Below are 111,579 nucleotides of genomic sequence, written 5' to 3' on the forward strand. Positions count from 1 at the left end.
GGAGTGTTTCGGTGGTTATAGCGTCAGGGAAACGCCCGGTCCCATTCCGAACCCGGAAGCTAAGCCTGACAGCGCCGATGGTACTGCAACCGAAGGGTTGTGGGAGAGTAGGACACCGCCGAACTTAACTTTCGTACGGCCCGTTAGGATAGCCAGTTGGCTGCCCTAGCGGGCCGTACGCGTATGTCCAGGACAAGATTTTTTGCATGGCAGGAGGCCAGGTGTCCGAGTTCGGTCGACGAGACTCAGCGGATGAGGGGTCCGGCCGACCGGCACGGCGGGACGAAGGTTCTCGCGGTCGGTCGGACGCACCCCGGGGAGACCGGCGCGGTGCGCGGCAGGACCGCGGCGGCCGCGACAGTGGTTACCAGGGCCGGCCGCGCCGCGACGACCGCGGAGTCCGCGGCGGCGGCAAGCCGTTCCGCGGCGGCGACGGTCCCCGCGACCAGCGCGGAGGAAACGCAGGTCAGGGCCGTGACAGCGGCCGCGGCTTCGGTGACCGCGACGACCGTCGCGGCGGCTACCGCGACTCGGGCGACCGGCCTGGTGGTGGCCGGTACTCCGGCGGCCCCGGCCGTTCGGGCGGGCGGTCCGACGACCGGGCCGACAACCGCGGCCGGTACGAGGACCGCGGCGGCGACCGGAGTTCGGGCCGCGGTTCCGACGACCGTGGCGGCCGGCCGGGTGGCGGCCGCCCCCAGGGCAAGGCCTCGTACGGCGACCGGAAGCCGCGCTGGGAAGACCGCGGCGGTGCCCGTTCGGGTGGTTTCCGCTCCGACGACCGAGGCCGCGGCGGCTCAGATCGCCGCGACGACCGGCGCTCCGGTGGTTACCGTTCGGACGACCGCGGCGATTCGCGGGGCTACCAGCGGCGCGACGACGACCGCAGCGGCGTCCGGCGCGACGATTCGCGGGGTTACCAGCGGCGCGATGACGACCGCAGTGGCAAGCCGGGCGGGTTTCGTTCGGAGGACCGCAGTGGCGATTCGCGCGGTTACCGGCGGCGCGATGACGACCGTGGTGGCAAGCCGGGTGGCTTCCGCTCGGACGACCGGGGTAGCGACCGGCGCGATGACTCGCGGGGCTACCAGCGGCGCGACGACCGCGGTGGCAAGCCGGGCGGGTACCGCTCGGACGACCGCGGGGGTAACTCGCGCGGCTACCAGCGCCGAGACGACGACCGCAGTGGTGGGCGGCGCGACGATTCGCGCGGTTACCAGCGGCGGGACGACGACCGCGGCGGCAAGCCCGGTGGCTTCCGGTCCGACGACCGCGGTCGCGGCGGGAACGACGACTCGCGAGGCGATCGCGGCGCTCGCACCGGCGGCGGCTACCGCGACTCGGCCAAGCGCGACGACCGCTCTGGCGGCTACAGCGACTCTGGCAAGCGCGGCGGCTACCGGGATTCGGCGAAGTCGGATGACTCGCGGGGCTACACAGACAGGCGCGACGACCGTGCCGGCAGCTACTCAGCGAAGTCGGATGACTCGCGGGGCTACGCAGGCAAGCGTGACGAGCGGGCTGGCGGCTACTCGGCGAAGTCGGACGACTCGCGAGGCGATCGCGGCACCCGGGCCGGCGGCTACCGCGACTCCGGAAAGCGGCCCGAGCGGCGCGACGACCGGCCTCGGCGGGACGCGCGGCCCAAGGTCTCGGCTCCGCTCGACGACGAGGCCCTCGCCAAGGAGCTCCTCGAGGCGCCCGAGCTGCCCGAAGACGTCGAGTTCTCCGATCTCGACGAGGAAGCCCGCCGTGAGCTGAGGACCCTGCCGAAGGGCCTGGCCGAGACCGTCGGGAAGCATCTCGTCGCCGCCGGGGGGTTGATCGACAGTGATCCCGAGGCCGCTCTCGAGCACGCCAAGTACGCCAAGGCCAAGGCTTCTCGCGTGCCCATCGTGCGTGAGGCGCTGGGGCTCGTCGCCTATCACGTCGGCAACTGGGCGGAGGCCCTCTCGGAACTGCGGGCCGTCCGGCGGATGACGCGCAGTGATGAGCACGTTGCCATCATCGCCGACTCCGAACGCGCTCTCGGGCGGCCCGAGCGGGCCCTTGACCTGGCGAAAGAAGCCGACAAGGCGAGTCTGAGCAAGGCCACCCAGGTCGAGCTCGCGATCGTCGCCGCCGGGGCGCGGCGGGATCTCGGGCAGCTCGACGCCGCCGTCGTCTCGCTGCAGGGGGACGACCTCAAGGCCGAGAAGCGCGACCCGTGGAGCGCGCGCCTCTTCTACGCCTACGCCGACAACCTCGTCGCGGCCGGGCGGGAAGAAGAAGCCATCCGGTGGTTCCTCAACGCCGCCGAGGCCGACGCGGAAGACGAGACTGACGCCGCCGAGCGGGCCGCGGAGCTGACCAACGAGCCGAAGGGCGCCGAAGAAACCGATGAGTGACGCGCTGCTCGCGGCCTACGACGCGGTCCTGTTCGACCTCGACGGCACCGTCTACCACGGCACCCGGGTGATCCCGGGTGCCCCGGAGACGGTGCGGGCCGCGCGCGAGCACGGCACCCCCGTCCGGTTCGTCACGAACAACGCGTCCAAGGCGCCTGCCGAGGTCGTCGACCACCTCACCGGGCTCGGCATGCCCGCCGAGGCCGATGAGGTGCACACCAGCGCCCAGGCGGGCGTGCAGCTGCTGAAGGAGCGGCTCGACGCCGGCGTCGAGGTGCTCGTCGTCGGCACCGAGTCGCTCGCCGAAGAGGTCGCGCAGGCCGGGCTGACGCCGGTGCGGGAGAACGCCGAGAGCGTCCAGGCCGTCGTCCAGGGCCACTCGCCCGACAACACCTGGGCCGCGCTCGCCGAGGCCTGCCTGGCCATCCGGGCGGGCGCGCTCTGGGTGGCCTGCAACGTCGATGCGACGCTGCCCAGCGAGCGGGGCCTGCTGCCCGGCAACGGCTCGATGGTCGCCGCGCTGCGCACGGCCACCGACGTCGTCCCGCTGGTCGCCGGGAAGCCGGAGCCGCTGCTGTTCGAGACCGCCGCGCGGTCCGCGGGCGCGGACAAACCCCTGGTCGTCGGCGACCGGCTGGACACCGACATCGCCGGCGCGGTCGCCGCGGGCATCGACTCGCTCGTCGTCCTCTCGGGCGTCGCGACGCCGAAGCAGCTGATCGAGGCCACCCCGGCCGAGCGCGGCACCTACCTCGCCCAGGACCTCACCGCGCTCACCAGCCCGGCCGAGGACCTGAAGATCGGGCCGCGCCCGGGCTGGACCGTCACCGTGCGCGACGACGCCCTGGTCGCGGCGGGCGACGGCGACGACCTCGACCTGCTCCGCGCGCTGTGCCACGCGGCCTGGGAGTCCGGGATCACCAAGGTCGAGGGCGACGCCGTGACACGGCTCGGCCTGGCCTGACTGATACCGTTTGTGACGTGCAGGATCACCCGTACCCCGTGCCGGGCCCGCCGCCCGGTTCGTTCTCCCAGCAGACCGACCCGCGGGCCGGCATCGACGAAGCCGTCGCCGGCCTGGACGACCTCGACGCGCTGCCGCTCGCGGAGCACGTCGAGCGCTTCGACGCCGTGCACACGGAGCTGACGGTCGCCCTCTCCAGCATCGACAAGGTCTGACCACGGTGCCCAAGCGGGCGCGCCTCGACGCGGAACTGGTCCGGCGCGGCCTTGCGCGGTCGCGCGAACAGGCTTCGGCCCTGATCACCGAAGGCAAGGTCACCGTGCGTGGCATGGTGGCCGGCAAGCCCGCCACCGGCGTCGAGTCCGACGCGCCCATCGTCGTCCGGGACGAGGACGACCCCGGCTGGGCCTCGCGCGGCGCGCACAAGCTGCTCGGCGCGCTGGAGGCGTTCACGGACCTGAGCGTCGAGGGCAAGCGCTGCCTCGACGCCGGCGCGTCGACCGGGGGCTTCACCGATGTCCTCCTGCGCAACGGCGCCGCGACCGTGATCGCCGCCGATGTGGGGCGCGGCCTGCTCGACTGGCGCATCCGCACCGACGAGCGGGTCGTGGTCATGGACCGCACCAACGTCCGGAACCTCACGCCCGAAGACCTCGGCGGCCAGGTCGACGTCGTCGTCGGCGACCTGAGCTTCATCTCGCTCAAGCTCGTGCTGCCCGCGCTCGCCGCCTGCGCGCGCGAAGGCGCCGACCTGGTGCCGATGGTGAAACCCCAGTTCGAGGTGGGCAAGGACCGGCTGGGCAGCGGCGGCGTGGTCCGCGACCCGGAGCTGCGCGCCGAATCCGTGCTGACCGTCATCGACGAGGCCGCGAAGCTCGGGCTCGCGCTGCGCGGCGTCACCGCCAGCCCGCTGCCCGGGCCGTCCGGGAACGTCGAGTACTTCGTGTGGCTGAGGAAAGATCACGTGGCCGAGTCCACTGTGGACGCGGTAGACAGGTCTGAGGCCGAGCGGCTCGTCCGCACCGCCGTCGAGGAAGGGCCCGCATGACCACCGAACGTGAAGTGCTCCTCATGGTGCACCCCGATCGCGACGCGACGGGCGAAGCCGCGCGCGAGGTTTCGGCGCGCTTCGCCAAGGCCGGCATCCGGATCCGGGTGATCGAGGACGACGTCTGCGCGCTCATCAACCCGGACGAACACGGCGTCGGCGCGCGGTGCACGGTCGTGGACCCGGACGACAACCCCGCCGCGGGCGTCGAGCTGGTGTTCGTGCTCGGCGGCGACGGCACGCTGCTGCGCGCGGCCGAGCTGGCCCGCCCGGCCGGGGTGCCGGTGCTCGGGGTGAACCTCGGCCGCGTCGGTTTCCTCGCCGAGGCCGACTCGGACGCGCTGGCCGACACCGTGCAGCGCGTCGTCGACGGCGACTACCAGGTCGAAGAGCGGATGACGATCGACGTCACGGTCACCGACGGCGGCACCGAGCTGGCCCGCACGTGGGCGCTCAACGAGGCCAGCGTCGAGAAGAGCACCCGCGAACGGGTCCTCGACGCGCTGATCGAGGTCGACGGCCGGCCGGTCTCGGCCTTCGGCTGCGACGGTGTGCTCTGCGCCACACCGACCGGTTCGACGGCGTACGCGTTCTCGGCCGGCGGCCCGATCATCTGGCCCGACGTCCAGGCCCTGCTGGTCGTGCCGAGCAACGCGCACGCGATGTTCGCGCGGCCGCTGGTCGTCTCGCGGGACTCGGTGATCACCGTCGGCATCGACCCGGACGGCTCGCCCGCGGTCCTGACCTGCGACGGGACCCGCCACCTGGACCTGCCGCCGGGCGCGCGCGTGCGCGTGACCTGCGGCAAGACGCCGGTGCGGCTGGTCCGCCTGTGGGACGGCCCGTTCACCGACCGCCTGGTGCAGAAGTTCTCGCTGCCGGTGAAGAGCTGGCGCGAGCGCCACGCGCGTCCCTGCGAGTGACCCACCGCTCGGCGATTCTTTCGAACATATCGGCGACTCGCCGGGTGCCCGCGCGCGCAGAGTGTCGGTGGGGGCCGCTACCGTAGGCGGCGTGCTGGCCGAGATGCGCATCCAGGGCCTCGGAGTCATCGAGGACGCCCTGCTGGAACTGCACGCGGGCTTCACCGTCGTCACCGGTGAGACGGGTGCCGGGAAGACCATGGTCGTCACCGGGCTGCACCTGCTCTCCGGGGGCCGGGCCGAGGTGTCCAAGGTCCGGACGGGGATGCTCAAGGCGTTCGTGGAAGGAAGGTTCACCTATTCGGGCGTCGAAGGCGCCGAACGGCTGGTCACCGAGTCCGGCGCCGACGTCGACGAGGACGGCAGCGTCATCGCGCTGCGCACCGTCGCCGTCGACGGGCGGTCGCGCGCCCACCTGGGCGGCCGGTCGGTGCCGGTCGGCGTGCTGTCGGAGCTGTCCGAGCAGCTGATCGCGGTGCACGGGCAGAACGACCAGCTGCGGCTGCTGCGCCCGAGCGAGCAGCGCGAGGTGATCGACCGGTTCGCCGGCGACGCGGTGGGGAAGCCGCTGAGCGCGTACCGGGAGGTCCGGGCCGAGTGGCTGGCGGTGATCGCCGAGCTGACCGAGCGGTCGACGCGCTCGCGGGAGATGGCCCAGCAGGCCGACCTGCTCAAGCACGGGCTCACCGAGATCGACGCCGTCGCGCCGGAGCCGGGCGAGGACGTCGAGCTCACCGAACAGATCAAGCGGCTCGCGGCGGCCGACGAGCTGCGTGCGGCCGCGACCGAGGCGCACGTCGCGCTGTCGGGCTCGCCGGACGGCGACCCGGACGCCCCGGGCGCGCTGGGCCTGGTCGGCGAGGCACTGCGGCGGCTTTCGACGTCCGAAGACTCCGTCCTGCGCGAGCTCGCGCCGCGGCTGGAGGAGGCGTCGGTGCTGCTGACCGACGTCGGGGCCGAGCTCGGCTCGTACGTCGAAACGCTGGACGCCGACCCGGCGCTGCTGGAGAAGGTGCTGGCGCGCCAGGGCGACCTGAAGCGGCTGACCCGCAAGTACGCGGCGGACGTCGACGGCGTGCTGGCCTGGGCCGACGACGCCCGGCGCCGCCTCGAATCGATGGACACCTCCGAAGAGGCGCTCGCCGAGCTGGCGCTGCGGCGCGACCAGCTCGCCCTGCAGCTGGCCACGCACGCCGCCGAGGTGTCGGGTGCGCGGGAGAAGGCGGCGGCCGAGCTGGCCGCGGAGATCACGCGCGAGCTGTCCGGGCTGGCGATGGGCCAGGCCGCGATCGAGGTGACGGTCGAGCAGCGCCCGGCCGAGCACGGCGACACGCACGCGCTGACGATCGACGGGCGCGCGGTGCACGCGGGCTCGGACGGCGTCGACGACGTCGAGCTGCTCTTGCGCGCGCACGACGGCGCACCGCCGCTGCCGGTGCACAAGGCCGCGTCGGGCGGTGAGCTGTCGCGGGTGATGCTGGCGATCGAGGTGGTGCTCGCGCACGCGGACACGGTCCAGACGCTGGTGTTCGACGAGGTCGACGCGGGCGTCGGCGGGCGCGCGGCGGTCGAGATCGGCCGCCGGCTGGCCCGGCTGGCGCGGACGCACCAGGTCCTGGTCGTGACGCACCTGCCGCAGGTGGCGGCGTTCGCCGACCAGCACCTCGTGGTGGACAAGGGCCACACCGGCGGGGTGACGCGCAGCGGGATCAAGAACCTGGGCCAGTCCGAGCGCGTCAACGAGCTCGCCCGGATGCTCGCGGGCATGGACGACACCGAAACCGGCCGGGCGCACGCCGAGGAACTCCTGGCGACGGCGGAGAAAGCCAAAGCCGAGCCGGAGCCGAAGCGGAAGAAGGCGGCGAAGAAGAAGTAGGGCGGGGGTGGGGCACGCGGGCGGGCCCCACCCGGGCCGGCTCAGCAGGCGTCCGGGTCCTCGACGCCCGGCGGCGGCGTGAACAGCTCCTCGAAGGTCTGGTCGACGAGCTCCAGCACGTTACCGAACGGGTCCTCACAGAAGCAGAACCACGAAGCCGGGCCGACCTGGTGGATCCGGCTGCGCTGACGGCCGCCGAACAGCGTGATGCGCTTGGCCGTCTCGGCGACGTCGAGCACCGTGAAGCAGATGTGGAAGATGCCGGTGCGCCAGTAGTCGAAGTTCTCGGTCCGGCGTTCGGCCACCGGCCCGGTGAACTGGAACAGCTCGAGCCCGGCGCCGCCCGGCATCACCATGTGCGCGAGCCGGGCGCTCTGCCAGCCTTCGCCGTAGATGTCGGACGCGGGCCCGCCGCCGGGCGCGTCGCTGCTGATGGCGAACGGGCCGAGCAGCAGCTTGAGCCCGAAGATCTGCTCGTACCACGCGATCGCGCGCTCGAGGTCGGTCACCGACAGCGCGGCGTGGTTGAACCCGGTCCGGACCGCGGGCCGCGGCAGCCGCTCGAGGGCGGCGAGCCGCGGCGCCGGGATTTCGGGCAGGGTGGGCGCGACCGGAGCCGCGCCGGCGCCGATGACGCCGACATCGCTGGACTGCATGGGCAAACTCCCGGGTGGCATGGGAAACGCTCGGTGGCGCAATGCGATCGCCCCCACGGGATGCATTGCACAGCCGTCGGCTGTGCGACAAGTATCAGTGGCCCGCGCCGGAAAACTTCCTGAGAATTGTGACAGCGTTCCGGAACGGATCAAGGACCTACAGTGACCACTCCGACACGCGGCCGCGACCTCGGCTTTTGCCTGATGGGAGGGCTGTTCGTCACTTTCGAACAGGAATTCGCCGCGGTGCCGGGCAACAATGGCGGCCAAATTGGTAAATGGTTGGTAAAATCGGCGGCGGTATTCCAGCCGAAAATGATCGAATACCCGCTCAGTTCTCCAGTCCGCCGGCGATCCGGCGGAAGACCGCGGCCAGTGTCCGCGCCTCGTCCCGGCTCACCTCGTCGGCGAAGTACCGCTCCACGCCTCGAACGTGGGTGGGCCACGCCGCCTCCAGGGCCGCGAGGCCCGCCGGGGTGAGCACCACGAGGGTGGCGCGGCGGTTGCCCGGGTCGACCTCGCGCCGCGCGAACCCGGCGCGCTCGAGGCCGTCGACCAGGCGGGTCAGCCCGCTCGCGCTGTGCACCAGGGCGTCGGCCAGGTCCTTCATGTGCAGCCGCCGCCGCGGCGCCTCCGAAAGCTGGACGAGCGCGTCGTAGGTCCGGTGCGTCATCCCGTGCTCGGCGCGCAGGTCCGCGTCCAGCACCCGCAGGAGCAGCGCGGACGACCGCAGGAAGCCGCGCCAGGCGGCGTCGTGGTCTCGGGACAGGCTCACGCCGGGAATAGTACTCGCGCGGACAGTTGTTGTGCGGACTGTTCGCTTGCGAAGAAAGGACCCAGGATGCGCGCGGTGGTACTCCGGGAACCCGGTCCCGTCGAAAACCTCGAACTCGCGGAACTCCCGCTGCCCGAGGTGAAACCCGGCTGGGTGCGGATCGCCGTGAAGGCGTTCGGGCTCAACCGGTCCGAGCTGCACACGCGGCTGGGCCTCGCCGACGGCGTCACGTTCCCGCGGGTGCCCGGGATCGAGGCCGTCGGGGTCGTCGACGCCGGTGCCGGGTTCGCCCGCGGGCAGCAGGTCGCGACCATGATGGGCGGGATGGGCCGCACCTTCGACGGCGGCTACGCCGAATACACCGTCGTGCCGGAGAGCCAGGTCATCCCGTTCCGCTCCGGCCTGCCGTGGGAAGTGCTCGGCCAGGTCCCGGAAACCCTGCAGACCGCGTACGGCTCCCTCACCACCGGGCTGGACCTGCGGGCCGGCCAGACGCTGCTGATCCGCGGCGGCACGTCCGCGCTCGGTTTCGCCACCGCGGCACTGGCGAAAGACCTCGGCGCCACCGTCTTCGCGACCACCCGGCAGCCGGAACGCCTCGAGACCCTGCGCGAACACGGCGTCGACCACCCGCTGCTGGACGACGGCGACCTCGCGGGCCAGGTCCGGAAGATCGTGCCCGAAGGGGTCGACGCCGCCCTCGAACTGGTCGGGACGCCGACCCTGCCGGACACCCTGAAAGCCACTCGCGTGCACGGAACCGTCTGCTTCACCGGCATGTTGTCCAACCAGTGGACGATCTCGAACTTCTATCCGATCGGATACCTTCCCGCCGGGGTGCGCCTGACCGCTTATGGTGGTGAGGCGGACGACCTGCCCGCCTCCGTCCTCCAGCGGTACCTCGATCGCATCGCCACCGGCGAAGCGAGCCTCGGCCCGGCCAAGGTGTACGCGATGACGGAGATCCGGCAGGCGCACGACGACCTGGAGCACAATCGGACGGCGGGCAAGCTCGTCGTGCTGACCGGCCGAGTGGAGGGAGCCGCCCCGTGATGCTGCCACCCCCCGCCGACGTCGAGGCCCAGCTGGCCGCGGCCCGCCGCGACGGCGACCTCGACCGCTACCTCGGCCTGCTCGCCGGGGAAGAGCTCTTCGTCCCGATCCGGCGGGTGGACGCCCACAGCATCCTCGACGAGCGCGCGGAGACCTTCCCGAACGTCTACTTCGAGACGGGCGGGGACGAGTTCCTCCAGGTCTTCACCCGTGGCGCGCTGCCGGACCTCGGCCCGGACGTCGTGGCGATGAGCGGCGCGCTGGACTGGGCGGTCGACGGCGTCGGGCGCCACGAGCGGGTCGTGTTCAACCGCGGCACCCGCGGCGAGTGGCGGCTGCCCGGCGCGACGCTGCAGCCGTGGCTCGACGCGCACCACGACGACGTGACACCGCTGGAAGAGCAGGTCGAACGGCTGATCACCGCGCCGTACGGGCACCTCGAGGGGCCGATCGCGCACGCGCTCGCGTGCGGCGCGCACCTGGCGGTCCTCAACGCGGCGCCGTGGAACGTCCTCGACGCGCGCCGCCACGACTACGTCGCCGAGGTGCGGGGCCTGCGGGACTGGTGGGGTGTGCCCGACCCGCCGGCCTGGCGCGCCACCATGGCCGACCTGATCGGCGAGGGCTACGCGCTGACGCCGGGCAACCTCGTGCTCATGCTGCGCCTGCGGTTCGCCGCGGAGTACGGGGTGCGCAACGGCGAGTTCGACCCGCTGACCTGGGCGGAGCTGGTCGACCGGTGGTGCGCGGAGAACGACGCCGAGGAGCAGGCCGACGAGCTGCGGCACACCGTCCGCCGGGTGTCCCGGTACGAACAGCGGTTCCGCGCCGACGGCCTGGTCGACGCGGAAGGGTTCGTCACGACCGCGCTTTCGTGGGACGTCGGCCGCGCGGTGAACATCGCCCGCTGGGGCTTGGCGGCCGGTTACTGCGACGCGCTCACGGCCGAACTGATGGTGCTCGAAGCGGGCTCGCTGGCGCGTCGCTACCACCAGTCATGGGCCGACCTGTCGGCCGGCTACGTCATGGGGCGGGTCCTCCACGCCGAGGACGAAGAGTTCGGCGAGTGGTACCCGGCGGCCGTGCGGGTCCACCACCAGCTCCTTCAGGACCCGGCGAGCCCCTGGGTGAACCTCGATTTCGGGTCCCTTTCGGAGGAGTCGGAGGCCTGAGGAGAGGCGGGGCTCACCACAACGAGTCACACCCGCTACGGCGTGGCGTACCTCGTCCCACGAGCAAATTTGTCACCATCGGCCACATGAAGCTCACCGGCTTGCTCACGCGGAACCAAGAACCCCTCCCGGGGATCAGCGGCGTCGCCCGCGTGGATCGCCGCACCCGGGAGCTGCTGCGCCGGATCAGTCCCGGCGACATCGTCGTGCTCGACCAGCTGGACCTCGACCGCCAGACGGCCGACGCCCTGGTCGAGGCCGAGGTCGCGGGCGTGGTCAACGCGTCGCCGTCGATCTCCGGCCGGTTCCCGAACCTGGGGCCGGAAATCCTCATCGGGGCAGGCATCCCGCTCGTCGACTCGGTCGGCGGCGAGCTGCTGCGCACGATCAAGGACGGCACGAAGCTGCGGCTGCACGAGGGCCTGGTCTACGTCGGCGAGCGGCAGGTCGCCTCGGGCATCGAGCAGACCGCCGACAGCGTCGCGGACCAGATGATCGAGGCCAAGGCCGGGATGTCGACGCAGCTGGAGGCGTTCTCGGCGAACACCATCGAGTTCCTCCGCCGCGAGCGCACCCTGATCCTCGACGGCGTCGGCGTGCCCGACCTGAAGGTGGCGATCCGCGACCGGCACGTGCTGGTCGTCGCGGGCGGCAACGGCCACGCCGAGGACCTCAAGAAGCTCCGGAAGTACGTCGCCGAGCACCGGCCGGTGCTGATCGGGGTCGACGCCGGTGCCGACACCCTGCGCGTGCAGGGGTACAAGCCGGACGTCGTCGTCGGCGACCCCACCGGCATCGGCACCGCCACCCTGCGCGGCGGCGGCGAGGTCGTGGTGCCCGCCCAGCCGGACGGGCACGCCCCCGGCGTCGAGCGGATCCAGGACCTCGGGATCGGCGCGGTGACGTTCCCCGCGTCGGGCAACGCCGAAGACCTCGCGCTGCTGCTGGCCGACGCGCACGGCGCGAGCCTGGTCGTGACGGTCGGCTTCCAGGCCACGCTGCGCGAGTTCCTCGACCACGGCCGGTCCGGTTCGAACCCGTCGACGTTCCTGACCCGGCTCAAGCTCGGCACGAAGCTCGTCGACGGCAAGGCGGTGGCGACGCTGCACCGCAGCCGGGTGTCGATCGGCGCCGTCGTGCTGCTCGTGCTCGCCGCGGTCGTGGTCGTCGCCGCGGCCCTGCTGGTGTCCGACGTCGGCTCGGTCTACCTGGACTGGCTGCGGCACACCTGGAACTCGTTCGCCGGCTGGGTCAAGGGGCTCTTCACGTGATTTCGCTGCGGTACCACGTCGTTTCGATCGCTTCCTGCTTCCTCGCGCTGGCCGTCGGGGTCGTGCTCGGTTCGACCGCGCTCAACGGCAGCCTGCTGTCCGGCCTCGCGGGGGAGAAGAAGGACCTCGGCAGCCAGGTCTCCGACCTCGAGGCGCAGCGCAACGCGCTCAACGCCCGGCTGGCCGACGCGGACGCGTTCGCCGGGTCGATGGGGCCGAAGGTCGTCGCCGGCGCGCTGGACAAGCGGTCGGTGGTGCTGGTGACCACCGAAGACGCGCGCCCGTCCGACCGGGACGCGCTCAAGCAGCTCGTCGGCCAGTCCGGCGCTTCGGTGACCGGCGAGGTCCAGCTGACGGCCGCGTTCTCCGACCCGGAGAAGGCCGACCAGCTCCGCGACGTCGTCACGCGGCTGCAGCCGGCCGGGTCGAAGTTCCCGACCGCGGGCGACTCCGGCACGCTCGCCGGCGCGCTGCTCGGTTCGGTGCTGCTGCTGGACAAGACGACCGCGAAGCCGCAGTCCTCGGGAGAGGAGCTCGCGGCCGCGATCGGCGGGCTCACCGACGGCGGGTTCGTCAAGGCGGGCCAGGACGTCAAGCCGGCCCAGCTGGCGATCGTGCTCACCGGGTCCGCGGCGACCGGCGACGGCGCGGGCGACCGCGCGGCGACGGTCGCCCGGTTCGCCACGCAGCTCGACCGCAGCGGTGCGGGCACGGTGCTGGCCGGTGACGCGGGTTCCGCCGACGGCACCGGCGCACTGGGCGTCGTCCGCGCGGACACCTCGGCGACGTCGATCCTGTCCACTGTGGACAACGTGGACACGTCGGCCGGGCGGGTCAGCACGATCCTGGCGCTGAAGGAACAGCTCGACGGGGGCGCTGGACGGTACGGCATCGCCGGCAACGCCCAGGCCCCCGCGCCCGGGGTCGGTCACCCCGACGGGAACTGACGGTCAGCTCAGCTCGCGAGCCAGAGTGCCGGGACGTTCGGCGGTTCCCAGCCCACCAGTGAGGTGTGGGCTTGGCGGCACGTGTACGTGATGCCGTTGTAGGTCACCTTCGCCCCCACCGCGTACGCCGTGTTCGGTGCCCACGCGGGGATCGTCGGCGGCGTCGTGGGTGTGGTCGTCGGCGGCGTGGTGGTCGGCGGGGTGGTCGGGGTCGTCGGTGTGGTGGGGGTCGTGGGAGTGGTGGTGGTCGGCGGGGTCGTGGTCGGCGGGGCCGAGCAGTTCGGCGTCGACGCGGCCAGGCCGTTGACCACCGCGTGGAGCAGCGTCGAGCCCGGGTCCAGGTCGTAGAGCGAGAACATCATCGCGCCGCCGAGGCCCGTGCAGTGGATGTAGTCCGTGCGGGCCTTGATCGACTGCGCCGACGAGCCGCCGAAGAAGTTCGTCCCGTCGTAGAACCAGGCCGACTGCGTGACCGGGTCCCAGTACGTGTCGGACGGGTTGTCGACGATCCCGGACAGCTCCTTGTACATCGCGACGCCGGGGACGTTGCCGCTCAAGGGATGTCCGGCCGACGGACCCGAAGCGGACTGGTACAGGCCGTGGTTCGACCCGGCCGGCACGCCGGTCCAGCCCCGGTAGTAGAACGGGATGCCGAGCGTCAGCTTGCCCGCCGGGAAACCGCCCGCGATGCCGTACGCGCTGTTGCCGTGCAGGTAGTCCTTGACCACCGAATCGATCGTGTACTTCTCGGTGCCCGGCGGGATCGTGCCGGACGGGTCGGTCGGTGAGGAGTACAGCGGATCCTGGAAGTTCGTCGGCCCGGTCGCGTCCCACGCGCCGTGCATGTCGTAGGTCATCGCGTTGCCGAAGTCCAGGTACTGCCCGATCTTGTCGGTCTGGATCTTCGCGATCTTGTCCTGCCCGCCCGGCAACGCGGCCGAGAGCGCGTAGTGCTTGCCGCCCAACGCGTCCAGCTCGCTGCGGAACTCCGCCATCAGCGCGGTGTAGTTCGCCGTGTCGGCGGCGCTGTAGTGGTTCCCGACGTGCCCGGTGGGGGAACCCGGGTACTCCCAGTCGATGTCGATGCCGTCGAAGATGCCCGCCGCGGTGCCCGCGCCGCCGTAGCCGCCGGACGCGGGGATGTTGCCCTTGATGAACATGTCGAGGCACGAGCTGACGAACTTCTTGCGCGACGCGTCGGTCGCGGCCGCGTCGGAGAAGTACTTCGAGTACGTCCAGCCGCCGATGGAGAGCAGCACCTTGAGGTTCGGGTGCTTGGCCTTGAGCTCCTGCAGCTGGTGGAAGTTGCCGGCGATCGGCTGGTTCCAGGTGTCGGCGGTGCCGTCGACGCTGATGTCGGAGCCGAACGTCTTCTGGTAGTCGGCGAACTGGTCCTCGGCGCCGTCACCGGCGTTCGGATCGCTTTCGCCGCCCGGGTCCGGTGTCGTCGCCTTCGTGGCTTCGAAGCACGTCAGGTTGCCCGGGTCGATGTTCTCGAAGTCGTAGAGCAGGTAGTCGAGGTTGCCGGCGACGGCGTCGACGTTCTTCAGGTAGTAGGCGTTCTGGTAGATGCTCCACTGGTCGTAGTAGGCGATCCGGACCCCGCCGGAGGTGGCGGCGGCCGCACCCGGCGTCGCCGGGCCGGCGACGGTCAGGGCGCCGACGACGACCGCGGCCGCGGCGGCGGCGAGCACGGCGAATCTTCGCTGCATGGCGTCTCCTCGCGCAGGCGGACGGCCCTCTCCCGGGCCGCGACGGCGCGGGAGAGGGCGTACGCGACGGTTCTTCACGAAGCGGGTCCGGCCCCGGTGATGAATGTGCGCGCGTGGACACCGAGTGTCAATGCTTTGGACTAGACCAATCTGGGAAACGGTGCGCTATGCGGTGTTGTGTCCGGATTTATTTGAGCGGCGGGTCCAGCGGGAAGCACGAGACGCGCACGGGCCACGTGTCGCCGCCGGCCGGCAGCGGCATCTGCTTCAGCGCGGCGGCCGCGCCGGTGTCGTGGGCCTCTTCGGCCGCGGCGTGGAAGATGTCCGCCGCGATCGACTGGTCGAACACGCCGATCTGCTGGTGCGGCCAGCCCGCGGCGCCCTGCAGCGCGCCCGGGATCAGCTGGTCGACGACCTTGCGCAGCGTCACGCCGTTCGGCGCCCGGTACTTCCAGACGTCGACACCGAGGTTCTTGCCCAGCTCGGCCATCCGGCCCCACGCGGTGAGGTTGAAGTTGGCGTAGTGCCACGACATCGTCCGCGACAGCTCGAGCGGCTGGCTGCCGTCGGCGGCGAACTGCACCGGGAACCGGTTCTTCTCCGCGTCGAGGACGATCTTGCGCGCCGCGTCCCGCCGGCCCAGGTACGCGGCGATCGTCGCGTTCTGCATGTCGAGGAACGTGCCGTGGTTGTTGGTGGCGGCCAGTTCCAGCTTCGCCTGCGGGCTCGTCTGCATCCAGTCGAGGTACTGCGCGAGCCACGCCCTGACGCCGGAGCGGTCCTGGCCGGTCCAGCCCGGCGCGCCGGTGTCGAGGAGCGCGAAGACGTCGAGCACCTGGCTGAACGACTGCGTCGAGTCGATGATCCCGGTGCCGCTGACGGTGGTGCGGCACGGGACGATCTGCGAGTACGTCATGTTCGGGTTCATCTTGGTGGCCGGGTCGAGGAACCACGTCCGGACGTCCAGCGCCGCGCGCTTCGCGTACTTCGCGTCGCCGGTGTAGTACCAGGCGAGCGAGAGGTAGTACATCGCGTCCCAGGCCACCATCCGGTAGGTGTGGTCGGTGATCGCGTCGGCCTCGGGGTTGCGCTGGCCGTCCTTGTTGACGTACGGGCAGCCCTGCGGGTTCTCCGGCGTCTTCGGCTGGCTCGCCCACCAGTAGGGTGCCTGGCTCGTGTAGTCGTGCTTGTCGCCGCTCGGCGGCGCGGACGGCTTGTCCATGACCGACCACGGGCCCGCGGTGAGCGCGGTGTTCGCCTTGTCCAGCACGACCTTCAGCGCGTCCCGCTGGGCCGTGGACGCGTGGCCGCCGCGCAGCGCCTGCTTGATCCCCGCCAGCTTCGCCCCGTCGGTGACGACGGTGCGCGGGGGAGCAGCGGCCGTGGCTGTCCCGCTGACCGGGACCAGGAGCATGCTCGCCGACAGCGCCAGCGCGCCCAGAACGCGTAGCCTTCGCACTTCGACCGCCTTCCGGGGACGTCGAAGTCCCCACTCGTCACCGGGCGGCGGTACGGCAGGGGGATTCTGTCCGGCGGCGTGGGCGATGTCAATCGGGCCAGGTGCGGTGCTTGTCCAGCGGCTTGGCGTACGACCCGGCGCGGCTCGTGGTCAGGCCCAGCGCGACGAGCGACTCGGCCAGCCGGACGGCCGCCGCGACGCCGTCGATCACCGGGATGCCCAGCATCGTGGCGATCTTGCGGTCCAGCCCGGTCATCCCGGCGCAGCCGAGCACCAGCACCTCGGCCCCGGCGTCCCGCGCGCGGCGGCCCGCCGTGAGCAACGCCGACTCCGTCCGGCGCTCGTCGGTCAGTTCCAGGACGCCGAGCCCGGCGCCGGTGACCGTCACGCAGTTCCGCGCGACGCCGGCGGAGTGCAGGCTGTCCTCGATGAGCCCGCACGTCCGGTCCAAAGTGGTCACCACGCCGTAGCGGCGGCCGAGCAGGCAGGCCAGGTGCGCGGCGGCTTCGGTGATGTCGACGACCGGGACGTCCAGCAGCTCGCGGGCCCCCTCGCGGCCGTGCTCGCCGAAGCCGGCGAGCACGACCGCGTCGAACGGTTCTTCCAGGCCCCGCAGCAGGTCCAGCACCGCGGCGGCGGACAGGAAGCTGTCCAGCCAGCCCTCCGCGGACTCCGGTCCCCACTTCGGTGTCCGCGCCAGGATTTCGGTGCCCGGGCTCGCGGCGGCGCGTGCTCCGGCTTCGATCTCCTTCGTCATCGCCTCAGTGGTGTTGCAGTTGGTGACGACGATCCTCATCGGTGCTTCCTCGAAACCGCGAAGTACAAGGTCGCCGACGACGCCGTGCCGATGAACCACGAGTACGGCGAGGCCGGTGCGAAGAACGGCACCAGCGCGATCACCGCGGACAGCGCGGCGGTCGGGAAGAACGTCACCAGCGCACGGGGGTTCACCCGGGGGTAGATCCCGCCGTCGACGAACAACTGCGCGACGTCGACCTTGCCGCGCCGGATCAGGTAGTAGTCGACGATCATGATCCCGAACAGCGGCCCGAGGAACGCGCCGAGCCCGCCGAGGAAGTAGTTGACGACCGTGGGCGAGGAGTAGAGCTTCCACGGCAGCACGCACAGCGCGGCGACGGCGCTGATCAGCCCGCCGACGGTGAACGTGATCCGCTTCGGCCAGATGTTGGCCAGGTCGTAGGCGGGGGAGACGAAGTTGGCGACGATGTTGACGCCCATCGTGGCGATGGCGAACGTCAGCGCGCCGACGATCAGCACCGGCGTGCTGTGCACCTTGGCCAGCAGCTCGGCCGGGTCGGTGATGGCCTCGCCGAACACCTGCATGCTGCCCGCGGTGACGATCACCGACAGCAGCGCGAACGCCGTCGAGTTGATCGGCAGGCCCCAGAAGTTGCCGCGCCGCACCGTCTTCTGGTCCGGGGCGTTGCGGGAGAAGTCGCAGAAGTTGAGCATCAGCGTGCCGTAGGTGGCGAGGATCAGCCCGGCCGCGCCGAACCACTGGCGGATCTGCTCGCCCGTCGAGAGGTGTTTCGGGCTGCTGGTCAGGGAAATGTTCCAGTGGCCGGCGGCGAGGATCCAGACGGCGAGCGCGATCATCACGACCCAGATCGCCGGCCCGCACCAGTCCTGGAACTTGCGCACGGCTTCCATGCCGCGGGTGAGGATCAGGGCCTGGACGGCCCAGAGCGCGACGAAGCAGATCCAGCCGAGCGCGTGCAGACCGAGGAAACCGTGTTCGGTCAACGGTTTCAGGCCCGGGTCGATGGCGAGCACGAGCAGGGTGATGGCCACGCTCGCGAGGTAGGTCTGGATGCCGTACCAGAAGATCGCGATGATCGCGCGGATCAGCGCGGGCAGGTTGGCGCCGAACGTGCCGAAGCTGATCCGCGCCACGACCGGGAACGGCACGCCGGTGCGCTGGCCGATCCGGCCCATCAGGTTCATGCCGAAGTAGATGATCACGAAGCCGAACAGCAGGGCGGTGAACACCTGCCAGGCGGACAGGCCGAGCACGAACAGCCCGGCGGCGAAGGTGTAGTTGCCGAGGTTGTGCACGTCGGACATCCACAGCGCGAAGATGTCGTAGACCTTCCACCGGCGGTCCTTCGCCGGGGCCAGGTCTTCGTTCCAGAGCCGGGGATCCGGTGGCGCGGTCGTCTCTTGCTGGGCATCGGTGAGCGGGGCGGCGGTCATGCGAGCCTCCGATCGTCGTACTGTGACGGCGATTTGGGATACCAAAATTTGGCATCCCAAATATCACCCCCAGGCCCGCCGCCGTCAACCCTCCGGTCCGTAAACTCGTGTTACGAGCGTGTTGAAGAGAGGGGACCGGTGACGACGGCGAGCGAGCGGCAACCTCTCGCGGCCACCCGCCAGCGGGTGCGCGACGAGCTGCGCGAACGGATCTTGACCGGCCGGCTCCGCCCCGGTGACCGGCTGGTCGAGCGCGAGCTGGCCGAGGACCTCGGCGTGTCCAGGGTGCCCGTCCGCGAAGCCATCCGCAGCCTGGAGGCCGAGGGCTTCCTCGTCGAGCAGTCGGCGCGCCGGATCGTCGTCCGGCAGCTGGCGCGGGTCGACGTCGAGGAGCTCTTCGACGTCCGGGAGGCGCTCGAAGGGCTCGCCGCGGGGCGCGCCGCCGAACGGGCGGGGGCGCCGGAGCTGAAGCGGCTCGAGCGGATGCTCGCCGACTCGGCCCGCGCGACGGCCCGCGGCGACGCGGCCCGGATCACCGTGCTCAACTCGCGCTTCCACGACGAGATCGTGGCCATCGCGGGCAACGCCCTGCTCACCACGATGCTGCAGCCCCTGCAGGGCAGGCTCCGCTGGCTGACCAGCCAGAACGAGCACTGGACCGAACTGCTCGACGAGCACCGGCGGCTCTACGACGCGATCGCGTCGGGGGACGCGGAGCGCGCGCACGCCGAAGCCGTCGAGCACGTGCGGGTCAACCGCGAGGTGACGCTGAAGTCCCTCTTCGGCACGGATCAGGCCACGGCCGGTTCCAGGTAGGGCGTGACGTTGCCCAGCGCCCGCGCGACGTAGTCCACCTTCTCGCCGACCGGGGCGACGTAGTGCATCGCGCGCTCGGCGGCCTCGACCCCGTGGAGCCGGGCTATGACCCACGTGGCGAGGTAGGTCGAGGCCAGGCAGCCGCCCGCGGTGGCGAGCGTGCCGCGCGCGAAGAACGGCTGGTCCAGTACCTCGACGCCGGCCGCGAGCACCCACGGCTTCGTCGTCAGGTCGGTGCAGGCGGGCACGTCCTCGAGCAGGCCGAGCTTCGCCAGAACGAGCGTGCCGGAGCACTGCGCGGCCAGCAGCTGCCGGCCCGGGTCGAGGCCGCGCAGCACGGCCATGATCGCCGGGTCTTCGACGACTTCGCGGGTCTTCGCGCCGCTGCCGACGATCACGGCGTCGGCCGCGCACGCCGCCTCGAGATCGATCGCGGCGTCGATCGTGACCCCGTTCATCGACGTCACCCGGGGCGACGGGCTCGCGATCGACACCCGTGCACCGGGCACCCGGCTGAGGACGCCGAGCGCGATGAGCGAGTCGAGTTCGTTGAAGCCGTCGAAGGTGAGGATCGCGGTGTGCATGGCGGCAGGTTAGGACCGCCGATCCAGGACAGTCCACAAATTGTCCTGCCTACAATCGCCGGGTGCGGGTGCCGAAGTACAAGGGCGTGGTGGACGCGTTCGCCGCGCGGATCCGGGCCGGGCAGTGGCCGGCCGGAACGCGGCTGCCCACCCACCGGCGGCTGGCCGCCGACGAGGGCATCGCGGTCGTGACGGCGTCGCGGGTGTACGCCGAGCTGGAAGCGATGGGCCTGGTCAGCTGCGAGCAGGGGCGCGGCACGTTCGTCCGGGACCTGGCCGCCGGTGACGGCGCCGACGAACGGGCCGTGGCCGCCGACGTCGTCGACCTGAGCTTCAACTACCCCTCGGTGCCCGGGCAGGCCGACCTGCTGCGCCAGGCGCTGCGGGACCTCGCCACGGCCGGGGACCTCGACGCGCTGCTGCGCTACCAGCCGCACCGCGGCCGCGCCGAAGACCGGGCCGCCGTCGCCCGGCACCTGCGGCGGCGCGGCCTCGACGTCGGCCGCGAACGGGTGCTGATCGTCGACGGCGCCCAGCACGGGCTCGCGGTGACGGCCCTCGCCCTGTTCCAGGCGGGCGACGTCGTCGCGGTGGACGCCCTCACCTACCCGGGCTTCCGTATCCTCGCCCGTACGCTCGGCCTCGAGCTCGCGCCCCTGCCGGCGACCCCCGAGGGACCCGACCTCGACGCGCTCGACCGGCTGTGCCGCCGTCGCCGGGTCCGCGCGGTGTACGCGATGCCGACGCTGCACAACCCGCTCGGCTGGGTTCTCGACGCCGGGCGGCGCGCGCGGCTCGTCGAGATCACCCGGCAGCACGGCGTGACGATCATCGAGGACGCTTCGTACGCCTACCTCGCCGAGGACGCTCCGCCGCCGCTGGCGATGCTCGCCCCCGAAGCGACCGTCTACGTCTCGGGGTTGTCGAAGAGCGTCGCGACCGGACTGCGCGTCGGGTTCGTCGCCGCGCCGCCCGCGCTCGTGCCGGCGCTCGAGACCGCGATCCGGTCCACGACGTGGAACACCCCGGCCCTGACCGCGGCCATCGCCCGTCGCTGGCTCGACGACGGTACGGTCGACCGCCTCGAGGTGCGCAAGCGCGAAGACGCGCGGCGGCGGCAGGCCCTCGCCTCCGAGGTGCTGGCCGGGCTGCCGTGGACCGGGCACCCATCGTCGTACTTCCGGTGGCTCCCGCTCGCCCGGGACTCGCGGCCGGACCGGATCGTCGCGGAGCTGGCCCGCCGGCGGGTCGCGGTTTCGACGGCCGAGCCGTTCGCGACGACGACGGCCGTGCCGCAGGCGCTCCGGCTCGCCCTCGGCTCGGTGCGACACGCCGAACTCCGCGACGCCCTCGCGGCGGTCCGGCAGGCGGTCGAGCAGGACGTTTCCCGCTGATAACGAAAAGATGACGAAGGTCACGCTCGGTACCGGAAGGCTCACGTATTAACATGACCGGCGGCTGCCCGCTCCTTGAGCGGACGTGGCATATCCGACAGCCCGCACGAGCACGCCCAACAGGCGCTTCCCAGTGCCTTCATGGGAAATTCACAGAATGGGTGGCAAGTCTGACAACGTGAAGCACGCCGACGACGGTGCCGGAACGGCGGCACGATGACGACTGCCCAGGCCACTCTCGAAGCTCCCGCCCGGACCGCGAGACCGGGTGGCAAAGCGCCGTACCTGCACCAGATCGACCTCTTCCGGTTGATCACGTTCGCCTGCGTGATCCTCATCCACGTGGTGGGCGCGACGAACTTCCCGCAGGACGTCGGCGCCAACGCCGTCGAGACCCCGCTGCACTTCACGCGGGAGGCGTTCTTCGCGCTGACCGGGTTCGTGCTCGTGTTCCAGAACCGCGGCCGCGAGATCACCCCCGGCGACTTCTGGCGCCGCCGGCTGCCGCTGGTCGCGACGCCGTACCTGGCCTGGTCGATGTTCTTCTGGGCGTTCTCGCTGGTGACCGGCACGCAGCAGCCCGGCTCGCTCGAGGCGTCGATGACCCTGCTGCTCAAGGACCTCGTCACCGGCGGCGCCTGGTACCACCTGTACTTCCTGCTGGTGACGATGCAGGTGTACCTGCTGTTCCCGCTGATCATGAAGCTGCTGCGGGCGACCGAGGGCAAGCACAAGTGGCTGCTGCTCGGCAGCGGCGTCCTGCAGGTGGGCGTCACGCTGTTCATGACCTACCAGCCGTTCGGCGTGAGCTACGAGACGATCACCCACCTGTACGCCACCGTGCTGCCGTACCAGTTCTACACGCTGTTCGGCGCCGTCGTGGCCATGCACTTCGAGGCCGTGCACGCCTGGGTCGGCCGCCACCGCCTGCTGCTCGGCGGCGCCCTCGTGGCGGTGCTGGCCGGCACCGAGTGGTGCTACCTGCGCACCGTCCACAATGGAACGTTCCCGCAGGTGGCCAGCGACCCGTTCCAGCCGTACCTGATCCCGTGGTGCGTCACGGTGATCGCGGCGATCTACGCGTTCACGACGTGGTGGGCGGCGCGCCGCCGCGAAGGCGGCCGCGGGGCCCGCGTGGTCTCGTGGGCGGCGAACCGCTCGTTCAGCGTGTTCCTCGTCCACCCGCTCGCCCTGGCCTTCCTCGGCCCGGTGATCCCGCACGTCGCGGAGCGCTTCGGTGCGCCGTGGCTGAGCCTGGTGATCTACCTGGCGACGATCGTCCTGACGGTACTCATCGTGGAGGCGCTGCGGCGCCTGCCGGGCAGCCGCGCGCTCACCGGCCGGCCCCGGCTGCGGCTCGTGAAGGCCGCCGCCTGAGGTTCACCCGCGCGGGTGGCGTCGGTCATAACGGGCGCGTCGGGTGAGTCACGGCGCGCGGATCCGCGAACGTGGGATATGCTGGCGGCCCGTGGGACTTCAGTCACGGGCTACCAAGTACGTTTTTGTCACCGGGGGCGTCGCCTCCTCTCTGGGTAAGGGACTCACGGCTTCCAGCCTCGGTCAGCTCCTTACCGCGCGCGGGCTTCGCGTCACGATGCAGAAGCTCGATCCGTACCTCAACGTCGACCCCGGGACGATGAACCCGTTCCAGCACGGTGAGGTGTTCGTCACCGACGACGGCGCCGAGACCGACCTCGACATCGGGCACTACGAGCGCTTCCTCGACCGCGACCTCGACGGCAAGGCCAACGTCACGACCGGTCAGGTCTACTCCGAGGTGATCGCCAAGGAGCGCCGAGGCGAGTACCTCGGCGACACCGTGCAGGTCATCCCGCACATCACCGACGAGATCAAGTCCCGGATCACCGCCGCGGCCGAGCCCGACGAGAACGGCGTCTCGCCGGACGTCGTGATCACCGAGGTCGGCGGCACGGTCGGCGACATCGAGTCCCTGCCGTTCCTGGAGGCCTGCCGCCAGGTCCGCCACGACGTGGGCCGCGACCAGTGCTTCTTCCTGCACGTCTCGCTGGTGCCGTACCTGGCGCCCTCGGGTGAGCTGAAGACGAAGCCGACCCAGCACTCGGTCGCCGCGCTGCGCAACATCGGCATCCAGCCCGACGCGCTGGTCTGCCGGGCCGACCGCGAGATCCCCGAGGACCTCAAGCGCAAGATCGGCCTGATGTGCGACGTCGACACCGAGGCCGTCATCGCCTGCCCCGACGCGCGGTCCATCTACGACATCCCGAAGGTGCTGCACGGCGAGGCGCTCGACGCCTACGTCGTCCGCCGTCTCGGGCTGCCGTTCCGCGACGTCGACTGGACGGTGTGGGGCGACCTGCTGGACCGGGTGCACAACCCGAGCGAGGTCGTGCGGATCGCGGTCGTCGGCAAGTACATCGACCTGCCGGACGCCTACCTGTCGGTCACCGAGGCCCTGCGTGCGGGCGGGTTCGCCCACCGCGCCAAGGTCGAGATCGTCTGGGTCGCCTCCGACGACGCGCAGACCGCGTCCGGCGCGGCGTCGGTGCTGTCCGATGTGGACGGTGTGCTGATCCCGGGCGGGTTCGGCATCCGCGGCATCGAGGGCAAGGTCGGCGCGATCGAGTACGCCCGCACCCGCGGCGTCCCGCTGCTCGGCCTGTGCCTGGGCCTGCAGTGCATGGTGATCGAGGCCGCGCGGCACCTGGCGGGGATCAAGGACGCCGGGTCGTCGGAGTTCGACGAGAACACCACGCACCCGGTGATCTCGACGATGGCCGACCAGCGCGACGTCGTCGCGGGGGAGCGGGACATGGGCGGCACCATGCGGCTCGGTGCCTACCCGGCGAAGCTCAAGCCGGGGTCGCAGGTCGCCAAGGCGTACGGCACCACCGAGGTGTCCGAGCGCCACCGGCACCGCTACGAGGTGAACAACTCCTACCGCAAGCAGCTCTCGGACGCGGGCCTGGTGTTCTCCGGCACGTCGCCGGACGACCGCCTGGTCGAGTTCGTCGAGCTGCCCGCCGACAAGCACCCGTTCTTCGTCGGCACGCAGGCGCACCCCGAGCTCAAGAGCCGCCCGACCCGGCCGCACCCGCTGTTCAGCGCGTTCGTCAAGGCCGTGGTGGACCGCAAGGTCGCCGAGCGGCTGCCGGTCGAGCTGCCCGAAGCCCCGGTCGCGGCCCGATGACGGCACCGGGCGAGCACGAGTTCAGCGTCGCCTCGAGCCGGGACGTCCACATCGGACGCGTCGTCGGCCTGCGCATCGACGACGTCGTGATGCCGGGCGGGGACACCGCGGTCCGCGAGGTCATCGAGCACCTCGGCGCGGTCGCGATCGTCGCGCTGGACGAAGACCAGCAGGTCACGCTCATCCACCAGTACCGGCACCCGATCGGGCACCGGCTGTGGGAGCTGCCCGCCGGCCTGATCGACCACCTCGGCGAAGACCCGGTGGGCACGGCCAAGCGCGAGCTGGTCGAGGAGGTCGGGCTGGCCGCGTCGGACTGGGTGACCCTGGTCGACGTCGCGGCGTCGCCCGGCTTCACCGACGAGGTCGTGCGGGTGTTCCTCGCCCGCGGACTGTCCGATGTGGAGCGTGACGTGCTCGGCGAGGAGGAGGCGGACCTGGTCATCCGCAAGTTCCCGCTCGCCGAGGCGGTGCGGATGGCCCTGGCGGGCGAGCTGGTGAACGGCGCCACCGTGTCCGGCGTGCTCGCCGCGCACGTGGTGCTCTCGGGCGCGGCTTCGGCCCGTCCGGCCGACGCCCCGTGGGAGGACCGCCCGACGGCGTTCGCCAAGCGCAAGGAAGCCTGAGCCGGTCCGCTGCGTCCCGCGTCAGGGGCGCAGCGGACGGCCCTGGGCGTCGAGGCCGCCGTTGGCCAGCAGCACGATGCCGTCGATGATCGGCCAGAGGATGCCGATCCCGGTCACCAGGACGACGAACAGCTGCAGCAGGCCCAGCCCGACCTGGCCGGTGTAGAACCGGCCGGCGCCGAACGGCAGCACGATCTGCAGCACACCGGCCACCGTCTTGGACCGGTAGGAGTACGGGACCGGGCGGTACGGCATCGGGGCCGGTGGTGGCGCGTACGGGTTCGGGCCGTAGGTGGGTAGCTGCAGGGTCGGCTGGGCGTACATCGGCGCCGGCGGGCCGAAGAAGCCCGGGTGCGGGTGGGGCAGGTCGGCGAACAGCGGGCGCAGGTCGGCCACCGTCACCGCCGCGTACGCGTCCGTCACGCGCGTCTCGTACTCGTCCGGCGTGATGCGGCCCATGCCGAAGTGGTCGGCGAGCAGCCTCGCCGCCTCCTCCCGCTCGGCCGTCCCGATGCGGAGTTCGTCCGGCTCCATGAATCCAAGGTAACCGCGTGAACCCGAGAACGGGGTTTCTGCCGGGTCACGGACCCCGGGCGGCCTAAGGTGTTCCGCGTGGCAGGCGCGGGCAGCACGGCCGACGTGATCGCCGCGTACCTCGACCACCTGGTCGTCGAACGCGGGACCGCGCGCAACACCCTGGACAGCTACGCCCGTGACCTGCGCCGGTACGCCGCGCACCTCGACGGCGTGGGCGTCGCCAAGATCGTCGACGTCACGCCCGCGCACGTGACCTCCTTCGGCGCCGCCCTCCGGGAAGGCGACGACGACCACAGGCCGTTGGCCGCGTCATCGGCCGCCCGGGCGCTGGTCGCCGTCCGGGGGCTGCACAAGTTCGCCCACGCCGAAGGACTCACCGAGCACAACCCGGCCCGCGAGGTCCGCCCGCCGACGCCGGCGAAGCGGCTGCCCAAGGCGTTGCCGGTCGACGACGTCCTGCGGCTGCTGGAGACCCCGCCGCCCGACGGCGAACGCCCGCTGCGCGACCGGGCGCTGCTCGAGCTGCTGTACTCCACCGGCGCCCGGATCTCCGAAGCCGTCGGGCTCGACATCGACGACGTCGACGACGGCGAACGCACGGTGCTCCTGGACGGCAAGGGCGGCAAGCAGCGGCTCGTCCCGATCGGCCGTCCCGCGCTCGCCGCGCTGCACGCCTACACCGTCCGCGCGCGGCCCGCGCTCGCCGCGCACGGGCGCGGCACGGCGGCGCTGTTCCTCAACGCCCGCGGCAGCAGGCTTTCGCGCCAGAGCGCGTGGCAGGTGCTCAAGGACACCGCCGAACGAGCGGGGATCGCCGCCGCGGTCTCGCCGCACACGCTCCGCCACTCCTTCGCCACGCATCTGCTCGAAGGCGGCGCGGACGTCCGCGTCGTCCAAGAACTCCTCGGCCACGCTTCGGTGACGACGACACAGGTGTACACGCTGGTCACGGTCAACACACTGCGCGAGGTGTACGCGACTGCCCACCCGCGGGCACTGGGCTAGACGGCCCTGGAAACGCCGAAAGGCCTTCATAAGCTGCACCGACGGTCGAGTGACATTGCCCCGTCGAGTCCGGCGCGTTGCTTTGCCGGGGCTCCGGCTCCGCGCATAGGCTGCGTCGGACGCGACGAACAAGGAGCCTTCTCGCCATGTCGACACCGAACCAGCCGGCCCACCCGGCCGAGTCCGCCGGGTCGGCGGCGGCGAACCTGACCGACGTCAAGATCGCGACACCGGCCGTCCACGACGGGGACGACCCGCAGGAGCGCAACGGCAAGAAGGTGAAGCTCGAGGGGATCGGGCCCACCGGCCGGCCGATCCGCGAGATCCCCGAACCGCCGCCGCTGGAGAAGCACGGGCCCGCCAAGATCATGGCGATGTGCAACCAGAAGGGCGGCGTCGGCAAGACGACGTCGACCATCAACCTGGGCGCGGCGCTGGCCGAGTGCGGGCGCAAGGTGCTGCTCGTCGACTTCGACCCGCAGGGCGCGCTCGCCGTCGGTCTCGGCATCCAGCCGCACGAACTGGACCACACGGTCTACAACGCCATCATGGAGCGGTCGGTCAGCGCCACCGACGTGCTGATGAAAACCCGCGTCGACGGCGTTGACCTGCTGCCGAGCAACATCGACCTGTCCGCGGCGGAGGTCCAGCTCGTCGCTGAGGTAGGGCGCGAGCACACGTTGTTACGGGTCCTTCGTCCGGTCATGAACGACTACGACTATGTTCTTGTCGACTGCCAGCCCTCGCTCGGCCTGCTCACGGTGAACGCGCTGACCGCCGCGGACGGCGTGATCATCCCGCTGGAGTGCGAGTTCTTCAGTCTGCGAGGCGTCGCCCTCCTGATCGACACCATCGAGAAGGTGCAGGAACGCCTCAACCCCAAACTGGACATAGTCGGGATTCTCGCCACCATGTACGACCCGAGAACCCTGCATTCGAAGGAGGTCATGGCTCGCGTGGTGGAGGCATTCGGCGAGACCGTGTTCGACACGGTCATCAACCGCACCGTGCGGTTCCCCGAGACGACGGTCGCGGGTGAGCCGATCACGAGCTGGGCGCCCAAGTCGGCCGGCGCGGCGGCGTACCGCCAGCTGGCCCGTGAGGTGATCGCTCGGTGAGCAGGCGCGCTTCCCTGCCCGGAGCGTCGGAACTCTTCAGGATTACGACCAGCACCGCCAGCCCCGCCCTCGACCTTCCCCCGCAGGCGCCGCCCGCGCCCGCCGAGCCCGTCGAAAAGCCGAAGCCCGCGGGTAACGGCCGCGCCGAGCAGCTCGCCCGCAGCGCGGCGCCGCACGGGTCCGGCCGGACCAAGCACGACGCGAAGATCACCGTCTACGTCTCCGGCGACGAGCTCCTGGCGATGGAGCAGGCCCGGCTGACGTTGCGCGCGAAGCACGACCTGGTCGTCGACCGTGGCCGGCTGGTCCGCGAGGCGGTCGCGGTGCTCCTCGCCGACTTCGACCAGCACGGCGACGAGTCGGTGCTGGTCCAGCGGCTGCGGGTGGTCGGCTCAGACGGCGGCGAAACCGAGGGCTGATGGACGAGCCTGCCCCGGCACCGGCTCCGGCGGACGAGGTTCCCGAAGAACACCAGACGGTGCACGGCGGGATGATCCCCGAGGGCCTGAACACCGAGGAACTGAGCACGTCGAAGTTCAAGGTGCGGCTGGCCAACTTCGAGGGCCCGTTCGACCTGCTGCTGCAGCTGATCTCGCAGCACCAGCTCGACGTCACCGAGGTCGCGCTGCACCAGGTCACCGACGACTTCATCGCCTACACGCGGGCGCTGGGGACCGACTGGAACCTCGACGAGACGACGGAGTTCCTGGTCATCGCGGCGACGCTCCTGGACCTGAAGGCGGCGCGCCTGCTGCCGTCGGCCGAGGTCGAGAGCGAAGACGACCTGGCGCTGCTGGAAGCGCGTGACCTGCTTTTCGCGCGCGTGCTGCAGTACCGCGCGTACAAGCAGGTGGCGGCGCTGTTCGGCGAGCTGGAGCAGGGCGCGCTGCGGCGGTACCCGAGGTCGGTGGCGCTGGAGGAGCGGTTCATCGGGCTGCTGCCCGAGGTGATGCTGGGCGTCACGCCGCAGAAGTTCGCCGAGATCGCGGTGGCGGTGTTCCGCCCGAAGCCGCCGCCGACGGTGTCGATCGCGCACATCCACATGGGCCGCATCTCGGTGCGCGAGCACGCGGCGCTGCTGCGGGTGAAGCTGGCCTCACGCGGCCAAGCGACGTTCGGTGAGCTGGTCGACGACTGCGAGCACACGGTGGAGATCGTGGCCCGCTTCCTGGCCCTGCTGGAGCTCTACCGCGAGGCGACGGTCCAGTTCGAGCAGACGGAGGCCCTGGCGGAGCTGCACGTCCGCTGGACGGGCGGTTCGGTGGCGGAAGCCTCCGCGGCGGCCGAGCTGGACCGGTCCGCCGGAGACGAAGAGGAGTACGGGTGAGCCCCGAAGACAAGACGCCCGCGGCCGACGCGCCGGGCGAGGCCGCGGCCGAGCTGGCGTTGGACGAGGCACTGTCCGGCGAGCCGGTCACCGAGGACGGCGAGCCGCTCGAGCCGCTGGTCGCGGAGGCACCTGCGGTGGAAGAGCCCGCAAACGAGGCTCCCGCCGAGGAGGCTCCGGCCGACGAGCCTGCTCCCGCCGAGGAGACCCCTGCCGACGAGCCCGAGCCGTCGCTTTCACGGGAAAGCGCCGCGTCCGCGGACTCCGGAGACGCGCTCGACCCTGCTGATCCCGAGTCGGACCTCGTCGCCGCCGGGGACTCCGGCTCGCTTCCCGACGTCACCACCGACGAGGCTCTCGAAGCCGCGCTCGAAGCCCTTCTCCTCGTCGTCGACTCCCCGGCCAGTGAGGAATCGCTCGCCGAGACCGTCGACCAGCCCAAGGCGCGGGTGGTCGTCGCGCTGCGGACCATGGCGCAGAAGTTCACCGACCGGGCCTCCGGGATCGACCTGCGGCGCGTCGGCGAAGGGTGGCGGTTCTACACTAGAGACGTCTATGCCCCGTTCGTGGAGAAGCTCCTGCTGGACGGCCAGCGGTCGAAGCTGACCCGGGCCGCGCTGGAGAGCCTCGCCGTGATCGCGTACCGGCAGCCGGTGACCCGTGCGCGGGTCGCCGCGGTGCGTGGCGTGAACGTGGACGGCGTGATCCGGACGCTGCTCGCGCGTGGCCTCATCGAAGAGATGGGGACCGACCCCGAGACGACCGGCACGCTGTACGTGACGACCGAGCTGTTCCTGGAGCGACTGGGGCTGTCGTCACTGAACGACCTGCCCGCGATCGCTCCGTTGCTACCCGAAGTGGACACCATCGATGACATCCAGTGAACACCCCGACGGCGTCCGGCTGCAGAAGGTGCTTTCGCAGGCCGGCGTCGCCTCGCGGCGCGCGGCGGAGGACCTGATCGCCGCCGGCCGGGTCGAGGTGGACGGCGAGATCGTCACCGAGCTCGGCCGCCGCGTGCACCCCGACGAGGCGATCATCCACGTCGACGGCACCCGCGTGAACCTGCGCGACGACCTGATTTACCTCGCCTTCAACAAGCCCAAGGGCGTCCACTCGACGATGTCGGACGACCGCGGCCGCCCCTGCGTCGGCGAGTACCTGATGGGCCGCTACGAGGAGACGCCGGGCGTCGTCCACGTCGGCCGGCTCGACGAGAACACCGAGGGCCTGCTGCTCCTGACCAACGACGGCGACCTCGGGCACCGGCTGATGCACCCGTCCTACCGGGTGCTCAAGACCTACCTCGCCGAGGTCGACGGCCTCGTGCCGCGCGGGCTCGGCAAGGAGCTGCGCAAGGGCTGGGAGCTGCCGGACGGCCTGGTGAAGGTCGACCAGTTCCGCGTGAAGGACATGCACTCCGGCAAGTCGCTGGTCGAGCTCGTCATCCACGAGGGCCGCAAGCACATCGTGCGCCGGCTGCTGAAGGACACCGGCCACCCGGTGCTCAAGCTGGTCCGCACCGCGGTCGGCGACGTCCAGCTCGGCAACCAGCGCGTCGGCTCGATCCGGCGGCTGACCAAGGGCGAAGTGGGCGCGCTCTACCGCAACGTGGAGCTCTGAGCCGGTTTTCGGGAGTCCGGGTGGCGAAGCCCCCGGCCCGGGGCGAAGCCCCGGTTGTCACCGCACGGCGGTGACGAAGCCGCCGGCGGTCGCGTCGTCGTCCGACGGGCGGCCGTAGGCGGCGGCCAGCTCGGCGCGGGTGACCGTCGACGGCTCCCAGCCGTGGGCGGCCAGCCACTCCGGCGCGCGGCCGCCCAGCCCGCCGCGCCACAGCGAGGTCACGTGCTCGCCGCCGGCTGCAGCCTTCGCGCGGGCGATCAGGCTGTCCGGCGGGGTGCCCGGCCGGTGCTCGAACGCGATCCGGCTGTCCGGCGCCGACAGCTCGCCGACGGTGGTCAGCAGCCGCTCCGCCTCTTCGGGCGTCAGGTACATGAGCAGGCCCTCGGCCAGCCACGCGGTCGGCGCGGCCGGGTCGAACCCGCGTCCACGCAGCGCCGTGGCCCAGTCTTCGCGCAGGTCCACCGGCACGACGACCCGCTCGCAGGCGGGCGACGCGTGCTGCGCGGCCAGCACGTCGTCCTTGAAGGCCAGCACCTCGGGCAGGTCCAGCTCGAACAGCCGCGTGCCGACCGGCCAGGCGAGGCGGAACGCCCGCGTGTCCAGCCCGGCGGCGAGCAGCACCACCTGGGTGCAGTCGCTGCCGAGCAACTGGTCGTCGTAGAACCGGGTGCGGATCACCACCTGGGGGTAGAACAGCGTGCCCAGGTTGCCGGCGTTCGAGCCGGGCAGGGCCGCGCGGCCGGCCTCGAAGAACGCGGCCGCGTACGGGTCGTCGAACAGCCTGTCCGGGCGGCTGCTTTCGTAGGCGCGCAAACCGGCGACGCCGATGGCAGTGCGGCTCACGGCCGGGAGGGACTCCGTCACGTCCGCCAAGCTACCCACTTTCCGCCGTGGCGGGCGGCCGGACCGGCTCGCTAGCGTGACCGGCATGCGACTCGGGGTGGTGTTCGGGGTCCTCGCGGTGCTCCTGTCAGGTGCGGTCGTCCCCGCGGCCGCGGCGCCGGCGGCGAGCGAACCGGTTTACGACTACGCGAAGGCGATCCGCGAAACCGTGTGGGTCGACATCGGCCACGACGGGGACGGCGACGGGCAGCCCGACCGCGTCGCCGCCGACATCGTCCGGCCGAGCGAGCTGACCTCGGGCGTGCCGGTGATCATGGACGCGAGCCCGTACTACTCGTGCTGCGGGCGCGGCAACGAGAGCGAGCTCAAGTCGTACGACAGCGCCGGGAAACCGGTGAAGTTCCCGCTCTTCTACGACAACTACTTCGTGCCGCGCGGGTACGCCGTGGTGCTCGTCGACCTGGCCGGCACGAACCGCTCGGCCGGCTGCGCGGACGTCGGCGGGGCTTCGGACGTCGACTCGGCGCGCAAGGTCGTCGACTGGCTGAACGGCCGCGCGACCGGCTACAGCGCGAAGACCGGCGGCAATGCGGTGAGCGCGAGCTGGACCACCGGGAACGTCGGCATGATCGGCAAGTCCTACGACGGCACGATCGCCAACGGCGTCGCCGCGACCGGGGTCGCCGGGCTGAAGACCATCGTGCCGATCTCGGCGATCAGCTCCTGGTACGACTACTACCGCTCCGACGGCGCCACGTTCGGCTTCAACCCGGCCGGCCTCGCGCAGACCGTCGAAGCACGCAACAGCGGGCAGAACTGCTCGGCGCAGAACCAGGTCCTGACGGCCGGCGCGACGGCGAACGGCGACTACGGGCCGCTGTGGGCGGACCGCGACTACGTCTCCCACGCGGCGAACGTGCGCGCGAGCGTGCTGCTTTCGCACGGCGTCAACGACCTCAACGTCAAGACCATCCACTTCGGACAGTGGTGGACCGCGCTGAACGTCGAGAAGAAGATCTGGCTGTCGCAGACCGGGCACGTCGACCCGTTCGACTACCGGCGCGCCGACTGGGTCGACCTGCTGCACCGGTGGTTCGACCACTACCTGCTCGGGATCGACAACGGCGTGCAGAACGGGCCGCAGGCCAGCGTCGAGCGGCAGCCCGACCAGTGGGCGGACCAGAGCGCGTATCCGGCGGCGAACGCGGTGGCGACGACGTTGCGGCCGCACACCGGCGGCACGCTGGGCACCTCGGCGGCGACCGGGACGGCGTCGTTCACCGACAACCCGAACGTCGGCGAGGACACCTGGGTGACGAGCCCGGGCAGCGCCGCGCTGACCTACTCGACCGGGACGCTGGGGTCGGACCTGCAGGTCTCGGGGATCTCGACGATCACCGTGACGGCGACCCCGAGCACGTCCTCGGCGCGCGTGTCGGCGATCCTCGTGGACCTCGGCGCGGCGACGATCCGCAACTTCGCGGGCAGCGGCGAGGGCATCAAGACGGGGACTTCGGAGAACTGCTGGGGATCGTCGACGCCGGGCGACGACGCCTGCTACCGCGTGACGTCGGCCGACGTGAAGAAGGTGAACTACACGATCCTCAGCCGCGGCTGGGCGGACCTCGCGAACTACGCGTCGCTGTCGCAGGAACGGCCGCTGACGCCCGGGACGGCGTACACGATGACGTTCCGGCTGGCGGCCACGGACCACGTCGTGCCGCGCGGTCACGCCCTGGCGCTGATCGTCGGCGGGACGGACGGCAGCTTCATCCGCGGCCCGGCCCAGCCGGGGCGGGTGACGCTGGACCTGGCCCGGACGTCGGTGTCCGTGCCGGTGGCGGGCGTCCTGCCGGCCGCGTCGACCCACCCGGCCCTCGACGGCGGCGCGTTCGTGCCGTCGGCGAGCCGGGCGGACCTGCGCTAGTTCGCCTCGACCGGAGCCGTCTTGGTGGCCGATTTCCGTTGCAGGGCACGGGCGATCGGCTCGACGACCCGGGCTGCCGTCGGGCCGAGGATGGCCATCAGCAGGACGTACGCCGTGGCCAGTGCGGCCAGCTCGCCGTCGACCGCGCCCGCCGTCACCGCCAGGCCGGCGATGACGATCGAGAACTCGCCGCGGGCGACCAAGGCCGCTCCGGCGCGGGCCCGGCCCATCTTCCCGATGCCCTGGCGGCGCGCGGCCCACCAGCCGGTGCCGACCTTCGACAACGTCGTCACCACCGCCAGGGCCACGGCCCAGCCGAGCACCGGCGGGATCGACGCCGGGTTCGTGTTGAGCCCGAACACCACGAAGAACACCGCGGCGAACAGGTCGCGCAGGGGTTCCAGGAGGTGCGTCGCGTTCTCCGCCGTCGACCCCGAGATCGCGATGCCCAGCAGGAACGCGCCGACCGCGGCCGACACCTGCATCGCCGAGGCGAGCCCCGCGACCAGCAGCGCCGCGCCGAGGACCTTGAGCAGGAACACCTCGCGGTCGGGGCTGTCGACGGCGGCCGAGACGTACCGGCCGAACTTCAGCGCGATCACCAGCACCACGGTGATCACGAGCAGCGAGATCCCGACGGCCTCCAGCCCGCCGAGCAGCGACACGCCGCCCAGCACCGCGGTGAGGATCGGCAGGTACAGCGCCATCACGAGGTCCTCGAACACGAGGATCGACAGCACGACCGGCGTCTCGCGGTTGCCGAGCCGGCCGAGGTCGCCGAGGACCTTCGCGACGATGCCGGACGACGAGATGTAGGTGACGCCCGCCATCACCATCGCGCCGATCGGGCCCCAGCCCAGCAGCAGCGCGACGGCCGCGCCCGGCGCGGCGTTGAGGACGATGTCGAGCAGGCCCGCCGTCCAGGACCGGCGCAGGCCGGTGAACAGCTCGGCCGCGGAGTATTCGAGCCCCAGCAGCAGGAGCAGCAGCACGACGCCGATTTCGCTGGCCAGGTGCGTGAAGCCGCCGATGTCGGTCAGGGGGATCAGCCCGCCCGAGCCGAAGCACAGGCCGCCGAGCAGGTAGAGCGGGATGGGGGAGAGGCCGATCTTGCCGGCCAGGCGCCCGAGCGCGCCCAGCACGAAGAAGACCGCCCCCAGTTCGATCAGGGACAGCGCGGTGTGGTCCATGGTGGGATCAGCCGTACTTCAGGATCTTGGCGGCGGCCTCGAGGCCTTCGCTCGTGCCGACCGCGACCAGCAGGTCGCCTCCGGTGAGGGCGAAGTCCGGCGTCGGCGAAGGGTGCACCTGCCCGGCTCGCGCGACCGCGACGACCGAGACGCCGGTGCGGGTGCGCATCGCCGTGTCCCCGAGCGTGCGGCCGTCGAACGGGCCGGCCGGTTTGATCGGCAGCTGCTTGGTGCTGATCCCCGGCAGGTCCTGGTGCTCCTCGGTGAGCTGCGCGACCAGCTGCGGCGCGCCGAGCAGGTTGGCCAGCGTGCCCGCCTCGTCCGCGGTCAGCGGGATCGAGGCGGCGCAGGCGTCCGGGTCGTCCGACTTGGACACGATGAGCTCGGTGTGGCCGTCCCGCTGCGACACGACGCCGATGCGGCGGCCGGTACGGGTGCTGAAGTCCTTGCGGACCCCGATGCCGGGAAGAGGGGTTACTTCGACGTTCACCCAACCACCGTAACCCACGTGTCCGATTCGCGGGGTTTCAGCCGAGCAGCAGGAGCAGGGCCGCGACGACCATCACGACGGCGGTCAGGCCGTGGACGCCGAAGGCGGTGGCCTTCTTCCCCTGGTGGCGCAGGACGATCAGCATGTCGAAGACGGGCCAGAGGGCCGCGGTGAGGATGACCCAGCCCAGCGCGTGCGGGTCGCCGTAGACCATCAGGGCCAGCGGGATGAGCCCGGCTCCGACGTCGCGGCCGCCCTTGACGTTGAGGAAGCTCTCGGCGTTTTCGGGGACCTCGGTGAAGCCGAAGCCCGCGGCGATCTTCGCCGGTGCGAAGAGGTAGTTGAGGCCGACGTAGATGATGCCGAGCGAGACGAGCGCGACGAGGACGTAGCCGGTGACGATCATGGTGTTCCCTCCAGTTTTTCTAGCATCGCTAGGATTGCTAGCAACGCTAACTTAGCGGCGCTAGTTTGTCTAGCAGTGCTAGCATCTTCGGCATGACCCAGCGACAACGGCGTGTGCGCGACCGGACCGAACGCGGGGAACGGATCGTCGCCGCGGCCCGCGAACTCGCCGAAGCGGAGGGCTGGGACGCCGTCACGACGAGACGGCTGGCGGCTTTGATCGAGTACAGCCAGCCCGTGCTGTACAGCCACTTCCCGGGCGGCAAGGACGCGATCATGTCCGCGGCCGCCCTGGAGGGCTTCGCCGAGCTGGCGAAAGTGCTGGCCGAGGCGCGCGAAGGCGGTCTCGGCGGGGTGACGCGGGCGTACGTGGCGTTCGCCGAAGCCAAGCCCGCTCTGTACGACGCGATGTTCACGCTGGCTTCGGAGCTGCCGTTCGCCCAGGACGACACACCGGACGTGATGAAGGCGTGTTTCGCCGGGCTGCTCGCGGTGATCGAGCCGGTCGCGGACGAGCGGGAGGCGGGCGCGCTGACCGAGGTGTTCTGGAGCACCCTGCACGGCCTGGTCACGCTCGACCGCGGGCACCGGCTGTCGCCCGAGCACCGTGACGAGCGCCTCGCGCTGGTGGTCGCCCGCTTCGGCACGCGGGGCGACTGATCCGCTCCGGGGCCCGACCGGCAGAATGGAGGCAGCCCAGCCAGGTCGAGAACGCGAGGAGAGTGCCGGTGACGGGAGCCCTACGAGGTGTGGTCGCGCTGGACGGCCCGTCGGGGACCGGGAAGACCACCGTCGCCCGCAAGCTCGCCCAGCGGCTCGGGGCCGGCTACCTCGACACCGGCGCCATGTACCGGATGGTCACCCTCGCCGTGCTGCGCGCGGACGTGGACCCGGCCGACGCGGCCGCCGTCGCGGAGGTCGCCGACCGCGCCGACTTCAGCATCGGCACCAGCCCCGACCGGCCCGAGATCCGCCTCGGCGGGGACGACGTCGCCGCCGACATCCGCGGCCCCGAGGTCACCAAGGCCGTCTCGCCGGTCTCGGCCGTCCCGCACGTGCGGGAGCTGCTGGTCGCGCGGCAGCGGCGGATCATCGACGACGTCGTGGGGCACCGCGGCGGGATCGTCGTCGAGGGCCGCGACATCGGGACGGTCGTCTCGCCGGACTCGCCGCTCAAGGTCTTCCTGACCGCGTCGGCCGACGTCCGCGCGTCGCGCCGCAGCACCCAGGACACCGCCGCCGGCCGGAAGTCGTCGGTCGCCGACGCGCTGGCCAGCGTCGAGCGCCGCGACCACCTCGACTCGACCCGCGCGGCCTCCCCGCTGCGCGCGGCCGATGACGCGGTGCACGTCGACACCTCGGAACTGTCGATCGACCAGGTGATCGTCGCCCTCAGCGAACTGGCCAGCCACCGCGGCCTGCTGGCGGGGTGCAACGCCGAGGTCGCCCGATGAAAGCTGACGGGTTGCCGGAAGGCTCCGTCGGCTGGCTCCACGACGCCGGGCGGGTCTTCGCCCGGTATCATCTGCGCTCGGCCTTCCGCATCCGGGTGCACGGCCGCGAGCGCATGCCCGCCGCCGGGCCGGTGCTGGTGATCGCCAACCACAGCTCCATGATCGAACCGCAGCTGATCTTCGGAATGCTGCCGCGGCGTTCGGCGTTCCTGGTCAAGGCCGAGATGTTCGGCGGGATCGTCGGCAAGTTCATGCTGGCGATCGGGCAGATCCCGCTCAAGCGCGGCGAGATCGACCGCAAGCCGCTGATGACCGCGGTCGGCGTGCTCAAAGGCGGTGGTGTCGTCGGGATCTTCCCCGAAGGCACGCGCGGCGCGGGCGACGTCGGCGCGGCCGAACGCGGCGCGGCCTGGCTGGTCCGGGCCTCCGGCGCGACCGTGCTCCCGGTCGCGACGCGGGGCACGCGCAAGCCGGCCGACGGCAAGCGGCGCTGGCGCCCGCGCGTGGACATCCTCGTGGGGGAGCCGTTCGCGCCGAAGGTCGGCCCCGGGAAGACCGGGCTCGACCAGGGCACCGAAGAGCTCCGCGGTGAGCTCGCGGCGCTCGTGAAGACTTTGGACGATTGGCGTGCCGAAAACGGATTCGTTACGCCATAAGGGAAATTGGGTTCAGATGGAAGAGTTCGACAGCATCGGCGAAGTCGACGGCACTTGGTCCGAAGAGACCGAGTTCGCCGCGCTCGACGCGCAGATCGAGGCGGCTGAGCTGGCCGAGGAGGCTGCGCTCGCGCAGCCGGTGCTCGCCGTCGTCGGCCGCCCGAACGTGGGCAAGTCGACGCTGGTCAACCGCATCCTCGGCCGCCGCGAAGCCGTCGTGCAGGACGTGCCGGGCGTGACCCGCGACCGCGTGGCCTACGACGCCTACTGGGGTGGCCGCAAGTTCACCCTGGTCGACACGGGTGGCTGGGAGCCGGACGCGACCGGCCTGCAGGCCTCCGTCGCCGCCCAGGCCGAGCTGGCCATGCAGACCGCGGACGCCGTCCTCCTGGTGATCGACGCCACGGTCGGCGCGACCGCCACCGACGAAGCCGTCTCCAAGGTGCTGCGCCGCTCGAAGAAGCCGGTGCTGCTCGCGGCGAACAAGGTCGACGACGACCGGCTGCTCGCGGACACCGCGTCGCTGTGGTCGCTGGGCCTCGGCGAGCCGCACCCGGTCAGCGCGCTGCACGGCCGCAGCTCCGGCGACCTGCTCGACGCCATCCTCAAGGCCCTGCCCGAGTCGCCGCGCGAAGGCGGCGCCGTGACGTCGGGGCCGCGGCGCGTCGCGCTGGTCGGCAAGCCGAACGTCGGCAAGTCGAGCCTGCTCAACAAGCTCTCGGGCGAGGAGCGCTCGGTCGTCGACTCGGTCGCGGGCACCACCGTCGACCCGGTCGACTCGCTGGTCGAGCTGGACGGCGACACCTGGCGGTTCGTCGACACCGCGGGCCTGCGCAAGCGCGTGAACTTCGCCGCCGGCGCCGAGTACTACGCGTCGCTGCGCACCAAGACCGCGATCGACGCGGCCGAGGTCGCGATCGTGCTGCTGGACGCGGCCGAGCCGCTGTCGGAGCAGGACCTGCGGGTGCTGACCATGGTCGTCGAGGCCGGGCGCGCGTGCGTGCTGGCGTTCAACAAGTGGGACCTGGTCGACGAGGACCGGCGGCACGCGATGGTCCGCGAGCTGGAGCGCGGCCTGGTCCGGGTGCCGTGGGCGGAGAAGGTCAACATCTCCGCGCTGACCGGCCGGTCCGTGCGCAAGCTCGCCCCGGCGTTGCGGACGGCGCTCGCGTCGTGGGACCAGCGGGTGCCGACCGGCCAGCTCAACGCGTGGCTGTCGGACCTCATCGCGGCCACCCCGCCGCCGGTCCGCGGCGGCAAGCAGCCGAAGGTGCTGTTTGCGACGCAGGCGGGCATTCGGCCGCCGACGTTGGTGCTGTTCACCACCGGATTCCTCGAAGCGGGCTATCGCCGGTTCATCGAACGCAAGTTCCGTGAGCGGTTCGGCTTCGCGGGCAGCCCCGTTCGGGTGAATGTGCGCGTCCGGGAAAAGAAGGCGAAGCCGAAGATCGGCGGAAAAGCCGCCAAAACGCGGTGAATTCCTGACGCGCTGACCGGCGTGACCCAAAAATTGCGACCTGGATCACGCTGGTCAGGGCGTTCTCGGTGAGGTCCGACACTCCGTCGTGACCCTGGAGATATCTTACGTTCATCTTCGGTTAGAGTGGACGGTCGTTGCGGGCGCCTCATTCAGGAGTGCAAGCCCGATGAGGCTCGCGGAAGGTGAGTGATGGGCTTGCGCGCCCATAGTTCGTCCCTGCACGTCTTCGTTCCGGTCGAGGTGGCTGCCTGATGACCGTCACGATCGAACCCGCCGAATCGGCCCCCGAGGTCGACGCGGAAATCACGATGCCGCTGGCCTGCGTCGCCGAAGTGACGCACGCGCCGTCGACCACCCCGGTCGCCGACCGGGCCCTGTTCTGGTCCGGCCTGGGCGCCGGCGAGCGCACCCTGCTCGACATCGTCGCCGCCACCGCCGAGCGGCACCCCAACGCCGCCGCGATCGACGACGGCACCACCACCCTGACCTACCGCCGGCTCCTCGAGGAGATCGACGCCTACGGCCGCCGCCTGCGCGGCTACGGCGTCGGCCTCGGCGACCGCGTCGGCATCCGGATCTCCTCCGGCACCGCCGAGCTGTACGTCGCGATCCTCGCGACCCTGTCCGTCGGCGCCGCGTACGTGCCGGTCGACGCGGACGACCCGGACGAGCGCGCCGAGCTGGTCTTCGAAGAGGCGCAGGTCGCCGCCGTCGCCACCGACGGCAAGATCGAAGTCCACTCCACGCCGGGCGGCCGTGACGGCGTTCCCGGGCCGGCCGACGACGCCTGGATCATCTTCACCTCCGGCTCGACCGGCAAGCCCAAGGGCGTCGCGGTCACGCACGCTTCGGCGGCGGCCTTCGTCGACGCCGAGGCCGAGCTGTTCCTCACCGAGGAGCCGATCGGCCCCGGCGACCGCGTCCTGGCCGGGCTGAGCGTCGCGTTCGACGCCTCCTGCGAAGAGATGTGGCTGGCCTGGCGCCACGGCGCCTGCCTGGTCCCGGCGCCGCGCGCGCTGGTCCGCACCGGCGTCGACCTCGGCCCGTGGCTGGTCGCGCAGCGGATCACCGTCGTCTCGACCGTACCGACGCTGGCCGCGCTGTGGCCCGCCGACGCGCTCGAAGACGTCCGCCTGCTCATCTTCGGCGGCGAAGCGTGCCCGCCGGAGCTGGCCGAGCGCGTCGCCGTCGAAGGCCGCGAAGTCTGGAACACCTACGGCCCCACCGAGGCCACCGTCGTCGCCTGCGCCGCGCAGCTGACCGGCGAAGGCCCCGTTCGCATCGGCCTGCCGCTGGCCGGCTGGCAGCTCGCCGTCGTCAACGACGAAGGCGAGCCGGTCGCCATGGGCGAAACCGGCGAGCTCGTCATCGGCGGCGCGGGCCTGGCCCGCTACCTCGACGCCGAGAAGGACGCCGAGAAGTTCGCGGCGCTGCCGTCGCTGGGCTGGCAGCGCGCCTACCGCTCGGGCGACATGGTCCGCGCCGAAGCGGAGGGCCTGCTGTTCCTGGGCCGCCTCGACGAGCAGGTCAAGCTCGGCGGCCGCCGCATCGAGCTCGGCGAGGTCGACGCCGCCCTGCAGGCCCTGCCGGGCGTGCAGGGCGCGGCGGCCGCGATCCGCCGCACCAAGGCGGGCAACCAGGTCCTCGTCGGGTACGTCGTCCCCGGTGACGAGGCCTTCAACCACGACGACGCCGCGAACCGGCTGCGCGAGCACCTGCCCGCCGCGCTGGTGCCGCTGCTCGCCGTCGTCGACGACCTGCCGACGCGCACGTCCGGCAAGGTCGACCGCGCCGCGCTGCCGTGGCCGCTGTCCACTGTGGACGCCGCCGGGCTGTCGCCGACCGAGACGTGGCTCGCCGAAGGCTGGGCCGAGATCCTCGGCGTGTCGGTCGACGACCCGAAGGCCGACTTCTTCACCCACGGTGGTGGCAGCCTGACGGCCGCGCAGGTGGTCGCCCGGATCCGTACCCGGCACCCGCAGGTGTCGGTCGCCGACGTCTACGCCCACCCGAAGCTGGGCGCGCTGGCCGCGATGCTGGACGCGCTGAGCGGCGCCGCCACCGAGCGCCGCGACATCGCGCCGACCCCGCGTCGCGCCGGCGTGATCCAGACTCTGCTCACGATCCCGCTGATGGGGGTCGTCGGCCTGCGCTGGGCGACGCTCGCCGCGGCCCTGTCGAACATCCTGGCGCTGCTCGGGTTCGCCTGGGCGCCGACGCTGAACTGGGCGTGGATCGGCCTGGCCTGGGTCGTGCTGTTCAGCCCGGCCGGCCGGATCGCGATCGCCGCGGGTGGCGCCCGCGTGCTGCTCTCGGGCGTCCGCCCGGGCACCTACCCGCGTGGCGGGAGTGTCCACTTGCGACTGTGGGCGGCCGAGAAGCTCGCCGAGTTCTCCGGCGCGGACAGCGTCGCCGGCGCGTCCTGGATGACGACGTACGCGAAGGCCCTCGGCGCGCGGATCGGCAAGGACGTCGACCTGCACTCGCCGCCGCCGGTCACCGGCTTCCTCAAGCTGGGCCGCGGCGCCGCGATCGAGCCCGAGGTCGACCTGTCCGGCCACTGGGTCGACGGCGACGTCGTGCACATCGGCAAGGTCCGCATCGGCGCGGAGGCCCGCATCGGCGCGCGCAGCACGCTGTTCCCCGGTGTCCGGATCGGCAAGGGCGCGGAGATCGCGGCCGGTTCGACCGTCCGCGGCGCCGTCCCGGCCGGGCAGCGCTGGGCCGGTTCGCCGGCCGCGCGCGTCGCCAAGGACGAGCGTGACGCGCTGAAGTGGCCGTCGAGCCGCCCGCCGCGGTCGCACTTCTGGGCCGCCGTCTACGGCGCGACGTCGATGCTCCTCGGGTTCCTGCCCGGCATCGCCGCGCTGGCGGGCGTCGCCGTGCTCGGCTACGCGATCTCCGGCGCGCCGACGCTGCTCGACGCGTTCACCCGGGCGATGATCTTCGTCCCGGCCGCGACCGCTGCCTACTTCCTCGCCTACATGCTGCTCGTGCTGGCCGGGGTCCGGGCGCTGAGCCTCGGCATGGTCGAGGGCTACCACCCGGTGCACGGCCGCGTCGCGTGGCAGGTCTGGGCCACCGAGCGCCTGATGAGCATGGCCCGCGAAGGCCTGTTCCCGCTCTACGCCAGCCTGTTCACGCCGGTGTGGCTGCGGCTGCTCGGCGCGAAGGTCGGCCGCAACGTCGAGGCGTCGACCGTCCTGGCGCTGCCGAAGATGACCAAGGTCGACAGCGGCGCGTTCCTCGCCGACGACACCATGGTCGCCACCTACGAACTCGGCCACGGCTGGCTGCACGTCGCCCCGGCCCGGATCGGCAAGCAGGCCTTCCTCGGCAACTCGGGGATGACCGCGCCCGGCCGGTCGGTGCCGAAGCGGGGGCTCGTGGGTGTGTTGTCCTCGACGCCGCTGAAGGCGAAGAAGGGCTCGTCGTACCTCGGCATGCCGCCGCTGCCGGTCCGCCGCGCGATCGGCGAGGCCGACACGAGCCGCACCTACACCCCGGCGCTGCACCTCAAGGCGGCGCGGGCGCTGGTCGAGCTGTGCCGGATCATCCCGGTCATGTGCGCGGTCGCGCTGACCGTCTCGGTCGCCTTCGGGCTGCTGTGGGCAGCCACGGCGTTCGGCTTCGGCGTCGCGCTGCTGCTGGCCGGGCCCGCCCTGCTGGCCGCCGGCGTCGTCGCGGCGCTGACCGCGACGGTGATGAAGTGGCTGCTGGTCGGCAAGTTCGGCGAGGTCGACCACCCGCTGTGGAGCTCTTTCGTCTGGCGCAACGAGCTGGCCGACACCTTCGTCGAGGCCCTCGCGGTGCCGTGGCTGATCGGTTCGGTCGGCGGCACGCCGCTGCTGACCGCCTGGCTGCGCACGATGGGCGTCAAGATCGGCCGCGGCGTCTGGCTGGAGACGTACTGGCTGCCCGAGGCCGACCTGGTTTCCCTGGGCGACGGCGCGACGATCAACCGCGGCTGCGTCGTGCAGACGCACCTGTTCCACGACCGGATCATGAGCATGTCGCGGGTGCACCTCGGCGAGGGCGCCACCCTCGGCCCGCACGGCATCGTGCTGCCGGGCGCCGGGATCGGTGCCCGCACCACCGTCGGCCCGGGCTCGCTCGTGACCCGTGGCGACGAGGTGCCGGCCGACACCCGCTGGCTCGGGAACCCGATCTCGGCGTGGCCGGGTAAGTAGAAGGTCACGAAGTACCCGCCTGGCTCGCCGGACTCACCCGTCCGTGCGAGCCTGGTTTGGTACGTCGGTACGAGGAAAGGTTCGCGACGGGTGATTTCGAAGGCTCCTGCTCCGGCACCCGGTGCGGATACTTCCGGTGACCCCTACCTGCCCGCCCACGGCAACGGCGGCTACCGGGTCAAGCACTACGACTTGACGCTCGACTACAAGGTCGGGCCGAACCGGCTGGCGGCCTCCGCGGTGATCACGGCGGAGGCGACGCAGGCCCTTTCCCGCGCCAGCCTGGACTTCGCGGACTTCCGGATCAACCGCGTGCTCGTCGACGGCAAGCCCGCGAAGTACCTCAAGCGCGGCGCGAAGCTCCACGTCAAGCCGGCGAAGTCGATCCCGTCGGGCGGCGAGTTCACGATCGAGGTGCACTACGTCGGCAACCCGAGCCCGGTCGGGAGCCGCTGGGGCGACGTCGGCTGGGACGAGCTGACCGACGGCGCGCTCGTGGCGAGCCAGCCGGTCGGCGCGCCGTCGTGGTTCCCGTGCAACGACCACCCGGCGGACAAGGCGACCTACCGGGTGACGCTGACGACGGCGTCGCCCTACTTCGTCGCGGTCACCGGCGACCTGGTGGAGAGCTCGACGTCGGCCAGCACGACGAAGTGGGTCTTCGAGCGTCCCGAGCCGACGGCGACCTACCTGATGAGCGTCCAGATCGGCCGCTACGACGAGATCGAGCTGACCGGCCGCGGCTGGTTCCCGCACACGGGGATGAGCCTGCGCCGGCTGAGCCTCGGCTTCGGCCGGGGGAGCGGGCGGATCGAGTCGGTCGTCGAGACGGTGCCGCAGCGCGCCGCGGTGCCACCGCGGCTGCGGCGCCTGTTCGAGCGCGACTTCGGGCGGCAGGGCCGCATGATGGAGATGCTGCAGCGGCTGTTCGGGCCGTACCCGTTCGAGGAGTACGTCATCGTCGTCACCGACGACGACCTCGACGACCCGATCGAGGCCCAGGGCATGGCGATCTTCGGCGCCAACCACGTCGACGGCCGCCGCACGTACGAGCGGCTCGTGGTGCACGAGCTGGCCCACCAGTGGTTCGGCAACAGCCTGACGGTGGCCGACTGGCGCCACATCTGGCTCAACGAAGGCTTCGCGACGTACGCGGAGTGGTTGTGGTCGGAGGAGTCCGGCGGCCAGTCCGCCGCGGCGCTGGCCCGGTCGTGGCACACCCGGATCAAGGCCAAGCCGGCCGACGTCCGGATCGCCGACCCGGGTGTGGCCCGGATGTTCGACGAGCGCGTCTACAAGCGCGGGGCGTTGACGCTGCACGCGCTGCGGGCGGAGATCGGCGACCCGGCCTTCTTCGCGCTGCTGAAGGCGTGGACCGGCGACCACCGCCACGGCCTGGTGACGACGGACGCGTTCGTCGCCATGGCGGAGGCGTACGCGGCGCGCTCGTTGAACGGCTTCTTCGAGCGCTGGCTGTGGACCCCGGCGCTGCCCCCACTGCCCGCTTAGGGGTCTGCCGCGGCCGGATGCTCAGGTCTGGCAGCGGAAGGTCGAGGCGCAGGTGCCGCAGCGGGCCGTGGCCGTGCGGTTCAGGGGGAGCCGGGTGCCGTGGCCGCAGGCCGGGCACGCGAAGGTGACTCTGTCTCCGGAGAAGCGGTAGCCGGCCGTCGAGCGGCCGGCGCGCCTGTCCTGTTCGTACTGCCGCCGGGGCGCGCCCGCGAGGGGTGGCCGGGCGTAGTCCTCGAGTGCCCGCTGGTGCCCGAGCCGGTAGGCGCCGTCCGCGACGCCGGTGAACGGGCGGACCGGCTCGCCGAACGCCAGCCCCCGCTTCGCCAGCACGTACCCCATCTCCGGCGGCGACAGGTATCCGACGCGGGACGTCGTCCGGCGGCGCGTGGCGAGCCCCTGCCGGACGTCGACGCGGTAGGCCGCCAGCATCGGCCGTCCGATGCCGAGGTAGAGCGTGGCCGTGTCGACGAAGACCTCCGCCTGGGAGAGGCGGTGGCGGTGCAGGAAGACGTGCATCACCTCGTGCGCGAGCACGGCCGGGATGTCGCGCGGGTCGTCCTGGTAGTGCGGGCTGAGGGTCACGAAGTACTCGGGGCCCGGGCCCAGCTCGACCTCGCCGACGTGCCCGCCGAGCGGGCTGAACGCGACGATCACCCGCGCGTCGCCGATGCCGAGGTGCCGGGTCATCGCCGCGGCCGCCTGCTGCGCTTCGAGGAGCGGGTCGCGGCCTGGCGGGGGCGGCAGCTCGAGCGTGCCGAACGTCTTCACGGACAGCCGCGCGTACAGCTCGCGGATCGCGCCGCGGACGTCGTCGATCCGGTCGAACGTCCCCGGTGGCGCCACCGGCCGGGGCCGCCGGAGCAAGGCCATACCCGGTAGACGACCGAGCCACGCGGCTAGTTCCTCCGCGCCGATACATCGGATGTATCTGCCGCTTTACGGGTGAACAACCCTGGCGTTTCGGGAGTCTGTCTGCAAACATGGCCGGACGCCGCCGCTGGACCTCGTGAAACGTAGTATGAATTCGAAGGGACGCTTCATGGACGCAGTGTCGCGGCGTACCGTGCTCCGCGGTGCCTCGGTCGTGGCCGGAGCGGCGGCGTTCGGGGGACTCTGGGCCCGCGCGGCCCCGCCGGCGCTGGCCGACGGGAACCCGCACCGCGACGTCGCCGCGGACGCCCGGATGCGCTGGAAGCGCCTGCCGAAGAACTGGCAGGAGGGCCCGTTCCTGGCCAACGGCTACCTCGGTGCGCAGGTCTACGCCGGGAAGGCACCGCAGGTGCTCAAGGTGATGCTGAGCCACACCCAGGTGCAGGACCAGCGGATCCAGTGGGAGGCCGGCATCGGGCTGTCCCGGCTGCCGATCGGCTACCTCACGCTCACCCTGGCCGGCGCGATCACGGCCGTCGACTGGACGCTCGACCTGTACAACGCCGAGCTGGGCGGCACGATCACCACGACCCAGGGCTCGGTCGCGTTCTCCGCGGTGATCCACAACGACCTGGGCGTGCTGCTCGTCTCGCTGACGCCCAGCGTGGGCGAGGCCGGGGCGGCGTGGGCGTTCCAGCCGCTGGAGTCGGCGACCACCCGGACCGTCCGCAAGCCACCCGAGTACGTCGCGAACCCCGCGCCCGAGACCGGCGACGGGTACTGCGCGCAGCCGATGCTCGCCGGTGGCGGGTACACGACGGCGTGGCGCGAACGCGCGATCGGTGCGCGACGGCTGTTCGCCGCCACCGTCGCGTACAGCTTCCCGGGCACGACCCACACCGCCGATGCCCTCGCAGCGGTCCGGAAAGCGCTTGCGACGAACCCGGACGTGCTGCTCGCCGGGCACCGCCGCTGGTGGAACGACTACCACCGGCGCAGTTTCGTTTCGGTGCCGGACAAGCGGGTCCAGCGCTTCTACTGGATCCAGCTGTACAAGATCGCCGCCGCCACCCGCGCCGGCGGCCCGGTCGTGTCGGAGTGGGGGCCGTGGTTCCCCGAGGTCGGCAACAGCTGGACCGCGGTGTGGTGGAACCTCAACGTCCAGGTGACCTACCCGATCGTCAACAGCAGCAACCACCCCGAACTCGACGCCGTCACCGAGACCTTCCGGCGCGATCACGCCAACCTCGAGACGTCCGTGCCGCCCGCCTACCGCGACGGCGACACCTACGCGCTCTCGCACCCGGGGGACTGGCGGCTGCGGCCCGGCGGCACGCGCTCGGTCGGTGTCCCCGGGACGACGTCCAAGACCGACCAGACCGGGAACCTGCTGTGGGGCCTGCACAACGTCTGGCTCGCTTATCGCCACCACCTGGACCGGCGCGTCCTGCGCGACGTCCTGTACCCGACGCTGGCGAAGGCGCTGAACTTCTACCGCCACTTCCTCTTCGCCGGTCCCGACGGAGCCCTGCACCTGCCGCTGACCCGCTCGCCGGAGTACGCCGACGCCGCCGACTGCACCTACGACCTGTCGCTGATCCGCTGGGCGGCGCGCACGCTCGTCGACACCGCGCGGATCCTGCGGCTCGACGAGCCGCGCGTCCCGGTGTGGCAGGAGATCAGCGCGAAACTGGTGCCGTACCACGAAGATCCCGCGAACGGTGTCCTGATCGGCGACGGCGTCCCGCTGGCCGCCTCGCACCGGCACTTCTCGCACCTGCTGTGGCTGTACCCGTTGCGTGAGAAGGTCTGGGACCGGACCGGCGACCGTGACGTCATGACGCGGACGTTCAAGCACTGGATCGCCGACCAGACGGCCTGGCACGGCTACAGCTACGCGGCCGCGTCGTCGATGTCGTCGGTGATGGACGCACCTGAGGAAGCCCTGCGCTACCTGAAGTTCTTCCTCGACCGGAACGTCGTCGCCGACACCGAGCTGACCGCGAACACGATGTACCGCGAAGGCTCGAACTTCGCGATCGAAAGCCCGATCACCGCCGCCCAGTCCGTTGTGGACATGCTGATGCAGGGGTCCGGGGGTGTGCTCAAGGTCTTCCCGTCGGTGTCGGCGACCTGGCGCGACGCCTCGATTTCCGGGCTGCGTGCGGAAGGCGCGTTCCTGGTGGACGCGTCCCGCCGGGACGGGAAGACGGAGTTCGTCCGCGTGCGCAGCGAAGCCGGCGAACCCCTGGTCCTGCAGCACGGCGTCACCGGCGACGTCGACGTCCGCGACGAGCACGGCCGGCGGCTGCCGTGGCGTCCGGCCGGGCCCGGGCGGATCGCGATCGGGCTGCGGCGCGGCGGCACCGCCGTCGTCACGCCCCACGGCGCGCGGCCGGACTTCGCACCCCGGGACGTCCCCGCGCTCGGCCCGGCGCCGGCGTGGGGGCTGCCGGACTGACACCCGCTTTCGACAAGGAGGTCGGAATGGACATCTCTCGCAGGACCGTGCTCGGCGGCGCGGTCGCCGGGATCGCCGCCGGCGCGGCCGGGCTCACCCCGGCGTTCGCCGACGTGCCCGGCAGCGACGACTTCGGCTGGGCCGGGTTCCTCGGCACCGCGGACCTGTACTGGCGGCGCCTGCCGAAGACGTGGTACGAGGGCCCGTTCCTGGGCAACGGGTTCCTCGGCTCCGGCATCTACGCCGAACCGGGGCAGAACGCGATCCGCTTCAACGTCCAGCACAGCCAGGTCCAGGACCACCGCCCGGAGTTCGGGTCGCTGTTCGGGCTGGCCCGGCTGCCGATCGGGTACTTCACGCTCGAGCCCGTCGGCGCCATCACCGCGATCGACTGGCGGATGGACCTGTGGAACGCCGAGCTGACCGGCACGGTCACGACGGCGGTGGGCAGTCTGAGCCTGCGTGCCATTGTCCACACCGGACAGTCGCTGCTCGCCGTCGAAATCCGGCCGAGCGACGGTGAACGCGGGTTCAAGTGGGTGTTCCACCCGGCCGTCGCGGTCAGCCCGCGGGCCGACCCGGTGTGGGGCAAGCCGCCGCCCGCCGGCTACACGGCCAACCCGCCGGTCCAGCTGTCCGGCAGCGGGGACGCGCGGCTGGCCGTGCAGCCGCTGCTGGCCGGCGGCGAGCACGTGACGGCCTGGCGGGAAGTCACCCGCGGCGGCGCGCGGACGCTGTACACCTCGGTGGCGTGGTCGCACCCGGCGAAGACGTCGGTGGCGCGGGCCCTCTCGACCGTGCGTGCCGCGGTGCCGTTCGCCGCGCTGACGCAGGACCACCGGCGCTGGTGGCACGACTACTACCGGGCGAGCTTCCTGTCCATTCCGGACACCCGCCTGCAGAGCTTCTACTGGATCCAGCTGTACAAGGTCGCGTCGGCCGCGCGGCGGGAAGCGCCGGTGATGGCGACGTCCGGGCCGTGGCTGGAGAACACGCCGTGGCCGGCGACGTGGTGGAACCTCAACGTCCAGCTCGAGTACTGGCTGATCCACGGCTCGAACCACCTGGAACTCGACGCCGTCAGCTACGCGCTGGACAAGTACCGCGATCGGCTGAGCAGCCAGGTGGCGTCGCCGTACCAGGCCGACTCCGCGGGCATCCCGCGCACGACGGACATGACGCTGCTCAACGGCGTCTCGAACGCCACCAGCGGGTTCCCGGTCGGCGTCCCCGGGCAGGACCCGCCCACACCCGAGGTCGGCAACCTCACGTGGGCACTGCACAACGTCTGGCTGTCCTACCGGCACACGCTGGACCGGCGGCTGCTGGACGGCACCCTGTTCCCCTTGCTGCGCAGGGCGATCAACTACTACCTGCACTTCCTCGCCCCGGGCCCGGACGGGAAGCTGCACCTGCCGCCGACGTTCTCACCCGAATACGGCGTCGACGCGCCCGACTGCAACTACGACCTGTCGCTCATCCGCTGGGGTTGTAAGACACTGCTGCAGACCGCACCAGGCGACCCGCTGGCGCCGAAGTGGCGCAACGTCCTCGCGACGCTCGTCGACTACCCGGCCGACGTCAACGGCTACATGATCGGCGCCGGCGTGCCGTTCGCGAAGTCGCACCGGCACTACTCGCACCTGCTGCAGATCTACCCGCTCTACGACGTCACCTGGGAGCAGCCGGAGCACCGGCAGATCATCGAGACGTCGCTGAACCACTGGGTCGGCTTCGAGGGCGCGCTGCAGGGCTACACGTTCACCGGGGCGGCGTCGATCTCGGCGCAGATGCTGCGCGGCGACCAGGCCGCGTTCTACCTGGGCGAACTGCAGCGGCGCTACATCCAGCCGAACACGATGTACAAGGAGTCCGGGCCGGTCATCGAGACACCGCTGTCGGCGGCGAAGTCCCTGCAGGACATGCTGGTCCAGAGCTGGGGCGGGGTGGTCCGGCTGTTCCCGGCGGTGCCCGCCGCGTGGGGCGACATCGCGCTGCGGGACTTCCGCACCGAAGGCGCGTTCCTGCTCAGCGCGTCGCGGGCGGGCGGGAAGACGCGCTGGCTGAAGGTGCGCAGCGAGGCCGGCGCGCCGTGCGTGCTGCGGCCGGGCATCGACGGTGACCTCGCGGTGACGGACGCGCGGGGCCGTGCCCGCCAGTGGCGTCGGCTCGCGAACGGCGACGTCCAAGTCGAACTCGGGCGCGGTGAGGACGCGTTCGTGTACCGGAAGGGCGATCGGCCGGACTTCGCGGTGCGGCCGGTCGAACCGGGCGGGGCGAGCGCGCCGTGGGGGTTGCCGTGACACGCTGAGCCGCGGTGTCTCCTTTCCGGATTCCCGCCCGGGGAGGAGACCTTCGCGGCACAATGGGCGACTGACGAGGGGAGCGGGAATGAGCGCGCCGGGGGACCGACCGTACCCGCAGTGGCAGCCGCCCGTGCCGCCCGTGCCGCCGAAGAAGACGTCGCCCGCCGCCGTCGTGCTGATCGTCGGGTCGGTCGTGGTCGTGGTCCTGATGGCGCTCGCCTTCCTGGCCTGGGGCTATCCCGGGTTCCTGCGCGAGCCGGCCGGCCGGAGCGCCGTCGGGACCTGGCCGCCCGGAGCGGGGTCGGCGACGCTCGCGACCACCACCCCGAGTGCGCCGGTCGCGCTGCCGGGTGGGGAGCGGGCCGGGATGCCGAAGCGGTCCAGGCCACTGGCCGACCCGGTGACCTGCGCGTTCACCCCGGACCCGACGTCGCCGGCGCCGAAGAAGGTCGCCCTGCCGCCCGACGGCCCGGCGCCGTCGTCCGGCACGGTCCCGGCGCGGCTCGCGACGAGCGCGGGCCCCATCGGCCTGACGCTCGACCGCGCACTGGCGCCGTGCACGGTGGTCAACTTCCTGAGCCTGGTCAAGCAGGGCTTCTACGACGGCACGGCGTGCCACCGGCTGTCCGTGGCGTCCGGGCTGCAGATGCTCCAGTGCGGCGACCCGGTCGGCGACGGCACCGGCGGCCCCGGCTACACGATCCGCGACGAGGTGTTCCCCGAGCTGACGTACGGCCGCGGCGTCCTGGCGATGGCGAAGACGTCCCAGCCCGACTCGGGCGGCTCCCAGTTCTTCCTGGTCTTCGGCCCGACGGAGATCCCACCGGAGTACACGGTCTTCGGCAGCATCGACGACCCGGGCTTGGCGGTGCTGGACAAGGTCGCCTCGGGCGGCGTCGACACATCGAAGTCCACGATCGGCGACGGCAGCGGCCCCCCGAAGACCCCAGTGACCATCACAGCCGCCTCAACCCCGTGACCGGCCCTTCAAGCACGGGACAGGAGGGACTTCAGGGCCCTTAGGAGGGTGGTTGCGGCGTCGGGGGTTGCGTTGGGGTGGCGCCAGGCGACGTAGCCGTCGGGGCGGATCAGGAGGCAGCCGTCTTCCGCTGTGGCGCTCAGGCGGGACCAGTCGCCGTAGGCGTCGCGGGCGCCGTCGTCGCCGATGCGGACCGTGCGCAGGTCCAGGCCCAGGTCCGCGCCCACCTTCGCCGCCGCGTCGCGCCAGGGGGTGCCCGTGAGGCCGGTCAGGACCGTCCAGCGGCCGCCGCCCACCAGGTCCAAAGTGGACACTCGACGGCCGTGCGGGCCGACCAGCCACGCGTGCGGGAGCTTCGCGCCCGGCTCGGTGCTCGGGCGGTGGAACAGCTCCGGGTCGCGGTCCGGGCGGGGCGGAGCGCCGTCGGGCAGCACGGCGGCCGAGGTGTAGCGCTGGTCCATCTCGACGCCGTGCGCGTTGAACTCGTAGTGCTTCAGCTCGATCGCCTTCTCCAGCTCACGCCGCTTCAGCGCGCCCTCGGCCGTCGGCGCGAGGCACGTCTCGAGGCCGGCCGTGATGCCGTCGGCGTCGGTGTCGCCCGTGATGCCCAGCGCGGCGAAGATCGGCCCGAACTGGTCACGGCTGAGGTTCGCCCGGTCGACGATCTGCTTGCCCACCGGCGCACGCTCGGCCGTGTAGCTGTCCAGCAGCCCTTCGCCCGCTTCGCCGCGAAGCACCATCGCGAGCTTCCACGCGAGGTTGTACGAGTCCTGGATCGAGGTGTTCGAGCCGAGCCCGTTGGACGGCGGGTGCCGGTGCACGGCGTCCCCGGCGCAGAACACCCGGCCGCTGCGGTACTCCGTCGTGTAGTTGTGGTTGACCGTCCACAACGACGTCGACGTGATCTCGACGTCCAGCGAGGCGTCGCCGACGAGGTCGCGCACGAGCCGCGTCGCCTCCTCGGAATCCACCTCGGGCGGGTCCTGGGAGATGTCGTAACCCCAGGTCAGCAGCCATTCGTTCCACGGGCGCACCATCCGGACCAGGCCCATCCCGATCCCGCCGAGGTGCGCGCCCGGCCGCATCACCCAGTAGAGGACGCTCGGCCGGTGCGCCACGTACGGCGCGAGGTCGGCGGTGAACGTGATGTTCATGCTGCCGGCCTTGCCGGTCTGCCCGGCGATCGGCAGCCCGGCCTGCTCGGCGACGCGGCTGCGGGCGCCGTCCGCGCCGATGAGGTACTTGGCGCGCAACGTGAACTCGTCGCCGCGCACCCGGTCGAGGAACCGCGCGGTGACCCCGTCGGAGTCCTGCGTGAAGTCCAGGAACTCCGTGTCCAGCCGCAGTTTCGCGCCGCGCGCGGCGGCTTCGCTCGCGAGGATCGGCTCGAGGTAGGTCTGCGGCAGGTCGATCATGTGGCACGGGCTCGCCGCGGTGTACTCCGACGCCGACCGGTCGCCGGTGCCCCAGCTGGCGATCCGGCCGATCTCCGGCCCGGTCAGCGACGTGCAGAGCACGGTGTCGCCCATCAGCTCCGGCGGTGTCCCGACGGCGAGGGCCTGGTCTTCGACACCGAGGTCGCGCAGCACCTCCATGGTGCGTTGGTTGGTGATGTGCGCCCGCGGCGTGTTGGCCATCCAGCCGTACTTCGTGGCCAGGACGGTCGGCACGCCGTAGGTGGCGAGCAGCAGCGCCGCGGAGCCGCCCGCCGGGCCGCTGCCGACGACGAGGACATCGGTGTCGTAGCTCATTCGCTGCTCCCTGAGATCCGGAAGGTGAACTCGAGCCGCTGGTCGGCGAAGTCGACGATCAGGCCGTCCTTGACGCCGAACACGGTGTCGGAGTCGAGGTAGTCGCCGCCGGCCACGAACAACTGCGTGATCAGCGTGCGGTAGCCGGGCTTGGCGATCATGAAGTGCACGTGCGGCGCGCGGTACGGGTGCCGGCCGACGGCGTTCAGCATCTCGCCGACCGGCCCGTCGGCGGGGATCGGGTACGCGCTGGGCACGATGGTCCGGAAGCGCAGGCGCCCGTCGGCGTCGGTGCGGAACCTCGCGCGCAGCACCGGGCCGTCGAGATCGGGCAGCTGGACGTCGTAGAAACCGTCCTCATTGGACTGCCAGACGTCGACGATCGCGTCGGCGACCGGCACGTCCGCCGTGTCGGTGATCAGGATGTCGGCCGACAAGGGCGTGCCCGGCAGGCCTTCCGCGATGTCGGCGCCCTGGGGGGTTTCCGGCGGTCCCTCGACGTAGAACGGGCCGAGCACGGCCGAGGGCGTCGTGTCCGGCGTCCGCGAGTTCGTCAGGACGTCGACGACGCTCGACACGCCCAGGGTGTCCGACAGCAGGATGAACTCCTGCCGCGTGTCGGTCGTGATGTGCCCGGCGCGGGTCAGGAAGCCGATCGCGTACTCCCACTCGTCCTGAGTGAGGTCGGTGCGGATCGCGTAGCCGTGCAGGGTCTCGACGAGGTCCGTGAGCAGCTCGCGGACGCGGTCCGGCGCGCCCGCGAAGCTGTCGGCGACCTGTTTCGTCAGCGCCTTGAGGCTCGGCGGCGTGGCGGGCCGGGTGCCGTGCAAGGCCTGGCGAAGCAGGTCCGGCTCGCCCTCGATGTCGGCTTCGGTGAGACCCAGCTCGGCCAGCGAGTGCGGGATCGGGAGCGACGCGGCCAGCTCGAACACCTCACCGGCGTCCTCGACCCCCAGGTGCGCCATGACGTACGGCAGCAGCACGGCGTGGGTTTCGGCGTGCGGCAGGCCGAACTTCCCGCCCAGGTGGTGGCACAGCTTGTGGTGCAGGCCCATCGTGACGGCGTCGAGGCACGACCCCGCCAGCCAGGCACCGCGCAGCAGGTCGGTGCGAGCGTCCACATCGGACGGATCGGCGGCGATGCGCGGAAGGGCGTTCACGAGCAGCCGCTTGGCCTCCGCGGCGAACAGGTCGGTCATCGGGTTGGCGTCCGGCGCGTAGGTCGCTTCGACCGCGTGGGCCAGGGCGTTGAGCCCGCTGGCCGCCGAGAGGGGCACCGGCAGGGACAGCGTCAGGTCGACGTCGTAGAGGACGGCTTCGGGCCGGACCTTCGGGGTCTTCCGGGTGGTCTTGCGGCCGTCGGCGGTCTGGCCGAGGACCGACGTCAGCTCCGAGCCCGCGTACGTCGTCGGGACGATCAGCTGCGGCAGGTCGGTGTGCAGCGCGATCGCCTTGGCCAGTCCGGTGGCCGAGCCGCCGCCGATCGCGACGACGCCGTCGGCGTCGTGCTCCGCGACGACCTTGAGCGCGCGCTCGGTGACGTCGACCGGGGTGTGCATGGCGGGCTCCTCGAACCGCGCGGCCAGCCGAGAGCCGAGGGCCGCCGCGGCCCGGTCACCGAAGCGCGGCCCGCCGACCAGCAGCACCCGGCTCAGCCCGAGGTGGTCGGCTTCGTCGCCGAGGGTGCCGAGCGAGCCGAAGACCACCCGGACGGGGTTCGCGGCGTAGCTGAACGAGGTCATGCGACGCAGTATCCGGCGGCGACGAGCGCCGGTCCTGCACGTTCGTGCTGCCGGGCGGCACGAAACGCGCGTGCTTCAGCCTGCCCGGCGCAGCGCCGCGGGAGTCGTGCCGAGCTGGGCGCGCAGGACGCGCGTCAGGTGCTCCTGGTGGGAGAAGCCGCAGCGGGCGGCGATGTCGGCGATCGGGTCGTCGCCGGCGCGCAGCAACAGCCCGGCCTGCTCGACGCGCAGCCGCAGCAGGAACCGGTGCGGCGGGAGGCCGGTGCGCGCCTTGAACTGCCGCGAGAACTGGCTGACGCTCAGCCCGGCGAGCGCCGCCAGGTCGGCGAGCGGCACCGCCTCGGCCAGCCGTTCGGTCATCAGGTCGCGGACGCGCGCGAACTGGCGGTCCGTAAGACCCCGGGTGACGGGCGGGGACACCGGCCCGGCGCGGTGCCGCCGGACGAGCTGCGCGGCGACGAGCGCGCCGAGCTGGTCGGCGTAGGTGCGGGCGCTGGGCTCCCAGTCGCGGACGACGCCGTCGAGGCTGAGCACCAGCTGTTCGAGCAGGGGATCCGAGCTGCCCAGCTCCTCGGCGAGCCGCACGGTCTCCCCGGCGGCCTCCTGGACGGCGGCGTCGTCGACGTAGACGTGCACGGTGTCGAGTTCGCCGCCGAGCTCGACGGACAGCTCGGCGTGCGACGGCTGCAGGAACAACCCGCCGACGGGCATCCGGCGGCTCTGCTCCCGGGGCGTCCCGACGCCGCGCCGGACCGTCACGGGCCCGTCGAGGTGCAGGATCAGCTGGTGGCTGCGGGCGGCGCCGAACTGCGCGCGATAGGGGCGTTCGCGCTGCTTGGAGACGTAGACCCGGTCCCAGCCGAGCCCGGCGCTGGTGCGTTCGGGCCGGACCCAGGGCAGCGCGAGGATGCCGTTGGTGTCGGCCAGCCCGAGTTCGCCCACGCCTGCCTCCTCGACGTCGAGGCTGTCCGCGATGGTACGCGAACCCGGTGGATCCTCAGACGTCCAGCACGAGCCGGGGCGACAGTGCGCGCGACACGCACGGGTACATCCGCCCGTCCGGCGCGCCGATGTCGTCGCGGTGCTCGGGGTCGCCGTCCAGCACCCGCAGTTCGCAGCTCCCGCAGACGCCCTCGCGGCAGCCCGTAGGCACCGGCTTGCCGGCGTGGTTCAGCACGTCGAGCAGGGATTCGCCGGCCGGGACCCGGAGGGTCTGCCCGGAGCGGGCGCACACCACCTCGAACGGGGTGTCCGGCCCGAAGACGCGCCGGGCCGGCTGGAAGCGTTCGGTGTGCACGCGGGGGAACAGTGCCTCGGCCGCGTCCACCATGGACGCCGGGCCGCAGCAGTAGACCTCCGCCGCCGGGAACTCCGCCGCCAGGGCCGCGAGGTCCGGCCGGTGGTCCAGCAGCCGCACGCGTTCGCCGTACGTGGCCGCGAGTTCCGCCGCGAACGGCATCGTCGAGGCCGACCGGCCCGCGTACACCAGGGTCGCCTCGGTACCGGCGGCCCGCAGCATCGGCATGATCGGCGTGATCCCGATGCCGCCCGCCACGAACAGGTACTCCGACGCTTCCACGAGCGGGAAGTGGTTGCGCGGCACCGAAACTTCGAGCGTGCGGCCAGGGCGCAGATAGAGGTGGACGTACTCCGAGCCACCCCGGCTGAGCGGTTCGTGCCGGACCGCGATCCGGTACGCGGAACGGTCCGACGGATCGCCGCAAAGGGAGTACTGCCGGGTCAGCCAGTTCGGCAGCGCGAGGTCGATGTGCGCGCCCGGCTCCCACGGTGCCAGGTCGCCTTCGTCGCCGCGCAGCACGAGGGAGACGACGTCGTCGGCGACGCGCTCGACGCGGTCCAGGATCGTCTTCTGCATGTCAGTACAACTTCCGGTAGCTCTCTTCGAGGAGCTGCTCGAACGCCGCCGGGTCGACGGCCACGCCCAGCTGGTCGGTGACGATCTCCCCGGCCGACGGCAGCTCCTCGGCCAGCGCCTGGCTGGCCGGGTCCCACAGCCGTGACCGCAGCAGCGCCCGGCCGCAGTGGAAGTACGCCTCGGCGACCTCGACGATGATCGCCAGCATCGGCGCCTTGGCTTCGGTGCGCATCCGGGCGAGCACGTCCGCGTCGTCGGTGACGTACGCGCATCCGTTGACGCGCAGCACTTCCCGCACACCGGGGACGAGGAACAGCAGGCCGACGCCGCCGTTTTCGGCGATGTTGCGGAAGGAGTCGGCGATCTTGTTGCCGGGCCGGTCGGGCATGGCGAGGGTGTGCTCGTCGAGCACCTTGACGAAGCCGGGGTAGTCGCCGCGGGGCGAGCAGTCGCCGCGGCCCGAAGCGTCGGACGTCGCCAGCGCGAGGAACGGCGAGTGCGCGATGAACCTCCGGGCGTGCTTGTCGACGTGGTCGAGCTTCTTGCCCTCGATCATCTCCTCGGGGGCGCCCAGCCGGCTCCTGACCTCGGCCATGGACACCCGGCGGTACCGGGTGTTCAGCGTGTTTGTGCTGGTCATGGCACAATTATGAGCAAATACTCAGATCTTGCGCTACTCGCTTTTCAGGCGTCAGGAGGGGGGCGACGTGACACCGGACCAGCGCCGCATCCAGCCACGTAAACAGCCGCGTCAGGTCCGCGCCGAGCTGACCCGGCAGCGGATCCTGACGGCGGCTGCTCACGTTTTCGGCGAGCACGGGTACGCCGCGGGCACCACGAACCGCATCGCCGAGCGGGCCGGGATCTCGATCGGCTCGCTGTACCAGTACTTCCCGAACAAGGACGCGATCCTCGCCGAGCTGCTCGTCCGCCACCTCGACAACGGCGCGGCGATCGCCGAACGGGTCCAGCGCGAAGAACTGCCCGGCCCGATCGAGGAGATCTTCCGCCGCTTCGTCCGCGGCGCGATCGAAAGCCACCTCGACGAGCCCCGGCTGCTGCGGGTGCTGCTGGAGCAGGCGCCGAAGTCGACCGACGTCCTCGAGAAGGTCGAGCTGCTCAAGAAGCACCTGGTCGCCTACCTGCGGGAGCTGCTGGACGACCACCCCGAGGTCCGGGTCGCCGACACGGAGACGGCGGCCCGGCTGATCGTCACGACGGTCGAGCTGGTCGTCCACCAGCTCGTGGCCGACCACGAGCCGGTGGACCTCGGGAAGCTGGAGAACGAGCTGGTCGCGATGGTGACGCGGTACGTCAAGGCGTGAACCGGGCTCAGGCGTTCGCCCGGCGGAGGCGTTCGGCCGCCTGCTCGCGGACGGCCTCGCCGGACACCGGGGGATCGCCGTGCAGGGCTTCCCAGCGCGCGTTGTGCGCCGCCGCCCACAGGCTCGCCGCCCAGGCGACCTCCTGCTCCTCCGCGGTGAACCGGCGGCCCCGCAGGTCCTGGTAACGGGCGAGGAACGCGGCGGAGCTGTCGACCGGGGCCAGTGTCGGTGGTGACGCGCTGGCGAACGCCCCGGAGGCCGCGCCGGCGAGGGCCGCTTCCGGGTGCCACGCCAGGCTGTCCCAGTCGTGCACCGCCCGGACGTCGTCGTGCCAGCGGAGGTTCTGGGCTTCGAAGTCGGCGTGGCCCAGGACGCACGGCAGGTCCGCGGCCAGCAGCCGCTTCCGGGCCCGGGTTGCCGTCTCGACGATGTCCGCGGGCACGACGCTCTGGTCCCGTTCGTCGAGGAACCCGATCGACGGCCACGGCCCGGGATCCCGGTGGTCCCAGCGCGCCCAGCGCGGGTTCGGCAGCGGCGGCGCGACGTCCACGGTGGCCAGTTCGGACATCAGGCGGGCGAACACCGCCGCGTACCGCGCGGCGACGTCCGGGGTGTCGCCGCGCAGGACGTCCCCGCCCGGCCGGAACTCCTCGGCGTGCACGGCGAGCCCGTCGACGACGGTGACCGCGGTGAGCGGCCGGGGACACGGGAACCCGCGCGCGGCCAGCTCGGCCTGCGCGGCGACGCAGGACACGGCCCGGCCGTCGTCCTGCCGGGCCTTGACCACGACCTCCCGGCCGTCGGCCAGCCGCAGCCCGGCCACCTCGGACGACGACCGGCGCTCGAACAGCACCTCGACGGGAGCGCTGCCCAGGTGCTCGGCGCACCACGCCGAAACCACCGGTCCCCGAAGCCGCTCGCCCGTCAGAGCGGGTTGAACTCGCCGAGCGGGGCGGTGCAGAACGGGCCGCCCACGTACTCCGCCGCGATCCCCGTCGGAGCGGGGCGAGAAGCCAGCTGCTCCGCGTACACCTCGGCGTTGTCGTGGGACTTGTAGCCCAGCGCCTCGGCCTCGGCCAGCGAGTAGATGCGGCGCGTGTTGTCCGAGACGCCCCAGATCAGCCGGTACCCCGGCGAAGGCGCCGAGAGGCAGGCCTCGAACAGCCGCGCGCCGTCGTCCGGCGAAAGCCACGTCGTCAGGCCGCGCGGCCCCAGCGGCAACGGCGTCTCGAAGCACGAGCCGATCCGGATGACGATCACGTCCATGCCGAACCGCGAGTGGTAAAGGCTTCCCAGCGCCTCGATGGCCGCCTTGGACACGCCGTAATACGTGTCCGGCCGCGGCGAGGAGTCGGCCGGCAGATCCTCGTCGTTCCGCCGGAACCCGACCGCGTGGTTGCTGGAAGCCAGGACCACCCGGGACACCCCCGCCGCGCGGGCCGCCTCCAGGACCGTGTGCGTCCCGTTGATGTTGACGTCCAAGGTCGCTTCCCACGAGTTTTCGCGGCTGTGCCCGCCCAGGTGGATCAGCGCGTCGACACCTTCACAGGCCGCGGCCATCGCCGCGGCGTCGGTGACCGAAGCCGTCACGATCTCTTCGGAGGCGTCCGACGCCGTCTGGGGGGCCAGGTCGAGCAGGCGCAGCACACGGCCGTCGCGCTTCAAGCGGGGCCGCATCAGGGTGCCGACGACGCCCGCCGACCCGGTGATGAGCACGCGCTGGTCCGTCATGGATTTCCTCTCGGTAAGGGCGGCGGTCAGCGAATGCCGGCCCGGCGCAGCTGCTGCCCGAGCTCGGCGGTGGTTTCGGCGAGCAGCTCGCCGACGCGCTGGGCGTCGGCGTCGGCCACCTGGGAAATCGGCATCGAGCAGCTGATCGCGTCGGTGCCCGGGATCCGGTAGGGGATCACCGCGGCCACGCACCGGACGCCCAGCGTGCCCTCCTCGACCTCGGCGGCGTACCCGCGCTCGCGGGTCGCGGCGCACTCGGCGTGCAGGGCTTCGAGCGTGGTGATGGTGTTCGGCGTCAGTGCGGTCAGCGTCGCCGGCATCAGCGTCTCGATCTCGTCGTGCGTCAGCTCGGCCAGCAGCGCCTTGCCCAGCGCCGTCGCGTGCGTGGGCAGCGTGCGCCCGACGCGGGAGACGAGGTGCGTGGAGCGCTGCGACTCGCGCGTCTCCAGGTAGACGACCTCGGTGCCGTTGCGGCGCGCGAAGTGCGCGGTGAAGCCGGTCTTCTCCCGGATGCGCTCCAGCGCCTCGGTGGCGAACGGGACGACGGCGTCGCGGTCCAGGTACGCCGTGCCGCAGATCAGGGCGCGGACGCCGAGGCGGTAGCGGGCGGTGTTGGCGTCCGCCTCCAGCCAGCCGGCCTCCAGGAGCGTCCGCAGCAGGCCGTGCAGCGAGGAGCGCGGGAAGCCCGTGCGCGCGTGCAGGTCCGAGAGGGACAGCCAGACGTCGTTCGCCGCGAAGGTCTCGATGAGGTCGACGGCCCGGCGCGCGGACTTCACCCCCGACGATTCGGCGGGAGCACCCTCGGCCGTGTCCACCTTCTGCGGCATTTGTGCTCCTCCGTCCGGCCGTTGACTTGTGACTCCGGCCATATTAGCGTCCCGAACAACGTTCTTATGGATGAACATAATCACTATAACAGACTCCGTTCATAGATGTGAACAGTGACCCACATCGACGTGGACGCGGAAAGGAGCCTGCGGTGCACGCACTCGACTGGACGATGGTCTGCGCGTACTTCGCGCTGATGATCGTGATCGGCTGGTGGTCGCACAAACGGGTCAGCGACGTGAAGGACTTCTTCACGGCCGGCGGAAAGATGCCGTGGTGGCTGGCCGGCATCTCGCACCACATGTCCGGTTACAGCGCCGTGCTCTTCGTCGCGTACGCGGGCGTCGCGTACACCTCGGGCATCACCGTGTATTTCTGGGGCTTCGCCAGCATCGGCATCGGCGTGGGCATCGGCAGCTGGCTGTTCGCCGCGCGCTGGAACCGGCTGCGCTCGAAGCTCGGCGTCGCCTCGCCGCTCGAATACCTCGCCAAGCGGTACAACGTGCCGACGCAGCAGGCGCTCGCCTGGAGCGGCAGCCTGCTGAAGATCTTCGACATCGCGGCCAAGTGGTTCGCCGTCGCGACGCTGCTGCACGTCTTCGCCGGGCTCGACTACAACCTCGGCATCCTGATCACCGGCGCGGTCACCCTCGTCTACTGCACCATCGGCGGCCTGTGGGCCGACGCGCTCACCGACTTCGGCCAGTTCGTCATCCAGGCCGTCGCCGCGATCGTGATGATCGTCGTCGTCCTCGGCAAGCTCGGCGGGATCTCCGCGCTCTGGACGATGTGGGACAAGCTCCCCGAGAACCACGTCGACCCCGTGACGTCCAAGTACACCACCATTTTCTTGCTGGTCTACGTGCTGGTGAAGACGCTGGAGTACAACGGAGGCATGTGGAACCTGGCGCAGCGCTACATGGCCGCGCCGAGCACGAGCGAGGCCCGGCGCGGCGCGCGGCTTTCGTCGGCGCTGTACCTTTTGTGGCCGCTGGTGCTGATGTTCCCGATGTTCGCCGCGCCGCTGCTCATCCCCGGCATCAAGGACCCGACGCAGTCCTACGCGATCATGACGACGACGTTCCTGCCGCCGGGCCTGGTCGGCCTGGTGCTGGCCGGGATCTTCTCGCACACCATGGCGATGGTGTCCTCCGACGCCAACGCGATCTCCGCGGTCATCACCCGCGACATGATCCCGGCGATGGTCCGCCGCACCCGGCAGTGGACCGACGTCCAGGGCCTGAAGGCCGCACGGATCACCACCGTCGTGTTCGTCGCGCTGACCATGCTCGTGGCCACGCAGGCGCAGAACCTCGGCGGTGTGCTGCAGATCGTCGTCAACTGGGTCGCCGCGCTGATGGGCCCGATCTCCATCCCGCTGCTGCTCGGCATGCTGCCGTGGTTCCGCAAGTGCGGCCCGCGCGCGGCGCTCGTGTCCTGGGCAGGCGGCCTGATCGCCTACGCGCTCTGCTACTACGTCTTCAACGCGAACCAAACGGTGCTCATCGCGACGCCGATCCTGGTTTCGCTCGCCCTTTACGTCGGCTTCGGGCTGATCGCGCCCGAGCGCAGCGCGGCCGCCGATGAGATCGTCGACACCGTGAACACCGACGACGACGTCGACAGGATGAAGGAAGGCACGACCGTGCCCGCCTGAGGCAGGCCACACCCGGCCGAACCGAACAAGGACGAAAGAGCGGAAACTGATGGCACAGAACGAGATCGAGCTGGACGGCCTGCTGGCGTTCCCCCTCACCCCGTTCACCGAGGACCTCGAGGTCAACCTCGACGCGCTCGCGGAGAACGTGGAGAGCCACATCGCGGCGGGTGCCGGTGCGCTGTTCGTCGCGTGCGGCACCGGCGAGTTCAGCTCGCTCTCGCCCGAGGAGCACGCCGCCGTGCTCACCCGGACCCGGGAGGTGGCCGCCGGCCGCGTGCCGGTCTGGGTGGGCGCGGGCGGCGGCGCGGCGTCGGCTCGGGCCGGCGTCGCGGCGGCGCAGGCCGGGGGCGCCGACGGCGTACTCCTGCTGCCGCCGTACCTGGTCACCGGGCCGCCGTCGGGCCTGGTCGACTTCGCCCGGTACGCCGTCGGCGACTCGTCCGTGCCGGTCATCGTCTACCACCGCGGCACCGGCGTGTACACCGCGCCGACCGCGGCGGCGCTGCTCGAGATTCCCTCGGTCGTGGGACTCAAGGACGGCTACGGCGACGTCGAGGTGATGACCCGGATCGTCACCACGATCCGCTCGCTCGACACCGATCGCGCGCGGGACTTCCTGTTCTTCAACGGCTTGCCGACCGCCGAGGTCTCGGCCAAGGCGTACGCGTCGATCGGCGTCGCCCGCTACTCCTCGGCGGTGCACTGCTTCGCGCCGGAGATCGCGCACCGCTTCCACCGCGCGCTCGGCGAGGGCGACACCCGCGTGATGGACGCGCTGCTGACCGGCTTCTACCTGCCGCTGGTGGCGCTGCGCGACGAGACGCCCGGCTTCGCCGTCTCGCTGGTGAAGGCCGCCGCCCGGCTGCGCGGCGACAAGGTCGGCCCGGTCCGGCCGCCGCTGGTCGAGCCGACGCCGGAGCAGATCCGCCGGCTCGAGAAGATCGTGGAGGACGGCTTCGTGACGCTGAAGGCGCTGGGCTGATGAAGATCCTCGATGTGGTGCTGACGCCGGTCGCGTTCGCCGACCCGCCGCTGCTCAACGTCATGGGCGTGCACGAGCCCTTCGCGCTGCGCAGCGTCGTCCAGGTGAAGTGCGAGGACGGCATCGTCGGACTCGGCGAGTCCTATGGGGACAGTGCGTTCCTCGGCGAGGTGCGGAAGGTGCTGCCGCAGCTGCGCGGCCACGACGTCTTCGACCTGCCCGGCCTGCAGCGGCTGGTCGCCGAGGCCCTGTCCGGCACGGTGCTGACCGACGCGCACGGCCTGATCGGCGGGTTCTCCATCCGCAAGACCGTGGCGAGCGTCTATTCGCTGTTCGAGGTCGCCTGCCTGGACGCGCAGGGCCAGTACCTCGGCCGGCCGATCACCGACCTGCTCGGCGGCAAGGCGCGTGACGCCGTCGAGTTCTCCGCGTACCTGTTCTACAAGTACGGCAAGCACGTCGACGGCCGCGAGGACACCTGGGGCGAGATCACCACGCCGGAAACCCTGGTGAGCTCGGCGAAGCGGATGATCGACGAGTACGGCTTCCGCTCGATCAAGCTGAAGGGCGGGGTGTTCGAGCCCGGCCAGGAGGTCGACGGGATCCGCGCGCTGGCCGAGGCGTTCCCGGGCCACCCGCTGCGGATCGACCCGAACGGCGCGTGGACTCCTCGGACCGGCATCCGCGTGGCCCACGAGCTCGACGGTGTCCTGGAGTACCTCGAAGACCCGACGCCGGGCATCGAAGGCATGGCGCAGGTAGCTGCCGAGGCGTCGATGCCGTTGGCCACCAACATGTGCGTGGTGAACTTCGGCGACATCGATCCCGGCTTCCGGGCGCGCGCCATCGGTGTCCTGCTGTCGGACCACCACTTCTGGGGCGGCCTGCGCGCGACGCAGTCGTTGTCGACGACGTGCGAGAGCTTCGGCGTCGGCCTGTCGATGCACTCCAACAGCCACCTCGGGATCAGCCTGGCGGCGATGGTCCAGGTCGCCGCGGCGACGCCCCATCTCACCTACGCCTGCGACACGCACTGGCCGTGGAAGGTCGAGGACGTCATCGAGCCGGGCGTGCTGGAGTTCCGCGAGGGCGCCGTCGCGGTGCCGACGACGCCGGGGCTGGGCGTCAAGCTGGACGAGGACGCGCTGGCCCGGCTGCACGAGAACTACGTCCGATGTGGACTGACCAAACGGGACGACGTGACCTACATGCGCCAGTACGTCGACGGGTTCGAACCGAACACGGCGAGGTGGTGACCCGGTGAAGGTGACCGGATACGCCTACCCCTGGGACGTCCTGGAGTCCGGGTTCGCCGCGCGCGCCCGGGATCTGGGTGTCGACGAGGTGGCCGTCGCGCTGTCGTACCACAGCGCTCGTGCGGCGACGCCGTGGTCGGCCGCGGGGACCGCGGTGATCGCGCGGCATGCGGCGTTCTACCGCCCGGTTCCCGACGGGTGGGGGACGCTGCGTCCGTCCACTCCGGACTGGGTCTCGCCGGAGGATTCCGGCGGTGACGCCGTACGGCTGCTCAACGACGTCGGGATCCCGGCCGCCGCGTGGATCGTGCTGACGCACAACTCCCAGCTCGGCTACGAGCACCCGGGCGTCGCCGTGCGCAACTGCTTCGGCGAGAACTACCCCTGGGCGCTGTGCCCGTCACAGCCCGCAGTGCGCGAGTACGCGGCGAAGCTGACGGCCGAGGCCGTCGCCGGGCTCGAGCTGGCGTCGGTGATCCTCGAAGCCTGCGGGCCGCTCGGCGTGGCGCACCAGCACCAGCACGAGAAAACCGACGGTGTCTGGGCGCCTGCCGTGGTCCGGCTGCTGTCGATCTGCTGCTGCGACGCCTGCGCTGCTTCGTGGGACGTCGACGCGGACACCGTCCGGGCCCAGCTCGTCGAGGAGGTCCGGCGGCTGGTCGCGACCGGCGACCTGGGCGTGACGGCCGACGACCTGCCGCCGTCGCTGACCCAGATGCTGCTGCGGGCCCGGCAGGCGGCCACCGACGCGCTGCGGGCCGCGGTGCTGGCGTCGCTGCCCGCCGGTGTCCGGATCGTGCTGCACGGCGCGCTCGACCCGTGGGTCACCGGCGCGCTGCCGGGACTGACGCCGTCCGCCGCGGACGACGCCGACGCCGTCGTACTGTTCGGCTGGGCGCCCGCCACCGGGGCGGACGCCGTCGCCGCGGCCCGGGAGGCCCTGCCCGAGCGCGTGGCGATCGGCAGCTACATCACCGCGGTCGCCGCCACGCCGGTGCCGGACATCGCCGCCTACGTCGGCGAGCTGGCGAAGGCGGGCGCGGCCGAGCTGCACCTGTACCACCTCGGCCTGGCCGGGCCGGGTCGCTGGAGCGACCTGGCCACGGCCACCGCCGCCGCCCATGAAACCGAGGAGCTGTTCCACCCATGAGCCAGGCCACCGACGCCGCCACGCTCGAGAAGATCCTGGCGGGGGCCGCCGCGGCCGCCCGTCCCGCCGCCGCGGCCACCCCGGCCGAACGCGCCCGCTGGCTCGTCGCCGCGGCCGACGCCCTCGACGCCGCCGCGGACGAGCTCGTCCCGCTGGCCCACGCCGAGACCCACCTGCCCGCGTCGCCGCGGCTCGCGGGCGAGCTGAAGCGCACGACGTTCCAGCTGCGCCTGTTCGGCGAGGTGCTCACCGACGGCGAGTACCTCGGTGCCACCGTCGACCACGCCGACCCGGAGTGGCCGATGGGCCCGCGTCCGGACATCCGCCGCGTCAAGACCGCGATCGGCCCGGTGCTGGTGTTCGCGGCCAGCAACTTCCCGTTCGCGTTCAGCGTCGCGGGCGGCGACACCGCGTCCGCGCTGGCCGCGGGCTGCCCGGTGATCCTCAAGGCCCACCCGGGCCACCCGGAGCTGTCGGCGCTGACCGGCCGGATCGTGCGCGCGGCCCTGGTCGGCGCGGGCGCGCCCGAGGGCATCTTCGACGTGATCTTCGGCCAGGAGGAAGGCGTCACCGCGCTGAAGGATCCGCGGATCGCGGCGGCGTCGTTCACCGGGTCGATCCCGGGCGGGCGCGCGCTGTTCGACATCGCGAACGCCCGGCCGCGGCCGATCCCGTTCTACGGCGAGCTGGGCAGCGTCAACCCGGTCGTCGTCACCGAGGCCGCCATCGCGGCGCGCGGGGAGGCCGTCGCGAAGGGGTATGCAGGTTCGTTCACGCTCGGCGCCGGGCAGTTCTGCACCAAGCCGGGCCTGCTGTTCCTGCCCGAGGACCACAACCTGACTTCGGCCTTGCAGGACGCGTTGGCCGGTGCCGCGGCGCAGCCGATGCTGAACGACCGCATCGCCGCCGGGTACGCCGACAAGCTTTCTTCGCTGAAGGAGGTCCCCGGCGTCGAGGTGGTGTCTTCGTCGGAGTCTTCGTCGCCCGCGTTCACGCCGACCCTGCTGGCCACGACCGGCAAGCAGTTCCTCGAAGGCGGCGACACCGTGCACGAAGAGTGCTTCGGCCCGGCGTCGCTGATCGTCACCTACGCCGACCAGGCCGAGCTGCTGCGCCTGCTCGACGTCATCGAACCGGGGCTCACCGCCACGATCCACGGCGAGGAGTCCGATGTGGACTGGATCCGGCCGGTGCTGCCGGCCCTGGGCCGCATCGCCGGGCGGCTGCTGTGGAACGACTGGCCCACCGGCGTCACGGTGAGCTGGGCCCAGGAACACGGCGGCCCGTACCCGGCCACGACCGCCCCGACCACGACGTCCGTCGGCACCGCGGCGATCGAGCGCTTCCTGCGCCCGATCGCGTGGCAGGGCTTCCCGGACGCGCTGCTGCCCGAACCCCTGCAGGAGGCCAACCCCTGGCAGCTGCCCCGCCGCACCGACGGCACCCGCTGATTGCCCGACCCCCGCGGGGGCGCCCCCCGGTTTCCACTCTACCGTGGGGCACCGACAGGTTTCGGCGCCGCTGAACCCGGCGCAACCGAGTCCGGAGTCACCGAGTCCGGAGTCACTGCGCCGGAGCCACGCAAGCCCGCGGGGGCGCCCCCGTTTCCAGCCTATCGCTCGGCACCGACAGTTTTCGGCGCCGAGCGCCGAATCCGCCGCCGCACAACTGAATCCCGTTCCCCGTAAGCCGAGGATGTCTTCCTGGGAGGCATTGCCATGCCCGTGAACCGGAGAAACGCCCTGCGCGGCGGCGCCCTGGCGGCCGCCTCCACCGTGTTCCTCACCCGTCCGGTGTTCGCTTCGGCGGCCACCCCTGCGGTGCCCGCCGCCGCGAGCGGGGTGCCGGTGGCGACCGCGCCGATCGTCGCCGCCTACCGGCAGTTGCAGACCGGCATCAACCGGCCGTCGCCCGAGCGCACCCAAGCGCTCGCCAACCTCGGCCGGGTCGCCAAGGCGTACAACGCGAGCATGTCCGTCGCCGGCAGTGGTGCTCCACTGTGGACGGATCTGCCGCTCGGCCCGGGCAGCGACTACACGACGTCGATGTACGCGCGGCTGCGCGCGATCGCCGTCGACTGGGGCACGCCGGGCGGTGCGCTGTCCGGCGACCCGGTGGTGCTCGACCGGATCAAGGCGGCGCTCGAGCTGGTCCACGCGAGCCAGTACAACGAAAACGTCGGCGAGATCGGCAACTGGTACACCTACGAGATCGGCGTCCCGTACTACGTGCTGCACACGCTGTCGGTCGTCGCCGACCAGCTGAGCGCCGAGCAGCTGGCCCGGTACGTCAGCCCGATCAAGCGGTTCGTCGGCAACCCGAACGTCCGCGCGAACAACACCTCGCTCGTCGAGACCGGCGCCAACCGCGCCGACAAGGCCCTGATCTCCATCGTCGCCGGCGCGCTGATCGGCGACACCGCGTGGATCAGGACCGGCATCGACGCGCTCACCGACGTCGCGGGCGGGGGCGCGGCGAGCGTCGTCGCGAAGCTGGACCGCGCGGCGGGCGACGGCTTCCACGTCGACGGCTCGTTCATCCAGCACGACACCATCCCGTACCCCGGCCACTACGGCATCGTCCTGCTCACCGCCCTGGCCGGCGCCATCCACGTCACCGCGGGCACCGAGTACGCACTTCCGCAACCGCTGAAGGACAAGATCTACGCGCTGGTCGCGGACAGCTTCGCGCCGTTCGTCTACGCGGGCGCGCTGATGGAGCCGGTGCGCGGCCGGATGTTGTCGCGCCAGGGGGAGACCGGCCACGACATCGGCCACCAGCTCACCGTCGCGACCCTCGTCCTGGCCCGCACGGCGTCGGGCAAGACGAAGACCGACCTGAACGCCCTCGCCGCCAAGTGGCTCAAAGAAGGCACCTACGCGCCGTTCCTCGAAATCCCGGACCCCGAACGGTTCGCGCCCGGCCCGGACCTGGTGGCGACGCCGGGCATCGAGTTCGCACAGGACATGCTCGCCTCGGGGGCGCGCCCGGCCCGGGTCGTCGCGACGCACCGCGTCTTCGGCCAGCAGGACCGGATGCTGCACGTCACCGACGACTGGTCGGCGTCCCTGGGCGTCAGCTCGACGCGGATCTCGCGCTACGAGTCCATCAACGGCCAGAACCTCAAGGGCTACTACGTCGGCGACGGCGTGCTCTACACGTTCCTGCCGAACGCCAAGGGCCACTACACCGACGCCTACTGGCCGACGGTCGACCCGCTGCTCCTGCCGGGCACGACCGAGAACGACGGCCCGCCCGACCCGAAGTTCGGCGGCGTCCCGGTCGGCCCCAACACCCACACGGGTGGCGTCCGCTGGGACGACAGGCACGGCGCCTTCGCGCTGGACTTCAAGTCCTGGGACGGCTCTCTGGTCGCCAAGAAGTCGTGGTTCTTCACGCCGAACGGAATCGTCTGCCTCGGCGCCGGGATCACCGGCACGTCGGCGTCGAACGTGCGCACCACGATCGAAAACCGCAACCTGGGCGAAGGCGGCCGGGGCACGCTGCTCGTGGACGGCCGCCGTGTGCCGGCCGATCTCGGGAAAGCCGCCGCGCTGCGGCCGCACTGGGCGCACTTGGAGAACGTCGGCGGGTACGTGCTCCTGGACGACGCGTCGGTGACGGCCCTGCGCGAGGACCGGACCGGCGCGTGGCGCGACATCGACACCGGCGCCAACACCAAGGGCACGACGACGCCGAACACCCGCCGGTACCAGAAACTGGTGCTGGAGCACGGCGTGAAGCCGGTCGACGCGACCTACGCGTACGCGGTGCTGCCGGGTGCTTCGGTGGTCGGGACGCTCACCGCGTCCTGGGCGTGGCGGGTGCGGGCCAACACCGCGACGGTCCAGGCCGTCCAGACCGCGGACACCCTGCTGGCGAACTTCTTCGCGGCCGGTTCGGTCGGGGACGTGCGCGTGTCCGGGCCCGCGTCGGTCGCCCTCGGATGGCGTCAGCTGGCCGTTTCGGACCCGACGCAGACGCAGGACAGCGTGACGGTGACGGTGCACGGCAAGCCCGTGGTGGTGCCGCTCAAGGGCACCTTCGGCGCGACGAAGGTCGTGCGGTTGTAGCGGTGCTTCCCCGCCGGGCCGGTGCCCCGACCCGGCCCGGCGGGGTCCCCAGCTCGGTACGCTGGCGGTCATGACCACCGCCGAGCACGTGGACGTCCTGATCGTGGGCGCCGGCCTGTCCGGCGTCGGCGCGGCCTGCCGGCTCCAGGAACGGCTGCCGGGCAAGAAGTACGCCGTGCTCGAGGCGCGCGACACGATCGGCGGCACCTGGGACCTCTTCCGCTATCCGGGCGTCCGGTCCGATTCGGACATGTTCACCCTCGGCTACCCGTTCCGCCCGTGGAAGGACCCGAAGGCGATCGCCGACGGGCCGTCGATCCTGGCCTACATCCGCGAGACGGCGGCCGCGCACGGTGTGGCCGGCCGGATCCGCTTCGGCCACCGCGTGGTGCGGGCGTCGTGGTCGTCGCCGGACGCGCTGTGGACGGTCTCGACGGCACACGGCGCGACGTTCACCTGCCGCTTCCTGTACCTGTGCAGTGGTTACTACTCCTACGAATCCGGGCACGTCGTCGACTTCCCGGGCCGCGCGGAGTTCGCGGGCGAGATCGTGCACCCGCAGCACTGGCCGTCGGGCTTGGACTATGCAGGCAAACGCGTCGTGGTGATCGGCAGCGGCGCGACGGCCGTGACGCTCGTCCCGGCGATGGCGGGGGCGGCGGCCAGCGTGACGATGCTGCAGCGCTCGCCGTCCTACATCGTGGCGCGGCCGGGGCGCGACGCGCTCGCCGACCGGATCCGCGCGCACCTGCCGGAGAGGCTCGCGCACCGGCTGGTTCGGGGCAAGAACGTCGTCATGGGGACGGTGTTCTTCCAGCTCATGCGGCGGCTGCCGGAGAAGGCGTCGCTGGCGCTGCGCAAGCGCGTGGCGGCGCAGTTGCCGGCGTCGATCCCGGTCGACCCGCACTTCGTGCCGGACTACCACCCCTGGGACCAGCGGCTGTGCCTGGTCCCGGACGCGGACCTGTTCCGGGCATTGCGGTCGGGCAAAGCGGACATCGTGACGGACCGGATCGAGCGGTTCACGCCGTCCGGGGTGCTCTTGTCCTCCGGGCGCTCCCTCGAAGCGGACGTCATCGTGACGGCGACCGGGCTGCGGCTGGTCGCGTTCGGCGGGATCGAGCTGACCGTCGACGGCCGGGCGATCGAGCCGGGGGAGCAGCGCGCGTACAAGGGCATGATGTTCGGCGGCGTCCCGAACCTGGCGTGGTGCGTGGGTTACACGAACAACTCGTGGACGTTGCGGGCGGACCTGACGTCGCAGTACGTGTGCCGCCTGCTCGCGCACCTCGACCGCCACGGGTACGCGTTCTGCCTGCCGGACGCGGCTTCGGCGTCGACGGCGGGCCGGCCTCGCCCGATCGTCGACCTGGCCTCGGGGTACATCAAAAGGGCCGCCCCCGGCCTGCCGAAGCAGGGCGAGCGGCGGCCCTGGATGATGCGCCAGAACTACCTGCTGGACTTCGCGGACATGCGCTTCAACCGCGTCGACGACGGGGTGATGCGCTTCCGCCGCGCAGCAGCGCCGAGTCAGCCCTGACGAGCCTTCAGGCGCGGGTTGTCCTTGTTGATCACGACCACCTTCGTCCCCCGGCGGATGACCTGAGCACCCGGCTGGCGGGCGAGCGAGCGGATCGAGCTGCGGACCTTCATGGCGAGCCGTCCTTCCTGGGGAACTGACCCCACGTCCTCCTCAACCATCGGCGACCAGGTTTCATTCCGCAACTCAGCTGGTCTCGCGGGCGACCCAGGACTGCAGGTCGTCGCCGCGGACGGCGGCCGCCATCAGCTCCGGGAACTGGTCCGGGGTGCACGCGAACGCCGGGACACCCAGCTCCGCCAGCGCCGCCGCGTTCTCGTGGTCGTACGACGGCGCACCCGAGTCGGACAGGGCCAGCAGCGTCACCACCTGGACGCCCGCGCTCACCAGCTCGCCGATCCGGTGCAGCAGCTCGTCCTCGTCGCCGCCCTCGTAGAGGTCGCTGATCAGCACCAGCAGCGTCTGCTCGGGCCGGCCGACCAGGCTCTGGCAGTACGCGATCGCCCGGTTGATGTCGGTGCCGCCGCCCAGCTGGGTGCCGAACAGGACGTCGACCGGGTCGGCGAGGTGCTCGGTGAGGTCCGCTACTTCGGTGTCGAACGCGACGAACGACGTCTTCAGCGCCCGCATCGACGCCAGCACCGCGCCGAACAGCCCGGAGTACACCACCGACTCCGCCATCGAGCCCGACTGGTCGACCGCCAGGATCACGTCCCGCTGCACGGCCTGCTGACGCCGGCCGAACCCGATCATCTTCTCCGGCACGATCGTGCGCAGCTCGGGGGAGTAGTGCTTGAGGTTCGCGCGGATGGTGCGCGCCCAGTCGACGTCGCCGGGCCGCGGCCGGTGCGTCCGGGACGCCTTGTCGAGCGCGCCCTTGATCGCCGCCCGGGTGCGCTCGGCGAGCCGCTCCTCCAGCTCCGTGACGACCTTCCGGACGACCTCGCGCGCGGTCTCCTTGGTCTCCTCGGGCAGCACGCCGTTCAGCGAGAGCAGCGTGCCGACCAGGTGGACGTCCGGCTCGACCGCCGAGAGCAGCTCCTTCTCCAGCAGCATCCGGGTCAGCCCCAGCCGGTCGACGGCGTCCCGCTGCATCACCTGCACGACGGTGCTGGGGAAGTAGCGGCGGATGTCGCCCAGCCAGCGCGCGACCCGCGGCGCCGACGCCCCCAGGTTCGCGCTGCGCGGGCCGCCCGTCTCCTCGTCGTCGGGCTTGTCGTAGAGCGCGGCCAGCACCGCGTCGACCCCACTGTCCTCTTCGGACAGTTCGGCTTCGGCCAGCCCCGAGCCGGGGCCCGCGCCTTCGCCGCCCAGCACCAGCCGCCAGCGCCGCACGCGATCGGCGTCCACGCTCACGCCCCCACCCCCAGCAGCGTCGCCAGGACGGGCAGCACGCGCTCCGCCCGGTCCTCGTCCAGTTCGGCGGCCACCGTGACGACCGGCGCGGTGCCGGTGAGCCCGGCCGCGCGGTGCCCGATGGCCCGTTTCTCGGGCCCGCTGAACGCGCCGAACGTGCGGCGCAGCAACGGAAGCACCTCGGTGAAGACGTCGTCGTGGATCCCCGCGAGCCAGGCGTCGATCACCCGCAGCAGGCCCTCGTCGTGCACCAGCAGCAGCGCGCCGCCGTCGAAGAAGCCTTCGACGTACGCCGCGCCCGCCGACGGCGCGATACCGGGCGTGAGGGCCCGGCCCAGCCGCAGTTCGATGTCGAGCGCGTCCAGGAGCCCGGCGTCGTGCAGGATCCGGGTGAGCCGGCCCGCGAGCAGCGGGGGCAGCGACGGCCGTTCCGCCAGCCGAGCCAACGCCGTCAGCCAGCGGTGCTTCGCGTCTTCACCCAGCAGGGAGGTCGCGTCGTGCACCCCGTCGACGAGCTTGGCCATCCGGGCCGCGGCGTCGTCGTCGATCCCGTGCGTCGCCGGCGGCAGGCCGGCGCAGATCCGGTCGAGCATGCGGTCGGCGACCGCGCCCAGCGCGCCGGTGTCGGTGCCGCGCACGTTGCCGTAGCGGGTCGCCCGGGCCAGCGCGGGCAGGGCCGCCATCAGCCGTGCGACGTCGGCGTCCGCCGCCGCCCGCGCGTCGAGCGCCGCGAGGGCTTCGGGCAGGGCTTCCGGCAGGTCGGCGAGCAGGCAGTTCTCGACGGCCGTGGTGACCTCGTCGAGCGGGGGCGTGCCCTCGACCGTGGCGCGGACGACGGCGGTGGCCGCCGAGGGCACGGTGGTGCCGTGCACGGCCGCCGCGACCAGGTCGACCTCGAACGACGGCTCCCAGGCGAGCGCCCAGGTTTCCCGGAACGTGCCCTTGTTCCGCCGCGCCGACACCTCGCGGGTGCCCCAGTCGATCTCGAGGATCCGCAATCGGTGCAGCAGCTTCGAGCGGTCGAGCCCGCCGGGCGTGCGCAGGTCGAGGTCGAGCTCCTTGGCGATCGGGTCCTTCTTGAGCCGCAGGCGCCGCGCCGTCGCCGTCAGGTCCGCGGCCAGCGGGGGCTGCGGCACCCGGTCGGGCACTTCGCCGAGCCGTTCGCCGACGACCAGCCGCCGCGTGACGAGGTCGACCTGCACCTCGTCCCCGCCGCACAGCACGGACCGGGTGGCTTCGGTGACCTCGGCGAGCCCGGCCGACGACCGCCCGCGCAGCGCGGCGAGGGTTTCGGCCAGCCGGACCGCCTCGATGACGTGCGCGGTCGAGACGGGCAGGTCCTCCTGCCGCAGCACCGCGGCCACGCCGGACAGCCAGCGCGTGGTGACGTCCTCGGCCGTGGTGAACAGGTGGTGGTACCAGCCCGGCGACCGCACGCCCGCGCCGTAGCCGCTGGCCGTGGCGAGGCGCCCGTGCGTCCACGGCACCCAGGTGCAGGCGACCTTCCGCTTCGGGAGTCCTTTGAGGACGGCCTGGTCGTGCGACGCCGGCGGCAGCGGGTCGCTCAGCGCGGGCACGTGCCAGGCCCCGCAGACGACGGCGATGTTCTCGAAGCCGTCCTTGCGGGTGCGGCGCAGCACCGAGCGCATGTACGCCTCGCGCCGGGCTTCGTTGCCCCGCGGCGGTTTTTCGTCCTCCCGCAACGCGGTCATCGCCTCGGCGATTACCTCGAACGGGTTCTCGGCGCCGCGCCGGGACTCGACGACGTCGTCCCACCAGCGTTCCGGGTCGTCGTAGCCGCCGGCGGAAGCCAGCGCCGCCAGCGGATCGCCCGGCGGCCCGCCGTGCTCGTCCGGCCCCGCGGCGAACGTGTTCGCCGCGGGGAGGTCGCAGAACCGCACCGGGATCCCGGCCTCGCGCGCGTAGGCGAGCGCCTGCCACTCGGGGCTGAACACGGCGAACGGCCAGAACGCGGCCCGCGAGACGTCGTCGGTCGCGTACGCCAGCAGGGCGACCGGCGGCGCCATCGCCGGGTCTTCGGCCAGCTCGACGAGCGCGTCGGCCTCGGGTGGGCCCTCGATCAGCACCACGTCGGGCTCCAGTTCGGCGAGCCGCGTCGCCACGGCCCGGGCGGACCCCGGGCCGTGGTGGCGGATGCCGAGCAGGTGGGTCGAGGTCACGAGATCTCCTGGCCCGCCCGGTAGAAGTCGGCCCAGCCCTCGCGCTCGCGCACGACCGTCTCCAGGTACTCGATCCAGATCGCGCGGTCGGCGACCGGGTCCTTGACCACCGCGCCGTGGATGCCGGCTGCGACGTCGTGCGGGCGCAGCACGCCGTCGCCGAAGTGCGCGGCCAGCGCGAGCCCGCCGGTGAGCACGCTGATCGCCTCGGCCGTGGACAGCGTGCCGGACGGGGACTTCACCGCCGTGCGGCCGTCTTCGGTGCGGCCCGAGCGCAGCTCGCGGAACACCGTGACCACCCGGCGGATCTCGGCGAGCTCGGCGGCCTCCGCGGGCAGCTCCAGCGACGTGCCCAGTTCGGCGACCCGCCGGCTGACGATCTCGATCTCCGCCTCGGCGGTGTCCGGCAGCGGCAGCACCACGGTGTTGAACCGCCGCCGCAGCGCGCTCGACAGCTCGTTGACGCCCTTGTCGCGGTTGTTCGCCGTCGCGATCAGGTTGAAGCCCGGCCGCGCCTGCACCTCGGTGCCCAGCTCGGGGATCGGCAGGGTCTTCTCGGACAGGATGGTGATCAGCGAGTCCTGGACGTCGGCCGGGATGCGGGTGAGCTCCTCGAGCCGGGCGAGCTTGCCGTCCCGCATCGCGCGCAGCACCGGGCTTTCGACCAGCGCGGCCGGGCTCGGGCCCTCGGCGATCAGCCGGGCGTAGTTCCAGCCGTAGCGGATGGACTCCTCGGACGTGCCCGCGGTGCCCTGCACCAGCAGCGTCGAGTCGCCGCTGATCGCCGCCGACAGGTGCTCGGACACCCACGTCTTCGCCGTGCCGGGCACGCCGAGCAGGAGCAGGGCGCGGTCGGTGGCCAGCGTCGCGACGGCGACCTCGATCAGCCGCCGCGGGCCGACGTACTTCGGCGTGATCACCGTGCCGTCCGGCAGGGTGCCGCCGAGCAGGTACTCGACTACGGCCCACGGCGACAGGTTCCAGTGCGGCGGCTTGGCCCGCTCGTCGGCGGCGGCCAGCGCGGCCAGCTCGGCGGCGTGGTCCTGTTCGGCGTGCGGCCGGAGGACGGTGGGGGCGGTCATGCGAGCTCCTCGTACATTTCGCGGCGGAAGTTCAGCGTTTCGGTGAGCGCCCGGCGCCACGGACCGGCGTCCATGGTCAGCCGGGTGGTGGCCAGCGGGTGCCGCAGGCAGGCCGCGGGGACCGCGCGGGCGATCACGACGGCGGCGTGCGAGACCAGGCGGTGGTCGTCCTGGCGGGCGATCCAGTCGAGCAGGGCGGTGCCGAGCTCCTTCGTCCACGGCCGGGGCAGCTCGTGCACCAGCCGCGCGAACGACTCGGTGGGCAGCCGGCTCACCAGGTGCCCGACCGTGGCGGCCTGCCCGGCCGGGCTCAGCACGCCGAGCAGGGGTGGTGTGGTGCGGCCGCCGGGATCGGCGCCGATGAGCGCCTGCGCCCAGGTTTCGTCGCGCTGGCGCAGGGCCGCGGTGGCCCAGGAGTCGCGCAGCACGCCGGCCGGGCAGCCCTCGACGGCCATCCGGACCACTTCGGCTGGCGGGCCGAACTCGGTCCAGAAGGCCAGCGGAGCGGCCGCGACGAGCGCGCGCAGCCGGACGGTGCCCTCACCGCGTTCCCCCGGGGGCACCGAGATTTCGAGGACCCGCCCGCGCCGGCGGACCAGCGGCCGCAGCCGGCCGGCCATCGTTTCGCCGTAGCGCGTGCCCGGCAGCCGGCCGAGCAGGTCGGCGGCCCGTTCGCGGACGGCGGCCGCGCGGTCGGACAGCGCGGCTTCGAGGAAGGCCTCGTCTTCGGCGCGGGCGTGCCCGGCGAGCACGCCGAGGAAGTCCGCCCGGATGTCGGCGGGTTCGCTCTTCCACGACGCGGTGAGCGCTTCGCGGGCGGCATCCGGATCTTCGGCCAGCTTGGCGGCGAGCCAGCGGCGGCGCTGGGCGAGGCTGCCGTACTGCCAGACGTCCCCGGACTCTTCCGGCGGCGCGGAAAGGAAGGCCCAGTCCGGGTTCCGCTGCCCGAGCCACGCCCCGACCGGGCCCGCGACCGTGACGAGCGGGCCGCGCAGGGCGGCCTTGCTGCGGGCGGCTTCGGCGAGCAGCGGCAGGGTTTCCGGCGGGACGCGGTAGTCCGTGCCCGCGACGATGCCGAGCCACTCCAGCAGCAGGTCCGGGTGGCTCGCCGCCAGCAGCCGGGCCAGCCGTTCCCGCGCGAGCGGCGGGACGAAGGGCCGCTCGTCGGCCGCGGCCACGGGCAGCGGCCGGACGTCGCGCAGCGGCTGCCGCCCGGCCCGGCGGTAGGTGGTGAGCACGGCCGCCGCGGCGAGCAGCTGCTCGGCGGGTTCGCGGCGGTCCGTGATGAGCTCCCGGACCGCGGCCGGCTGCGTGTCCGGGTCCACGGCCCGGCGGCGGGTGCCGAGCAGGGCGGTGCCGACGAGGTCTTCCCAGGCTTTCACAGGCGCACCGCCCGGTCCTCGTGCCAGCACGTCAGCGGCCGCAGCCCCGCGGGGCTCCACTCGCCGGCCACCGTCAGCGGCCGGCCCGCGGACATCGCCAGCAGCGACCACGGGAACGCGTACGGCACCAGCGGCAGCGCGGTTCCGTCCTTTTCGGACAGACACCAGCCGTCGGCGTGCTCCGCGGGCGTGACCCCGGAAAGCAGGACGGGCCAGCGTTCCAGCCACGGGTCCGCGGCCATCGCCCGCGCGTACGCCGCCAGCGCGTCTTCGATCGAGCCGCCGTCGGCGGCCGGGGCCGCGGCCGGGATGCCGCGCTCGGCCACGAGCGCGCGCAGCGGTGCGGCGCCCGGGTAGAACGCCAGCTCCGCGGTCAGCGAATGCCCGGCCGGCAACGACGAATCCAGCGGACGGCCCGGCGGCGCGAACGACAGCACCAGCGCGTCCCGGCCCGTCCGGCGGCCGCGCAGCCACGTGCGCCGCGTGAGCAGCCGGTCGTTCTCCTCGTCGGCCGCGCCCGTGACCAGCCAGTCGTCCGACACGCGCTCGCCGCTTTCCAGCACGCGAGCCGTCTCGACCGAGAAGCCCAGCCGCGTGCGGACGGTTTCGGCCAGCGACGGCGGCAGGTCGTCCAGCCGGGTCGCCGCGTCCGCCAGCAGGTACAGCAGCGACAGCTCGCCGAGCAGGGCCTCCGGCCAGTCGCGGCGGCCGACGATCCCGGCCGCCCGCCGCAGCCCGCCGGCCAGGCCGGACGCCTGGGCGTCGACCATCCGCGCGGCGACCGTGCGCAGCTCCTCGCCGCCACTGCGCTCGAACCCGGCGAAGCCCGCGCCGATCCGGTCGGTCAGCCAGATCTTCAGCTCCAGGACGCCGCCTTCGACGCGCGCGGCCCGTTCACCGGCGCGCCGCGCGGCGGCTTCTTCGTCCTTCGGGCCCGCCGCCTCGGCGCGTTTCTCCGCCCGGCGGGCGCGATCGGCGCGTTCGGCGAGCCAGGCGTGCACCCATTCGGGCGGCTCGGCCGGGTCGACCTGCCTCGCGGCCCACAGCATCAGCAGCCCGAGCGCGTGCTTGCACGGGAACTTCCGGCTGGGGCAGGAACACCGGAACGCGGGCTCGGCGAGCTCGACGCACGTTTGGTACGGCTTCTTGCCGCTGCCCTGGCAGAAGCCCCACACGGCGTCTTCGGACGCCCCCGCGCCGGACCACCTCGCCGGTGCGGCGAGCGCCCGGCCCGCCTTCTCCGAAGCGGGATCCGGCGCGAGCCCGGCCACGCGTTCCGCGGTCCACGGCACCGCCGTCACCACCTGTCCCCCCACTGGTTTCCGTTGCCTTCCGGTCGGTTTCCCCAGGCTAGTGGCCCGGAGTGGCTTACCCGGAGAAGCATGCCAGCACCCACCGACAATTTTCGGCGCCGTGGACAGCCTGCCGTATTCCAGTACTAGAATACCGACGTGCTGACCGACGCGGAACTCACGGTGCTCGGCCTGCTCGCCGAGCAGCCGAGGCACGGCTACGAGCTGGACGAAGTCGTGTCCGAGCGGGGCATGCGCGACTGGACCGCGCTCGGGTTCAGCTCGATCTACTACGTGCTCGGCAAACTCCGCGACCGCGGTCTGGTCGCGGAGGTCGCGGGGGAGCGCGCGCACGCGAAGGCCAAGAAGATCTTCACGGCGACGGAAGCGGGCCGTCAGGCGTGCGCGGAGGCCGCGGAGGCGGCGATCGCCGAACTGCGCCCGCTGCACCCGCCCGTGCTGGTCGGGCTGGCGAACAGCCCGGCCATCGCACCGGACCGGCTCGCGTCCGCGCTGGCCCGGCGCGCGGAAGCCGTCCAGGAGCGGCTGGCCGAGGTCCGGCGCGCGGCCGAGGCCGACGTGCCGCCGTTCGTCCGGGCGATCTTCGACTACTCGATCCTGCAGCTCGAAGCGGAGGCCCGGTGGCTGGCCGGAAGGACGTTCTGATGCCCTACGACGTCAAGAAAGACCTGAAACAGCTCTACGCGCCGAAGAACCTCGATTGGGCGCTGGTCGACGTTCCCGAACAGCAGTTCCTGGCCCTCGACGGCCGCGGCAACCCCAACACCGCCGAGGCCTACAAGAAAGCCGTCGAAGCCCTGTACGCCTTCGCCTACACGATCAAGATGACGGCGAAGCGGACCGGCGAAGACTTCGTCGTCGGCCCGCTGGAAGGCCTGTGGTGGGCCGAGGACTACACGGCGTTCACCGTGCGCGCCAAAGATTTCTGGCAGTGGACGATGCTGATCTCACAACCCGCGTGGATCGGCGAAGACGCCGTCGAAGAAGCGCGCGAATCGGTGCGGCGCAAGAAGAAGATCGACGCGCCGGTCCGGCTCGAGAAGCTGCGCGAAGGCCGGTGCGCACAGGCGCTCCACGTCGGCTCCTACGACGACGAAGGTCCCCTGCTGGCCCGGCTGCACCACGAGTTCCTCGAGCAGCATGGACTGAAGCCGACCGGCCTGCACCACGAGGTCTACCTCGGCGATCCGCGGAAGACCGACCCGGCGAGGCTCAAGACCGTGCTGCGTCAGCCCGTCGGCTGATCCAGCTCGGCCAGGCCGCTCTCCCACCGACGGCGGCGTTGCGCGGACGTCTGCTCCCACCACGGCTCGCCGCGTTCGCCCAACGCCACCTTCGCCGTCTGGACGCGCCCTCGATCCTGGACGCGCCGGGCCGCCATCAGGTGTTTCTGCAGGCGGTCGCGGACGTCGTCCGGGATCTCGGGGTCGGTCGCGCGCCAGCGGCGGCCGTCGATCACGACGTAGCGGCCGTCCGGGGTGTGCTCGGGCATCAGTAGTCCGAGGTCACCGGCCACGTGTCGTCGTGCAGCAGGCGCTTGAGGATCTTGCCCGTCGCGTTGCGGGGCAGGTCGGGCACGAAGTACACGTCGCGCGGCACGGCGAACCGGGCCAGCCGCTGGTGGATGTAGGCCCGGATGTCCTCCGCGTGCAGTGAGGCGCCGCGCCGCGGGACGACGTACGCCGCGAGGCGCTGGCCCCACTCCGCGTCCGCCACGCCGACCACCGCCGCGTCGTGCACGCCGGGCAGCGCCACCAGCGCTTCTTCGACCGGGCGCGGGAACACGTTCTCGCCGCCGGAAACGATCATCTCGTCCGCGCGGCCGGTGACGAACAGGCGGCCCGCCGCGTCGAGGTAGCCGACGTCGCCGGTGGCCATCAGGTCCGCCGCGCGCGCCGGGTCGGTGCCGTTCGTGTAGCCCTCGAACAGCATGTCGTTGCCGACGAAGATCTGGCCCTCGCCGCCCGGCGGGACCGGCTTGCGGTCCTCGTCGAGGATCGCGACGCGCGTGCCGAGCGGGCAGCGGCCCGCCGTGGTCGGCGCCGCCCGCAGGTCGGCCGGGTCGGCGATGCTCGCCCAGGACACCTCGGTCGAGCCGTAGAAGTTGTAGAGGACGTCGCCGAAGGTGTCCATGAACTGGGTGACGAACGCGCCGGACATCGCCGAGCCGCTGCTCGCGACGATCCGCAGCGACGAGAGGTCGTAGCGCGCGCGGACCCGCTCGGGCAGGTCCATGATGCGCTGCAGCATGATCGGCACGGCGAACAGCGCGTCGCACTTCTGCTCGGCGATCGTCCGCAGCGTCTCTTCGGCGTCGAACTTGCGGATCATGGCCAGCGACGCGCGCAGCGCCATGCCGATCTGCATCGCGGCGAGGCCCCAGCTGTGGAACAGCGGCGCCGCCACCAGGATCCGGTCGCCGGCGCGCAGCGGGATGCGGTCGAGGATCGCCGCGGCGGAGCCTAGGCCCTTCGGCGTCGGGCGGCGCGCGCCCTTCGGCGTCCCGGTGGTGCCGGAGGTGAGCACGATCAGCCGGCCCGGCCGGTCGACCGGCTTGGGCGGGTCGGCGGGGGCGGCGTGGATCAGCTCGTCGACGGTCGGGTAGCCGGTCTCGGCGTCCGGCCAGGTGCTGATCCGGGCGAACTCGCCCGGGACGTTGGCGATGGTCTGCGCGAACTCGTCGTCGGCCAGCACGGCGGTCGGCTTGTGCTCGGCGATCACGTCCCTGACCGACGCCGCGGACAGACCGGTGTTCAGCAGCACGACGTCGGCGCCGAGCTTGCTGGCGGCGACGAACGACTCGACCATCGCGCCGTGGTTGCGGCACATCAGGGCGATCCGGTCGCGCTCGGTGACGCCGAGTTCGCTCAGGCCGTTGGCGAGGCGGTCACTGCGGTCCTGGACCTGCCGGAAGGTGCGGAGGCTGCGCTCGTCGTGCAGGGCGGGCTCGTCGGGGACGCGCGCCGCGGCGGCCTGGTAGCCGCCCGCGATGGTCGCGCCCCACTGCGCGAGGGAGTTGAGCTGGCGCGCCAGCTTGTCCGGCCGGCCCGCGCTGAGCACGCCCGCGCGCAGCAGGACGCTCGTGGTGCGCAGCTTGGTGGCCTTGTTGCCGTCGCGGTCGGCGTCGGGGTCGGGCTGCCCGGACAGGTAGAGGTCGAGCCGGCGGCCGAGCGCGCGGACGTCCTTCTTCACCGAAGACACCAGGTCCTGGTACGCCGGCGACAGCATCATCCGGACGAACAGCTCCGTCCGGCCGCCCGCCAGGGGTCTCAGCTCCAGCGAGACCCAGGTGCCCTCGTCGGGGACGCCGCACCAAACGACGTGCTCGCCCGGCCGGTACACGACGGCCTGGACCTGCGCCTCCAGCATCGGCCCGCGTTCGGGGACGATCCGGATCGTGCCCCGGGGACCGCGGCCGCGCGCCGCGTGCTCGTGGACCTCGCACCCGCTGATCTCCGGCACGAACCGCGAGTACCACTCCGGCGATCCGACGATCTGCCACACCACGTCCGGCGTGTGTCCGACCACGGCACTCGCCTCGACCACATCGTCACGCATTACGTCTGCCCTCACCGGAGTGTCACCGAACACACGTTCAGGTCACGGAGGCGTCACAGTAGCAGCAAACGGGTGATCACGGATACTCCGAACGGCCAGATACCGGTGGGTAACGGACACTCGTAGTAGGTCTTCCTAATGTCCACTGTGGAGTGATTAACGCCGTTCACCGAGCATAACGGGCACAGCGTGCACACGCAGTGCGCCGCCGATGTCGTGAACCGTCCCTTTACCCCGTCCTGACACCCGAACACGTCATTCCGGACCGGATGGGGTATACCGGGCACCAGCTCCGCCCCCAGGCGCGCCAGCTCGGCTTTCACCGATTCCGGGCCTTCGACGTCGACGAGCGCGCCCCAGCCCGCCAGCTCCTGGGCGATCATCACCGGCGCCGCCGCGGCCACCCGCGCCCGGACGCGGTCGCCGGGCAGGTCCGCGACCAGCTCGCAGTGCCGGCCGAACCGGTCGCGCAGCACGCCGAAGTGGCGGCGGTCGAGCACGACGTCCGCGGTCAGCGGCGAACGCCGCTTCTCGACCTCCTCGACGACCTCTTCCCACACCTTCGCCAGCTCGAGGTCGGACGGGCGGTCCGCGGTCTCCCCGGTCGCCGTGGCCGCGACGATCCGGTCGACCCGGAACGTCCGCCTGCCCTTCGCGGTTCCCGCCACGAGGTACCAGACGTCGTCCTTGTCGACCAGGCCCCACGGGTCGACGAGCCGCTCGGACCGCTCGCGCCCGGCGTAGGCGAGCCGGACGCGGCGGCGCGCGATGACGGCGTCCCGCAGCAGCTCGACCATCGGCGGCCGGTCCTTGGCGCGCTCGCCCCAGCCCGCGTGGTCGACGACCACCGCGTCGGCGGCCGCCTCGGCGTCCGCGCGGAACGTGCCGGGCAGGGCCCCCATCAGCTTCCGCAGCGCCGACTTGACCTCGGGCGTGGCCGCCGCCGGTCCGGCCAGGAGGAACAGCGCCTGCGCCTCCCGCGCGGTGAGCCCGGACAGGTCGGTCCGCGCGCCGCCGACGAGTTGCCAGCCGCCACCGCGGCCGGGCTGGGGGTAGACGGGCACCCCGGCCGTCGAGAGCGCTTCGAGGTCGCGGCGGGCCGTCGCGACCGAGACCTCCAGCTCGGCGGCGACCTCGGCGGCGGTGACGCGGCCGCGCGTCTGCATCAGCAGCAGGGTGGCCACGAGACGGTCGGCGCGCATGGCGGAAGTGTCGCAAACAAAGTGCGCACTCGATGAGCACTTTTGCTCCGCATGATGGCTCCACACCGCTTGAGAGGAGCAAGAAGATGCTGCGAGGAATGGCCACCGTCTCCTACTTCGCCGACGACCACGAAGCCGCGAAAGCCTGGTACACGGAGTTCCTGGGGGTCGAGCCCTACTTCGAACGCCCGGGGTACGCCGAGTTCCGGATCGGCGACTACCAGCACGAACTGGGGCTCGTCGACGGGAAGTACGGTCCCGCCGGGCGCGGCGGCGCGATCGTCTACTGGCACGTCGACGACCTGGCGGCGACCGTCGCGCGGCTGCTCGCGCTGGGCGCGAAGGAGTACGAGCCGGTCACCGAGCGCGGACCCGGGTTCGTGACGGCGGCGGTGGTCGACCCGTTCGGCAACCTCCTGGGTGTCATGACCAACGTGCACTACCTTTCGGTGCTGGCGGACTGTCGGCCGTAACCACAGGATCTTGTGCGGTTGTGGCGGCCGCACACATGGTCCGCGACCCGGGTCACGCTTACCGTTCCCGTCCATGACCAGCGATCTGGACGGGCGCACCGCCCTCGTCACCGGCGGGGCCGGCGGCATCGGCCTGGCCTGCGTCCGGGCCCTCGCCGCGGCCGGGGCCAAGGTGCACGTCGTCGACGTCGACGCCCGCAACGCCGAAGCCGCCGCCACCGAGGTCGGCGGCTGGGCGCACGCGGCCGACCTGACCGACCCCGCCGCGATCGACGGCCTCCCCGCCGAGGTCGACATCCTGGTCAACAACGCCGGGATCCAGCACGTCGCGCCGATCCAGGACTTCCCGCCCGCGGAGTTCGCCCGGATCCAGGCGCTGATGGTCACCGCTCCGTTCCTCCTGATCCGCCGCGCGCTCCCGGCGATGTACGCCCGGGGCTTCGGCCGGATCGTCAACATGTCGAGCGTGCACGGGCTGCGCGCGTCGCCGTTCAAGGCCGCGTACGTCGCCGCGAAGCACGGACTGGAGGGCCTCTCGAAGGTCGCCGCCCTCGAAGGTGCCGAGCACGGCGTGACGAGCAACTGCGTGAACCCCGGCTACGTCCGGACGCCGCTGGTCGACGGGCAGATCGACGCCCAGGCCGCCGAGCACGACATCCCGCGCGACGCCGTTGTCGCCGAGGTGCTGCTCAAGCGCGCGGCGATCAAGAAGCTCATCGAACCCGGGGACGTCGCTTCCCTGGTGACGTGGCTGTGCTCGCCGCACGCCGGCCACGTCACCGGGGCCTCCATCCCGCTCGACGGCGGCTGGTCCGCCGCGTGAACCCGCCCAACCACAAGGAAGTGGAGCCCGCAGTGAGCCAACCCCACCGGTCGGCGATCGCCAAGATCGTCGGCGCGAGCCTGATCGGCACCACCATCGAGTGGTACGACTTCTTCCTCTACACCTCGGCCGCCGCGCTGGTGTTCAACAAGCTGTTCTTCCCGACGGCGGACCCGCTCACCGGCACGCTGCTGGCGTTCCTGACCTACGCGGTCGGGTTCCTGGCCCGCCCGGTCGGCGGCCTGGTGTTCGGCCACTACGGCGACCGGCTCGGGCGCAAGAAGCTGCTCATCGTCAGCCTGGTGCTGATGGGCGACTCGACGTGCCTGATGGGCGTGCTGCCGACGTACGCGTCCGCGGGCGTCGCGGCTCCGCTGCTGCTCACCTTCCTCCGGCTCATCCAGGGCTTCGCGCTCGGCGGCGAGTGGGGCGGGGCCGTCCTGATCGTCTCGGAGCACGGCGACGACCGCCGTCGCGGCTTCTGGGCGAGCTGGCCGCAGTGCGGTGCCCCCGGCGGCAACCTGCTGGCCACCGCGGTGCTGGCGATCCTGTCCGCGACGCAGTCCGACGCGACGTTCCTCTCCTGGGGCTGGCGCGTGCCTTTCCTGCTGTCGGGGGTGCTGCTGCTGATCGGGCTGTGGATCCGGCTGGCGGTGGCCGAGTCGCCGGTGTTCCTCGCCGCCCAGGAACAGGCCGAGAAGCGCGCCGAAAAGCACGTCCCGGTCGTCGAGGTGTTCCGCCGCAACTCGCGTCAGGTGCTGGTCACGATCGGCGCGCGGATGGCCGAAAACGTCTCGTACTACGTGCTGACCGCGTTCATCCTCGTGTACGTCACGACCGGGCTGCACCTGCCGAAGGGCGTCGGCCTGAGCGCGGTGCTCATCGGCTCGGCCGTGCACTTCGTGACGATCCCGCTGTGGGGTGCGCTTTCCGACCGCGTCGGCCGCCGCCCGGTGTACCTGTTCGGCGCGATCGGGATGGCGTTGTGGGGCTTCGCGTTCTTCGCGCTGATGGACACGAAGTCGTCGGCGGTGATCGTGCTGGCCACGACCGTCGGGCTGCTGCTGCACGGCGCGATGTACGGCCCGCAGGCCGCGTTCTTCGCCGAGCAGTTCCCGACGCGGGTGCGCTACACCGGGCTTTCGGTCGGCGGGCAGCTGTCGTCGATCGCCGCCGGGGCCGTCGCGCCGCTGATCGCCGTGGCGCTGTTCTCGGCGTGGCACAGCACCGTGCCGGTGTCGCTGTACGTCGCGGCGATGTGCGTCCTCACCGTGATCGCCCTGCTCGCGGCCCGCGAGACGCGCGGCGAATCGTTGCACGATGACGACGTTCGGGCGGAGACGGCGGCCGTTTCGCCCTAGCATGACCGCCGTGACCGCACCCAGCGACGCGTTGCGCCGGCTGCTCGACCTGCTCGCCTCCGGGGCGAGCACCGAGCAGCTGGCGCACGTCGTCGTGGCGGCCCGCGCCGAGGGCGCGCTCGGCGCGGCCGACCTGGCCGAGCTGGCCAGCGCGGGTGAGCTGGCGCTGCGGATCCGCGAGACGCTCGCCGAGCACCGGCGGCGCGAGGCCCAGCTCGGCGCGTTGTTCGACACCGCGAGCGAGCTGGCCGCACTGTCCGATCCGGACACCGTGCTGCGCTCGATCGTCCGGCGGGCACGGGCGTTGCTCAACGTCGACGTCTCCTACCTGTCGCTGAACCGTGAAGCCGAGAACAAGACCTACGTCCGGGTCAGCGACGGGTCGGTGTCGGCGGAGTTCCAGCAGATCGTGCTCGGCATGGGGGAGGGCCTCGGCGGGCTGGTCGCGCTGACCGCGCGGCCGTACGCCACGTCGGACTACTTCAACGACGACCGGTTCAAGCACACCCGGCACATCGACTCCGGCGTCAAGGACGAGGGCCTGACCGCGATCCTCGGCGTCCCGCTGGCGATCGGGCCGAAGGTGCTCGGCGTGCTCTTCGCGTCCGACCGCTCGACGCGGGAGTTCTCCGCGGACGAGGTGGCGCTGCTGTCGTCGCTCGCCGACCACGCCGCGATCGCGCTCGACAGCGCGAACCTGCTCGACCAGACGCGCCGCGCCGTTGCGGAGCTCAACGAGGCCAACGCGACGATCCGCGCGCACAACGAAGCGATGGAACGCGCCCAGGATGCGCACGACCGGCTCACCGACCTCGTGCTGCGCGGCGGCGACCTGCCGGACGTCGCGGCCGCGGTCGCCGGGGTGCTGCACGGCGACCTCACGGTGTACGACGCCGACGGCGCGCTGCTGGCGAGCTCGTCGGTGCCGGTCGCGCTCGACCGCGACGCGCTCGCCGCGGCCCGCGCCGCCGGACGTGCGGTGTCCACAAGGGACACTTGGGTGTGCGCGGTGCAGGCCGGTCCCGAACTGCTCGGCAGCCTGGTGCTGGCCGGCCGCGACGGGCTGACCGACCCCGACCGGCGGCTGTTCGAACGCGCGGGCGTCGTGACGGCGCTGCTGCTGATGCTGCGGCGTTCGGTGGTGCGGGCCGAAGACGAGGTCCGCGGCGAGCTGCTGACCGACCTGCTCACCGCGCCCGACCGCAACCCCCGGGCGCTGCTGGCGCGCGGCCGCCGGCTGGGGATCGACCTTTCGGTGCCGCACGCGGTGCTCGTCGCGCACGCGGACGGCGGTTCGCGGCGGCGCCTGGCGAGCGCGGCCGCCCGGCACGCCACACTGGTCGGCGTGCACGCGGAGGAGGTCGTGCTGCTCGGCGCGGGCGACCCGGACGAGCTGGCGCGCCGCGTGGCGGCCGACCTCGGCGCGGTGACCGGCCGCCCGGTCACCGTCGGTGCCGCCGGGCCGGCGAGCGGGCCGTCGGCGATCGCGGAGGCCCACGCGGAAGCGGCGCGCTGCGTGCGGGCGCTGCTCGCGCTGGGCCGGACCGGCGAAGGCGCGGCGATGGCGGGGCTCGGTTTTCTCGGGCAGGTGCTGGGCGACCACGCCGACCTCGACGGGTTCGTCCGCCGGACGCTCGGGCCCGTCCTGGACTACGACGCGCGCCGCGGCACCGAACTGGTCGCGACGCTGCGGGCGTACTTCGCGAGCGGTTCGCAACTCGCGCGCACGAAGGACGTGCTGCACGTCCACGTCAACACCGTGGTCCAGCGGCTGGAGCGGGTGGCGTCGCTGCTGGGGGAGGACTGGCAGGCGCCGGAGCGTGCCCTGGAGATCCAGCTGGCGCTGCGGGTGCACCGCCTAGGCCGGTGAATCGAACGCCCGCGACCGGCGCACGACGATCGCCGACGTGACGCCGCCCGCCGCCGCGATGACGGCCGCGAGCGGGAGCATCCCGTGGTCCAGCCCGAGCCCGCCGAGCGCCGCACCGAGCGCGATGCCGATCTGGAACGCCACGATGTAAACCGCCGACGCGAGGTCCGGCCGGCCTTTCGCGACGCGCAGGACCGCCGCCTGCAGCACCACGCCGATCCCGGCCGCCGGACCGGCCCACAGCACGATCGCCGCGCCCGGCACCGCGACTCCGGGGCCGGCCAGCAGCACCAGCATGCAGACGGCGAGGCCGCCGGTGGTGAACAACGCCGTCGCGCGCGGGTGCCGGTCGACGTGCCTGCCGATCAGGACCAGGCCGATCAGGCCCGCCGTGCCGTGGGCGAAGAGCAGACTCGACGTCGCCGGGCCGGTCAGGTGGACGTAGTGCGCGATGAGCGCCGTGATGTAGGTGAACGCCGCGAAGTGCCCGGTCACCACGAGCAACGTCGTCAGGTTGACCGGGAGCAGCGCGCGGTCGGCGACGGCCGGGCGGCCGGGCTCCGGTGCTTCGGCGGGCATCGGGCCGACCGTGAGCCGGATGACCAGCCCGGTCAGCGCGGCGACCCCGGCCACGGCGAGGACCGCGGTCCGCCAGCCGAAGGTCGCGCCGAGCCACGAACTGGCCGAGAGCCCGAACAGGAAGGCCAGGGAGTTCCCGGCGAACACGACGGCCGTCGCCCGGCCACCCTGCCCGGGCCCGAGCAGCCGGCCGGCCATCGACGCGACGACCGACCAGAACACGCCGTGGCCCGCGGCCGCCACCAGCCGGGCGGCGACGGCGACGCCGTAGTTCGGCGCGACCGCGAGGACCAGGTTGGACACCACGACCATGCCGAGGGTGACCAGGGCGGTCGTCCGGCGGTCCCAGCGGCCGGTCAACGCGACCAGCGGCACCACCGAGACCGCGACGACCAGCGCGTACCCGGTCATCAGGAGGCCGATGGCCGGTTCCGGGACACCCAGCCCGGCCGAGAGCTGAGGGAGCAGGCCGACGGGCAGGTTTTCCGAGGTCACGGACACGAAACAGGCGGCGCTCAAGGCGCCCAGCGCGAGCCGGGTCCGGGGTGCGACGAGCATTGTTTAACGATACACAGCTAAGGTGTGCCCATGTCCGGTGCCGGTCGCGTCACGATGGCGGACGTCGCGCGCCGCTGCGGCGTCTCGGCGATGACGGTGTCGTACTGCTACAACCAGCCCGACCGGGTCGCCCCCGAGACGCTGCGGCGCGTCCGCGAGGTGGCCGCCGAGCTCGGCTACCGCGGGCCGGACCCGACCGCGCGGTCGCTGCGCCGGCGGCACAACGGCGCGATCGGCGTCGTGCTCGGCGAACACCTCGCCTACGCCTTCGAAGACCCGCAGGCCCGCCGGTTCCTCGCCGGCGTGGCGGAGGTCTGCCGCGAACGCGGGAGCGGGCTGAACCTCATCCCGACCACCGGCGCGGAGGACGACGTCGAGCGCGTGCGGTCGGCGTCGGTCGACGGCTACATCGTCTGGACGACCGTCGACGCCGACCCGGTGCTCGACGTCGTGCGCGGGCTCGGGAAACCGGTCGCGATCCACGGCGGCCCGGCCGTCGGCGGCGCCCGGGTGGTCACCATCGACAACCGCGCGTCCGCGCGTGAGCTGGCCGCGCGCACGTTCGCCGGCGCGCGCCGGCCGGCCGTGCTCAGCTTCCCCTTCGACCGCGACCGCCGGCCGCGGCTGGAAACCGGGCCCGCGCCGGAAACCGTGGCGTTCCCCGTCACTCGGGAGCGGCTGCTCGGCATCTACGACCACCTCGGCGACCCCGGCGGGATCCCGGTGGCCGTGGTGTCCCGCAACGACCGCGACGAAGCCGGCAAGACGGTCGAAGAGCTGCTCGACACCGAGCCCGACGCCGTGGTCGCCATGAGCGACCAGCTCGCCTTCGCCGTCCTCGACGCCGCCCGGTGCCGCGGCCTTCGCGTGCCCGAAGACCTCGCGGTGGCCGGGTGGGACGACGACCCGGACGCCGCGCGCACCGGCCTGACCACGATCGCGCAGTCACTCTTCGACCAAGGCCGCGAGTGCGCCCTGATCGCGCTCGGCGAGCGGGGCTCCACGCGCCCGGCCGAGTGGGCCGCGACGGTCCGGGCGACTACCCGCTGACCCGCACGACGACCTTGCCCCGCCGCGGCCCGCGTCCGGCGGCGGCGTGCGCGGCGGCCGCGTCCGTGAACACCGCCTCGACGGGCACGCGGAACCGGCCCGCCTCGAACAACGCGGCCGCGGCGGCGAGGCCGTGCCGCCCGTCCGGCTCGCCGCCCAGCGCGCCGGTCGAGACGCGGACGCCGTGCGAGGGACCGCTGAAGTCGGCGAGCGTGACGACCTTCGACGGCGTCCCGGTCAGCTCGACCAGCTCCGGCAGCGAGCCTTGGCCCGCGACGTCGAGAGCCGCGTCGACCCGGCCCGGTACCCGTGCGGGCAAGCCGGGGCCGTACGAAACCGGTGTGGCGCCCAGGCTTTCGACGAAGCCCAGGTCTCCGGCCGTCCCGAACACGCGGGCGCCGCGCGCGAGCGCGAGGCCCACCGCGAGGCTGCCGACCCCGCCGGACGCGCCGTCGATGAGCAGCGTCATGCCGTCGCGGACGGCGAGCAGGTCCAAGGCCCGGGTGGCCGTCTCGATGCCGGAGGCCGCCGCGCCGGCCTGCTCCCACGGCATCGACGGCGGTTTCGCCGCCCAGAAGGCGAGGACGGCGAACTCGGCCGTCGCGCCGCCGAGCCGCGCGACGTCGACCGCGCCGAAGACCTCGTCGCCCACCGCGACCCCGGGCCCGGCCTCGTCCACGACGCCCGCCGCGTCGACGCCGGGGATGTGCGGCAGGGCGATCGGCGCCCGCGACTTCCCGGCCCGGATGGCGAGGTCGACCGGCGAGACCCCGGCCGCCCGGACGCGGATCCGCACCTCGCCGGGCCCGGCGTGCGGCTCCGGGAGCTCGCCGGTGGACAGGACGCCGGGCGGGCCGAACCGCTCGAACCGGACTGCGAACACACTCACTCCTCGACGTCCGACCGCTGACCACGCCTACCGTAGGAGTGAGCACCGGTGACGAGCGGGGAAGTGAGAGCCGTGCGGGACGAAGTGACTCGGAAACGCCGGGTGGACGCCGAGCACAACCGCCGGCACCTCGTCGCGGTGGCGCACACGGCCTTCGCGCGGCACGGTCCCGACCTGCCGGTGCGCGAGATCGCGCGGCGGGCCGGGCTCGCGCCCGCGACGGTCCACCGGCACTTCCCGTCCCGCGCCGACCTGCTCGCCGCCGTGGTCGCCGGCCAGGTGGACCGGTGCGAGCACCAGCTGCGGGCCGCGCTCGCTGACCCGGACAGCCGCCGCGCGCTGACCCGGACGTTCCACCGCTTCGGCGAGTGGCGGCTCGAGGAGCCCGGGCTGCTCGACGTCCTCACCGGACCGGAGCTCGCCGACCGGCGCCGCGTGCACGCCGAAGCGTTCACGCGGCTGGTCGAACGGGCCCGGGCCGAGGGCGTCCTGCGCCCCGGGGTGTCGGCCGGCGACGTCCGGCTCGCGCTGCGGGCGACGACGTCCGCGCCCACGAGCGCGGCGGCGCGGCGGCTGACCGCGGTGCTGCTGACGGGCCTGCTAGCACTTCCCGTCGGCGATGACCCAGTACCCCGGTGACGTCTCCTGCAGGGCGTGCGTGGTGAACGTGTTCCACAGCCCCATCGCCTGGTTGGAACCGTTCGCGTACACCTGCCCGCCGCTCTGGTGGGCCCGGCCCGCCTGGGTGTGGGCGTAGTTGCTCGCGTTCACGCACGTGCCCGACGGCTGGGTGGTGGTCGTGGCCGTCGTCGGCGGCGCGGTGGTCGTCGTCGTACCGCCGGTTCCCTTGTCCAGCCCCCAGAACACGCCCGTGTAGTAGCTGGAGCAGATGCCCGCGAGGAAGTACGCGCCGGTGCTGCCGCACTGCGTCGCGCCGGTGCCCGGGTCGACCGCGGTGCCGTGGCCCATGCTGGCGATCGAATACAGCTGGACCTTGTCGGCGTAGTTCGTCAGCGTCGTGCTGCCCGGCAGGGACTGGGTGCTCGTCGGAGTCTGGGAGACGCCGTGCACCGCCGTCCACTGGTCGCGCAGCTCGGTGCCGTTGACCGGGTAGACGGTGTAGTCCGCGGTGCCCTGCCAGATCGCGACGCGCGGCCACGGCCCGCTGTAGCCGGGGTAGCCGGCTTTCGCCTTCGACGCCCACTGCGCGGGCGTCAGGTTCTGGTCGTTCATCTGGCAGCCCGACGCCTCGGTGACGCTCGTGGCGCACTGCGCGGGGATGCCGGCGTCGATGCCGCCGCCCGCGAAGACGTCCGGGTACGCGGCGAGCAGGTCCGCGGTCATGGCGGCCCCGGCCGAAAGCCCGGTGACGTAGACGCGTGAGCGGTCCGAGCCGTGGTCGGCGACCGCCTTGTCCACCATGGACTTGATCGACGCGGCCTCGCCGCTGCCGCGGGTGTCGTCGGCGGTGGAGAACCAGTTGAAACACTTCAGCGAGTTGTTCGCGGTGGACTGCTGCGGGTACACGACCTCGAAGCGCCACTTGTCGGCCAGCTCGGCCCAGCCGGCGTGGGCGTAGTAGTCGCTCGCGGCCTGCGTGCAGCCGTGCAGGGCGACGACCAGCGGGCGGCCGCTCTCGAGCCCGGACGGCGTGTAGGAGTACATCGCCAGCGCGCCCGGGTTGGCCCCGAAGTCGGCGACCTGGACGAGCGACGACGGCGGCGGATCGGCGGAAGCCACCCCGACGGTGGTGAGCACGGCTGCGGTGATCGCGGCGAGTCCGGCCAGGGCGAGTTTGCGCATGGTGAGTTCCTTCTCGTCGTTGAGAGGGTCCCCGGTGACGCTAGATCGTCCCGGTGGTGCGGACCATGTGGACGGCCACCACATCGCCGCGGGGATTCATGGTGACCGGCGGGATGGCTCGCGGGTGGGGCACGCGCTTGGGTTGGCCTTCCATCCGAGACTGGAGGTGAACCGTGCGCAGATGGCTGGTCCTGGTTCTGGCGGGGGCGCTCGCGGCGGGCCTGCCCGCGTCGGCGTCGGCTTCGGCCGGGCGCTGCCGGGTGGACGTGCCCGGCGCCCAGAAGGCCGTGTCCGCGTGCCTCGACGACCTGACGACGACCGGGACGCTCGCGTCCGGGCACACCGTGCAGGCCGACTGGGCCGGCCTGACGTCGGCGGGGCTGCCGACGTTCGCCGCGGTGCCCGGCGTGCAGGTCGACGGGTACTTCCCCGACACGTCCACGACGAACGCGAACAACGGCTGGAACCACGACGCGCAGTTCGTCCTGCGCCTGCCGGACCACTGGAACGGCGGCCTGGTCGTGTCCGGCTCGCCCGGGACGCGGCGGCAGTACGCGAACGACCGCGCGATCGGCGACCAGGCGCTGGCCGAGGGCTACGCCTTCGCCGCGACCGACAAGGGCAACACCGGTGCCGCCTTCTACGCAGACGGTGTCCGGCCGGGCGACGCGCTGGCCGAGTGGAACACGCGCGTCACGCAGCTGACGGTCGCGGCCCGCGGCGTGGTGGCGCGGCACTACGGGCGCCCGCCCGCGCGGACGCTGGCCGCCGGGCTGTCCAACGGCGGGTACCTCGTGCGCTGGCAGCTGGAGAACCGGCCGTGGCTCTACGACGGGGGCGTCGACTGGGAGGGGACCCTGTGGCGCGCCGGCGGACCGAACCTGTTCACGTTCCTGCCGCCGGCCCTGCGGAACTACCCGGCCTACGCGGCCGGTTCGGCGGCGGCGCACCAGTCCATTTTGGACGCCGGGTTCGCGCCGGGGTCGGAGTTCCTGTGGGACTACCACTACCGCGTCTACTGGGACCTCACGCAGCGGATCTACCGCGAGGAGGTGGACCCGTCGTTCGACGGCTCGCTGGCGGCGGGAATCCCGTTCTGCGCTTCGGGAACGCCCTCCTGTGACGCCGACTACGACTACGCGTCGCGGCCGTCGTCGGTGGCGCGGGCGGTGGAGCGGATCTCGCTGACCGGCCGGATCGGCAAGCCGCTGCTGACCCTGCACGGCACGCTCGACACCCTGCTGCCGATCACGCGCGACTCCGACGTCTACGACCGGATGATCACCTCGGCCGGCCGCGGGAACCTGCACCGCTACTACCGGATCGAGGACGGCAACCACGTCGACGGCCTGGTCGACCAGTACCCGGACCGGCTCCGGCCGCTGGCCCCGTGCTTCCGGACGGCGTTCGACGCGCTGGCCGGCTGGCTGCACGGCGTCCGCCCGCCGGCGTCGGGAACGATCGCGCGTCCGGCGGGCGCCACCCCGGCCGACCTGGCCCGCAGCTGCTCCCTCGGCTGAGTCGCGGTGCGTGAAGGCACACCTCGTGGGACTCACGAGGTGTGCCGACCGGAATGCGTATTCCGCGAGTTCGCGCCGGGCCGGCACCGGGAACGTGCGAAACAAAAGTGAACCGGATCCCGACGGCGTCCGTACTACTGGGTGAGGGGCTCGTTCCGGCTACCCGAAAACCGGTCGTGACCTGCAGTTTCACCGCCCGGACGGGGCACCCCGTTCGGCCGCTTGCGGGAGCGTTGCCCCTCGTTCATGATGGGCTTCCGGGGTCCGCGAAACATTCGTTCACGTCGAATATCCAGGTGTCGGCCATGCTTCGGAAGAACCGCAAGTCCGGAAGTGAACGCCATGCTGCCAACCGTCTCCGGGGCCTCCTGATGGCCGCGGACCTGCCCGGATTCGCCATCGTCGCCGGCCTGCTGCTGCCCGCGCTCGCGGCGGCGGCCTGGGCGATCGCGCTCGAACGCCGCCCGCGCCGGGTCCCGGTCGACCCGGATCCGGAGCCGGACTGGACGGTGGCCGGCATCCAGGCCCGCCTCCGCTTCGAACAGGCCGCGGTCCGCCTGGCCGAAGCGGGCACGATCGCGTTGCCGACCCTGCCGATCCCGGAGCAGATCGGCCGCGACGCCTCTCCGGACCGGCTGCCGTGGCGGGTCCCGCGCGCGATCCCGCCGCCCCGGCCGCCGTCGGGCCGGGTCCCGGTGCCGCGGTTGGCGTTCGCGCCCCCGGACAGCGACCTCATGCGGCGCATCCTCGAGGGCCTGCGCAACCTCGACTGACCCCGCTGTCGATCCGCGGCTCCGCCGTTCGTACCGGAGGTGACCCACCCCGAACGGAAGGACACCCGGATGCGCTCGATCACCGTCACCATGAACGTCACCCTCGACGGCGTCGTGCAGGGCCTCGGCCGGCCCGACGAAGACACCCGCGGCGGCTTCGCCCACGGCGGGTGGGGCACCGGCTACCAGGACGAGGTCATGGCCCGGGAGATGGCCAAGGGCATGAGCCGCCCCGGCGACATGCTCTTCGGGCGGCAGACCTGGGAAGACTTCATCGGCGCCTGGGCCGGGCGCGAAGACGGCAACCCGTTCACCACGCACATGAACGCCGTCACCAAGTACGTCGCCTCGACCACCCTCGACGACGCCGGCGCCTGGCAGAACTCGGTCCTCCTGCGCGGCGACGCCGAGAAGACGGTCGCCGAACTGAAGGAGCAGCCCGGCCGCGACCTGTCCGTCATCGGCAGCGCCTCGCTCGGGCACGCACTGCACGCCGCCGGCCTCGTCGATCGCTACACGCTGCTGGTCCACCCGCTGACGCTCGGTTCCGGGACGCGCCTGTTCGACGGACCGGCGCCGCGGACCGAGTTCACGCTCACCAGCAGCGTCACGACCACGAAGGGCGTCATCATCGCCCAGTACGAGCGTCGCTGAGCGCCGCCGGGGACTCCGCTTCCGGGATCAGCAGCCGGGGCGCGCCCGAGCCGTCGGCGGGGACCGACCAGACGTCCGAGTGGCCCGGCCCGCGGGGCACGCCGTAGCCGACGGTGTGGTCGTCGAGCCACGCGGGCTGGTCGTCCACGCTGCGGGTCTCGGCCAGCGGCGTCACCCTCGAGGTCGTCAAGTCCACAACGGACAGCCGCCAGCCCTTGCCCGGGTCACCGTCCACGGCGGACTTGAACGCCACGCGGGTTTCGTCCGGTGCCAGCGAAGGGCATTCGACGTTCTCGCGCAGCGTGCGGATCGTGTGCGCGGCGAAGTCGCCCGCGACGAGGTAGCGGTGGCCCGCCGTCGACATCGTCGCGTAGAAGTGGCGGTCGTCGCTGGTGAACGTGACACCCCAGAAGTTGAGGTCGGCCGCCTGGTAGGGCCGGCCGTCGACGGTCACGGCGTAGTCCTCCAGGGTCCCGGCGAGGTCGCCGGTCACGGTGTCGAGGATGCCGGCGCGGGTGGAGAACATGCCGCCGTTGTAGGAGTCGCCGGTGACGAACACCGTCCACGCGAGCATCCGGCCGCTCGCCGACACCCGCGCCCGGTTCGGCAGCCCGACCAGCGGGATCTCCCGCTTCGACGCGAGCTGCGCGTCGAGCACCACCAGCTGGTAGGTGGTGAGATCGCCGTCCTGGCGCAGGCAGATCCCGGTGCCGCCGGCGGCGTACACCCGCACGCACGACAGCGGGGACACCGTCCGCGGCCCGCCGGGATCGGCGGCGGACACGCTGGTGACGTGCCCGCGGTCGGCGTCGGCGGTGCTGCGGAACAGCAGCCGCGGGCCGGGGGAGAGGCTCACCGCACCGGTCGCCGCGACGTCGTGGTTGCGCGCGCTCGCGAACCCGACGTACGCGACCGCCGCTCCGGCCAGCACGAGCACGCCGGCGACGGCGATCAGGATCCGGGTCTTCACGCGGCCTTCCTCGGGGAGAGCACGGCGAACGTCACGGCGATCGCCACCACGGCCCCGCCCGCGGCGACACCGATCGCGAGCTCGGGACCCCAGAACTGCCAGGCCAGTCCGAACAGGACGGACGAGGCGAAGTAGGCGAGCGCCTGCGCCGTCTGCACCAGCGAGAGTCCCGTGGTGCGCAACGACTCCGGCAGCAGCGGGCCGGCCAGGGCCATCAGCACGCCGTCGGTCGCCGCGTAGAACGCGCCGTACAACGCCAGTGCCAGGACGAACAGCGGCCAGCCCGAAACCGGCCCGGCCAGCAGCAGGTAGACGAGCGCCAGCGCGCCGTAGCCGCCGAGCACCACCGGCAGCCGGCCGACCCGGTCGGCCAGCGCGCCCAGCGGCGCGGCGAGCAGCAGGTAGCTCAGGTTGGTGCCGACGGCCAGCAGCGGGAACCAGCCGGTCGCGACGTCCTCCTTGTGCTGCAGCAGCAGGTACACGAACCCGTCGCCGACCGTGGCCAGGCCGAGCACGCAGGCCGCCACCAGGAGCCGTCGCACGCCGCTGCCCCGCAGCAACGCCACGGCCGCGCGCGGGGAGACGGGGTCCGCGGGTTTCGGCGTCCGCCGGTCGCGGACGAACAGCACCAGCAGCAGCACGCCGATCGCGGCGATGCAGAAGCTGACGACGAACACCGCGTCGAACGCCTCGGGGTTCGCGGCCCCGACCGCGGCCAGCACCGCGAGCGCCACCAGCGGCCCCGCGAACGCGCCGACGCTGTCCATCGCGCGGTGGACGCCGAAGGCCCGGCCGAGCAGCGGTTCGGGGGCCGACAGCGTGATCAGCGCGTCCCGCGGTGCGGTCCGCAGGCCCTTGCCGGTGCGGTCGAGGGTGATGACGGCGCCGATCGCGGCCGCGGACGAGCCGGCCGCGAGCAGGCCGAGCTTCATCACCGCCGACAGCGCGTAGCCCGCGCCGGCCACGACCTTGCGGCGCCGGACCCGGTCGGCGACGTACCCGCCGACGATCCGCAGGAGCGCCGTCGCGCCGGTGTAGAGGCCGTCGACCAGGCCGTACGCGGCGGGGCCGAGGTGCAGCCCGAGCACCAGGTACACCGGCAGGACCGCGGTGACCATCTCCGAAGAGACGTCGGTGACCAGGCTGACCGCGCCGAGCGCGAAGACGTTCGCGCCGATCGCCGAGAGCTTGCCGTTGCCGGTGTGCTCTCGGCGACCGATGGTGGAGAGGTACACGCGGGTTACTGCCAGACGTCGAGGATCGGCGACTTGCTCGCGGCGCCGCCGATGCCCGGCAGGCCGTAGGACGCCTCGATCGTGCGCAGCACGGTGTAGTGGTTGATCGACTCGCTGTAGCTGCCGGTCTTGACGTGCGCGCCGGTGAAGCTGGTGAAGATCTGGTTGACCGAGGTGCCGCTGTCCTCGTCGAAGGTGACGATCAGCAGGCTGTTGTGCGTCTTCGCCCACTGGGCGTAGGCGTCGAGGTTGTTCTTGAGCCAGGTGTCGCCGGTGCCGATCGAGCAGTCGTGCATGTCGTTGCACATGTTCGGCGTGACGAAGGAGACCGTCGGCAGCTGGCTGTAGTCGGCGGGGAAGTTCGTGTAGCGGAGGTTGCTCGCCGCGGGGACGTTGGAGAAGTCCACCCAGCTGTTGTGCTTGCGCATGTAGTTGCCGCTGGAGCAGCCGGTGTAGCCGTCGGAGGGCATCGACTCGGAGTAGCCCTTGAACGTCTTGCCCGCGTCGATGAGCTGCTGGCCGAGGTTGGCCTTCGCGCCGAGGTCGGCCGGGCAGCTGTCGCTGGTCACGCCCTGCGTCGCGCCCGAGAAGAGGGCGACGTAGTTGGGCTGGCTCGGGTGGGTGATGGCGAAGGAGTTCGTGAACTTCGCGCTCTGCGAGGCGAGGGTGTTGAAGTAGGGGGCGCTGGAGCTGCCGTTGATCGACGAGTACTTCTTGTTCTCGAACATCACGAGGACGACGTGGTCGAACGCCGGCACGGTCGACGCGGTCGGCCGGACCGCCGGTTCGGCCGTTCCGGTGACGACGGCCGCGGTGACCGCACCGGCTGTGACCAGGGTGGCGGCGGCGAAGGCGGCGAAGATCCGCTTGCGGATCATGGAGTCCTCCAACGGTGGCGGGTGAGGGCGCCTCATGATGCCCAGTCCCCCGGGCCGGCCGGTGCTGTGCCGTGGTCCGGTTCGTGAACATCAGGGAACCTCCGGCGAACAACGGAAAGAGTGGGTGAACCGCTTTCGGGTGTCAACCTCCTTTGGTAGGTGTCCATAGTGGACAGTCAGGGACTTGACAGGTCGCTCCCAGCTCGTTCAAAGGATCCGCGCCGAGACTCGGACCCATGGACCCCCACACGACAGACGGCCCGGCCCGCCGCGAGCACGGCCGCCGCAAGGCCGCACTGGTCACGGTGACCGCAGCGGTGCTCGGCGCGGCCGCCGCCGGCGCGATCGGCTTCGGCCTGTCGGCGGCCTCCGCCGACACGTCGACCACCCAGACCACCAATACCGGTTCCCAGGACCAGCTCCAGTCGTCCGACAGCGGCCTGGGCAGCGGATCCGGCCAGGCCCACACGGGCACGGGTGCGTCGTGACGACCGCGGCGAGGGCGTTCCCGGCCCTGGGCACGACGGCCGAGGTGCTGGTCACGGACCCACCGAAGCTGGACGCGGCGGTCGCGCTCCTGCACGAGGAGCTGGCGGCGATCGACCTGGCGTGCAGCCGCTTCCGCACGGACTCGGAGATCTCCCGCCTGCACGAGACGGCCGGGCGCCAGGTCCGGGTAGGACCGCTGCTGGCGGAGGCATTGGGAGCGGCCTTGCGGGCGGCCCGCCTGACGGACGGGTTGGTCGATCCGACGGTCGGTGCGGCCGTGCGGGCGCTGGGGTACGACCGGGACTTCGCGTTGCTGGAGGGTTCCGGCAGCTCGGCCCGGCAGGCGGGCGATGCGGCTCCGCTCGCCGACGCGGCCGAGTGCGGAGGCTCGTGCGGCCCGGCGGCCGGTTCCGGCGGCCCGGCTGCCGGACCGGAGCCGCAGCCCCTCACACCCGCGCCCGGCTGGCATCGGGTGCTCTTCGATCCCGGGCAACGGCTCGTCGTCCTGCCGCGGGGGGTCCACCTCGATCTCGGGGCCACCGCGAAAGCCCTCGCCGCCGATCGGGCTGCGCGGCGGATCCACGCCGTGCTCGGCTGCGGTGTTCTCGTCAACCTCGGCGGCGATCTCCGCGCCGCGGGGGCCGGGCCCGCGGGCGGCTGGCAGGTCGCCCTCGGCGATGACCATGCCGATGCGCTCGCGCGGCCGGACGCCACTGTTGCGCTGCGGCGGGGTGGTGCGCTCGCCAGTTCCGGCATCGCCCGCCGGCGCTGGCGCCGTGGCGAGCGGACCGTGCACCACATCGTCGACCCGCGGACCGGTGATGTGCCGGAACCGCGCTGGCGCACGGTGACCGTCGCCGCCAGGTCCACTGTGGACGCCAATACCGCCAGCACCGCGGCTGTCGTGCTCGGGATGGCTGCGACGGGCTGGCTCGCGGAACGGCGGCTGCCCGCGCGGCTCGTCGGGGTCGGCGGCGACGTCGTCACGACGCCCGGCTGGCCGGCGGAACGGGACGCCGCATGAGCTCCGCCGTCTGGTACTTCAGCCGCGCGACCGGGCTCGTCTCGCTCGTGCTCTTCACCGGCGTCGTCGTTCTCGGCGCGCTCGGCGCCGGGCGGTTCGCGACGCGGGAGTGGCCGCGGTTCACCGTCGCCGCCGTGCACCGGAACCTCGCGCTGACCAGCCTCGCGTTCCTCGCCGCGCACATCGCGTCGGCCGTCCTCGACGGCTATGTCCCGCTCGGCTGGCTCGACGTGATCATCCCGTTCGGGTCGGACTACCAGCCGTTCTGGGTCGGTCTCGGCGCCGTCGCGATCGATCTGCTGCTGGCGATCGTAGTCACCAGCCTGGTCCGCACGCGCATCCCGGCGCGGGCCTGGCGCGCCGTGCACTGGCTCGCCTACCTGTGCTGGCCGGTCGCGCTCGTGCACGGCTTCGGCATGGCCGAGAACGACGCCGCGTACGGCTGGATCGTCGCCCTCGACGTGCTGTGCGTGCTGGCCGCGCTCGGCGCCGTCGCCTACCGGGTCACCGCCCGCGACGCCGACACCGAAACCCGCAAGCTCTCGCCGCTCGGAGGCTCCCGATGACCATCCTGCCGCCCCGCCGGCTCGACCTGGCCGGCCACCGGCGCGCCCACGGCGTCGTGCCGTGGGTCGCCTACCACGGCGAAGACGGCCGCGACCGGCTGATCGAAGCCGTCGCCGCGGCGGACCTGCGCGGCCGCGGCGGGGCCGGCTTCCCGACCGCGGTGAAGCTGCGCGGTGCCCGGGCGCGCCGCTCGATCGTCGTCGCCAACGGCTGCGAGGGCGACCCGCTCAGCCACAAGGACGCCGCGTTGCTGACACTCTCCCCGCACCTGGTGCTCGACGGCCTGCAACTCGCCGCGCACGCCATCGGGGCCGGGGAGGCGGTGCTGTGCGTGCACGCGGGCAGCCCGGTGCTGCCTGGTGTCCGCGCGGCTCTCGCCGAACGCGACGACCCCGTGCCGGTCCGGGTCGAGGAGGTCCCGCGCCGGTACGTCGCCAGTGAGGAGACCGCGCTCGTCCACTACCTGACGTCCGGGGACGCGCGGCCGCTGGGCAAGTCGCCGCGGCCCGACGAGCGCGGGGTGCGCGGCCGCCCGACGCTCGTGGACAACGTCGACACGCTGGCGCAGCTGGCGTTGGTGGTCCTGCTCGGCCCGCACCACTACCGCGCGGCACGCACGGACCTCGTCACGGTGACCGGCGCGGTCGCCCGCCCGGGGGTCGTCGAGGCGACGCGCGGGGCGTCGCTCGCGGACCTGCTGGCCGCGGCAGGCGGCGAGACCGAGCCGGTGCAGGCGGTGCTCGTCGGCGGGTACGGCGGGACCTGGACGGCCGACCTGAGGCTCGGGGTCTCGGGGATTCCGGCGGTGTACGCGCTGCCGGCCCGTGCGTGCGGGCTGGCGTACACGGCGAAGGTCCTGGCGTTCCTCGCGGCCGAGTCGGCCCGGCAGTGCGGGCCGTGCATGTTCGGCCTTCCGGCGGTCGCGGAAGACTTCGCGTCCCTAGTCGGCGGCGCTTGTCCGCCGCGCCTGGCCGAGCGGCTCCCGCTGCTCGCCGGCCGTGGCGCGTGCGCCCACCCGGACGGCGCGGCCCGCCTCGCGGCGAGCGCGTTGCGGGTGTTCGGCGCCGACGTCGAGGCGCACGCGGCCGGCGGCCGGTGCCGGGTGCTGGAGCGTGTCGCGTGAAGCTGTCGGTGGATCGGATCGGGTGCCGCGCGCACGGGTTGTGCGCCGACCTGCTGCCCGAGGCCGTGCGGCTCGACGAGTGGGGTTATCCGGTGGTGGCTGCGGGGCCGGTGCCGCCGGAGCTGGTGACCGAAGCGCGCCGGGCGGCGGCCGCTTGCCCGGCGCTGGCGCTGCGGCTGCGGAAGGACTGAGCGTCAGACGGCGGTGGCGAGGCAGGCGGCCGGATGGGGCTGCTCGCACGCCATGGCCCACGCGTACAGCTTCTTGCAGCGGTCGTCGACCAGGCGGTCGAGGTAGCCGTCCGGGTTCTTGGTCCCGCCGGCGGCCGCGGTTTCGAGCTCGCTGAGCTGTACCGTCTTCTTGCCCTGCATGAAGTCCGTGTAGTCGAGCCGCTTGAGGGCCGGGACGACCGCGCCGATCAGCCTGCCGACGCAGCCCCGGAGGCGGGGGTCTTCGTCGCCGAGCCAGATCCCGTGGAGGCGGACCGCGACGGCCCGCAGCGCGTCTTCGCAGCTGGAGTGCGCGAGCGTCAGCTGGACGAGGGCGTCGATCAGCAACAGCTTGGTCTTGGGGCCGAAGTCGTGGTTCCAGCCGCCGTCGATGGTGCTCGGCCAGTGCAGCGACTGGCAGGAGTTCAGCCGGTGCGCGTTGCGGCACAGCAGTTCGGCGGCGACCAGCTGCGCGTTGCCGGTGGAGGTCAGCGCGGCGTCGATGACGAGAACCGCCGTTTCGTCGGCGACCCGCGAATCGTCCGAGTCCGACCAGAGGTTGACCAGGAGGGCGACCGCGAGCTCGGCGTGGTCGAGCCGGGTGAGGGCGAGCAGCCCGGACGCGATCGCGGCGGGGTGGGCCGGGACGTTTTCCTTGGCGGTGAACAGTTCTCCCGCGCGCATGGCCGCGTCGAGCTTCAGCCGGGCCAGCTCTTCGAGGTGTTCCTGGTGCAGCCGGCGGTCCGCCTGCCGCGTGGTGAGCCGGCCGATCCAGATGCCGGCGAGGGAGACCACGGCCGTCGCCAAGCCGCCGACCAGCGCGGGGTTCATGGTGACCACCTCCTTGCTGCCGGGTGAGTCGCCGTTGCGGGCTGTCGTGTGACAACGCGCAGGTAAAACGGGTCGTGGGGGGCGCGGGGGAGCCGCTAACCTGCGGCGTATGGACCTTCTCGACGGGCTCCCCGGCTACCGCGGGCCCGACGCCGCGGCGAGCGAGGTTTTCCTGGCGGTCGGCAGTTCGCCGCGGGTGCGGGATGACGTCGAGACGATCGTGCCGCGGCGCTGCGCGGCGGTGTCCGCTTGAGGGCGCGGCATGACCCCGCGGCGGTCGCCGATCCGGACAACTGGGCGGGCGGTTTCTACGAGCTGTCCTTGGAAGCCGACGAGCCGGCCCTGGCCGCGGTGTGGCGCGCGACCGGCGCGCGCGGGGCCACGGAGGAGTTCGGTCACCTTCGCGGCACCGTCCAGCCGCCGTTCGGCGGCCCGGTGGTGTGCGGCGGCTTCGTCACGAGCCTCGACGACGGCCCGACGCTGACGACGTTCTACCTCCCGTTGGGTGCGCTCGCCCGTCTCGACCGCCGGGTCGGTGGTTTCCCGTTCGGCCCGTCGGGCGGGCCGGGATCGCTGGCGTGGCGCACGGAACTGGACACGTGGCTGGCCGGGGTGGCGGAGGAGGTGTTCGCCGGGACCGGGTTCAGCCTGGGCGTGATCGGCTTCGAACTGGACCCGGTGCTGTCGGCCGAGCTGGGCGGCGTGGTGCCGGAGGAGCGCTGGGAGGGATACTTGCTGCCCGCCGACGGCCGCCTGGCGTACTGGCCGGCGAACCGCTAAGTGCCCCGGCGGTGACGGGCCGGCTGTCGGCAGCAGCGCGGCGGACGCGTTGCGGCAGCGCGATCCGTGTGTCGGGAGCCGAGGAGTGGGGCCGCCGTTGGCCCAATGGCGGACTCGATGAAGTGAACGACGCTCGCTGCGTGGGAGATCGGCGCAAACGAAGCGCCGATCTCCCACGCCACGGCGAAGCCGCATCAGTAAAACTCTAGGCGGACAAAGGAACGGTAGCGAGAAGCTGACGAGCAGCAACACTGGCACCATCAAACCGAACAACCCGAGCAAACTCACGCGCCCGAGCAGCAACAGAAGGCCGCAGGGCACCATCAAGAGCGGCAGTCAACGAAGAAGCAGTGGGCTCGGCAGTAGCACCGAGACCAAGCGAAGAAACCCGCTCCCCAAAGTAAAACTGATCGTACATCTGAGGAACGACAACCTGAGGAGCACCAGCCCGCGCAGCAGAGGTAGTCGTCCCAGCACCCCCGTGATGGACAACAGCAGCCACCCGCTTGAACAAGGCCTGCTGGTTCACCTCGCCGACACCAAGGCAATCGGGAGCGTCCACAGCGACAAGATCAGCCCACCCCCGGGCAATGATGGCCCGACGCCCGTGGGCCCGAGCGGCCTCGAGCGCCGCGGTGGCGACCTCGGCAGGCGCGCGCATGCTGCCGAACCCGAAGTACACCGGCGGCTCACCGGCGTCGAGGAACCCCAGCAGTTCGACGGGCAAAGGACGTTCGTCAGGCCAGATCCAGGCACCCGTCTGGACGACCTGGGAGTCGTCCGGCCACGGCGCCAAAGCCGGGTCGGCGGCGAGCCACGGCCGGTCGGTGAAGACGTGGCCCGGCAGGTCGTCGACCGGTGCCTGACCCGCCGCCTGGCGGTGTTCGTTGACGCGCCCGCCGAACATCGTGTTCCAGCGCTGCGCGTCTTCGTCCCAAAGGGCACGGTTTTCCGCCTTTCCGGGCGACCGCCAGGGCATCGGCGGTGGCGCGTGGCGGTCGGACGGCAAGGTGATCGGGCAGAAACTCGCGTAGACATACGCGGCACCCAGGCGCTCGGCGATCGAGCGGGTGGCGAACTGCAGGGCGCCGGCGGCGACCAGGACGTCGCAGCCCTCGGCGGCCACCGCGATCGTCTCGAACTGGGTCGTGACGGTGCCTTCGGCGGCCGCGCGGATCTGTTCGGGTGTCGGCTTGCCGCGGTGCGCCGAAGCGGTTCCGCGCAGCTCGGGACCGATGGGCACCACGTCGAAACCCAGTTCGTCCAGCCAGGACCGGAAGTCCGGCGGCACGCACAGGCGGACGTCCTGCCCGAGTGCTCTCAGCTCCGAGGCCAGCGCCAGCACCGGCTGCACCTCGCCCCGCGAGCCGATCGTGGACAGCAGCACACGCATGAAAGATTCCCCTCCGCAGAAAATGGTGAGCCCGAATGATGGACCCCCGCCGGGGCCTTGCCGCAAGCCCCGGTCTCCGCTATATCTTTAAGTGGGGAGAGGGAATCAGCCCAAGGTGAACGGATCCCGCGTACCGCCGGAGAGTTCGACCCACACCGCCTTGTCGACCAGGTACTCGTCGATCGCGTGGACGCCGTTCTCGCGGCCGAGGCCGGAGTTCTTCACCCCGCCGAACGGCACCGAGGGCGCGACGACGCGGTAGGCGTTGACCCACACCGTCCCGGCCTTGAGCCGCGCCGCGACGCGATGAGCGCGGTGGACGTCCTTCGTCCACACGGCACCGGCGAGGCCGTACGGCGTGTCGTTGGCCAGCTTGATCGCTTCGTCCTCTTCGGTGAACGTCAGCGCGGCCAGCACCGGCCCGAAGACCTCCTCGCGCACGACCGTAGACGCGGGCGTCACGCCGGTCAGCACGGTCGGCCGCACGAACAGGCCGCCGAGCGCCGGGTCCGCCGAACCGCCGCAGACGACCGTCGCGCCTTCGGCTTTCGCGGTTTCCAGGTAGTGCAGCACCTTCTCGTACTGCGGCGCGTTCGCGACCGGGCCCATCTCGGTGCCGGGCTCGTTCGGGTCGCCGAGCCGGATCGCCCCGGCGCGCTCGGCGACGAGCCGGACCAGCTCGTCGTGGACGTCGGCGTGCACGATCAGCCGCGACCCGGCCATGCACGTCTGGCCGGTGGCGGCGAACACGCCGGCGATGACGCCGTTGGCGGCCGCGGCGAGGTCCGCGTCGGGGAACACCACCTGCGGTGACTTGCCGCCGAGCTCCAGCGTCACCTTGTTCAGGTTCGCGGCGGCCGCCGTCGCGACCGCTCGGCCGGTGGCGGTCGACCCGGTGAACGCGACCTTGTCGACGCCCGGGTGCCCGGCCAGCGCCGCGCCCGTCTCGCGGGAGAGCCCGGTGACGACGTTGACGACGCCGGGCGGGAACCCGGCTTCGGTGATCAGCTCGGCGAGCCCCAGCGTCGAAACGGGGGAGTGCTCGGACGGCTTCACCACGACCGTGCACCCGGCGGCGAGGGCGGGCGCGAGCTTCCAGGTGAGCAGCAACAGCGGCGAGTTCCACGGCGTGATGGCCGCGACGACGCCGACCGGCTCGCGGCGGGTGTAGACGAGGTAGTCCGGGTTCGGCGCCGGGATCTGGCGGCCCTCGATCTTGTCGGCCAGGCCCGCGAAGTAGTGGTACCAGCCGCCGAGCCCGGTGAGCTGGCCGATCATCTCGCGGTAGAGCTTGCCGGAGTCGTTGACCTCCAGCCGGGCGAGCCGTTCGGCGTTCGCGGCGATGAGGTCGCCGAGCCGCCGCAGCAGGGCGGCGCGGGCGAAGCCGGTGGTCGCGCCCCACTCGCCGTCGAGGGCCGCGCGGGCCGCCGCGACCGCGTCGTCGACGTCCTCGGGGCCGCCGTCGGGCACCTCCGCCCACGGCTCGCCGGTGTACGGGTTCTGCGACCCGAACGTGCGCCCGGAGCGGGCTTCGACGGCTTTTCCGTTGATCAGCAGGGAGAAGCGGAGCTGCTCGGCCATGGCGTGGCCTCCTCGACGTCCGGCTGTGCTGGGTTTCAGCCCGCACCGGTCCGGGTACTTCAGTGCACCCGGTCGGCAGGAGGTCAGGATGACACTTCGCAGCGTTCTCCTGGAAGACGAGATCATCCTGTCCGTCGACGGTCTCTTCGACGGCGACCTCGCCCCCGACTACCACCGGGCGGTCGAAGTCGCGTTCGCCGCCGGGGTCCGCCGGGTGGTGGTGGACCTGACGATGGTCACGGCGGTGGACGGCGGCGGCGCGGCGGTGCTGGCCGCGACGGCGGCGGGCTGCGTCGCCCGCGACACCCACCTGATCATCGCGATGCCCCGGGGCGTCGAAGCCGAGATCCGGGACCCGGCACAGGTCAAGCTGCTGTTGCGCAGCTTCGAGCCGTGGCAGGACGCGGGTTAGCCGACCCGGACGGTCAAGCGGAACCGGCGCACCTCGCTGTCCGGTGCCCACGCGCGGGCTTCCCGCGCCACCACCGTCGTTTCACCGGGGCGGTCCGCGTGGAGGACGAACCGGTGCTCGCCGGTGCCGCCGGCCCGGCCCGCGGCCGGGTGGAGGGTCTCCTCGACCACCCGCAGCGGCGGCCCCGGCTCGTCCAGCACCCACTGGTAGCCGGTGCTCGCGTTCTCGGGCAACCGCAGCTCCAGCCGCTCGCCGGGCGCGACGGAGGCCGCCGCGCCGTCGGCTTCGAGCGTGAGCACCTTCACCAGAGGTAGATCTCGTGGATCAGGCCGTCGGTGGCCTCGGGGTAGGTGATGGAACCCGCCAGCCGGCCCGACGAAGCGAGGGCCAGCAGGGCTTCGTGCACGCTGTCGCTGTTCGTCGCGAACCGCTTCCAGCCGATGCCGTCGACGTAGGCGTAGCCGTTGCGGTCGGAGTTGTTCGTCCAGAGCGCGAGCACCTTCTTGTTCGACTGCCAGGCCGCGGCGGCCGTGGCCTGGGCGGCGACCTGCGGTGCGCCCGGCGGGCTCAGCACCGGTTCGGCGGCGGCCTCGGTGGTCACGGTCGTCGTGGTCGTGGCATTGAGCTGGTCGAGGGTCAGCGGCTGGGGCGCGTTGTCCGGGCTGGCGGCGGGCGCCACCGCCGCGGGCGAGCTGGACGGGCTCTTCGATGCGGCCATCTCGCGGCTCCTAGAAGACGTAGGTCTCGATGATCGTGCCGTTGTTGTTGAACGCGTTGACCGGACGGCCACCCTGCTTGGCGACGACGAGCTCGGTCAGCATCGCCTTGGCGACGACCTCGTCGTCCGAGGCGAGGTGCAGCCAGCCGAGGTCCTTCAGGTACGCCCAGGTGTTGCGGTCCTGGTCGTTGCTCCACAGGCCGAGCACCGACGTCGAGCCGGTCCACGAGCGCAGGTTCACCGCGCCGATCTGCTCGACCTGCCAGGTCTCGATGCCGCACTCGCCGTACGCGATCCGGAAGAAGCCGCTGTCGCCCCAGCCGGTGCTCCAGCTGTTCTTCGCGATCCAGCAGCCCTGGGAGTCGTCGTAGCCCACGAGCGACACGCAGTGCCCGCCGGCCAGACCGCCGGTGACGTGGCGGTACACGCCGGACCGGTAGGAGAAGAAGTCCTGGTAGACGAGGAAGCACGCGATCAGGGCGCCGCGGGCGGCGAGCTGCTCCTTCATCGCCGCCGGGTTGCCGGTCAGCGCGCCGTAGGACGGCGAGGTCGCGAGCCGGTTCGGCCAGTCGGCGTTCAGCTTGGCACCGGAGCGGTTGCGGGGGCTGTACGGGAAGTAGTCCTCGTAGGTGATGCCGACGTCGTGGCACGCCTTGAGCGCCCGGTCGGGCATCCAGCCGGTGTCGCAGTTCGCGTTGTCGTTCAGGCCGTGGGTGTAGAACAGGTGGGCTTCGGAGAGGTCGAGCTGCAGGCCCGGCTGGCCGCGGGTGAACGCGGCGACCGTCTCCATCGTGGCCACCGTGCCGAAGGCGACGCACGAGCCGCAGTCGCCCTGGTCCTTCACCGGCGTGACGTAGTTGGCGCCGCCCGCGGCGCGGCTGTCGAACTGCGCGGGGGCCCCGGCCCCGGCGACGGCGGTGGCGCGGGCGGCCTCGCCGGCGGCGAGGGACTTCGCCTGCGACTCGAGCTCCTGCCGGTCGTTCTCCGGCGGCAGCGGCACGCCGAGGCGGTGCCGCCGCTGGTCTTCTTCGAGAATGGTCATGGAGTTCTCCCCCATGATCCACGGGTGGCCTTGTGCGGCCAGTTCGGTGCGGACCCGGTCGAGTGCGACCGGTGAAGCGGGGGTACCGGGGTCGGCCATGACTGCTCCCCAATCTCGGACGTCTCACACGGCGCTGTGCCCGACCCGTTGTACGCCGGGGCCGGGCGAGGTCACCAGAGGTGTCATCCCTTTGCCGGAGAGCAGTTTTGTGGCGCGTGAAAACGATCTGCGAGTCAAGAGATCTCGACGCCGACGCCGTTTTCGGCAGGCATTTCCCGTGACAGTTCTTCGGCGAAGATCGTGTCGATCTTCCGGGCCGCGGTCCGCAGTTCGAGGGCGCCCGCGACGAGCAGGAGGAGCGCGGCGGCGGGCACGACGAGCAGCACCGGCGGCCAGCCGGCGCCGACCACGGCGAAGGTGGAGATCAACGCGCACAGGAGGAAGAGCGTCCTGACGGCGACGCGCGGCCACACCGGGCGCGGCTTGGCGTGCCGCCCGCGGGGTGTTCCGAAAACCGGCCGCGCGAGGGCAGCGTGGACACTCATCAAGACCTCCGGGAAGTCGTCGAACCGGGGATTCCCGGCACGTGAGTTGTGTCGGCGCCGGGTACAGTTCGGTTACCGCTCGTTATTGCTTCGAGTCCGAATTCGGGAAATCCATTCCGAACGGCTTATGGTCTATTCCGAATCGGTTTCCGGCACTAGGGCCGTTGGGCCCGGATCCGCCGGCCGGAGGGCCCTCACGAGTCGTGGCCGGGACCCTTCCCCTTGCCGTGGTTCCGGGTCCGGTTGGGGTTGGCGGGCTTCGCCGGCGGTTGCGGGGCGGGCCGGCTTTGGTGGGTCACGGCGGCGGGCTCGAGGTCGGCGGTCTCGTCGGCGGCGGTCTCGTTGGCGGCGGGCTGGGACGCGGTGCTGTCCGGCGCGGACGAGGAGGGGGTGACGGTCGCCACGGGGGAGTTCGGCGCGGGCGGCTGGGCCGGAGTGCTGGTCCCCGGTTCCTGCGCGGCGAGCAGCATCGCGGAAACGGCGGCAACGGCCGCGGCGGTCAGTCCGGCGGCCGCGGTGAACCGGCGGCGGTGGGCGGGATCGCCGGAGCTGGACAGGCCGGCCGCGGCGAGAATCCGGCGGCGCGGACCGGCTCGGTGGGGAGCGTGCGCCGCGGTGTCGGTGGGACTGGAGTCGCCGGTGGGGGCGAAGGGGCCGGCGGCCCACGGCAGGGTCGGGACCGGGGTGTGCAGGAGCTGGCGCACCTCCAGGGCCGTCGGACGGTCGGCCGGCTCACGGCGTGTCATCCGGCGCAGCGTGTGCGCCAACGACGGTGGGAGGCCGTCCGGGATGCGGGGTGCTCTCGTCAGGCGGGCCATGGCCGCCTCGACCATGGTGCCCGGGTACTCGCGGTGGCCCGTCACGCACTCCAGGAGGATCAAACCCAGCGCGTAGACGTCCGCCGACGGGCCCGCCGGCTCGCCGCTGACCTGCTCCGGTGCCAGGTACGCCGCCGTGCCCGGGACCACGCCAGTGCCCGTGATGTGCGTTGTGTCCAGGGCGTGGGCGATGCCGAAGTCGCCGATCAGGGGGCCGGTCGCGGACAGGAACACGTTGGCCGGCTTGAGGTCGCGGTGGACTATCCGGCGCGCGTGGACGTGGGCCAGCGCCTCCGCGAGCCCGCCCGCCAGCTCGATCACCTCGCCCGGCGGCAGCGGCCCGGTGAGCAGCCGCTCCGCCAGGTTCTCGCCCTCGACGAGCTGCATCACCAGGTACGTCCGGCCGTGCTCGGTGCCGCTGTCGAGCAGCGCCACGACGCCCGGGTGGGTGATGCTGCCCTGGATGCTCATCTCGCGCAGCCGGCGGCGCTGGTCGAGCGCCACCGCGTCGCGGTCGTAGATCTTGACCGCGACCTCGCGGTTCAGCCGCAGGTCGTACGCCCGGTAGACGCGGGCCGTGCCGCCGCTGCCCACCAGCCGGCCGACCTCGTAGCGCTCGGCCAGCAGGCCGGGCGGGCGCTCGCCGGCGACGGGACGCGGCTCGACGGCGAACTCGCCGAGAGCGAAGCGCGCACACGTGACCTCGTCCGCGTCGCTCATCGGCGCGCTCCCCGTTCTGCCGGCTTCGTCAGCCACGGCCGCGATGTACCCCGATCCAGTGAACGGCAAACCTCAGAAGATCATACTGAGGCGTCCACTCCGGTCAGCTCGGCCGAGAGCGTCCACAGGCGCGCGGCCTGCTCGCGGTCCACGGCGTACCGGCGGACGCCCGAGGCGGCCAGGCCCTCGGCGTCCTCGGGGGACAGCTCGGCGACGTCGCAGTCTTCGAGGTACAGCCCGCCCAGCCCGGCGAGCTGCGGGGACGTCGCGGCCCAGACGGTCGTCGCCGCGCCCTGCTCCGGCGTCTTGAACTCCATGAGCATCGTCCCGGCCTCGTCCATCCAGCCGCGCTCGACCATTTCGGCGCGCGACAGGTGTCGCTGCAGCGGCGTCATGATGCCGCCCGGGTGCAGCGCGAAGGCGTGGACGCCGCGGGAGGCGCCCAGCTCGTCGAGCCGGACGGCGAAGAGCACGTTGGCCGTCTTCGC

At 72.2% G+C, this 111,579-nt stretch carries 102 protein-coding genes, 1 rRNA gene and 1 pseudogene (1 of these 104 only partly in view); 59 read left to right on the forward strand and 45 right to left on the reverse strand.

What is annotated here, in order from left to right; all coding sequences use genetic code 11:
• Positions 1-7: 7 nt before the first annotated feature.
• From rrf to recN, 7 genes are all read left to right on the forward strand, one after another.
• A 5S ribosomal RNA gene (gene rrf, locus ACYVLJ_RS22680) occupies positions 8-124 on the forward strand.
• A gap of 97 nt (positions 125-221) precedes the next feature.
• Positions 222-2,387: a tetratricopeptide repeat protein gene (locus ACYVLJ_RS22685; RefSeq protein WP_460440196.1), complete on the forward strand. Its 2,166-nt coding sequence runs from the start codon at positions 222-224 to the stop codon at positions 2,385-2,387.
• Entirely contained in the window at positions 2,380-3,351 is a 972-nt protein-coding gene (locus tag ACYVLJ_RS22690; RefSeq protein WP_460440197.1) for an HAD-IIA family hydrolase, read from the forward strand. Before ACYVLJ_RS22685 ends, ACYVLJ_RS22690 begins: the two co-directional genes overlap by 8 nt.
• Positions 3,352-3,368: 17 nt before the next feature.
• Entirely contained in the window at positions 3,369-3,566 is a 198-nt protein-coding gene (locus tag ACYVLJ_RS22695) for a hypothetical protein (RefSeq protein WP_043774930.1), read from the forward strand.
• Between the two features lie 5 nt (positions 3,567-3,571).
• Entirely contained in the window at positions 3,572-4,399 is an 828-nt protein-coding gene (locus ACYVLJ_RS22700) for a TlyA family RNA methyltransferase (protein WP_451987030.1), read from the forward strand.
• Positions 4,396-5,322, forward strand: a complete 927-nt coding sequence (locus tag ACYVLJ_RS22705; RefSeq protein WP_451987028.1) for an NAD kinase — start codon at positions 4,396-4,398, stop codon at positions 5,320-5,322. Before ACYVLJ_RS22700 ends, ACYVLJ_RS22705 begins: the two co-directional genes overlap by 4 nt.
• A 91-nt stretch (positions 5,323-5,413) precedes the next feature.
• Complete coding sequence (gene recN / locus ACYVLJ_RS22710; protein WP_451987026.1) at positions 5,414-7,198, forward strand: DNA repair protein RecN; 1,785 nt, start codon at positions 5,414-5,416, stop codon at positions 7,196-7,198.
• Between the two features lie 41 nt (positions 7,199-7,239).
• On the opposite strand, the gene ACYVLJ_RS22715 is transcribed toward recN, so the two are convergent.
• Both ACYVLJ_RS22715 and ACYVLJ_RS22720 read right to left on the reverse strand, forming a co-directional pair.
• Positions 7,240-7,854 (reverse strand): VOC family protein, encoded by a 615-nt coding sequence (locus ACYVLJ_RS22715; protein ID WP_451987024.1) that lies wholly within the window; start codon positions 7,852-7,854, stop codon positions 7,240-7,242.
• Between the two features lie 331 nt (positions 7,855-8,185).
• A complete protein-coding gene (locus ACYVLJ_RS22720; RefSeq protein ID WP_460440198.1) occupies positions 8,186-8,629 on the reverse strand; it encodes a MarR family winged helix-turn-helix transcriptional regulator in 444 nt (147 codons plus the stop codon).
• Between the two features lie 66 nt (positions 8,630-8,695).
• Here ACYVLJ_RS22720 and ACYVLJ_RS22725 point away from each other — a divergent pair, with 66 nt between their 5' ends.
• From ACYVLJ_RS22725 to ACYVLJ_RS22740, 4 genes are all read left to right on the forward strand, one after another.
• On the forward strand, positions 8,696-9,682 hold the full coding sequence (locus ACYVLJ_RS22725) for a zinc-binding alcohol dehydrogenase family protein (protein WP_460440199.1): 987 nt from the start codon (positions 8,696-8,698) through the stop codon (positions 9,680-9,682).
• Positions 9,682-10,854, forward strand: a complete 1,173-nt coding sequence (locus ACYVLJ_RS22730) for a DUF1266 domain-containing protein (RefSeq protein WP_451987042.1) — start codon at positions 9,682-9,684, stop codon at positions 10,852-10,854. The genes ACYVLJ_RS22725 and ACYVLJ_RS22730 overlap by 1 nt, the downstream gene beginning before the upstream one ends.
• Positions 10,855-10,940: 86 nt before the next feature.
• Entirely contained in the window at positions 10,941-12,125 is a 1,185-nt protein-coding gene (gene steA / locus ACYVLJ_RS22735; protein ID WP_451987018.1) for a putative cytokinetic ring protein SteA, read from the forward strand.
• Positions 12,122-13,072 carry a copper transporter gene (locus ACYVLJ_RS22740; protein ID WP_460440200.1) on the forward strand — a complete coding sequence of 317 codons (951 nt, stop codon included), beginning with the start codon at positions 12,122-12,124 and terminating at the stop codon, positions 13,070-13,072. The genes steA and ACYVLJ_RS22740 overlap by 4 nt, the downstream gene beginning before the upstream one ends.
• 8 nt (positions 13,073-13,080) lie before the next feature.
• Here ACYVLJ_RS22740 and ACYVLJ_RS22745 read toward each other — a convergent pair whose 3' ends face one another.
• The 4 genes from ACYVLJ_RS22745 to ACYVLJ_RS22760 form a co-directional block, all read right to left on the reverse strand.
• Positions 13,081-14,784 carry a glycosyl hydrolase family 18 protein gene (locus tag ACYVLJ_RS22745; RefSeq protein WP_460440201.1) on the reverse strand — a complete coding sequence of 568 codons (1,704 nt, stop codon included), beginning with the start codon at positions 14,782-14,784 and terminating at the stop codon, positions 13,081-13,083.
• 187 nt (positions 14,785-14,971) lie between these two features.
• Positions 14,972-16,243, reverse strand: coding sequence for an alginate lyase family protein (locus tag ACYVLJ_RS22750; RefSeq protein WP_460440202.1), 1,272 nt, complete (start codon positions 16,241-16,243; stop codon positions 14,972-14,974).
• Positions 16,244-16,331: 88 nt separating this feature from the next.
• A complete protein-coding gene (locus ACYVLJ_RS22755; protein ID WP_451987010.1) occupies positions 16,332-17,039 on the reverse strand; it encodes an aspartate/glutamate racemase family protein in 708 nt (235 codons plus the stop codon).
• Positions 17,036-18,457 (reverse strand): NCS1 family nucleobase:cation symporter-1, encoded by a 1,422-nt coding sequence (locus ACYVLJ_RS22760; RefSeq protein ID WP_460440203.1) that lies wholly within the window; start codon positions 18,455-18,457, stop codon positions 17,036-17,038. Before ACYVLJ_RS22760 ends, ACYVLJ_RS22755 begins: the two co-directional genes overlap by 4 nt.
• 138 nt (positions 18,458-18,595) lie before the next feature.
• On the opposite strand from ACYVLJ_RS22760, the gene ACYVLJ_RS22765 reads away from it, so the two are divergent.
• Positions 18,596-19,273 (forward strand): GntR family transcriptional regulator, encoded by a 678-nt coding sequence (locus tag ACYVLJ_RS22765; RefSeq protein ID WP_460440204.1) that lies wholly within the window; start codon positions 18,596-18,598, stop codon positions 19,271-19,273.
• Here the strand turns inward: ACYVLJ_RS22765 and ACYVLJ_RS22770 are convergent.
• Positions 19,249-19,857, reverse strand: coding sequence for a type 1 glutamine amidotransferase family protein (locus ACYVLJ_RS22770; RefSeq protein ID WP_460440205.1), 609 nt, complete (start codon positions 19,855-19,857; stop codon positions 19,249-19,251). The genes ACYVLJ_RS22765 and ACYVLJ_RS22770 overlap by 25 nt on opposite strands.
• Positions 19,858-19,919: 62 nt before the next feature.
• Here ACYVLJ_RS22770 and ACYVLJ_RS22775 point away from each other — a divergent pair, with 62 nt between their 5' ends.
• The 4 genes from ACYVLJ_RS22775 to ACYVLJ_RS22790 all read left to right on the forward strand — a co-directional run bounded on the left by ACYVLJ_RS22775 (position 19,920) and on the right by ACYVLJ_RS22790 (position 25,046).
• A complete protein-coding gene (locus ACYVLJ_RS22775; RefSeq protein WP_460440206.1) occupies positions 19,920-21,251 on the forward strand; it encodes an aminotransferase-like domain-containing protein in 1,332 nt (443 codons plus the stop codon).
• A 216-nt stretch (positions 21,252-21,467) separates the two neighbouring features.
• Positions 21,468-22,628: an acyltransferase gene (locus tag ACYVLJ_RS22780; protein ID WP_460440207.1), complete on the forward strand. Its 1,161-nt coding sequence runs from the start codon at positions 21,468-21,470 to the stop codon at positions 22,626-22,628.
• Between the two features lie 91 nt (positions 22,629-22,719).
• On the forward strand, positions 22,720-24,420 hold the full coding sequence (locus ACYVLJ_RS22785; protein ID WP_460440208.1) for a CTP synthase: 1,701 nt from the start codon (positions 22,720-22,722) through the stop codon (positions 24,418-24,420).
• Positions 24,417-25,046 (forward strand): NUDIX hydrolase, encoded by a 630-nt coding sequence (locus tag ACYVLJ_RS22790; protein ID WP_460440209.1) that lies wholly within the window; start codon positions 24,417-24,419, stop codon positions 25,044-25,046. Before ACYVLJ_RS22785 ends, ACYVLJ_RS22790 begins: the two co-directional genes overlap by 4 nt.
• Positions 25,047-25,067: 21 nt before the next feature.
• Here the strand turns inward: ACYVLJ_RS22790 and ACYVLJ_RS22795 are convergent, their stop codons facing one another.
• Positions 25,068-25,580: a DUF1707 domain-containing protein gene (locus ACYVLJ_RS22795; protein WP_451986996.1), complete on the reverse strand. Its 513-nt coding sequence runs from the start codon at positions 25,578-25,580 to the stop codon at positions 25,068-25,070.
• 105 nt (positions 25,581-25,685) lie between these two features.
• On the opposite strand from ACYVLJ_RS22795, the gene xerD reads away from it, so the two are divergent.
• The 6 genes from xerD (at position 25,686) to ACYVLJ_RS22825 (ending at position 30,656) form a co-directional block, all read left to right on the forward strand.
• Positions 25,686-26,588, forward strand: coding sequence for a site-specific tyrosine recombinase XerD (gene xerD / locus ACYVLJ_RS22800; protein ID WP_460440593.1), 903 nt, complete (start codon positions 25,686-25,688; stop codon positions 26,586-26,588).
• A 146-nt stretch (positions 26,589-26,734) separates the two neighbouring features.
• A complete protein-coding gene (locus ACYVLJ_RS22805) occupies positions 26,735-27,706 on the forward strand; it encodes a ParA family protein (RefSeq protein WP_451986994.1) in 972 nt (323 codons plus the stop codon).
• A complete protein-coding gene (locus tag ACYVLJ_RS22810; RefSeq protein WP_451986992.1) occupies positions 27,703-28,125 on the forward strand; it encodes a cobyrinic acid a,c-diamide synthase in 423 nt (140 codons plus the stop codon). The genes ACYVLJ_RS22805 and ACYVLJ_RS22810 overlap by 4 nt, the downstream gene beginning before the upstream one ends.
• Complete coding sequence (locus ACYVLJ_RS22815) at positions 28,125-29,033, forward strand: segregation and condensation protein A (RefSeq protein WP_451986990.1); 909 nt, start codon at positions 28,125-28,127, stop codon at positions 29,031-29,033. The genes ACYVLJ_RS22810 and ACYVLJ_RS22815 overlap by 1 nt, the downstream gene beginning before the upstream one ends.
• A complete protein-coding gene (gene scpB / locus ACYVLJ_RS22820) occupies positions 29,030-29,917 on the forward strand; it encodes an SMC-Scp complex subunit ScpB (RefSeq protein ID WP_460440210.1) in 888 nt (295 codons plus the stop codon). The genes ACYVLJ_RS22815 and scpB overlap by 4 nt, the downstream gene beginning before the upstream one ends.
• Positions 29,904-30,656, forward strand: a complete 753-nt coding sequence (locus ACYVLJ_RS22825) for a pseudouridine synthase (RefSeq protein ID WP_451986986.1) — start codon at positions 29,904-29,906, stop codon at positions 30,654-30,656. Before scpB ends, ACYVLJ_RS22825 begins: the two co-directional genes overlap by 14 nt.
• A 57-nt stretch (positions 30,657-30,713) precedes the next feature.
• On the opposite strand, the gene ACYVLJ_RS22830 is transcribed toward ACYVLJ_RS22825, so the two are convergent.
• Entirely contained in the window at positions 30,714-31,520 is an 807-nt protein-coding gene (locus ACYVLJ_RS22830) for an SAM-dependent methyltransferase (RefSeq protein ID WP_451986984.1), read from the reverse strand.
• Between the two features lie 64 nt (positions 31,521-31,584).
• Here ACYVLJ_RS22830 and ACYVLJ_RS22835 point away from each other — a divergent pair, with 64 nt between their 5' ends.
• On the forward strand, positions 31,585-33,426 hold the full coding sequence (locus tag ACYVLJ_RS22835) for a Xaa-Pro dipeptidyl-peptidase (protein WP_460440211.1): 1,842 nt from the start codon (positions 31,585-31,587) through the stop codon (positions 33,424-33,426).
• Here ACYVLJ_RS22835 and ACYVLJ_RS22840 read toward each other — a convergent pair.
• The 3 genes from ACYVLJ_RS22840 to ACYVLJ_RS22850 are packed head-to-tail and all read right to left on the reverse strand — an operon-like array spanning position 33,423 to position 35,512.
• Positions 33,423-34,616 carry a cation:proton antiporter gene (locus ACYVLJ_RS22840; protein ID WP_451986980.1) on the reverse strand — a complete coding sequence of 398 codons (1,194 nt, stop codon included), beginning with the start codon at positions 34,614-34,616 and terminating at the stop codon, positions 33,423-33,425. The genes ACYVLJ_RS22835 and ACYVLJ_RS22840 overlap by 4 nt on opposite strands.
• A 7-nt stretch (positions 34,617-34,623) precedes the next feature.
• On the reverse strand, positions 34,624-35,106 hold the full coding sequence (locus tag ACYVLJ_RS22845) for a cation:proton antiporter regulatory subunit (protein ID WP_257926529.1): 483 nt from the start codon (positions 35,104-35,106) through the stop codon (positions 34,624-34,626).
• Positions 35,107-35,143: 37 nt separating this feature from the next.
• Positions 35,144-35,512, reverse strand: coding sequence for a DUF4267 domain-containing protein (locus ACYVLJ_RS22850; protein WP_460440212.1), 369 nt, complete (start codon positions 35,510-35,512; stop codon positions 35,144-35,146).
• Between the two features lie 113 nt (positions 35,513-35,625).
• On the opposite strand from ACYVLJ_RS22850, the gene ACYVLJ_RS22855 reads away from it, so the two are divergent.
• The 6 genes from ACYVLJ_RS22855 to ACYVLJ_RS22880 all read left to right on the forward strand — a co-directional run bounded on the left by ACYVLJ_RS22855 (position 35,626) and on the right by ACYVLJ_RS22880 (position 44,800).
• Positions 35,626-36,171 carry a TetR/AcrR family transcriptional regulator gene (locus tag ACYVLJ_RS22855; RefSeq protein ID WP_451987038.1) on the forward strand — a complete coding sequence of 182 codons (546 nt, stop codon included), beginning with the start codon at positions 35,626-35,628 and terminating at the stop codon, positions 36,169-36,171.
• Between the two features lie 89 nt (positions 36,172-36,260).
• Complete coding sequence (cmk, locus tag ACYVLJ_RS22860; RefSeq protein WP_460440594.1) at positions 36,261-36,965, forward strand: (d)CMP kinase; 705 nt, start codon at positions 36,261-36,263, stop codon at positions 36,963-36,965.
• Complete coding sequence (locus tag ACYVLJ_RS22865) at positions 36,962-37,621, forward strand: lysophospholipid acyltransferase family protein (RefSeq protein WP_460440213.1); 660 nt, start codon at positions 36,962-36,964, stop codon at positions 37,619-37,621. The genes cmk and ACYVLJ_RS22865 overlap by 4 nt, the downstream gene beginning before the upstream one ends.
• Before the next feature lie 16 nt (positions 37,622-37,637).
• The gene (gene der, locus ACYVLJ_RS22870; protein WP_451986974.1) at positions 37,638-39,098 is read left to right on the forward strand and encodes a ribosome biogenesis GTPase Der; all 1,461 of its coding nucleotides are present in this window, start codon (positions 37,638-37,640) and stop codon (positions 39,096-39,098) included.
• A gap of 254 nt (positions 39,099-39,352) precedes the next feature.
• Complete coding sequence (locus ACYVLJ_RS22875; protein WP_460440214.1) at positions 39,353-43,291, forward strand: non-ribosomal peptide synthetase; 3,939 nt, start codon at positions 39,353-39,355, stop codon at positions 43,289-43,291.
• A 90-nt stretch (positions 43,292-43,381) separates the two neighbouring features.
• The gene (locus ACYVLJ_RS22880) at positions 43,382-44,800 is read left to right on the forward strand and encodes a M1 family metallopeptidase (RefSeq protein WP_460440215.1); all 1,419 of its coding nucleotides are present in this window, start codon (positions 43,382-43,384) and stop codon (positions 44,798-44,800) included.
• Between the two features lie 21 nt (positions 44,801-44,821).
• Here ACYVLJ_RS22880 and ACYVLJ_RS22885 read toward each other — a convergent pair whose 3' ends face one another.
• Positions 44,822-45,670 carry a hypothetical protein gene (locus ACYVLJ_RS22885; protein ID WP_451986969.1) on the reverse strand — a complete coding sequence of 283 codons (849 nt, stop codon included), beginning with the start codon at positions 45,668-45,670 and terminating at the stop codon, positions 44,822-44,824.
• Positions 45,671-45,839: 169 nt separating this feature from the next.
• Here ACYVLJ_RS22885 and ACYVLJ_RS22890 point away from each other — a divergent pair, with 169 nt between their 5' ends.
• From ACYVLJ_RS22890 to ACYVLJ_RS22900, 3 genes are all read left to right on the forward strand, one after another.
• A complete protein-coding gene (locus ACYVLJ_RS22890) occupies positions 45,840-48,131 on the forward strand; it encodes a glycosyl hydrolase family 95 catalytic domain-containing protein (protein WP_460440216.1) in 2,292 nt (763 codons plus the stop codon).
• Between the two features lie 26 nt (positions 48,132-48,157).
• Positions 48,158-50,434: a glycosyl hydrolase family 95 catalytic domain-containing protein gene (locus ACYVLJ_RS22895; RefSeq protein WP_460440217.1), complete on the forward strand. Its 2,277-nt coding sequence runs from the start codon at positions 48,158-48,160 to the stop codon at positions 50,432-50,434.
• An 88-nt stretch (positions 50,435-50,522) separates the two neighbouring features.
• Positions 50,523-51,416, forward strand: coding sequence for a peptidylprolyl isomerase (locus ACYVLJ_RS22900; RefSeq protein WP_460440218.1), 894 nt, complete (start codon positions 50,523-50,525; stop codon positions 51,414-51,416).
• An 8-nt stretch (positions 51,417-51,424) separates the two neighbouring features.
• Here ACYVLJ_RS22900 and ACYVLJ_RS22905 read toward each other — a convergent pair whose 3' ends face one another.
• The 5 genes from ACYVLJ_RS22905 to ACYVLJ_RS22925 all read right to left on the reverse strand — a co-directional run bounded on the left by ACYVLJ_RS22905 (position 51,425) and on the right by ACYVLJ_RS22925 (position 57,425).
• Complete coding sequence (locus tag ACYVLJ_RS22905; protein ID WP_460440219.1) at positions 51,425-53,167, reverse strand: FAD-dependent oxidoreductase; 1,743 nt, start codon at positions 53,165-53,167, stop codon at positions 51,425-51,427.
• Complete coding sequence (locus ACYVLJ_RS22910; protein ID WP_460440220.1) at positions 53,164-54,909, reverse strand: maleylacetate reductase and hydroxyquinol 1,2-dioxygenase domain-containing protein; 1,746 nt, start codon at positions 54,907-54,909, stop codon at positions 53,164-53,166. Before ACYVLJ_RS22910 ends, ACYVLJ_RS22905 begins: the two co-directional genes overlap by 4 nt.
• Before the next feature lie 75 nt (positions 54,910-54,984).
• On the reverse strand, positions 54,985-55,851 hold the full coding sequence (locus ACYVLJ_RS22915) for a helix-turn-helix domain-containing protein (protein ID WP_460440221.1): 867 nt from the start codon (positions 55,849-55,851) through the stop codon (positions 54,985-54,987).
• A gap of 55 nt (positions 55,852-55,906) precedes the next feature.
• Complete coding sequence (locus tag ACYVLJ_RS22920; RefSeq protein WP_460440222.1) at positions 55,907-56,785, reverse strand: PDR/VanB family oxidoreductase; 879 nt, start codon at positions 56,783-56,785, stop codon at positions 55,907-55,909.
• A gap of 1 nt (position 56,786) precedes the next feature.
• The gene (locus ACYVLJ_RS22925; RefSeq protein ID WP_460440223.1) at positions 56,787-57,425 is read right to left on the reverse strand and encodes a pyridoxamine 5'-phosphate oxidase family protein; all 639 of its coding nucleotides are present in this window, start codon (positions 57,423-57,425) and stop codon (positions 56,787-56,789) included.
• Between the two features lie 67 nt (positions 57,426-57,492).
• On the opposite strand from ACYVLJ_RS22925, the gene ACYVLJ_RS22930 reads away from it, so the two are divergent.
• Entirely contained in the window at positions 57,493-58,110 is a 618-nt protein-coding gene (locus ACYVLJ_RS22930; RefSeq protein ID WP_460440224.1) for a TetR/AcrR family transcriptional regulator, read from the forward strand.
• 7 nt (positions 58,111-58,117) lie between these two features.
• Here the strand turns inward: ACYVLJ_RS22930 and ACYVLJ_RS22935 are convergent, their stop codons facing one another.
• The 3 genes from ACYVLJ_RS22935 to ACYVLJ_RS22945 are packed head-to-tail and all read right to left on the reverse strand — an operon-like array spanning position 58,118 to position 60,668.
• Entirely contained in the window at positions 58,118-59,011 is an 894-nt protein-coding gene (locus ACYVLJ_RS22935) for an aminoglycoside phosphotransferase/kinase family protein (RefSeq protein ID WP_460440225.1), read from the reverse strand.
• A gap of 23 nt (positions 59,012-59,034) precedes the next feature.
• Entirely contained in the window at positions 59,035-59,841 is an 807-nt protein-coding gene (locus ACYVLJ_RS22940) for an NAD-dependent epimerase/dehydratase family protein (protein WP_451986948.1), read from the reverse strand.
• Positions 59,842-59,867: 26 nt separating this feature from the next.
• Entirely contained in the window at positions 59,868-60,668 is an 801-nt protein-coding gene (locus tag ACYVLJ_RS22945; protein ID WP_460440226.1) for an IclR family transcriptional regulator, read from the reverse strand.
• Between the two features lie 152 nt (positions 60,669-60,820).
• Here ACYVLJ_RS22945 and ACYVLJ_RS22950 point away from each other — a divergent pair, with 152 nt between their 5' ends.
• From ACYVLJ_RS22950 to ACYVLJ_RS22980, 7 genes are all read left to right on the forward strand, one after another.
• The gene (locus ACYVLJ_RS22950; protein ID WP_460440227.1) at positions 60,821-62,326 is read left to right on the forward strand and encodes a sodium:solute symporter family protein; all 1,506 of its coding nucleotides are present in this window, start codon (positions 60,821-60,823) and stop codon (positions 62,324-62,326) included.
• A 49-nt stretch (positions 62,327-62,375) separates the two neighbouring features.
• Complete coding sequence (locus ACYVLJ_RS22955; protein WP_451986942.1) at positions 62,376-63,311, forward strand: 5-dehydro-4-deoxyglucarate dehydratase; 936 nt, start codon at positions 62,376-62,378, stop codon at positions 63,309-63,311.
• The gene (locus ACYVLJ_RS22960; RefSeq protein WP_460440228.1) at positions 63,311-64,567 is read left to right on the forward strand and encodes a glucarate dehydratase family protein; all 1,257 of its coding nucleotides are present in this window, start codon (positions 63,311-63,313) and stop codon (positions 64,565-64,567) included. The genes ACYVLJ_RS22955 and ACYVLJ_RS22960 overlap by 1 nt, the downstream gene beginning before the upstream one ends.
• 4 nt (positions 64,568-64,571) lie before the next feature.
• Complete coding sequence (locus ACYVLJ_RS22965; protein WP_460440229.1) at positions 64,572-65,717, forward strand: hypothetical protein; 1,146 nt, start codon at positions 64,572-64,574, stop codon at positions 65,715-65,717.
• On the forward strand, positions 65,714-67,168 hold the full coding sequence (locus ACYVLJ_RS22970; RefSeq protein WP_460440230.1) for an aldehyde dehydrogenase (NADP(+)): 1,455 nt from the start codon (positions 65,714-65,716) through the stop codon (positions 67,166-67,168). The genes ACYVLJ_RS22965 and ACYVLJ_RS22970 overlap by 4 nt, the downstream gene beginning before the upstream one ends.
• Positions 67,169-67,435: 267 nt before the next feature.
• Positions 67,436-69,790: a polysaccharide lyase 8 family protein gene (locus ACYVLJ_RS22975; RefSeq protein ID WP_460440231.1), complete on the forward strand. Its 2,355-nt coding sequence runs from the start codon at positions 67,436-67,438 to the stop codon at positions 69,788-69,790.
• A 70-nt stretch (positions 69,791-69,860) separates the two neighbouring features.
• Entirely contained in the window at positions 69,861-71,330 is a 1,470-nt protein-coding gene (locus tag ACYVLJ_RS22980; RefSeq protein WP_460440232.1) for a flavin-containing monooxygenase, read from the forward strand.
• Here ACYVLJ_RS22980 and ACYVLJ_RS22985 read toward each other — a convergent pair.
• The 6 genes from ACYVLJ_RS22985 to ACYVLJ_RS23010 form a co-directional block, all read right to left on the reverse strand.
• Positions 71,321-71,443 carry a ribosomal protein bL36 gene (locus ACYVLJ_RS22985; protein WP_460440233.1) on the reverse strand — a complete coding sequence of 41 codons (123 nt, stop codon included), beginning with the start codon at positions 71,441-71,443 and terminating at the stop codon, positions 71,321-71,323. The two genes, ACYVLJ_RS22980 and ACYVLJ_RS22985, sit on opposite strands and share 10 nt — an antisense overlap.
• Before the next feature lie 73 nt (positions 71,444-71,516).
• Complete coding sequence (locus tag ACYVLJ_RS22990) at positions 71,517-72,686, reverse strand: VWA domain-containing protein (RefSeq protein WP_451986928.1); 1,170 nt, start codon at positions 72,684-72,686, stop codon at positions 71,517-71,519.
• Positions 72,683-74,866 (reverse strand): DUF5682 family protein, encoded by a 2,184-nt coding sequence (locus ACYVLJ_RS22995; RefSeq protein ID WP_460440234.1) that lies wholly within the window; start codon positions 74,864-74,866, stop codon positions 72,683-72,685. The genes ACYVLJ_RS22990 and ACYVLJ_RS22995 overlap by 4 nt, the downstream gene beginning before the upstream one ends.
• A complete protein-coding gene (locus ACYVLJ_RS23000; RefSeq protein WP_460440235.1) occupies positions 74,863-75,948 on the reverse strand; it encodes an ATP-binding protein in 1,086 nt (361 codons plus the stop codon). Before ACYVLJ_RS23000 ends, ACYVLJ_RS22995 begins: the two co-directional genes overlap by 4 nt.
• Entirely contained in the window at positions 75,945-77,330 is a 1,386-nt protein-coding gene (locus ACYVLJ_RS23005) for a DUF5691 domain-containing protein (RefSeq protein WP_460440236.1), read from the reverse strand. The genes ACYVLJ_RS23000 and ACYVLJ_RS23005 overlap by 4 nt, the downstream gene beginning before the upstream one ends.
• Positions 77,327-78,631: an SWIM zinc finger family protein gene (locus ACYVLJ_RS23010; protein ID WP_460440237.1), complete on the reverse strand. Its 1,305-nt coding sequence runs from the start codon at positions 78,629-78,631 to the stop codon at positions 77,327-77,329. The genes ACYVLJ_RS23005 and ACYVLJ_RS23010 overlap by 4 nt, the downstream gene beginning before the upstream one ends.
• A 150-nt stretch (positions 78,632-78,781) precedes the next feature.
• Between ACYVLJ_RS23010 and ACYVLJ_RS23015 the strand changes: the two genes are divergently transcribed.
• Together ACYVLJ_RS23015 and ACYVLJ_RS23020 are read left to right on the forward strand one after the other, a co-directional pair.
• The gene (locus ACYVLJ_RS23015) at positions 78,782-79,288 is read left to right on the forward strand and encodes a PadR family transcriptional regulator (RefSeq protein ID WP_460440238.1); all 507 of its coding nucleotides are present in this window, start codon (positions 78,782-78,784) and stop codon (positions 79,286-79,288) included.
• On the forward strand, positions 79,288-79,887 hold the full coding sequence (locus ACYVLJ_RS23020) for a GyrI-like domain-containing protein (protein WP_460440239.1): 600 nt from the start codon (positions 79,288-79,290) through the stop codon (positions 79,885-79,887). Before ACYVLJ_RS23015 ends, ACYVLJ_RS23020 begins: the two co-directional genes overlap by 1 nt.
• Here ACYVLJ_RS23020 and ACYVLJ_RS23025 read toward each other — a convergent pair.
• The 3 genes and pseudogenes from ACYVLJ_RS23025 to ACYVLJ_RS23035 form a co-directional block, all read right to left on the reverse strand.
• Positions 79,872-80,135, reverse strand: coding sequence for a hypothetical protein (locus tag ACYVLJ_RS23025; protein WP_451986914.1), 264 nt, complete (start codon positions 80,133-80,135; stop codon positions 79,872-79,874). The genes ACYVLJ_RS23020 and ACYVLJ_RS23025 overlap by 16 nt on opposite strands.
• Complete coding sequence (locus ACYVLJ_RS23030; protein ID WP_460440240.1) at positions 80,135-82,201, reverse strand: AMP-binding protein; 2,067 nt, start codon at positions 82,199-82,201, stop codon at positions 80,135-80,137. The genes ACYVLJ_RS23025 and ACYVLJ_RS23030 overlap by 1 nt, the downstream gene beginning before the upstream one ends.
• A 284-nt stretch (positions 82,202-82,485) precedes the next feature.
• Positions 82,486-83,403, reverse strand: a pseudogene (locus ACYVLJ_RS23035) (helix-turn-helix transcriptional regulator); the annotation flags it as partial.
• An 86-nt stretch (positions 83,404-83,489) separates the two neighbouring features.
• Here ACYVLJ_RS23035 and ACYVLJ_RS23040 point away from each other — a divergent pair.
• The 4 genes from ACYVLJ_RS23040 to ACYVLJ_RS23055 all read left to right on the forward strand — a co-directional run bounded on the left by ACYVLJ_RS23040 (position 83,490) and on the right by ACYVLJ_RS23055 (position 87,930).
• Positions 83,490-83,876 (forward strand): VOC family protein, encoded by a 387-nt coding sequence (locus ACYVLJ_RS23040; RefSeq protein WP_460440241.1) that lies wholly within the window; start codon positions 83,490-83,492, stop codon positions 83,874-83,876.
• A 73-nt stretch (positions 83,877-83,949) separates the two neighbouring features.
• Positions 83,950-84,699: a 3-hydroxybutyrate dehydrogenase gene (locus tag ACYVLJ_RS23045; RefSeq protein ID WP_460440242.1), complete on the forward strand. Its 750-nt coding sequence runs from the start codon at positions 83,950-83,952 to the stop codon at positions 84,697-84,699.
• 32 nt (positions 84,700-84,731) lie between these two features.
• Positions 84,732-86,060: an MFS transporter gene (locus ACYVLJ_RS23050; RefSeq protein WP_460440243.1), complete on the forward strand. Its 1,329-nt coding sequence runs from the start codon at positions 84,732-84,734 to the stop codon at positions 86,058-86,060.
• Position 86,061: 1 nt separating this feature from the next.
• Positions 86,062-87,930 carry a helix-turn-helix domain-containing protein gene (locus ACYVLJ_RS23055; protein WP_460440244.1) on the forward strand — a complete coding sequence of 623 codons (1,869 nt, stop codon included), beginning with the start codon at positions 86,062-86,064 and terminating at the stop codon, positions 87,928-87,930.
• Here ACYVLJ_RS23055 and ACYVLJ_RS23060 read toward each other — a convergent pair.
• Positions 87,919-89,067 (reverse strand): MFS transporter, encoded by a 1,149-nt coding sequence (locus ACYVLJ_RS23060; RefSeq protein ID WP_460440245.1) that lies wholly within the window; start codon positions 89,065-89,067, stop codon positions 87,919-87,921. The two genes, ACYVLJ_RS23055 and ACYVLJ_RS23060, sit on opposite strands and share 12 nt — an antisense overlap.
• A gap of 30 nt (positions 89,068-89,097) precedes the next feature.
• Here ACYVLJ_RS23060 and ACYVLJ_RS23065 point away from each other — a divergent pair, with 30 nt between their 5' ends.
• Entirely contained in the window at positions 89,098-90,117 is a 1,020-nt protein-coding gene (locus ACYVLJ_RS23065) for a LacI family DNA-binding transcriptional regulator (protein WP_460440246.1), read from the forward strand.
• Here ACYVLJ_RS23065 and ACYVLJ_RS23070 read toward each other — a convergent pair.
• Positions 90,107-91,000 carry an NADP-dependent oxidoreductase gene (locus tag ACYVLJ_RS23070; RefSeq protein WP_460440247.1) on the reverse strand — a complete coding sequence of 298 codons (894 nt, stop codon included), beginning with the start codon at positions 90,998-91,000 and terminating at the stop codon, positions 90,107-90,109. The genes ACYVLJ_RS23065 and ACYVLJ_RS23070 overlap by 11 nt on opposite strands.
• A 78-nt stretch (positions 91,001-91,078) precedes the next feature.
• Here ACYVLJ_RS23070 and ACYVLJ_RS23075 point away from each other — a divergent pair, with 78 nt between their 5' ends.
• Entirely contained in the window at positions 91,079-91,645 is a 567-nt protein-coding gene (locus tag ACYVLJ_RS23075; RefSeq protein ID WP_460440248.1) for a TetR/AcrR family transcriptional regulator, read from the forward strand.
• On the opposite strand, the gene ACYVLJ_RS23080 is transcribed toward ACYVLJ_RS23075, so the two are convergent.
• Positions 91,607-92,809: a CE1 family esterase gene (locus ACYVLJ_RS23080; RefSeq protein ID WP_460440249.1), complete on the reverse strand. Its 1,203-nt coding sequence runs from the start codon at positions 92,807-92,809 to the stop codon at positions 91,607-91,609. The two genes, ACYVLJ_RS23075 and ACYVLJ_RS23080, sit on opposite strands and share 39 nt — an antisense overlap.
• Before the next feature lie 191 nt (positions 92,810-93,000).
• Here ACYVLJ_RS23080 and ACYVLJ_RS23085 point away from each other — a divergent pair, with 191 nt between their 5' ends.
• The 3 genes from ACYVLJ_RS23085 to ACYVLJ_RS23095 all read left to right on the forward strand — a co-directional run bounded on the left by ACYVLJ_RS23085 (position 93,001) and on the right by ACYVLJ_RS23095 (position 95,756).
• Complete coding sequence (locus ACYVLJ_RS23085) at positions 93,001-94,329, forward strand: tannase/feruloyl esterase family alpha/beta hydrolase (protein WP_460440595.1); 1,329 nt, start codon at positions 93,001-93,003, stop codon at positions 94,327-94,329.
• Positions 94,330-94,700: 371 nt separating this feature from the next.
• Complete coding sequence (locus ACYVLJ_RS23090) at positions 94,701-95,102, forward strand: hypothetical protein (protein WP_451984991.1); 402 nt, start codon at positions 94,701-94,703, stop codon at positions 95,100-95,102.
• Positions 95,103-95,171: 69 nt separating this feature from the next.
• The gene (locus ACYVLJ_RS23095; RefSeq protein WP_460440250.1) at positions 95,172-95,756 is read left to right on the forward strand and encodes a dihydrofolate reductase family protein; all 585 of its coding nucleotides are present in this window, start codon (positions 95,172-95,174) and stop codon (positions 95,754-95,756) included.
• Here the strand turns inward: ACYVLJ_RS23095 and ACYVLJ_RS23100 are convergent.
• The 3 genes from ACYVLJ_RS23100 to ACYVLJ_RS23110 are packed head-to-tail and all read right to left on the reverse strand — an operon-like array spanning position 95,731 to position 98,839.
• Entirely contained in the window at positions 95,731-96,726 is a 996-nt protein-coding gene (locus ACYVLJ_RS23100; RefSeq protein WP_460440251.1) for a TolB-like translocation protein, read from the reverse strand. The genes ACYVLJ_RS23095 and ACYVLJ_RS23100 overlap by 26 nt on opposite strands.
• Positions 96,723-97,961, reverse strand: coding sequence for an MFS transporter (locus tag ACYVLJ_RS23105; RefSeq protein ID WP_460440252.1), 1,239 nt, complete (start codon positions 97,959-97,961; stop codon positions 96,723-96,725). Before ACYVLJ_RS23105 ends, ACYVLJ_RS23100 begins: the two co-directional genes overlap by 4 nt.
• Positions 97,962-97,966: 5 nt before the next feature.
• Positions 97,967-98,839 carry an alkaline phosphatase family protein gene (locus ACYVLJ_RS23110; protein WP_451984983.1) on the reverse strand — a complete coding sequence of 291 codons (873 nt, stop codon included), beginning with the start codon at positions 98,837-98,839 and terminating at the stop codon, positions 97,967-97,969.
• A 236-nt stretch (positions 98,840-99,075) separates the two neighbouring features.
• Between ACYVLJ_RS23110 and ACYVLJ_RS23115 the strand changes: the two genes are divergently transcribed.
• The 5 genes from ACYVLJ_RS23115 to ACYVLJ_RS23135 are packed head-to-tail and all read left to right on the forward strand — an operon-like array spanning position 99,076 to position 102,233.
• Positions 99,076-99,327 (forward strand): hypothetical protein, encoded by a 252-nt coding sequence (locus ACYVLJ_RS23115; protein WP_451984981.1) that lies wholly within the window; start codon positions 99,076-99,078, stop codon positions 99,325-99,327.
• The gene (locus tag ACYVLJ_RS23120; protein ID WP_460440253.1) at positions 99,324-100,352 is read left to right on the forward strand and encodes an FAD:protein FMN transferase; all 1,029 of its coding nucleotides are present in this window, start codon (positions 99,324-99,326) and stop codon (positions 100,350-100,352) included. The genes ACYVLJ_RS23115 and ACYVLJ_RS23120 overlap by 4 nt, the downstream gene beginning before the upstream one ends.
• Positions 100,349-100,918 (forward strand): ferric reductase-like transmembrane domain-containing protein, encoded by a 570-nt coding sequence (locus ACYVLJ_RS23125; protein ID WP_460440254.1) that lies wholly within the window; start codon positions 100,349-100,351, stop codon positions 100,916-100,918. The genes ACYVLJ_RS23120 and ACYVLJ_RS23125 overlap by 4 nt, the downstream gene beginning before the upstream one ends.
• Positions 100,915-102,042: an NADH-ubiquinone oxidoreductase-F iron-sulfur binding region domain-containing protein gene (locus ACYVLJ_RS23130; protein WP_460440255.1), complete on the forward strand. Its 1,128-nt coding sequence runs from the start codon at positions 100,915-100,917 to the stop codon at positions 102,040-102,042. Before ACYVLJ_RS23125 ends, ACYVLJ_RS23130 begins: the two co-directional genes overlap by 4 nt.
• A complete protein-coding gene (locus ACYVLJ_RS23135; protein WP_460440256.1) occupies positions 102,039-102,233 on the forward strand; it encodes a ferredoxin in 195 nt (64 codons plus the stop codon). The genes ACYVLJ_RS23130 and ACYVLJ_RS23135 overlap by 4 nt, the downstream gene beginning before the upstream one ends.
• Before the next feature lie 3 nt (positions 102,234-102,236).
• Here ACYVLJ_RS23135 and ACYVLJ_RS23140 read toward each other — a convergent pair whose 3' ends face one another.
• A complete protein-coding gene (locus ACYVLJ_RS23140) occupies positions 102,237-103,082 on the reverse strand; it encodes a hypothetical protein (protein WP_451984971.1) in 846 nt (281 codons plus the stop codon).
• Positions 103,083-103,191: 109 nt separating this feature from the next.
• Here ACYVLJ_RS23140 and ACYVLJ_RS23145 point away from each other — a divergent pair, with 109 nt between their 5' ends.
• Together ACYVLJ_RS23145 and ACYVLJ_RS23150 are read left to right on the forward strand one after the other, a co-directional pair.
• Positions 103,192-103,335, forward strand: a complete 144-nt coding sequence (locus tag ACYVLJ_RS23145; RefSeq protein WP_460440257.1) for a hypothetical protein — start codon at positions 103,192-103,194, stop codon at positions 103,333-103,335.
• Positions 103,332-103,862 (forward strand): hypothetical protein, encoded by a 531-nt coding sequence (locus ACYVLJ_RS23150; RefSeq protein WP_460440258.1) that lies wholly within the window; start codon positions 103,332-103,334, stop codon positions 103,860-103,862. The genes ACYVLJ_RS23145 and ACYVLJ_RS23150 overlap by 4 nt, the downstream gene beginning before the upstream one ends.
• Before the next feature lie 205 nt (positions 103,863-104,067).
• On the opposite strand, the gene ACYVLJ_RS23155 is transcribed toward ACYVLJ_RS23150, so the two are convergent.
• Both ACYVLJ_RS23155 and ACYVLJ_RS23160 read right to left on the reverse strand, forming a co-directional pair.
• Positions 104,068-105,255 carry a glycosyltransferase gene (locus tag ACYVLJ_RS23155; RefSeq protein WP_460440259.1) on the reverse strand — a complete coding sequence of 396 codons (1,188 nt, stop codon included), beginning with the start codon at positions 105,253-105,255 and terminating at the stop codon, positions 104,068-104,070.
• Positions 105,256-105,360: 105 nt separating this feature from the next.
• On the reverse strand, positions 105,361-106,836 hold the full coding sequence (locus tag ACYVLJ_RS23160; RefSeq protein WP_451984963.1) for an aldehyde dehydrogenase: 1,476 nt from the start codon (positions 106,834-106,836) through the stop codon (positions 105,361-105,363).
• An 88-nt stretch (positions 106,837-106,924) separates the two neighbouring features.
• On the opposite strand from ACYVLJ_RS23160, the gene ACYVLJ_RS23165 reads away from it, so the two are divergent.
• Entirely contained in the window at positions 106,925-107,248 is a 324-nt protein-coding gene (locus ACYVLJ_RS23165) for an STAS domain-containing protein (protein WP_451984961.1), read from the forward strand.
• Here the strand turns inward: ACYVLJ_RS23165 and ACYVLJ_RS23170 are convergent.
• From ACYVLJ_RS23170 to ACYVLJ_RS23195, 6 genes are all read right to left on the reverse strand, one after another.
• Positions 107,245-107,553 carry a protease inhibitor I42 family protein gene (locus tag ACYVLJ_RS23170; RefSeq protein WP_451984959.1) on the reverse strand — a complete coding sequence of 103 codons (309 nt, stop codon included), beginning with the start codon at positions 107,551-107,553 and terminating at the stop codon, positions 107,245-107,247. The two genes, ACYVLJ_RS23165 and ACYVLJ_RS23170, sit on opposite strands and share 4 nt — an antisense overlap.
• Positions 107,550-107,966 carry a hypothetical protein gene (locus tag ACYVLJ_RS23175; RefSeq protein WP_451984957.1) on the reverse strand — a complete coding sequence of 139 codons (417 nt, stop codon included), beginning with the start codon at positions 107,964-107,966 and terminating at the stop codon, positions 107,550-107,552. Before ACYVLJ_RS23175 ends, ACYVLJ_RS23170 begins: the two co-directional genes overlap by 4 nt.
• Positions 107,967-107,976: 10 nt before the next feature.
• Positions 107,977-109,107, reverse strand: a complete 1,131-nt coding sequence (locus ACYVLJ_RS23180) for a C1 family peptidase (protein ID WP_460440260.1) — start codon at positions 109,105-109,107, stop codon at positions 107,977-107,979.
• Between the two features lie 134 nt (positions 109,108-109,241).
• Positions 109,242-109,553 (reverse strand): hypothetical protein, encoded by a 312-nt coding sequence (locus tag ACYVLJ_RS23185; protein ID WP_460440261.1) that lies wholly within the window; start codon positions 109,551-109,553, stop codon positions 109,242-109,244.
• Between the two features lie 194 nt (positions 109,554-109,747).
• The gene (locus ACYVLJ_RS23190; RefSeq protein WP_460440262.1) at positions 109,748-111,091 is read right to left on the reverse strand and encodes a serine/threonine-protein kinase; all 1,344 of its coding nucleotides are present in this window, start codon (positions 111,089-111,091) and stop codon (positions 109,748-109,750) included.
• Positions 111,092-111,171: 80 nt separating this feature from the next.
• Positions 111,172-111,579 carry the 3' end of an SDR family NAD(P)-dependent oxidoreductase gene (locus tag ACYVLJ_RS23195; RefSeq protein WP_451984949.1) on the reverse strand. Its footprint extends 552 nt past the window's final position, so 408 of the gene's 960 nt are visible here — the last part of the coding sequence; its start codon lies off the right edge, out of view; the stop codon is at positions 111,172-111,174.

The organism is Amycolatopsis stemonae, assembly GCF_054781455.1.

Coding starts and splice junctions, on each gene's coding strand:
- ACYVLJ_RS23145 (WP_460440257.1), top strand. CDS start 103,192: ATGGACCTTCTCGACGGGCTCCCCGGCTACCGCGGGCCCGACGCCGCG.
- ACYVLJ_RS23045 (WP_460440242.1), top strand. CDS start 83,950: ATGACCAGCGATCTGGACGGGCGCACCGCCCTCGTCACCGGCGGGGCC.
- ACYVLJ_RS23020 (WP_460440239.1), top strand. CDS start 79,288: ATGCCCTACGACGTCAAGAAAGACCTGAAACAGCTCTACGCGCCGAAG.
- ACYVLJ_RS23055 (WP_460440244.1), top strand. CDS start 86,062: ATGACCGCCGTGACCGCACCCAGCGACGCGTTGCGCCGGCTGCTCGAC.
- ACYVLJ_RS22945 (WP_460440226.1), bottom strand. CDS start 60,668: ATGCCGCAGAAGGTGGACACGGCCGAGGGTGCTCCCGCCGAATCGTCG.
- ACYVLJ_RS22960 (WP_460440228.1), top strand. CDS start 63,311: ATGAAGATCCTCGATGTGGTGCTGACGCCGGTCGCGTTCGCCGACCCG.
- ACYVLJ_RS23155 (WP_460440259.1), bottom strand. CDS start 105,255: ATGCGTGTGCTGCTGTCCACGATCGGCTCGCGGGGCGAGGTGCAGCCG.
- ACYVLJ_RS23080 (WP_460440249.1), bottom strand. CDS start 92,809: ATGCGCAAACTCGCCCTGGCCGGACTCGCCGCGATCACCGCAGCCGTG.
- ACYVLJ_RS23165 (WP_451984961.1), top strand. CDS start 106,925: ATGACACTTCGCAGCGTTCTCCTGGAAGACGAGATCATCCTGTCCGTC.
- ACYVLJ_RS22725 (WP_460440199.1), top strand. CDS start 8,696: ATGCGCGCGGTGGTACTCCGGGAACCCGGTCCCGTCGAAAACCTCGAA.
- ACYVLJ_RS22790 (WP_460440209.1), top strand. CDS start 24,417: ATGACGGCACCGGGCGAGCACGAGTTCAGCGTCGCCTCGAGCCGGGAC.
- ACYVLJ_RS22835 (WP_460440211.1), top strand. CDS start 31,585: ATGCGACTCGGGGTGGTGTTCGGGGTCCTCGCGGTGCTCCTGTCAGGT.
- ACYVLJ_RS23190 (WP_460440262.1), bottom strand. CDS start 111,091: ATGAGCGACGCGGACGAGGTCACGTGTGCGCGCTTCGCTCTCGGCGAG.
- ACYVLJ_RS23065 (WP_460440246.1), top strand. CDS start 89,098: ATGTCCGGTGCCGGTCGCGTCACGATGGCGGACGTCGCGCGCCGCTGC.
- ACYVLJ_RS22940 (WP_451986948.1), bottom strand. CDS start 59,841: ATGACGGACCAGCGCGTGCTCATCACCGGGTCGGCGGGCGTCGTCGGC.
- ACYVLJ_RS22840 (WP_451986980.1), bottom strand. CDS start 34,616: ATGGACCACACCGCGCTGTCCCTGATCGAACTGGGGGCGGTCTTCTTC.
- ACYVLJ_RS22895 (WP_460440217.1), top strand. CDS start 48,158: ATGGACATCTCTCGCAGGACCGTGCTCGGCGGCGCGGTCGCCGGGATC.
- ACYVLJ_RS23125 (WP_460440254.1), top strand. CDS start 100,349: ATGAGCTCCGCCGTCTGGTACTTCAGCCGCGCGACCGGGCTCGTCTCG.
- ACYVLJ_RS22925 (WP_460440223.1), bottom strand. CDS start 57,425: ATGACCAGCACAAACACGCTGAACACCCGGTACCGCCGGGTGTCCATG.
- ACYVLJ_RS22920 (WP_460440222.1), bottom strand. CDS start 56,785: ATGCAGAAGACGATCCTGGACCGCGTCGAGCGCGTCGCCGACGACGTC.
- ACYVLJ_RS22755 (WP_451987010.1), bottom strand. CDS start 17,039: ATGAGGATCGTCGTCACCAACTGCAACACCACTGAGGCGATGACGAAG.
- ACYVLJ_RS22885 (WP_451986969.1), bottom strand. CDS start 45,670: ATGGCCTTGCTCCGGCGGCCCCGGCCGGTGGCGCCACCGGGGACGTTC.
- ACYVLJ_RS23130 (WP_460440255.1), top strand. CDS start 100,915: ATGACCATCCTGCCGCCCCGCCGGCTCGACCTGGCCGGCCACCGGCGC.
- ACYVLJ_RS22690 (WP_460440197.1), top strand. CDS start 2,380: ATGAGTGACGCGCTGCTCGCGGCCTACGACGCGGTCCTGTTCGACCTC.
- ACYVLJ_RS23160 (WP_451984963.1), bottom strand. CDS start 106,836: ATGGCCGAGCAGCTCCGCTTCTCCCTGCTGATCAACGGAAAAGCCGTC.
- ACYVLJ_RS23030 (WP_460440240.1), bottom strand. CDS start 82,201: ATGCGTGACGATGTGGTCGAGGCGAGTGCCGTGGTCGGACACACGCCG.
- ACYVLJ_RS22815 (WP_451986990.1), top strand. CDS start 28,125: ATGGACGAGCCTGCCCCGGCACCGGCTCCGGCGGACGAGGTTCCCGAA.
- ACYVLJ_RS22795 (WP_451986996.1), bottom strand. CDS start 25,580: ATGGAGCCGGACGAACTCCGCATCGGGACGGCCGAGCGGGAGGAGGCG.
- ACYVLJ_RS22890 (WP_460440216.1), top strand. CDS start 45,840: ATGGACGCAGTGTCGCGGCGTACCGTGCTCCGCGGTGCCTCGGTCGTG.
- ACYVLJ_RS22875 (WP_460440214.1), top strand. CDS start 39,353: ATGACCGTCACGATCGAACCCGCCGAATCGGCCCCCGAGGTCGACGCG.
- ACYVLJ_RS22970 (WP_460440230.1), top strand. CDS start 65,714: ATGAGCCAGGCCACCGACGCCGCCACGCTCGAGAAGATCCTGGCGGGG.
- ACYVLJ_RS22975 (WP_460440231.1), top strand. CDS start 67,436: ATGCCCGTGAACCGGAGAAACGCCCTGCGCGGCGGCGCCCTGGCGGCC.
- ACYVLJ_RS22910 (WP_460440220.1), bottom strand. CDS start 54,909: ATGACCTCGTTCAGCTACGCCGCGAACCCCGTCCGGGTGGTCTTCGGC.
- ACYVLJ_RS22715 (WP_451987024.1), bottom strand. CDS start 7,854: ATGCAGTCCAGCGATGTCGGCGTCATCGGCGCCGGCGCGGCTCCGGTC.
- ACYVLJ_RS23175 (WP_451984957.1), bottom strand. CDS start 107,966: ATGGCCGCATCGAAGAGCCCGTCCAGCTCGCCCGCGGCGGTGGCGCCC.
- ACYVLJ_RS23095 (WP_460440250.1), top strand. CDS start 95,172: ATGCGCTCGATCACCGTCACCATGAACGTCACCCTCGACGGCGTCGTG.
- ACYVLJ_RS22900 (WP_460440218.1), top strand. CDS start 50,523: ATGAGCGCGCCGGGGGACCGACCGTACCCGCAGTGGCAGCCGCCCGTG.
- ACYVLJ_RS22770 (WP_460440205.1), bottom strand. CDS start 19,857: ATGCACACCGCGATCCTCACCTTCGACGGCTTCAACGAACTCGACTCG.
- ACYVLJ_RS23180 (WP_460440260.1), bottom strand. CDS start 109,107: ATGGCCGACCCCGGTACCCCCGCTTCACCGGTCGCACTCGACCGGGTC.
- ACYVLJ_RS22745 (WP_460440201.1), bottom strand. CDS start 14,784: ATGCAGCGAAGATTCGCCGTGCTCGCCGCCGCCGCGGCCGCGGTCGTC.
- ACYVLJ_RS22850 (WP_460440212.1), bottom strand. CDS start 35,512: ATGATCGTCACCGGCTACGTCCTCGTCGCGCTCGTCTCGCTCGGCATC.
- ACYVLJ_RS23140 (WP_451984971.1), bottom strand. CDS start 103,082: ATGAACCCCGCGCTGGTCGGCGGCTTGGCGACGGCCGTGGTCTCCCTC.
- der (WP_451986974.1), top strand. CDS start 37,638: ATGGAAGAGTTCGACAGCATCGGCGAAGTCGACGGCACTTGGTCCGAA.
- ACYVLJ_RS22705 (WP_451987028.1), top strand. CDS start 4,396: ATGACCACCGAACGTGAAGTGCTCCTCATGGTGCACCCCGATCGCGAC.
- ACYVLJ_RS23110 (WP_451984983.1), bottom strand. CDS start 98,839: ATGATCCGCAAGCGGATCTTCGCCGCCTTCGCCGCCGCCACCCTGGTC.
- ACYVLJ_RS22980 (WP_460440232.1), top strand. CDS start 69,861: ATGACCACCGCCGAGCACGTGGACGTCCTGATCGTGGGCGCCGGCCTG.
- ACYVLJ_RS23000 (WP_460440235.1), bottom strand. CDS start 75,948: ATGACCGCCCCCACCGTCCTCCGGCCGCACGCCGAACAGGACCACGCC.
- steA (WP_451987018.1), top strand. CDS start 10,941: ATGAAGCTCACCGGCTTGCTCACGCGGAACCAAGAACCCCTCCCGGGG.
- ACYVLJ_RS22825 (WP_451986986.1), top strand. CDS start 29,904: ATGACATCCAGTGAACACCCCGACGGCGTCCGGCTGCAGAAGGTGCTT.
- ACYVLJ_RS23060 (WP_460440245.1), bottom strand. CDS start 89,067: ATGCTCGTCGCACCCCGGACCCGGCTCGCGCTGGGCGCCTTGAGCGCC.
- ACYVLJ_RS22805 (WP_451986994.1), top strand. CDS start 26,735: ATGTCGACACCGAACCAGCCGGCCCACCCGGCCGAGTCCGCCGGGTCG.
- ACYVLJ_RS23090 (WP_451984991.1), top strand. CDS start 94,701: ATGGCCGCGGACCTGCCCGGATTCGCCATCGTCGCCGGCCTGCTGCTG.
- ACYVLJ_RS22985 (WP_460440233.1), bottom strand. CDS start 71,443: ATGAAGGTCCGCAGCTCGATCCGCTCGCTCGCCCGCCAGCCGGGTGCT.
- ACYVLJ_RS23185 (WP_460440261.1), bottom strand. CDS start 109,553: ATGAGTGTCCACGCTGCCCTCGCGCGGCCGGTTTTCGGAACACCCCGC.
- ACYVLJ_RS22955 (WP_451986942.1), top strand. CDS start 62,376: ATGGCACAGAACGAGATCGAGCTGGACGGCCTGCTGGCGTTCCCCCTC.
- ACYVLJ_RS22865 (WP_460440213.1), top strand. CDS start 36,962: ATGAAAGCTGACGGGTTGCCGGAAGGCTCCGTCGGCTGGCTCCACGAC.
- ACYVLJ_RS22780 (WP_460440207.1), top strand. CDS start 21,468: ATGACGACTGCCCAGGCCACTCTCGAAGCTCCCGCCCGGACCGCGAGA.
- ACYVLJ_RS23025 (WP_451986914.1), bottom strand. CDS start 80,135: ATGCCCGAGCACACCCCGGACGGCCGCTACGTCGTGATCGACGGCCGC.
- ACYVLJ_RS22760 (WP_460440203.1), bottom strand. CDS start 18,457: ATGACCGCCGCCCCGCTCACCGATGCCCAGCAAGAGACGACCGCGCCA.
- ACYVLJ_RS22730 (WP_451987042.1), top strand. CDS start 9,682: ATGCTGCCACCCCCCGCCGACGTCGAGGCCCAGCTGGCCGCGGCCCGC.
- ACYVLJ_RS23115 (WP_451984981.1), top strand. CDS start 99,076: ATGGACCCCCACACGACAGACGGCCCGGCCCGCCGCGAGCACGGCCGC.
- ACYVLJ_RS22905 (WP_460440219.1), bottom strand. CDS start 53,167: ATGAGCTACGACACCGATGTCCTCGTCGTCGGCAGCGGCCCGGCGGGC.
- ACYVLJ_RS23040 (WP_460440241.1), top strand. CDS start 83,490: ATGCTGCGAGGAATGGCCACCGTCTCCTACTTCGCCGACGACCACGAA.